Source organism: Candidatus Zixiibacteriota bacterium, from assembly GCA_026397505.1.
Taxonomy (GTDB): Bacteria; Zixibacteria; MSB-5A5; order GN15; family PGXB01; genus JAPLUR01.
In genome coordinates this window covers 1-92,080 of sequence record JAPLUR010000060.1, presented here as the reverse complement: position 1 = coordinate 92,080, position 92,080 = coordinate 1, and the positions used below count along the sequence as shown (strand labels likewise).

Here is a 92,080-nt window from a genome sequence, read left to right as displayed (position 1 = left end):
TATCATTGGTCATCCGACTGAAACATATTCTCAGGCTTTAGAAACACTTTCAATTCTGATTTATAGTGTCAACGTTCATCTGGGTATAGGTCAATTCTGTCAGGATGCTGTCATAAAATGCTTTTTGCGTTTTTTCGCTGGGAGTGATGCCGCCGTCGTTCGTTTCATCCACAAACAGGAGCGGCCAGTCGAAAGTGGCCGGGGTCGCCTGGTTGATACCCGAGCTGTCGGATTGATTCAGGGCGCTGTCGACCGCAATTACCTTGTACCAGGTTATTGTATGGGGAATGACATCAACATCATGATAAGTTGTATCGGTGCAGATGGCCCCCACCTCCCAATCGATCATATTGCGGGTTCTGACGACATGATATTCTTTGATGTCCAGCTCGCCGTGTTTGCGCCAGGTAATATTGGCGCTGAGCGAATCCGGGATGGCCGAAATGAGATACGGCTCCAGAGGGACGATTCTCGGAATCATCGTCTTTTCTACGATTCGGATAGAGCTGTACCCCTCGCCGTTGACGGCAACCAGACCGATATGGTAAATCTGGCCCGTAGTCAGCTCCCCCAAATCATAGGTGCATGTCTGCGGAGGGATATCGATTGTGTCGGTATATACCCCGCTTGCAGTACCATATAGTACCGAATAGCTATAATCCGGATTGCAGTCGCCAATATGAATTCTAATTCTTTGCCCGTCGCCGAAGTCCTGAAGAGTAAACGCGGGGGATTCGGGGGCTTTGGCGATAACGGCCAGTCCGGCGGCAATGAATTTGACCATACTGGTCATGTAAGGGAAATCGAGTCTTGTAGTCGAATCGTGAATGGTGTGAATGATATTGTTGTGATTAATGTCGTCCTCGGCAATGCCCGTTGTCTGGAACCCCAAATCATGCAGAGCATAGTCATCAGACCCGAGATGATCACTACTACTATATGAAGGAAGCTGGGAAATGCGCTCGGACGCTTGCTTATAGATCAGCCCGAAATTACTCGAAGAGGCAGGATAATTGATCATGGCCGAATCGACCGCATCGTATGTATAGGCGATCATGTCCATGTTGGTGACAAATTCAACTTTAGTCCCTTCGGCCAGAAGCTTCTGGCCAAGATATTTGGAACCGAGGAGGCCTATTTCCTCACCCCAGAAGGGGACAAACATGATGGAGTAATCGAGCTCCACATCTTTCAGGATGCGCGCCATCTCCAGCACGGCCGCTGTCCCGGTGGCGTTGTCATCGGCGCCCGGTGCATTTTCCCGATTTTCGACCGGATACCAGGTATAGGAGTCATAATGGGCGCCGACCATTATATATTTGGGCGGCTGGATGCGGCCCGGCTTGATGCAAACTACATTGTAGCCGCTCGTGAATTGGCCGTTCCACTGATTGATACCGCTGCAATAATCGGGATAAACATTATTGTATCCGAATTCCTGGAATTTATCTATCAGCCATTCCATAACCGGCCCGATCGAGTCCGACAGGACACATCGGGTCCGGAATGCCTGCAAGCGACCGGTATAAGAATAAAGCGAATCCTGACTGACTAAGTTTGCGATAGTATCGGTGGGGTAGCTATCCATCAAAGGACTCGGGATGGAAACCGGATGATAGAACAGCGGCGTCTCCATATCGCCAACCGCATAGACATTGAATCTGTCCCGACGCAGGCGTTCCAGACCGGCATAGTCGGGTCGGGTGAGAAATTCTTCTTTGGAGGAAAAGATCGCTTCGATTCCTTCGGGAAGCGGCTTCCTCTCCGGGTCGGTTGACCTGACCAGAAAGAGGCGCTCCCCGGAATAATCCGACAATATTCGCTCAGCCAAAATGCCGTTGTCAGCCAGTTGCGATGCCTGATCTGCTGAAAGCTCAACCAGAAAACGCTCGCCGATCATTCCGTGAGCATGCCCCGCTAATTTCTTCAATGATTCCAGTTGATCGGGATTTTCAATCCCCGCCAGATAAAGGTCCCCGGCCAGAACAATTTGGCCAATCAGAAGCAGCCCCAGTGCAATCAACAGACTCCTGCTACGCATAATTCGGTCCTCCCAACGATTTGATTAACTAATTCTCATTGCAATTATAGATTCAGTAACAACCGATGCGACCGCTATTCTTCTTCGCTTAATAGATACCATGGTCAATAATGGCACCATGTGCGAAAACCCGGGCGATATAAACAGCATTTCTCAATCAACGATCGCTCGTGAAAACAACATGAGGTTGTATGGCGGCAACATGCGAAGTGAGAACGAAGCTGATTATAATATATTGACATTCCACTTGACTGTCAAGCTATTTATGCACAATAAGTTAAAATTGTGGACAATTATGACTCCAAATGATAATTAAATGGCAGTCTTATGCTTGGGATACGAACAGTCCCGTAAACCTGAAAATGTGAATCGTCAGATTGATTCCCCATTTAGCAGGACATTATTTCTCGTGATTAGAAATGGCCAAAGCGAAAAAAAAGAGCCGGGGTTGATTCCCCGGCCAATTTATCTCTGAATGAGTTACCTAATGAAGAGTCATTCCGACCTATTCAAAAACCCCATCCAAAGCACGGAAACTCTCATGCATCGCCGTCATTTTGATCTTTATATCGGCATCACCGCCGGTTTGGCATGCAGTCCCGAGCGCGTCAACCGCATTCTTTAGAGCGGCTCTTTTTTCGGAAATGGCGGTTTCCTTATCTTTTAGCCATTCCGGCACCGGCGCACTCATCAGCGTATCCATCTTTGCCTTCAAAACAGGCATGGCCGTCTTGATAGCGGCATAGTCCGAATCAGGCAGGGCCTGATGCCAGAGTGGATAAAGCACGAGGTGGAAACTTTCGATTTCCATCATTCTGGGAGCTATTACGCGCACCAGCTGCTCATAGGCGGTATGCAGTTCCTCGACAGTGACGGCCAGCAGTGAGTCATCGGTTCCTTTGGCGACCGTATCCATTTTTGCCGTGGCCAGAGCCAGGGCCTGCCGTTTCTGTTCGAAAGCCTCTTTCACATGCTGAAAATAGGAAGGCAGTTCGCCTTTCATGATTTTTTCAACACTCTTGCTGAAAAGGGGCGCCGCCTCACGAACTGATTTGTAATCGCCTTCAGGCAAGAATGTATGCCAGACCGGGCGCAGGACCTCATGGAATTCCCTCAAGCCTTCAATCCGCGGCCGTTCCATCGCCATTGAGTGGCTGCTGTCGGCAGGGGTCGCCGCCTTTTCCTGAGTCTCGGCCATGCTCAGGCTGACCAGCAGGGTCAGTGACAGAATCAATGCGAAAATGACCTCACACTTTTTCATTAAGAACCTCCAAATTAGTTGAGATTATATATAATAATTGGGTCATCATTTGTAAAGGTGATTCGATAGCGTTTAATTGGGCAGGCAAAGAACCTGAAATATTTTACGATTTCTTTTCATATCTCTGATACCAGAGGATAAATAAAAAGTTCCTTCCGGGCAAGCGGTTTATTGTCGAGCGTGTTACCGCTTGCATAATCCGGGCTCTCGAGAGATTTTACTCTGACTCGGGCGGGCGGAATGTCATTTTCTACACATGGAAGGGACTGAGAATCAACGCCTGTCAAGCAAATAGTCAATTTCAGGATAAATTGATCTGCGCAAAACCGCCGTTACTCTCTATTGGATTAGCGGCCGGCGCGGTCAACAACTGCAGCCGCCGGAGCCGCACTTCTTTTCACCAATAACCACGCGGTAACCGCTCGGGCCATCATCACTGGAGATATAATCGATACTTATATCCCCGACGTCGGCCAGGAATTGATTGAGGCGGCGGTCGATATAGGCCGTAATGCCATTTGATTCCAGCTTGTCCATATCATCAGTTGACTCATCCAGAGCCATTCCCACAGAGGGACCGCTTCACCCGGCTCCCTGATAATAGATGATCAACTGCTTATTTTCGGCCTCCTGGGATTCAATGACCTTTTTAAGCTCGATTCCTGCCTTATCGGTAATAACCAGCATTTAATATCTGCCTTTCTCCTATGCGGCCGACAGGGATATTTCGGCCCGTATAAAAGGATAATCTATTTTTTTCAATATAAAATTATTGGCAAATTAGTCAACCATTATTCCGAATTCGGATGTCACCCAAGCTTTGGAGCCCGCTTAATTTCTTTAAGCATCGCCCTGAATTGCCCGATCATCGTCCGGGCCGTATAATCGGGGCCGGTCAGTTTGAAAAAGAGATTCCCCTCGGGTGTTTCCAGAACTACGGCGGCCATACGATAATTCTCTTTGGATTCTGTCGCTCCTCCCATCATCCCCCGGGCCGAAGCCTGATAAGTACCGGCCAATTCCACCAAATGCACCGGCATGCCATCGACATTGAAATCGTTTTGCACCACCGCCTTATGCGAGTCGCCGCCGTCCGGCAGGGATATTTGGCTGATCCAGCGCTCGATGTTTTCGTTCACGCTCCCACCCTGGGTGGCCCCAAAATAGAAAACCGCCATGGTGGCCGAATCTTTCTCCCCTTCCAGAGGCCCCAGAGTATAATTGGCCTGCCTCATGCCCCCAGGCCCCAGATCCTTCCAGGCGGAAGGAGGGCGAAAAGTGACCCCGGCCACGGTCACCGGCCGGCCATCGAGCTTCACCGCCGAGACATCCCCCAAATTCCCTATATTCCTATCGGTTTGTTTATCGGAATTCGAACATTCCAGAAAGCAGAGCATCACTGGAATAAACAGGGCTATTTTTAGAAAAGTCACTACAATCCCCTTCTATATAATGAACAGTAATTGTTCGCAATATTTCACCGACCTATCATAGATGGCAATATAATCGTTCAGATCAAACCGGAATAATGTATTTTGCCTGTTGTTAGAATATTGATAGCTGACAGAAATAGACGACAAATGCGTTCAGGTCATACTCATGATAGAGTATGACCTGATGATCTTGCGGGAGCTTTGATTCTGAATCTTCCTCGCTAACAAACAAATCCGCTGCCTTGACTTCCGAATCAACCCTCTGTGCGGAAAAATGTATAGCCGGCCTCTTTTAGATAGGCTCCACTCTGGCTCCTAGCCGTTGTGGCGATATTAACCTTGTACGTTTGCAGCGGAGTCAGGTAACTTGTTGGATAGAATATCATTCGCCTGTCATCATCATAATAGTACCAGTTGAATGTTCCACTGACCGGAGTGCCATCCCAGGTCGTCATACTGAAGGCCGCCTCGGTGGTGGCATGATCCATAGGAGCGTTGAACTCCACGGCAATATTATTGGAGATGCCAAAATTCTGCGTCCCCGGAGAGGGGTAGAGGCTCGTAATTATAACCGGGTTGATATGAAGACGCATTTGCAAATCTTCGCCGAAACCGGCGCCCATAACCAGGCCGACCGAACCATCAATGGTAATAGTATAAGTCTGTTCCGCGGCAAGATTGATTGGGCCGGTCGGGAAGAAAGCGAGATATGGATTGCGCTGACTATAATCATATTCATACCTCTGATACCAGAAGCCGGGGAGTTCCGGCGAAATGGAGGCAGCAAGATTAAAGGAGTCGATATCGACATCGGCATTCAAATAAATACGATAGTTAAAACTCTCTCCCGGGTCGATAATGCTGTCAAGATCGCTGGAGTAATACCCGTTTGAGGCACCATTTCGGATCACCATTAATGGCTGTACTTCAAAGAGCACCGTTTCAATAGTGCCGATTTTTGTCCCATCAATGGCGCTGAGAGTGGAGTCGATGGTCAGGCTATAAGTAGTTCCCGGGCGAAGTCCCTGCGCGGCGCCGACAAAAAGCCAATCGGGGCCGTAGTAATCGCGCTCTATGGAAACATGAAGGTCAACCGGTGGGTCAATCGAAATCGAGGCTCTCGCCGAACTGGGGTCGGGCGGGATGCTGAAGCGATACCGAAGGAGTCCATTGGTAGCCCGGGGGGAAACATTGTCCAGTGTACTTGGATAATCCCTCTGTTCAACCTCGAATTTCTCCGTATAAAATGAAATTGTGTCCCCCTTGACTGGAGCGGCGCCAAAAATGTCTTTAAGCGATTTATCGATGATTATCAGGTATCTGGTGCCGCTGACCAACCCACCATTAATCTGAAGGATGACGCTCGTGGGCGTGTCATCGGGAACGGCGGCAAAATCGATCGGCGGCTCGATGTGAATTGCGCCACCGACGGTTGCCGGATCGAGCAGACTGTTGTAACGAAATTCTATCAATGAACCTCTGAAATCGACAGCTATTGTATCTGTCTCACCATAAAGATGCCACATTGCGCTGCATAGCCTCAGCGAATCGGTATCAAAGGAAAAAGTGAGACTGTCACTCCATTCCTCGCCCGAAAATAGTCTCAGATTCGGCCTAATATTAACATGGTAATGTGTCGCGGCTCGAAGTTGAGGCGTCGGTCGAAATGAGTAATTATATATATCACCATAATAGTGATACATATCCCATTGGCCGGCGATCGGGGGATCGAAAATAATCGCGGTGCTGAGGGAGCCGAAATCGAGAAGTTCTTCACTGGAAAGCATAATACTGCTCGATAACGGCGGATATTTGATAAGACCGTCACCCGGCGTGCTTTCCACAAAAGGCCAGGGCATATGGATCATCATAATTTCGCCCAGCAGAGTGGTCTCGGAGCTTTTCACCTCGACATCTCTTATAGTTTTCCGGGCGCCGGTGGGACAGAAGAACCGCACCTCATAGAGTCCCGGATTCAAATCAGCAATCGAAAAATACCCGGCATTGTCAACCGTAACCTTTTTAATTTCGATTGCCTGCCAGGCCGAGACCGTCATACCGGGCTCGTAATTGACCACCTTTCCGACAATGGCTGATTTTGTTTGCAGGACATTAGTGATGTTGTTCTCATCGGTGCATCCGCTCAGAAAGAGCATGAGCAGGATCAGAACCACACTGAAAATCAACAGCCGTTTCATATTACCCTCCTATAAAATAATTTGGGCTGAAGAGATTAATAATTTTCTTGTCAGGCTTATAGAAATGAAAAAACTGCCCATTGTACGCAAGTGAACTAGTTCGATGATCGAATTGATTCATAATGGATCGACAGACATTAATTGATTTTCTTCCATATGCCAAGAGATTAGTTGAATTCGCTTGCTAATAGGTAATTCATACTGAATGATAATAGTCAATAATCCGACCAGAGCAAATATATGGAAATCGGGCGGGCTGTCAAGGAAAAAATTCGCCTATTTCCGCTTATGGGCCGATTTGTCCAACTCTTCAGGGTCTCTTCCAGACAATTATATTATGTTTTGGATCAAGAACTTGGCAGTTGACTTGGAAATTTGTTACGGTTATTATCTTAGGAATTAAGACTGAATTTTTCGGGAGAAATGATGTCGGAATTTCGTCAGAATCTGGCTACCAAAGAATGGGTCATTCTGGCGCCGGAACGAGGCAAGCGTCCGCATGATATCGCCCGCGAGCAATTAAGGCGCGAACTCCCGCCTCCTTTCCGAGCCGAATGTCCCTTCTGCCCCGGCAATGAGGGGCAAACCGAGGAATCGGTTTATATCTACCCGCAAAGCGGGCCCTGGCAGGTCCGGGTAGTACCAAACAAATATGCGGCGTTGCAGCCGAGGTTGACAGCCACCAGGATGCAGGTCGGTTCATTCCTTTCGGCCAAGGGATTCGGCCTGGCCGAGGTGGTGATCGAACACCCGCGGCATGATCAGACACTTGCCCTCATGAGTGTCGAAGAGGTCGCCGGGGTGCTGCGCGCCTACCGCGAACGGCAACGCGAGATGAGCAAAAATGAGAATATCAACCTAGTCACCATATTTCGAAATCACGGTGCGCGGGCAGGAACCTCACTGGAGCACCCCCACTCGCAGATAATCGCCACCCCTATCGTTCCACCCCATGTGCGCTACCCGATGGAGCAGGCCGTTCTTCATTATGACAAGCATGGTCGCTGTGTCTTTTGCGATTTGATCGAGGAAGAGATTCGTCAGGGAGAACGAATCATTCTCGAATCCGAGAATTTTGTTTCTTTCTGCCCTTTTGCCGCCCGCTCTCCTTTTGAATCAAGGATTTATCCTAAAAGGCATCAGGCCGGATTTACGCTTGCTTCGGATGAGGAACTGTCGGAATTCGCGGGAGTCCTGCAGGACATTCTGGGAAGAATATATCACGGCCTCAACAACCCGGACTACAACTATATTCTTCGTTCCGCACCCAGCGGCGATGAAGACACCCGTCACCAGCACTGGTATATGGTGATCGTGCCGAAGATTTCCATTCCGGCCGGATTTGAAATCGGCTCTGGTATTTATATCAACACGGTACCTCCGGAGGACTCGGCCCGCTTCCTTAGAGAAGTGACAATTAGCGGATAACAGTCAATTCGTGCCGGCGGTCTGATTGATACCATCGGGTGAGAAATTCTTTGACAAACATGGCCGGAAACTTGATACTCCCAATATGAATATCCCGAGTACCTTGCCGAGGTCAAAGAGAGTTCTGGCCGATTTTGGCCTTTTCTACGCTGCCGCCATCTGGGGCGCTACTTTTTTTATGGTGAAAGGGGCTCTGGCCGGAATTGACCCGGTGATAATGGTGGCCTACAGATTTCTATTGGCCGGGCTGGTTCTTCTGATATTTTTGCTCCTCAGTCATCGGCCGGTTTTTAGAGAGCTGGGAAAAGCATCTATCCTGGCAGTGATTCTGACACTCCTTTATATACCGCAGACGATAGGTCTGGGGATCACAACCGCCTCCAACTCCGGATTCATAACCGGCCTGTTTGTCGCCTTTGTACCGCTATTTTTGAGGACAATTTTCAAAAGAAAACCCACTCGAATGGAAATAATCGCCTCGATTACATCGCTGATCGGTCTCTGGATACTTACCGGCGGGTTGAAAGAAATCAATACCGGCGATATACTGACACTGGTGGCGGCGATGGCATATGCGCTTCACCTGCTCTATTCCGACCGTTATATGAAAGCCGGACTGGATCCCTATGTGGTAAATTGCCAGCAATTTATTCTGGTAGGGCTTATCAGTCTTGGGGCCGGCTTACTGTCCGGCTCGCCGCTGGGAGTTCGCGGCAGCTCGGTGGCTATGACGGTGATCTTCCTGGCCTTATTCCCTACCATGACGGCTTTTGTGATTCAGATGCTTGCACAGAAAATAACCTCACCGCTGAAAGTCTCGCTGATCTTTTCCATGGAGCCGGTTTTTGCAGCAATTTTTGCCTGGACAGTCGGCGGAGAGAAATTTGTTATGCATAGTGCAATCGGCGGCTTATTCATCTTTGCCGCTCTGGTCGTCTCCGGCATCCCCGGCCGACGGATCACATAACAATCGCCAATATGATAATCAGGTCAAGGCATCATTGGCATATCTTACAATTTCGGAAGCAAGCGAATCGCGGTTGGCGGCGGTGACCTGAAATATCCTGGCATCCTGGCGCCGTTTCACATCAGAAATAATGCCGCCGCCCACCACAGCTACGGTGGCGATGAGAGTTTTTTCGGAATCGAGAAGCTCATTAATAAGAGCCAAAAACTTGCCCGAAAGACATTCCATTTTGCCGATCTCGTCAATAATGACCAGCCGGCAATCGGTCTTTTTGAATTCGATTGTATCGAGATATCGTTCGAATCCCTCGATATCGACACCATATTTGCCTACTCGATGGACGCTCTTTACCTGAATATGGGAAAGCAAGTCCTTGTGCCCGTGGAAATCATCCAGCTCGAAGCCGCGGCGTATGCCACTCTCTCTTATTTCGGCGGTATAGAAGCCGACCGGATTGAATTGCACCAGTTCATCAAAAAGGGATTTGATGAGAGTGGTCTTGCCTACTCCGGGAGTACCGGTGATAAGGAAATTATTCATACGTCAAACATGAATTGTCTGAAGAATGAAATTTTCTCCGCGTCAATCTTCAGCAGATGGATTCTATCGACCATGCATTCATAATATAAATTCTGCTCCCGCGCCTTTTTCAGGGCCTCCCAATAATTCTGCGAATCAAAAGGACATTTCTTTCCTCTTTCACAGGCGGCCGTTGCATCGGATTGAGCGAAGCGGCCGAGCGATAGATGCGGAATATATTCGATTCCCGCGACAAGATAAGGAGCCAGAATTCCCGTGTAGAGCCGGTTATGTAATTCTAACAAATCCTGTTTCCCGTCATCTATTAAAAGGAAGAGCCAATGATCGTCTGATTTCCTCAGACCGGAAAGAGTGATCTTGAAAGGACGTTTTTCTCGCAGAACATTATTTATATGATCCATCAGTCCCTGTTCGTTAACTTCCTCGGAGAAGGGGAATACCAGAGTGATATGGGGAGCAATCAAATTGTAATTGGGATCATATTGTCGCCTCAGAGCATTTATCTTTTCACAGTCAATATCGGGGTAGATGACAATTGAATATTGCATATTAGAGGTAAATGCGATCATTCCGGAATACTGAAATTTACTAACGGTTCCCTTTCTCAAGCTCGTCGTACCGACTGTCAAGCCGCCAATCGGGGAAATAGGTTTCAGCAGCCAGGCGAAATGCTTTGGGCGTCAGACAATCCTTGAGCTGCTGCTGACGCTCGCCGAACATTTTCTTCCACAAGGTTATCCCCTCCCCCTCCAAATCGCGCGAGGGAATAATATTTCGACTGGCAACCAGAGGATCATCCTCACCTTTCCACCAGTCCGGGCTCAGAAAACGAGTTCCATATTTCTGCTCATAGAAGCTCTGGTTGCGGTCAATTTCATTGCCGGGGAAGTGCAAATAACCGTGGCTGGCCCAGATGAGCGATGAATCCTTTCGTGCCGATTCGGCATCAACAAAAGCAAAAGTCTCTTCCAGAGTGCGCCGGGTTTCGCCGGGATGGTTGAAAATCAGGTTGGCACCGTGGACCACACCATAATCAGAGAGAATGTGACTGACCTCGCGGAATCGGGCAAGGAACTTTTCCGGCTGTCTGGTTTTGTTCATGATACGAAGCATCTCCGGCGAACAGCTTTCGACCCCAAATTGGATCTCGGCTTTGAGTTTCGAAAGCATTTTGATATCCTCTTCATCGAGGAAATCGGGTCGGGTTTCCAGAAAAATCCATGACTGCGGGTTAAGCTCGACCAGGCGACGGAAGAATTCCTTTCGCCAGGCCGGCTGCACACCGAGAACGGCATCACCAAAGGCAAGGGCAATTACCTTATATCGTTCCATGGGAATCCGTACCTGCTCGATAGCCTGTTCGACCGAATAAGGGCGCCAGGTATGATCTTTCAACGCCTCCATGCAGAAGGCACACTCAAAGGGACATCCCCGTGAAAGATAAATACAGAGGGTGCCGATTCCTCCCGAGAAACGAGAGCGGAGCATGTCGTCGACCAAGTCCCATTTTACTCCGACAAACTGCTCCGGCTGCAGCGGCGGGCCGGCAATAACTTTAGTTTGCGGCGGTCTCCCTGAAACGGGAAAAGCGGCGGCGATTTCCCTGAAAGCGATCTCCCCTTCCCCCTGGATGACATAATCAACCAAATTGTCGGGAGTTTGGAAATCCTCGGGCCGCGCCGTGGGATGGTATCCTCCTATGACGATGAGTCGCTTCGGGTGTACCTCGCGGGCTATGCGAGCTATAGTCATAGTTGCTTTATATGAAAGGCTGGTCCAGCAGGAGATGCCCAGAATGTCGTAATCACGCTTTTCGAGGAACTCACGTACCTTCCGTTCAAAACGACGAAACTGCACCGGACTTACCGGCCGGCCGATTTCGATTTCAAAATCAACATACTCAACCGGAAAGTGCTCGGCCAGATATGATGCGAGAATCAATTGCGATGCTTTTACTTCATCGCGGCCGGACCATTCGGCGCCGCTCAGGAAAGAAGGATAGGCAAGAAGAATAGCTGGTTTGCTGGCTGCGTTCATATCCTTTTTAGGATTATCGTGAAACGGTCTGTGGTTTAAGGATTAATGAAGGCCATTTCGAATGTTTCCATTGTAAAGAGGCAGAAACCAATTTTAAATGGATGTCTAGAAGCCGTAGCTCACACTAAACCTGACATTGTCTCTTCCGGTCGGTTGGATTCCGAAAGAGATCCTGTTGGCCGCATTTATGGCGGCCACCTCGACTATCTGCCGATTTTCTCTCATATATTCATAGCCGAGAATGTATCCGGAGATTAGATTCAGGAGGTACAATCCGCCTCCGGCCCCCAGCTCAATATCCTTGAGCCTGTCAAAGCGATCGGTTCGCTCTTTAGTGAACCAGCCTTTAGATTCATCACTGTCGAAAATATATACGATGGCTGTAGCATAAAGCAGTCCCGCCGACATCATATTCACGTATGCCCAGCCCTTATTCCTCGAAATCTTGTGATCATATTTGAAACCGGCACTACCAGGTACAAAGACACTCCACAAGAAGGCCTTGGCCGTAGCGGAATACGGGGCTGTGCATTTCACCGTGACCGTTTTGATTTCATTTTCAGGCACATAGAACATTCCGGAAAATGTGCCGTAGTCTTTATGCTCAACACGGACAGTATGTTCACCGCCGCCGACATCTTTCTTAATTCCTTTCTTTGTGATCTTTCCCATTTGATAAGAATCGATGTATGCCGTTGTACCATGGTCCCTTGATTTAATCATAAGCATCGCTGGAATTTTCTCGTTTAATATCTTCTTTATGACAAAATCCTTCAATACGGTCTGGGAGCCCGAAAATACTCGGGAGCCCGATTGGGCAATGTCATACATCTCGAGATCAATGCGAATAGAATCAGCGGGAATTGAGCGCCAATACCCAATAAGAATCAGGTCGACACCGATGGTGTTCCATTTGGCATAATTCTGCTTGATATCGGCTTCGTTCGATTTCAACTGATGGGCCTTCATATTGTCGATCAGCAGCGTATCATCGAAAAGATAGGCTCGCTGATCTCCGGTCGCCCTTCTCTCCTCAAATTCCTTTCGCACCAGACCGGAAATGTAATTATCCATTTGTGGGGATTCGCCGGCACTATTACCGATCTTAATAATTGCGACATTATATGTCCGATCCCGCACCAGAATATTATCATATATAGTGCTTATGGTTTGTTTAACGGCCCCGCCAGCAAGATTTTCCTTTCTGATTTCGGAATTTGTCAGAATTCCACCCCGTTCAGTACACCATGATGTCGCTTGAAAGAGCGATAAAATTAGAATAGCTTGAGTCAAATGCATGCTTATCTTTTTCATAATTGCGACAGTTGTTGACAACGCCTCCGCTTTAGTAATATTTTGAACGCCCCGCCGTTATCGTTAAATTGTCCTTGAAAATCATTAGTCGTCAGGAAAAGAGTATCTGAGAATGCGGCGACTTTGAGAGTTGACCGGCCAATTACAAACCAATTGCCGTTCCGGCCAATTTTCCCGATCAAGGCACCGAGAAGTGCGGCATCATAAATCTTCTTCCCTTGATATGGGAGGGAATCGGAAATAACGGTTTTCCCTTCCGGTCCAAAGAGTACAGAATAATTGCGAAACAGTTGAACCGTGCTTGAAGCGGTAAATAAGAGACTGTCACCCTCTTGGACCAATATGTTTATAGATGGTTCCTCCAAAAGAGCCGATACCGACATATCGGTCGCAACCCAGAAACAGGTATCTTGGGGAGGAGGTGGAGAACTATCGATGAAAGGCTGCTGCAATGTATATACTATGAAATTGTCGAAATACACTCGGCCGTTTCCTTCATTACAGCCGAGAGTGACACGAACCGAATTAGGACGAATACCAGATAAAGTGTCACAATATTGCATCAGTGAATTATTATCGACCTTCACAGTGACGGTATCGTTCCTCCATGAATAATAAACACGATGCCAAATACACGGCGAAAGAACGAATCTTTCATCAGTCACAACCGTGCTGTCATTCTTTTGCAATTTACTGGCTTCTAATCTGCGGAAACCCAGGGATAACCCGTATCCATCACTGTTTGAACTGTCGCCCCTCAGTCGGCAAAAAATGCTATTGCTGGAGTCATCACTGAAGACATAAAAATCCAAGGCCGCACCCAATGAGAAAACAGGCTTTGTACTAATGCTATCGCGCCTCCCAAATTGACCAACTGCTTTCGCCAGGTGGTTACCAATGGATTCCCAGCCAGCCTCACCAAGATTCCATTTCTTTCTGGTAGAATCACGTGCCGAAAAATCATCGTGAAAAGCCTCGTCCCATCCATCCGGCATGACATATTCGGCAGTTGGCGCCTCAAGTGGATTGCATCTGACCACACTACTATTGATTGGAAATTTAGCTATGAATGGCGAGTCTATAGGTGGCCGCTCAATGCCCAGATATTGCCGAACCGATTTAAGCTCTGGTATCGTATAGAGAAGCGTTGTTAATGACACCAAAGATGCAAGGACGCCTGAGATCACTTTGAATGCAAGGCTGATTCTCATCAATATAACCCGTTCGTGAATTCCGCCTGACCGAAACCCCGGCGCAGCCGAGACATATATATAGATTCCCGAGCAAGTTCTGCCATCTCTCCCATCAGAGTCAACAGGGTATAACCATAATCAATTTATCCAAAATCCCCGTAAGCGCAAGCGGTTTTTGGGGATTGATTGAATTTACGGCTCCTTCGTCGTAAAAAGCTGTATTGGCCATACTATTGATTGTGGCATAACCCGATGTGAATACATATATATGGTGTCTTTGCTTTGGCTTAGGTGGCCGGCTATAATCGCTTTTCCCGGCTTGCACGAAGCGCAACTCTCGATTCCAACTCGGGCGCAAAAGGGTCAATTCCCTGCGACCTTGAACGCCCGCTGCAATTTTAGAAAATGGCCCGAGTGATAACCTTGCATGATTCACGATGAGACCATGGCATTTTCCATAAGTCCGCATGTCCCGCCAATTCCGATCCATGATTTCTCAGAATAAGAATGTCGGGAGCGCAATCGGGTCTTGACCAATCCCGCTTATTATTATATGATTGAAAAGAATGGAAACGATTGCTAATATAGATTTTAAGAAGATTGAACTCCAGACCATCATTTTGGCGGTCTTATATTTATTCGTTGGAGCGGCCATACTGCTGGCCAATCGTATGACCTATGCCGTAGCATATTTCGCCGCCTTACCCATTTTTCTCTTAATCTGTTTCCCCAGGTATGCTCTGAATCTTTTTATTATTTCATTATTTTTCCAATTCCCGCTGTCCAGTAGATTCCCCCTCTTCCCTGCTGATCTGGCGGCCGGGGCATTGATTCTGTCGGCCCTGGCCAACGTCCTGCTCAAACGAGACGCATCACTTGCTGCGCCCTCCATAATTAAGAATTATATATTAATCACTCTGATGCTGGCGCTTACCGGGATATTTGCCATTCAGCCCGATCTATCACTCACGCCAATTTTCAAATCGATAATCTTACTCCTGCTGTTTCTTTCAATTTATAGGGTTTCGAGGTATGCCTTGTTTTCTGCCGCCGGATTTTTCTTCTGGATCAGTGTCATTAATGGTTTCTTGAATCTATTCCTCTTCTTTCGTTCCGGCGGGGCGATGAGATCGTTTGGATTCACCATCAACACGCTTGATGACCTTCTGATGATCGCTCTTCCCCTGGGTATTTCATTATTTCTGTGGGCAAAGCGGTATTCAGTCATGTACCTGTTGGGGTCAGGATTTGTTCTCGGGGGTCTTCTGGTTACCCAATCGCGAACTTCAATCGCCTTTGGTTTACTGGCAACATTAGTCGTCATGGTGTTATCAATCAGGAAGGCCAGGGGGGAACAGCTTTCATATGCCGGCAGGCGTGCAAAAAGGATTATAATATATGGTCTGCTGGGTGCGGTATTCATGATGATTCTTTATCCATCGATGCTGCAGCCCATTACCGGCAGATTCGGCGAGATTTCCTCAAATCAGCCGGTCGTGTCCTTTGAACTGAGGAAATCCCTGTACCATGCCGCACTGGTAGCCTTCCAACAGCATCCCGTCTTGGGAATCGGCCCCGGGAATTTCAGATATATCGAAACTGCCTTTCCGCTGCTGAAATTTGATCCTTTCTTTATGTATGTGAGTGGACTTAGCGCTCACAGCCCAATATTGCATTATTTGGCGGAAACGGGTTTGGTCGGTGCATTGATGCTTATTGCGCTCTACTGGCGCAATTTGAGACAGGCACGTCGATCCTTCACTTTCAGCCGAATACCGGAAAATCATCCTTTCGCCATATATCTATTATCGATGGCCCTGCTTCTTTTTACCTCAATTTTTCTTGAGGGGGGGTGGACATGGGGAATAACCAGTTATGCCGCCACTTTCCTGATAGCCGTGTCAACCAGGCTTTATGACGACACCAGGCGGATTCATCTTTGATATGAAGCAGTTACTCCCTTTAACAAACTGGCATTGAAGCCGGTGTGAAAAATCTCCGCCGTTGGGCGGATTACCAGTCTTCGTAGGTCGGGTTTCAAAGGAATCCGGCGCCAGCCGGATGATTGAGAAACCCGACATCTTCAATTCATTCCCGATAGCCGGGCTGTGGGAACGCCACATTGTCCACCAGCCAAGTAGGGCAGTTTTTGCAGGTGAACGACCCCTTGGAGTCTTGACAATGCGCCGCAGGCGCAAATCTCTCTGAAAGCCTAGTACGGCACTTGCCCGCCCGTGGTGGGCTTTCGACACTTTTATATTTCATAAGCGCCGGCATGAATCTTCTTTGCTTCCGCTTTCGCAGATGTCGAATCCGCAGAAAATTCATCCTATATTACTAATATTCTCTCTTCTTTTTACTAATGTTTTCTCTTTTTAAAAGGGTCATTACCTGAGCCTGTAATTACCTCTTGCGATAAAATCCAAGTAACCCTTATCCCTCAAAAATTGTAACTGTTGACGAATTTTGTCTCTAATATGTCTATTGTTTGGATATTTTTGTTTTAGGAGCATTTCAAAAGCATAAACTTCATTAAGAGAAAACTCTCCTTTGCCGATTTTATCTATGCAATTCATAATATCCAAAATCCAGCCTTTTGCAGCAAGCTCTTTGGTTTCTCTTAGAAAGAGTGTTTTACTCCAATATTTTAAAATATTCTCTCTCAATTCAACCTTCCCGTCCCTTACATAGAATATTTTCCCTGTTAAGGGAATGTTTTTCAGCAAAATATTGCATCCGACCCAACCTGCACGTCGCGCGGTTTCCGATAATGGCTTTCTCTTCTCTATAATTTCTGGTACAAAAAAATGTTTCGGAACAACAAAGAAATTTTGTATTTTATAATTTTGTAAATCATAATTTAGCAGGAAAAGACTTGGGTTATTATAACTGGTTAATCTTTCAAGCATGGTCCGGTATGCACCATCAACAATTTTCATTCCCATAGAATCTTTCTTACTTTTTAGTTCATATTCTTCACGACATATCGAACAATAAAAATCCGCAACAGGCTTCCCATTATTGAATTGAAGCAAGTTTGATCCGCAATTTGGACAAAACACTTCATTACCAACCCAAGCCTCGCTTAAGACGCGACTTTTTTGCGAAGCGCTATGATATCCTTTTGAAATTTTTACATCAAAGTGTATTTGCATACTCTATTATATGAACCGGGTAACCAACAGCTCTGCTGTGGGAATGCCACATTATTCTCTCGCTTTCGTCGGGTTCCGAAATTTCGATCCTGGTCGGAATGAGTAACCCGATATTTAATTTCTTTTTCCAACTTCACTCCCGCCTTCCCTCGCGCACCGGCGGCTTCAATCTGCCCGTGGGCCATATTATCAAAATCTGTTGCGCATCGATGGTGATTTGGAACCTTTCCCATTATGTAGAAGGAAACTATTATGCTTTTTGACAAGAATCAACATATTTTTAAGCGCCCAAATACGGCCATTGCCCAGAACGGCCCCAAAATGGCCGGCCATCCTAAACAAAAAACGCGCCACGCCGCTCAAAACCGTGTCACATTTTCGCAACCCTTTTGGGCATACTATCTTACACCGTTGGCCTTATACTTTATAATAGCCCTAACGAAACTGTACATTTTAAAAAACGAAGAAACAAACCCATTTTGCCGGCCCTCTCCCGACCACCCAACCTATTCTCCGGCAACAAATAATAGTGGAAAATGCCCTGATGCGTACTAATTATACGGAGAGGCTGGGATTCGAACCCAGGGACGGCGTTAACCGTCAACTGCTTAGCAGGCAGCTGCCTTCGGCCGCTCGGCCACCTCTCCTTAACAGAACTAAGGGATGAAATATAAACGATTGGCAGGGAATATCAAGAGAATTATGAAGGCAAAGAAAAGAGAGAGCAAATCCTTATTCTTACTCCCCTCGCGGAGGCACCAACTGAAAATCCTTGCTGCGCGAAAGAAAACGCCAGTAGGCCCGCTCGATTATCAGCGAGACTTCCTGGCCCTTAAACGGCTTGGTAATATATTCATCGGCCCCCAACGAAAGCGCCTCCTTGACCGAGCATGCATCCCCGTATCCGGTCATCATGATAACGCCCACCTCGGGGAAACTCTTCTTGATGACCTGAAGAAGCTCAAAACCGGACATTTCCGGCATAACAATGTCGGTTAATACCAGATCGACCGGATTATTCCTGATAAATTCCAGCGCCTCCCGGCCGCTCGAGACCCCCTTTATAGAGTATCCTTTGCGGGCCAGAAGCTGTTCCAGCACCCCCCGCACCATCAAGTCGTCATCGACGACCAGAATTGTTATGGCTGTCTTCATACCGTGGTTTTGACAGGAATACCCTTCTCCAAAGCTCTGATCACTTCGTCGACAAAATCTTCCAGCATGACCGGCTTATACATCAATGAGGTAGCCCCTTTGACTCCAGCCTGATTGATAAGACGCTCGGTGGCGTTTCCGGTGATAATAATGACCGGCAGATATGGTCTGATTTCCTTTATTTTCGCCACCGCCTCAACGCCGGCCATCTCGGGCATAATCAGATCCATGGTAACCAGGTCATAATTGGCTTTCCCAACCTTGCTGACCGCGTCAAGACCATCAACCGCCAGGTCGACCTCAACCGAATGGGTAATTTCGCAGAACTCTTTGAAAACATCACGTACCCTGGGTTCGTCATCAACGATAAGAATCCGGAACGGTTTCCCGCGTCGGCGCGCCATTTCTTCGATTTTGTGTATTTCCATTTTTGTCATTCACCTCGGGACTGGCGATAATTGTCAACCTGTCCCTTTCTTCTTTTTATATCGGCAACTGTTTTCAAAACATTCTGGCTCAGATTAAGTATTTCGTTGAGCGAGGTCTCGATCCGGTCGAGCTTGTCGGCGCCCGAGGGAACCGTATAGACCAACTTATCCTGATTGCGGAAAGCATTCAGCATAGTCGTTATTTCCCTTATGACATCGACCGAGCCGTTAATCAGGCGGGTGAATTCCGGTTCAAGGTAGGCCAGTTCGCGTATTTCATTCTTGGCTTTGGCCAGATTAATAGCCAGATTCAGGGCGAGCATTTTGACCTGATTGGCCAGTTCATCGACCTGACCAAACCAGTCGCACTGTTCGGCGGCATTTTCTTTTTTTTCTTCGCTCATGCCGACACCAGTTCTTTGACCTTCTGGCGCAGAGGCTGAATATCCGAGGACTTAAGAATATACCCATCAGCCACCCAGGTGTGGAAATCGGCCTTATAGGTCGAATAGGCCGAATTTAGCACCACCGGCAGATGTGGGTGTTCCTCTTTGAACCGCTTCAGAATTTCCAGACCGCTGGCCTCTTCCAGCTCGATATCCAGAATCACCAAGTCAAATTCCTTCTCTCCGGCCAGCCGGAAAGCCTCCTCACCCGAGGCCGCCGTCTCCACCTGAAAACCGTCCCGGGTAAAGAAGTCTTTATATAGTTTCCGTATATGGTCTTCATCGTCAACTACCAGAAGTCTGCTCATCGACACCTCCTTTATATTGAGGCAACTCTATAAATAGTTTCGGAAGAATCTCCGAGGAACTTTCGACGCCGTAATTTCCCCCATGATAGCGAAGAGTCTCCCCGGCTACAATTATGGATAATTTCTGTGTCCCCGTGGAATTTCCAAATATCTGTTTTAAGGTCTTGACGACTTTCGCCCGCGCCTCTTCCCCACCGTCGAATCCGATCACGAGCCGGACGTTGCCATCATTGACCACCGTAACCAGTTCGATAGTGCATTCATCGGTCATCTCTTCCACCGCTATAATCATGAACTGAAGCAGCGCATGCTGCAACTGGTCGGGATTTCCCCAGACCGACGGTTTCGGATCGGCCAATTTCAGGAGGGGCGGTTTGTGGCGATGTTTGATTTTGGAGTGAAGCAATTGGCTCGTGGTCGATACCAGATGATTGAAATCAATCTCTCTGGTTTTGGTGCGGCTGGCACGGGAGAAATCGAGCACATGATGCAGGACGGTTTCGGCCCGCTTGGTTTCGGAGAGGATGATGCCGAGATACTCGGTATTTCCCTCGTTGTTGCCGGCGGAAAGCAGAAGATTGGCAAAGCCGCCGATAACGGTGAGCGGGTTGCGAAGCTCGTGCGCAATCGAAGAGGTTAACTCGCCGATGACCGACATTTTCTCTACCCGAATAATTTGCTCTTGCGATTCGGCCAATTGTATGTTGATCTGTTCCAGTTCGGCGGCATGTTCAATGGCCTTGTCATACAGGCGCGACCTTTCGATCGCCACCGCGGTATGATTGGCGAAAGTCTGGAGCAGAGAGACCTCGGAGGAGGTGATTCTTCGTCCGGTAATCCGGTTGTCGGCGGCGATCAACCCCAGATTTTTCCCTTTGCTGATAATGGGCGCCACCGCCAGATTGCCCGTGTTGAGACGATGGAGAATATCCGCCGAGGCCGGCGAGAGGTTTTCGCTTCCATTGACATTAATACCGCAGGCATCATTAATCGCCCGGCTAAAGAATGTATCTTCGGCGAGTGGAATTTTCCATCCCGCAATTAATGACGATAATGAATAGTTCGAGGCATTCTCCCGCTCGCTGTAGTCATCGAGCAGCTCTTTCAGCGAATGATGCTGCCGCGCCAGGCGCGACCAGATTTGCCCCGCCTCTTCCGGATTCGAGGGTCCGACGGCAATTTTCCCCTCCAGATAGACAGCTTCGGCGTCGGTCAGAAAAAGAAAAGCCCGGTTGAATCCCAGTCCCTGATTGGCCGTGACACCGGTGAGGATGATTTTCAACACTTCATCGAGGTCGGCCGTGGATGAAAGCGCCTCGGAAACCTGAGACATGATGGAAAGTTCAAAGATCGCTTCTTCCAGTTCCGCATTCTTCCTGAAAGTATCGGTGACATCCTGCACCACCCCCAATAAGCCGAGAATCTCCCCGGAATCGCCCCGGAAAGGGTGGCAGAAAATGTTCAATATGGCAAAATGTCCATTGCGGTTGGTACAGCGATGCCCTTTTCGCTGAAAGGTGCGGCCACTCCAGATGGTATTAAAAGCTTCGGTGAAACCGCAGCTGAAGACCGATTCGATGTCGTGAAGAGAATAGCCGTGCGCTTCCCCGATCGAATCAAAACCGATGACCGCGGCGGCGGTACTGTTAATGTATTCAATCAGGCCGCGTTCATCAGCCACAAAAAATCCCAAGGGAGAATCGTCAAAATGGGCCTTTAAGAAAGCAATTTTGCTTTCGGCCGGCATGGTGTGGGTGAGGTCAATCATTCTAAACTCCCGCCGGTGATTTCTGATAGTTTATGATGTTAGAATTCTTGTCTTTACTGTCGCTTGACTCTGCGGCCAATTCCTCAATTTGCAGCAGACGGCGATTGATCTCGGCGATTTTGAGCGATTCGCTCTCAATCCGCCGCAGCCGCTCCACCGTTCCCGGCTCGAGATCCTTATCAAGGTAGAGCAAACACTGGATATTCCCGATTATGACCGACAGAGGATTATTAATTTCGTGATTTATTGAGACCGCCAAGCGCCCCGCTCGTTCCAGTTTATTTTCGACCGGATCATTCGCCGGGACACCCTTCAGTTCATTCTGAATTTTACGCAACTCCTGTTCCTTACGCTCCAATTGCTTTTGATATATCATGCGCTCAATCGAGACCGCTATCTGATCGCCCACTATGGAAAGCAACTGTAGATCCTTCTCCATGAAAAAGTCGGTCTGACTGTGGGCGAAATCGATGACGCCGATTAGTTTCTCTTCCACCATAAGGGGAATAAAGAGAAAGGAGCTTCTGGCCAGTTCGGGCGGGCGATCCTTATTTTTTATATGGGATAAAAGTATCGGTTTCTTCTGCTGAGCGGCCCAGGCGGACATACCGGTTCCGAAATCGAAACGAACGAAGTCGATCGGTTCGACCTTGTCTCCCAACGAAACCACCTCATCCAATCCCTTTTTTCTTTTATCATAGAGATAGAGCGTGGCGGAATCAAAGGGAATCACTTCCTGTATCAATTCCAGTAGCTTGCGGAAAGTGGCTTTGCCGGGAGGTTCTTTGCGCATCAGCAAGGCCACCCGGGCCACCAGATTAATCTTATTCCAGAAGCTGTGGGTTGAATCTTCGATTTTACCCTTTTTATTTGCCAAGGTGATTATCCTTTATGATCTTTGCAATTTCTTCCAGCAGCCGCCCGGCGGCGCTCTCCTCAAGGCGGTTGAAAAGGTTGACCTTCTCATCCGCCGGAAGGATCAGCGCGGGATCATTGACATCATCTTCAAGAAATTGCCACTGGTTGGAGGCTTTCAACTCATACTCAATTCGATCCATCTTAATTGTTTTCCCTCGGGCAAGATCAATCACTCTCAAAGTCGCCGTCAGGACGCCGTAAATCCGATACCGACAGACAGCCAGTGGTATGATGGTCCGTTTTTTCCGGATAATATCCATTTTCTCAACAGACACATCGACCAGATACCTGCCTCCCAAATTTCGGCCCAGGTTGATGAGCTGATTGAGATCGGCCGGAACAGTCTGATCGGAATACAGTTTCACGATCGGGACACTGCTGATGGCCGAAAGGTAGAGATTAAGTTTTTCGCTCAGGTGCGGATCGGCATAAGGGCAGGCGGGCTGATTGATATTCAGAATAATGCCGTCGCCGGCCACGGCCGGTGTTATCGCCGCCAACAGAAGAAAAACAAATTCCGCCAGTTTCAGATGCCTGGGAAACATTTACTCACCGCCTTTCGATACTTTCCGGCGGTAAACATACTTATTGACGACATGTTGGACTCTTTCATCAAATGCGGCCATCTCTTTGGGAAGAATCTCAAGTTCGCTTTCGGAAAGAAAATCCCTGAGATACTCCCGCGAAACAAATTCCACTCCCACAAGCCATCCGTCGCCTTCTGCCTCCGCTCTTTTGATTACCCCGATTATGTTGTCCAGGACTTCTATATCCTGAAGCGTCATTTTCATGGAGACAATCGTTCCTTCCTCAAACGGCGCGTCGGTTTCCAGCAGGAGCCCACCGGCCGACAGGTTCAGGAGATGACCACTATATAACGCGCCGTCTCCTCCGGGATAGAATTTTCCCGCATGATCTTTCAGAATGGCAAGACCCACCGGCCCTGAAATTTGCAATCGGATATAGCGCCTTTCGTGGTCTTTGTGCAATTTAAAAGGCAGTTTCACCGCGGTGATAGTATCATCGGCGGCGATTTCGCCCGGGTACTTTGATTGAGTTGCATCCATGAACTTGCTCCTTTTCATTCCATTAAACTCTTTAAATTTTCGGTCAAATAGTTTGCCAGTTCGGTTCGTTTCTTTTCGTCGAAGTCAAAAAACTTGAGCGGCAGATTCCGCAGCAGATTTCGGGGAAGTTTCTCAAAGCAGCTTTCGCGAACCACAAACTCGATTCCGAGACAGTTTTTGTTGCCATCGCTGCGACGGCGATGGCGGATTCTTCCCACCATCAGTTTCGGCAGGACAAAATCATCGAGAATCAGGTGCAGAACCGTGAATTCCTCAGTGGTCGGTAACAAGGGCACATTGATCAGCATACCGCCGCCGGAGATATTGACGGTGCTGGTTTCCAGCCACTTCATCCGGCTGAGCCGGACATAGCCGATACTACTGTCATCAAACAGGGTCAGCCGGACATCCCTCGCGAGATTGACACGTACAAATTGCCGGCGGACCTGAGGGTTGACATTGAGTGCAATCGGTATCTGGAGACGTCCGGCGCGAGGAACCGATATGCGGGAAACAAACTCCACCGGTTCACCCTTATAGTCGAAAAAGACTTCGATTTTCTGATTGTTGATTAATTGGTCGATGCGTCCGCAGGAGCCGGAGCGGTCGATCACGAGATTATTATCCGTCACCGCCAGAATTTTCGTGCTCAACATTTGGCCGGGAAATTGTTCAGTGCGAATCTTTATTTCCCGGCCGACCAATTTGGAGTAGTCAATTTCGCGGCTGTTGATAACAATAATCTCGGTATCCATCAGATTAATCCTTTTTGACGTTCTTTTACCTGCTGCTCGAAAATGAACTTCACCATTTTATTCTGAACCTGGGTCGTGAATCCTTTGATCTGTCCGGGTAACTGATCAATCTCTCGCTGCGAAAAGCACTTGGGCAGTTTACGATCGGTGATAAACTCCAATCCGGCAAAGCGCCCGTCCTCGATTCTTATAATGCGGCAGCAGAGAGCACCGAGCAGCCGAGGAATCCCCAACATTTCGTATCTGCCCATTTTTACCAGCAGAAGGTCGCCTTTCTGAACAGGTGTATCAACCTTCATCAAGAGGCCGCCGGCCGAAACATTGGATGAATACGAATTGAACCATTTGATTTCCCCCATATGGAGGCTGCCGTTGGAATTTTTCAACAGGGCATATTTCAGGTCCAGACGCATATCGACTCGGACAAACTGCCGTCTCTGAACGCGCTCCACCTGTCCGATGGTATGCAGCAGAATTTGACTGTCGATGCGACCGGGCAGAGTTTTGAGAAGTGCCGAAAAGCGGTACAGTGCATCGGGCCGCATGAAATGAACATACACTTTCGAATTGGCGGTCAGCAACGTATGGCCGCCGACAAAATCCGGTTTGGTGATAATCAACCCTTGCGGGCCGAAATCCTCCACCCGCGAGACATAGGTTCCTTCCTCGCCCTCGCGGCCGACTACCAGTTCAATCCGATCCCAGAGGTTCAGAGGCAGTCTGCTTGTATGTCGTTCCGTTTTCAGCATGGCCAATATCAGACCGCTTTCGCCTCGGCCAGATTGCTTCGGCCCTGTTCGATCGCCAACTCCAGTATCTTTCTGGCCAGAGCGGTTCGGCTCTGGTCGCCCTTATTCCGGTAAATGAATTCCTGCCCGTTACGAATGGTGGTATTGAAATATTCGCGGGCCAGGTCATAGTCGCCGATTCTTCGCGAGAGCTCGGCGATGAGGTAAGACGCTTGAATCTGCTGATTGCCTTCGCCGATATCGCGCCCATCCTCGTACGCCTGCTTATAATAACGGGCCGCGAATGTAATCGCTTCCCGCTCGTTGGTCGGGACACGATCCCATTGGGCGGCCAGGCCGGTCAGGAAATCATAAAATGACCGATGATTATGAAATCCGGGATTAGCATCATCATCGCCCGAACCGAGAGCCTGTTTCTTCTGCTCTTGTAAGATTGCCTCCAGAGTGTCAATCTTGCCGTCGATCAGAGCCATTAACTCCCGGAGTGACGAAAATTCGTGGTCATATTTATCTTTCATGGGGTACAGCATCGATTTCATTTCGGCGGAGATCTGAACATCCTCGAACTGTTGCGCCACCGCCTGCTCGAAGTGGTGCGCTTTCTCGACAACCGCCGCCACCGAATCTTTCAGCAGGGAGTACTTGCTGCCGATATCGGTCATATACCCTTTAATGGCCTGGCGGTTAGTATTTTCTCCCCCCTCCATCTCGCGGAAAACCCAGCCGATTCTCAAATAGAAGCGTCCCAGATCAAGATCAACCGGCTTATCATTCAGCAATTCATCCTGGATAGCCAAAAGAAATTTAAGGATAGCGGTTTCGTTGGGATGACGATTGCCGTCAAGTTCCTGGCCGATGGCCTTGATAACAGAGTCGGCCTGGGCCAGAAGGTCGAGATGTTTTTCCTTGATGGTTTTGACCCGATAAGTTTTGAAATATGAATCTTCTTTCCATTCCTTGAAGCTGTTGTTGAATTCCCGGCTGTAGAAACAGTTGCTGCAGGTGGCGATAAAATAGAGGAGGGGATTGTAGGCCTGGTAGCGCGGGTTGCGCCACTTTCTTCCCGTGGGACAGAAATCGGTATCGCGTCCTGTTTCGGCATACGCCCCCACCCGAATGGTTTCAAATTCATTCAATGTCTTGCAGATCGGGCACTCTACCTTTGTGAGAAAAAAAGGTGATTCCGTCGCCATTACTAACTCCTTGCCAATCCTTGAAGATTCAAGTTCTGTTTCATCTCCATGGCCTGTCGCAGAATCTCCTGGCGATTGCGGGTTCGACTGTCCCCTTTTGGGGCAGGAACTTTGTTATCGGCCGGCGGCCGGTGCCGTTCGCTCTTGAAATCGACAAATTCGAAATCTCTTGAGCGGACCGACGAGCGCGTTTCCGCCGGCAACGACACACCCGTATCGGACAATGAGAGGCCGGGGGAGGCGAGGGAGATATTCTTCTTCTGTTTTCCGGTGAATAATGAATAGACGAGAGCCGTCAGGATTCCGGCGGCCATAAAGCCGGCGAAATTCAATCCGATATCAATCAATTGCTCGGTCGAAAATCCTATTTCCATATTTTCCTTTCTTCAGGCTTTCAAGTCCAAATGCGGCGTCGGCGGGGTTTTCTCGTCCTCTTCTGCCTCTTCCTCCGGACCATCATCCTTCTTCCTATCCTTTTTCTTTTCTTGCTTGTTCTGTTTATCTTTGTTTATGATCACCAGATCGCTTTTTTCGGTCTCGTGGGTTCTTTCGGTATCGACATTGGTTTTTTCCTTAAGGGCTGCGGCCACCTGCCGCTGTTCCATTTCGGAGTGAGCCTTCTGCATCTGGCTGAGCTTTCCGGCCACCTCCGCTTTGGATAAAGCATCTGAAAGTTCCACCGGCCGTATCATACAACCTGCTTTCTCAACCGCTCAAGGCGAATCTCTCCCGAATCATTCCGCGCAGTTTAAGGACCGCCTTGGTATGTATCTGCGACACTCTTGATTCCGAAATCGTCATAACCTCGCCGATTTCCTTGAGTGTCAGTTCTTCAAAATAATAGAGCGCAATGACCAATTTTTCCTGTTCGGTGAGACGATCGATGGCGGTCACGAGGAATGCCCGCAATTCGCTCTTTTCCAGATCTCCCAGCGCCGTGGCCCGCGAATCATCGCGCACCGTTTCGATTCGGGGCACCTGATGATTGTCTTCTTCCCGATAAATGGTCTCGTCCAGCGAGAGAAGGGACGAACCACTGACATCTCCTTTGGCCAGCATAAGTTCCTCTATCGTGCAACCGAGTTTTTGAGCCAGTTCGGCATCATTGGGCGGGCGACCGTAATCATTCTCCAGACTCAAAATCGCCCGCTCGATTTCGCGGGCGCGAGCGCGGGTGGAACGCGGCACCCAGTCGAGAGCGCGCAACTCATCCAGGATGGCGCCTCTTATCCGCGGAACGGCATAAGTTTCGAATTTTACTCCACGCTGCGGATCAAAGTTGCCGAAAGCCTCCACCAGGCCGATTACTCCCGTATTGATCAGGTCCGATAACTCCACCGACCGGGGAAAACCAATGGCCATCCTTCCGGCAACATTGCGCACCAGAGGAAGGTACTGCCGCAGCAACCGGGCACGTACTTCCGGACTGGCGTCACGCTGATAGCGCAACCAGTCTATTGATGGTTCCGACGCTTTCTTGATCGGTTTTTCCGGTTCGGACGGTGCTTGGTACACGGAAATGCGCCTGGTTTTTCCCTGGCTCTTCACTTCACGTTTCGCTCGAATTTTTCTCGTGCTAATCATTTGAATGCTATTCCTTTATATCGGCTAGAATCCTTTGAGAATTTATATTTCCGGTTAAATTGACACGATTATACTCGGCCCCGTTTGCCCTTTCACCCCGAAGCAGATTTCTTAGAGACAGAAGCCCGTCCATGGCCGGTGAGGCCGGCGCCAATCCGATTAGCGGTTTCTGTTGCGCCACCGATGTGACAATTGCATCATCCTCAAGGAGATAGCCGCCGTCGTACGGCAGAATCCCAAGAAACCGCTCGGCCGTGACCGCCAATTTCTGATATATATACTCATGATCATTGCTGTTCGTGACACGATTGATCAATAAATGCACAGCGATATTTTTATTGCATTTTGCAAGATACTTGAAAAGGCCATACGAATCGGCAATCGAGGTTAGCTCGGGATTGACAACGATGATATTGGTATCGGACGTGCATGCCGCAAGACGAATCAGATCGATCAGGCCCGAGGGGGTATCGAGGATAACAAAATCGTAGACGTGGAAAAGAGAACGAATATCCGCCGCAAAATGCGCAAACGATCCGGCTTCAAAATCCTGGGGGTCGACGGCGCATGAGGGTGAGGCAATCAAATGCAGATTGTTATTGACTTCCGTTAGCGCCTTTTCTGCATCATTACGATTTCCGGTGACATCCAGCAGGGTGCCCCGAGGCGTTACGTTGGCAAGAATATGCTGATTTCCGAAATACCAGTCGGTGTCGATAAGCAGGCATTTTTCATCGGCCTCGGCCATGGTCGCGGCCAGGTTGAAAGCGATGGTCGATTTCCCAACGCCCCCTTTTCCGGAAAGCAATGAAACCAGATGGGGTCCCCTCTTCTCCGGGATGCCTTCATGATAATATTCGGCCAGACGATTAATCTTCATAGCCGGCCTCCTCTACTTTCAATATCCTGCGGGCGATAACAGCCGGATCAACCGTCTTCAACAGCCCCATCCCACCGGGTGAATCAGCCAGATAGGCCAGCGGAATATCCAGATACCGCATCATGGTAAGAATGCCGCCCCAGCGCGGAGTCTCATCAAGATGCCCCGCGATGAGATAGTTGGGCGCCAGAGACTCAAAGAGGTTGATGGAATCGATCAGATCGCGCGATCGGGTGCAAACCGAGAAGCATAAGAAAAGGAGATCGGGACTGATTTCGCTTATTTTCTTCATCAGTTCCATATGTTGCTCCTCGCGGCCGTTGAGCGAGGGGGTATCAATCAGAAGGATTGAGTCCTTTTTATGTTTCTTTTCCGACCGCCCCGAAATATCAAGCGGAACGCCCAGTATGTCGGCATACCCGCTGATCTCCTCGTAAGCGGAAACTTTGATATTATCGAGCGAGGAGAGCGTGACTTTCTTATTGAGACCGGAGGAAAGCAGGGCGGCCATTTTGGCCAGAGCGGAGGTTTTTCCGGCGCCGCTCGGCCCGACAAAAACCACCCGCATACCCGGCTCAATCGGAACTTCGTCGGCCGTGTACTTTTTTAATTCCTGAAGGAGGATTTTGTAAGCGGCCAGTTCCGCCGCTTCCGAGGTCAGTCTGGTTTCGACCTCGTCAGCCAATTCACGGGCGATCTCGACCGGAATATCGGCATCGATGAGATTGAGATAGATCGGCCGGACTCTCCGGTCGATCTCGCCCATTGAATCCGCGGTACGCTGAGAATTGAGAATGCAATCGAGTTTCTTTTCCAGCATTACGGCGAAATCAATGGGGTCGGATGTCGCCGATAAGTGCGACAATGATCCAGCTTTTTCAACCGGTTCATTCCGGTTAGACTTTATTTCCGGCCGTGGTTTTGTTTCCTTTTTGGCCGGTCTGGGTGCCAGAGCGCTTTCATCGATGCAGGCGGTCACCTCGACGCGGTCTCCTCCCTGCACTGTTTCGGTGACCGGACAGAGACGGGTCTTGAGAATCACGGCACTATTGCCCAATTCCTCTTTGATTATCTTGAGCGCGCCTGCTACGGTGGGAGCTGTGAATGATTTAATTATCATCGCCAATTCTCACTGTTCCGATGGAGATGACCTCCACATTGTTGGTAATTTCATTGTAAGAGAGCACTATCAGGCCGGAATAGGCGGCCTCGGTCAAACGTTTTAGAGCGAGCCTGATATTGGGGGAGCAGAGGCAGATCGGATTATGTCCTTCCGTGGTTATACGCTCAATCTGCCGTCCGAAAGCCTTCAATAGTTTTTCCGAATCGGCCGGTGCAATTACCAGCATCAGTCCCTGCTTGGTGTTCTGCACGGCGTCGGTAAGCATCTGTTCAATAGTCGGATCGATGGTAAAGACATGAATGCGGTTGTCTTTATCACGATGCATATTAGTTATCTGCCGTTTCAGCGCCATTCTCACATATTCTGCGAGAACATCAGTTTCTTTGGTGACGGGGTAATAATCGGTAATGGTTTCCACAATGGCGGCCAGGTCGCGAATAGGAATCCGTTCGGTGAGAAGCACCTGAAGCACGCGCTGGATGGCCGAAAGAGGCACCACGGACGGGATAACATCATTCACCAGCGAGGGATGGTCCTCCTTGAGAGTATCTATCAGATGAGCCACATCCTGGCGGCTGAGTAATTCGGCCGCATAGATCTTGATTGTCTCAGTGAGATGTGTCGCCAGTACGGCCGAGGGTATGACGGTGGTGTACCCGCGCGACTCGGCCAGTTCTTTCAAGTTGGGAATAATCCAGGTCGCCCCCAAGCCAAAAGCCGGCTCATTGGTGGCGAATCCTTCCAATTCATCCTGAACATATCCGGGATTGATGGCCAGGACATGGTCTAGCATCAATTCGTAGCCCGCGATATTTATGCCTTTGACTTTAATACGGTACTGATTGGGCTGAAGCTGGACATTGTCGCGGATACGAATGGGTGGGACAATAACACCCATTTCCGACGCCAGCTGGCGACGAATGGTCGAGACGCGATCGAGCAGGTCACCGCCCTGACTGGCATCGACCAGAGGAATAAGGCCGTAACCGATTTCAACTTCGAGGGAATCGACTTTGAGAAGATCCTCGGTGCGCTCCGGCGGGGCATTTGCGCCCTTCTGCGCCAACTGTCTATCATCATCCACTTTCTTTTTCTTCAGGTTTTCGTTGGTGATATATCCGATCGCGCCGACCACAGCTCCCAAGAGGACAAAGGGCAGGGTCGGCATACCGGGCACAATGCCGAACAGCACCAACATCGAGGCCGCAATCATTATGGCGCGCGGTTGTTTCACCAGTTGATTGGTGAGATCGCTGCCCATATTCGATGTCGACGCGGCCCGGGTGACAATGATGCCGGCGGCGGTGGAAACGATCAGCGCCGGTATCTGAGTGACCAGACCGTCGCCCACCGACAGAAGCGTATAGGTGCGCAGAGCATCGGAGACCGTTTTCCCCTGCATCAGAATGCCGATGATGAATCCGCCGACCACGTTAACCATGGTGATAAGGATGCCGGCGATAGCATCGCCGCGGACGAACTTGGAGGCGCCATCCATGGCGCCGTAAAAGTCGGCTTCGCGGGCAATCTCTTCGCGACGGCGGCGGGCCTCCTGGTCATCGATTAATCCGGCGTTGAGGTCGGCATCGATGGCCATCTGCTTTCCGGGCATGGCATCGAGAGTGAACCGTGCGGCCACTTCCGAGATGCGTCCGGCCCCCTTGGTGATAACGACAAACTGAATGATGACCAGAATTATGAAGATGATAAAGCCCACGACATAATTGCCGCGGACAACGAAATTTCCGAAAGAGTTGATGACTTCGCCGGCGTATCCGTTGCCCAGAATCAGACGGGTCGAGGCGACATTCAACGCCAGCCGCATCAGCGTAACTATTAAAAGCATGCCGGGGAAAACCGAGAGTTCGAGCGGCCGGGTGATATAAAGGGTGGTCAAAAGGATAACCAGCGAGAAAGTTATATTGAAAGCCAGAGCGAAATCGAGGAATCCGGGCGGCACCGGTATCACCAGAACCCCGATGGTCCCGATGACAAAAACCGCCAGGATTATATCCGAGCGCTTCATGAGATTGCTAAGCAGGGAATTGCCTTCAAACGCCATTTCTTAAACTCCCACTCCCTTAAGCCGGTACACATAGGCCAGCACCTCGGCTACGGCGCGGTACAACTTAGCCGGAACATACGAGCCGACCTCGCACATGCTGAAAAGGGCCCGCGCCAGCGGCGGATTCTCGACGACCGGCACTTCCGCCTCACGCGCGATCTCTTTAATTTTCTCCGCAATCAGCCTTTCGCCTTTGGCAACGACCATGGGCGCATCCATCTCCGTCGAATTGTACTTGAGCGCGACTGCTATATGGGTCGGGTTGGTCACGACAACATCGGCATTGGGGATTTCCTGCATCATTCGCCGGCGGGACATCTCCCGCTGTATCTGTCGCACCCGCGCCTTGATCTGCGGTGAACCCTCGGTGTCTTTATATTCATCCCGGATATCCTGCTTGCTCATCCGGATTGATTTTTCGAAATCAAATTTCTGGTAGGCATAATCGAATATGGCCAGCACCAGCATAACCGCTCCAATTTGAAGCGTGGTTTTGAGTGCCATCTGCCCCATGGCGCCGGCAAAGACACCCACCGAGTTATCCGAGAGGAGGAAGAAGGAATCCATCTGGGCGGTGATAGCCTTGTAACCCACAAAGCCTATCAGTATGACCTTGGCGGTGTCGCGGATAAGCTCAACCAGCGAACGCGCCGAGAAAAGCTTCTTGATGCCGGTGGCGATATTCAGTTTGTCCAGTTTCGGTTCGAGCGGCTTGCCGGTGAAAAGGAATCCCACCTGCATGACATTGATTCCATACGCCACCACCATCAGGACCAGAAGAATCGGCCCCAGCAGAAAGAAGAAGGTCATTACTTTCGAAGTGAGAAGCGCCACCATGGTATCATAATCGGGATGCATACGCGGTGCTTCCTGAAATATGAAGATCATAAACTGCTTCAACTGCGAAACCAGAATGGGCCCCATGAAATAGAGGGCGACTGCACCAAGACAAAGAATCACGGCCGAGTTAAGCTCGGCGGAGCGGGCGACTTTCCCTTCCTCGCGCGCCTTTTCGCGGCGGCGCGGGGTCGCTTGTTCGGTGCGTTCCTGGAATTGCTCTTCAGCCATATTAACCTATCATGCGGTGCCAATGTTGTGAAGCAGCCGGATCACTTCCATATCGAGATAACCAATCGATTTTTCGATTATGAATCTGAAAACCGGCAGAGATATCGCCAGAATCAAAAAGCCGATGCCGATTTTTAGGGGGATACCGACAATAAATATATTCATCTGCGGCACAGTGCGAGCCACCACGCCAAGCGCCACTTCCGTTAAGAAGAGAGTGATTACCACCGGCGCCGAAATCTTGATGGCCATGACAAAGGCATATGAGGACAGGCGGATGATATTTTCACCGGCCGGTCCGGAGAAATTGAAAACGCCCACGGGAATCATTCGATAACTGTCGGCAAAGGCGGAGATGATGGCATGATGTCCGTCAATGGACAGAAATATCAACGACGCTATCAAAACCCAGAACTCGCCGACAATCGAGACTTCACTCCCGAACTCGGGATCGAGCACATTGCCGATAGCCAGACCAATCTGATAACCGACAATGCCCCCGCCCATCTGGATCGCCAGAAAAAGGAGTGAGAAGAAAAAGCCGATGATGAAGCCGATCAACATCTCTTTGGCGGCCAGAACGGCCAGCAGCCAGATTGAATTGACCGGCTCGAGCGACACCTGTGAGGCGACCGGAATAAGAATGATGGCCAGGATTATGGCCAGCCCCGCCTTGACCAACGGCGGCAGCACGCGATGCCCCAGTATTGGAGCGGAGATAAAGAGCCCGGCGGCCCGAAAGGATACCAGAAGGAGTATCTGAAGTTTGGCGGCGCTGTATGTTACGAATTCAAACAAATCTTTTTACCTACAGTACGGGTTATTCGTCAAGACTTTAATCAAGTCTTATGCCGGTCTGCAGGCGCGCCCGGAGGCGCTTTAAGTCGTTGATTTAATGAAGTTTAGAAAGAGAGTTAAAAAGGCCGGCGGCCCGGCGAAGCTGAGATGCGGAAAATAATACCGGACGAGACAGAAATATTTTCAGAAAGGCTTTTTTCATAAGGTTGAAATCATTCCATACATTCGCTGGGTGAATTCCACCAGCGTGCTGATAATCCAGGGGAGAAAAAGGAGCAAAGAAACCGCCACCACGATAATCTTGGGAATGAAGGTCAGCGTCATTTCGTGAATCTGGGTGATCGCCTGAAGGATGGAAATTATGAGCCCGATAAGCAGCCCTGAAATCAGCATCGGGGCCGAAACCAGAAGCATGGTGATAATCGCATCGCGGGCGATTGTGACAATCAATTCCGGAGTCATCTATCTGTCCTTCCTAATGAAATGATTCCACCAGAGATTTTACCAGCAGATACCAGCCGTCCACGAGAACAAAAAGCAGAATCTTGAACGGCAGGGCCACGATGGTCGGTGGCAGCATCATCATACCCATCGCCATAAGAACCGAAGCGACAATCATGTCAATAATCAGGAATGGAACAAATACCAGAAAGGCTATTTGGAAACCGGTGCGAAGCTCTGAAAGGACAAAACCGGGAATCAGAATATGCAGCGGCACATCCGCCGGTGTATTGGGTCGCGGCAAATTGGCCAGGTTGATAAAGAGAGCCAGGTCTTTCTCCCGCGTCTGGGCCAACATGAATTTGCGGAAAGGTTCAATTCCCTTGTTGAAGGCCTCTTCCTTGCCGATTTTTTCCTCCAGATACGGCTTCAATCCCTCGTTGTACGCCTTATTGGCCATCGGACTCATAATGAAAAATGTCAAAATCAGGGCCAATGAGATTAATAACTGGTTCGGGGGCAACTGCTGGGTGCCGATCGCCTGCCGCAGAAATCCCAGGACGACTACGATCCGAACGAACGAGGTGATCATCAATATAATCGAGGGTGCCAATGTCAGAACGGTCAGGACAAGGACAATTTGCAGCGTGGCCGATAGGTCACCCGGTTTGGATGACTGCCCCACTTCAACCGATACCTTGGGGATCGCCTGCGCCTGGGCGCTTGAAAATGCCAGGGCAAGCAGGATGATAAACGTTAAGATGCCAATTCTCTTTTTCATATCCTATGAAACCGTGCAATCCTATTTGTCCGGCTTAAGCCGGGTTAATTGACAGCGGCCGTCCTGGCCGCAGAGTGAAAACAGAAAAATCTAAGAGTTCTGTGACCTCCCGAAACTGAATACTTTGAAACGCTCTTTTGCCTCACTCAAGACATTTCTGAAACCGGCCGATGATTTTTCCGCATTGGCCGCCGAAAGCACTCTGGCGGTCTCATCACCATCCAATTCCGCCAGCGGGGTAATGCCGCTTTCGGTGATACCGATCAGGACGGCCCGGTCGGAGAAACGGACCAGAGAAACCGATTTTTTCTGCGCCACATAGGTGGTCTCGAGAACCTCCAGTACCCGATGGCCGCGATTGGCCGAAAGCTTGGATCCCATCATCTTCCGCAGCATAAACAGAAAGGCATAAATGGCCCCCACGACCACAATCAGGGCGCCGACCAGCTTGGCCATTGAAAGAAACACCGTCTCATTATCGGCACGCTTATCAACCGGGTTGATCGTACCGGCCGCTGTACCAGTACTGTCCGTTTGCACCAGATAGCTTTTCGTTGTGTCCGACGGGTCCGCAGTCACATGACCGAACCTCGTTAGCATCAGCAGGCCCAGAATCACCACCGCCAGAATGATCGCCAGCGTTACGGCTCTGGTTTTGGGATTGGCTTTCATTGCAGATTCTTGATTCTTTCTTCGGGCGAAATCAATTGCGTAATCCGCAACCCGAAATTCTCTTCCACAACTACCACCTCGCCGCGGGCGACACACTTTTGATTGACCAGAAGGTCGACCGGCTCGCCGACCAGCTTGTCCAGTTCCACGACCGAACCGGGTCCCAGAGCGAGCAGATCGGAGATGCTCATCTTGGCCCGCCCCAGTTCGATTGAGACAGGAAGATCGACATCAAGTCAAGAGGCTTATCTTCTTCCGCAGGCGGTCCCGCCTGAATCTCCTCTTCGGGCATCTTCAAATCGTTTTTTTCGTCCATGTTTTTGTCTTCACTCCTTTCCTATTCCGGAATGTAATTGAATAATCTGACAGGCTCTCCTCTTCCCGAAAAGGCCGGGGCGACATACGAATTTTCTCCGTTGGGCCACAAGCAGTTCAATCGGATTGTTGATCTTATGGTCGGTGGTCATCACATCGCCGACCTGCAGGCTGACAAAATCACGCAGCTTCAATTTGGTTCGGGCCAGTATGACTGCCAACGGCACCGGCACCGGCATCAGATTGTCGCGATTTATATCCCGGTTCTCGCGGAGATTTTTCCGCTTGGTAGCGTCAATCCAGTTCTGGGCGGAGAGTTTTCCCAAAACCGACTCCAGGGAAACATAGGGATAGCAAATGGTCAAAAGACCGGTCGTACTGAAAAGCTTGATTTGAATCGAAATCACAATGACCGTCTCATTGGCCGGGACAATCTGGATGAACTGGGGATTGCTCTCGAATGACTTCTGTTCGATGGTTATCGGCACGATCTTCGACCAGGAGTTTTCCAGATCGCGGTAAATTCTCTGCGCGATTTTCGACATCACCAGCCGTTCGATTCCGGTCAACTCCCGTTCGATTTCCAGGTTTTTTTCTCCACCGCCGAACATCCGGTCGATAAAGGCGAAAGCCAGGGCGGGATTGAAATCCATAATGCACAGCCCTTCCAGCGGCGGCGCCGTGAAAGTATAGGTGCATGAGGGAGAAACCAGAGACATGACATACTCCGAATAGTTGATCTGGTCGACCGACACAAGGTCGACATCAACCATGCTTCGCAGCATCGCCGACATGGTCGAACTGATATGCCCGGCGAAAGTATCATGCATGTTCTCCAGAGTCCGGACCTGGTCTTTGGAAACCCGATTGGGATGCTTGAAGTCATAGTTGACCACCGAACGCATCTGCTCCGATTTCCCGATGACCGGTTCCGGGTCGGGCGTATTCGACGACACGGTCGTCAAGAGGGCATCAATCTCATCCTGTGTCAGTATTTTGGCCAAGGAAACTGTCTCCTGTTACCTGTCATTGAAGGATAAAATCGGTGAAATAGACCGCCGCCAGATCATCAATCTTCAAGAGCTGCTCGACGCGCTTTTTGATCTGATAACGGGTGATCTCTTTCTGCTTGGAATCGGACAACTGTTCGATCGTTTTCGACCCGAGAATGGTTATCAGGGCATCGCGGATAAGCGGCTGGCGTTCCTCAAACAGCCGGGCCGTTTCGGGCGAGCCGATTTCGAAACCGATCGAGACCGATAGAAATCTCGTTCCCGAGGTGCCGGCCGGGTTGACAATGATATCATCCAGATTGACCACCGAGCCAGCTCCTTCTGACTCTTCCTTCTTATCAGTTTTCTTTTCAGTCTTTTTCTCTTCGCTCTTTTTTTCAGCACTGGCCGTCTCCTGCCTGGTGACTTTTCCCGAAGAACGGAAAAAGCTCGTCCCAACAAAGTAGCCGGCCACGATCATGACCAGACTGATGGCCGCATAGATTGCCAGAGGAGGGATTTTCCTTCGGGCCTTTTCTTTTCCGCCATCCTCGGCGGCCATTGCGTCATTAAGTTCTACATTTTCCTTTTTCGGGGGCATCTCAATGCTCCTCCATTTTATCATTCATCGACAATCGATCGGACCCGGTGGCCAGCCTGCGAAAGGCGGCCACCCTCCTGATAATCTCATCGGGAGCTTCCTTGACCATTATCTTCTTGCCGTCGGTCAGACTGATAATAGTATCGGGGCTCGATTCGACAAATTCGATCAGATCGTCGTTAATCACGATTTCCGCGTTATTTAATCGGGTCACTTTAATCATCTAACCGTTTCCCATTACCTCTTGAGGTTGACCAGTTCATCCAACATATTGTCGGAGGTGGTGATGATTCTGGCGTTGGCCTGAAATCCTCTCTGAGCCGTGATCATATTGGTAAATTCCTGGGCTATATCGACCGAGGAAGCCTCCAGCGCACCCGAGGAAATCGTTCCCGAGATGGTCTCGCCGGCCACGCCCTCGATAGCCTGGCCAGAGTTGGCCGAGGCCTGATAGAGCGAGCGACCCGCCTTGAGCAGACCGGCATGGTTGTTGAAATCGGCAATGATTATCTGCGCCAGGACACGGCTGACACCATTCGTGAAAATCCCGGAGATATTACCGGACTTATCAATGGATATCTTGTCGAGAATCCCCAGTCCATAACCATCCTGGGTCATAACCGAGGCGGTATGGGGCGAGGCGAATCCGGTTAGACCGTCATATCGGCCGGTTGTACCGGAATCGATGGCGATATTGACCGGGGCCGCGCCGTTATTGGGATTGAATGTCAGCGAGGTGGCGCCGCCGATATAATTGAAGGAAAGCATTGAGCCATCCTCATTAAATCGAACCGTCCCGCTGCCGCCGTCCACTACGGTCTCATTGCCGTTAAAAGATGCCGACCAGGTCCACTCGTTGGGATTGACCGATTTAAGAAATTCCAGAGTAAGCGCATGCTTGCCGCCCTGCGAGTCATAGACCGTAATCGACATAGCATGAGTGGTGTTAGCCGTATTGATTACGGCGGTTCCGGCGTTCAACCCATTAAGGCTGCTCACCTCAACGCCGCCGGCACCCAAACCCGACACGCCCACCGCTAATCCGGTCACGTCATCGACCACGATTCCCAGCGTCTGGCCCGGAAGGGCCGAGCCGCCGGTCGGCGTGAAACTATCAGTGCAACTGAAAGTGTTATTCGTCCCGCTATTGGCCAGGAATGTTGCGCCAATGGGATTAAAGATTACTCCCACAATATTGCCGCCGATCGCAACACCGCTGCCATTCAGGGTTACCGCTGAAGTCGAAGACTCAATATTAAAATCCGCACCTGAGCCGGCTTTGGTTCTGGTAATTTCGATTTCTCCTCCCACCAGTTGAGCATGTACGCCGCTTATCTGATTGATGGCGGAAATGAGATCATTAATGGTGGAATCCACGGTCAGGCCGGAGACGGTGTCGATACGACTGCCGTTGTCACGGGAGAGAGTAAACCCGGTGGCATCGGTCACTCCCAAACTGGTCAGGGTTGTACCCCCCGACAGTACCGCACCGGGATTGCCGAAGCCGTCATCGGCCACATTGTTGCCGGTAAAAGACGAATTGGTAGCCTGGTTCCCGGTGATATCCAGACGATGCACGCCGCCGGCGCCGTTAATGGCGGTACCGGTGACGGTGTCAATATTTGTCGTGCTGACCGATACCATGGTAGCCGCCGAATCGGTCGCCACCGAATTCAGGTTATTCCCGAGAGCAATCTGGGTGGTCATGCGAGCCGGGTCCTGCTGGCCGAAAGGCATGGTAACATTGCCGACCGTTGCGGTCGAAGGAATATTGCCGTTGGCATCGGCCATCTTCCCCTGCACAAAAAGACCGGTTGAAGGGTCAACCAGATTCGAGTTGGCGTCGAATCCGAAAGAACCGGCGCGCGTATAATACCGGCCGGTGTTATCGGCGAGGACAAAGAAACCCGAACCCTGAAGAGCCATGTCGGTTATCTGTCCCGTGGTTTCCAATCCTCCCTGCTGAAAGAGATTGTCGATTGTCGCCACCGTCATACCCAATCCCAGCTGGATCGGGTTGGTGCCGCCGGAAATCGATGAAGGTCTTCCGGCTCCCTTGTACGTCTGCACCAGGGCTTCCTGAAAATTAACCCGACCCGCTTTGTAACCGATCGTGTTGACATTGGCAATGTTGTCGCCGATTACATTCATTCTGACTTGGTGGTTTCGGAGTCCCGAAACGCCGGCAAATAGTGATGCCATCATAGGAGTACATCCTCCTTACCGTTTGGTAAGGCCTCCCCGTTTCGATACGGGGGCCAGCCTCGGTTAGTGTGTATTGTTACATTGTTCATTTTCTTCTCCTACAGGACAATGGCCGAATCAATGGCGGTGATAACCCCTTCCCGCAGATTCTCCCGCCCGAAAGCTGTGATAATAGTGCGATTGGGAATGGAAACCACATAGGCCGCCGATTCATCCAGTATCAAAGTCTCGCGTGAGCCTTTTCCGGCGGCTTTATCGATCGCCGCGGAAAGCTCGGCCATCTTGGTATCCGATAGTTCAATGCCGCGCGAATGAAGGCGCTCGCGGGCATGCTTGGAAATGTTTATTTGCGTGGCCTTGACCAGCTCCTGCGAGAAACTGTTCTTGGCCGCTTTTCCGGTGGCAACCGTTTTCGGCATTATCCGGCCGCGGTTGACTATGTCCAGAAGATTCACTTCCCGATTATAATTGTCGACTTGCATAATCAGTCTGCTCCTCAACCATTCGCTTCGTTTATGGCGCTGATATCGCTCAGAGGAATCTCCAGCCCGTTGACCTGCAGGAAGGCCGAGCCTTCGCGATAAACCACACCGTTGACTCGTCCTGTAACAAAGGTTGATGGTGTTATTTTGGTTCCTCCAACCGATTCACCGGAAATCTCTATGGTATAGTATCCCGAGGAAACTCGTTTTCCGGTTTCATCCTTGCCGTCCCAGACGACCGATGACTGGCCCGGGGGAACATCATTCTGGGTGAGCGTCCGTATTACCGTTCCATCGGCGTTCTTTATTTCCACTTTGATATGAGCGGCTTGCTCGGTTGTAGTGTAGTTGATCATGGGGCGATTGTCATCGCTTAGGTAAACACCGCTGTAGGTCGCTTTCACTTCCTTGCCGATCAGCCCGGTGGCCATGGTGTTGTTTATTGTCTGCATCTGCATAAGGTCCCACTGCTGGGAATTTACCAGAGCGTTATTGAGATTCTGCAACTGCTCCAGAGAGGAAAACTGCGCCAGTTCGGCGATAAAAGCCTCATCCTCCATCGGCTTCATGGGGTCCTGATAAGTCAGCTTGGTGACCAGCAGCTTGAGAAAATCGTCTTTATCCAGCGACTTCATGCTGCCGGTTGACAACGCCTTGCCGTTACTGTCAACGCCAACCGGTGATATGATACCCATTGCTTCCTCCTATATTACCCAGTTCACACCCGCGGCCGTGATATACATCAGGTTGCGGGAGATATTTTCCGAACGATTCAAAGATTCCCCGGCGGAATCGTACTCTTTTCTGTTACGGCCCCTGGCTTTAAGATCTCCGGCGGAGCGGCTGTGCGCAAAGCGGTTTCCCGCATGCTCCCCGCTGAGGGATACCTGAAAAGCATCAAGTCTGATTCCCTGACGAGCCAGCTGGTCATAGAGCTTGTCCAGGTTGGTCTCGACCACGGCGCGGGCGGCGGAGTTCTCGACCACCAGTCTTCCCGTAATCGAGTCATGCTGAGAAGTCAGAGTCAATCGTACATTTCCCAGATGCTCCGGCTCCATCTTGATGATAATTGTCCGGCCCTGCTTCAGGTCGGTTTCGCGCACTTCCGGAGGCAGGACAAAACGAACAGCGGTCATCTCCGAAGTCGGCGTATTATCCGCGATCGGCACTCCTTTAACCGCCGGCATGATGACAGCTTTATCCGTACCGGTGACCGCGGGACTGCCCTTAATGACAGGTTCCGTCAGTTCAAGAAATTCCCGATTTTGATTTAAAGTATTGGCAGCACTCTCTGGTGCGGTTACCTCAGAAATTACACCCTCAGGGAGAGCTGTTTTCCCCTCAGAAACAGCCACACCCTGTGGGGAGAGATTGCCGCCTTTCCTTATATTTAAGGAAATGGGAACCGTATCATTCGAAGGCGTTTGCATCAATCCGGTTATGACGGACTTGTCATTTAGAAAAAGAACCCCCTTTGGAATCACGCCCTTATTCATAGAGCTATCATCAGGATTGGCTTCAATTATATTTGATTGGTTAATATTGATTTCACTGTTATTCGCTTTAGCAAAATTGGCGGCACCTGAATCTATTGTGGTAATATTCACTTCCTTAATCTTCAGTCCCTCCTCGACAATTGATAGCATAGGTGCATGGGGATTTTCATGGAGCGGCAAAGTGTCCGTGCGAAATATGAATCCCCGCGATACTTGATCGGTCGGAACGCTTTTCAAATCTGGTGTTATCATGCCACTTTCCGAAAGGCCTAAAAGCCTCCCCACATTATATTGCTGTGGGGAAGTTTTCCCCAAATTTTGATGAGATGTCAGGAAAAGATTCTTCATGATCGGCTTTGTACCGTTCTGCTTGGAAACCAGAGGACCGTCGGCGGTTTCAAAGCAATTGCCTGCAAACATAGGGACCAGCGGAGCGGAAACGGCATTATCCAGGCCCTGAAGCAACTGTGCCTCACCAGCCTCGGGATTGGGGCTTATCATTGCGAGACCGTCAAAGAGAAGTTCTTCGGGAACTGATCCATTCCCACCAGAAGAGGCCGGCATCAAAGCCGGTGCAATAAATAAGGGTGTCTTTGTTTCAGGTATGATTGACACCGGAATAGGATTTTGGAATAGTGCCGGTGAGTTCCCTTGCGGCTTTCTCGTATCCATTAGGGAAACGCTCTGGCCGGCTTTATTCGATGACAATCCCTCAAATAGCAATTGGGTGAAATCCGGAGCCGAAGCGACCTTCTCTGTTGCCGGTACCGGGCCTATATTAATGCCGGTGACGGACGCGCTCAGGAGAGCCAGGGGATCGATTATTTGAGGGACAGTATTCATCTTACTTTTCTACCACCGAAATAAGTTGTGTCGAAATAAGAGCCGCCCGTTTGGGAGGGAGAAGCGCCAGCAACTTGGCGGCATTGGCTGCTTTCATGCGAGGGAGAATCGCCACTACCATCGAATCATCAAGATTCTCAAACAATTTGGCTACTTCTTCGGGACGCATCCCATCATAAAGACGGGCCAAGCTGACCATCCGCGCTGATTCCACCTGTTGCAGTTTCTGAAGACCCTGGTTGACTTTGGCATCCAGCATCTCCAGTTCTTTCTTCTTATTTTCAATTGTGGTTTTTTCTTCTTCCAGCCTGGCAACTTGTTTCTGTATCCAATTCAGTGTGTCCGATGAGTCGCGGGCGGCCGACGGTGAGCTGCCTGCTTTCTTCTCGGGATCATAATTAAGAAAAGCCAATTCCTTCATGATTGCGACGGTGTCGATTTTGAGGGACCCTGAATCATCTGACGAAAGTTGCTCGGAAATGGAATCGGCCTTGAGGTTGGCCGTATCGGAAGGTGTCCCCTCCAGACCTGTTATAGCAGATGGCTTCTGAAAAAACAGCGAGGAAACGGCGGTCGAAATAACGAACAGGGCGAGGGCTATTAATGTCGGCAGAAGGTACTTTTTCAGGCTGCCCAGTTGCAGCTTCCTTCCCGCGCGCTCATCGGGGGCTATTTCATTTATATCTTTTTTTTCTTCCATATATTCCAAGGCATATTTACATTTTGCCGAAGGATATTTTAGCACGGGGCGTGCCGCAAACGGTGCCGGCGAGCCAATTACATGAGAATCAATGGATTACGACAGAAAGAAAATCTCGGCATAAGGGCCGAAATTCAGGCCTGTAATGAAAATTTTTCCCGAATAAGGGCAAAATCTTCTTTGAAGAGTTAAGAGGATTAAATGAAAAATGACAGCATTTATGACTTGATTTCACCAATCAGATGCCTGTCATTGGCACCGGTAATTTTCATTTTGATTATCTCTTTGGTTCCACCGCGTCCGGCCGGAAGAGCAACCTTCAGATAATTATCGGTTATCCCCCAGAAATGGTCCCCCCTTTCGGCGCGATGCTCCGATATGGCATAAGCGGTTTCCCCTATTTCTCTTTTAAGCGCCTTCGCATATTGCTCACCGGATATACCGTGGAGTATTTCATTTCTCTCTTTGATGACACGTGAATGGATTTTGTCCGGCAATGAAGCAGCAGCGGTGCCGGGACGATCGGAGTAAGAAAAGACATGAAGATAATCTATCAGACCGGATTGAACGGCCTTGATCGTCTGCTGATAATCATCTTCCGTTTCTCCCGGAAAGCCTACTATAATGTCGGCGCCGATAACGATGCGGCCGATTTCTCCTCCGGCCAGACGCAGTTTCTCCAGATATGATTGTATATCATAGGGGCGGCGCATAATCTTAAGAATTCTATCGGAGCCTGATTGAAGCGGGATATGCAGATGGCGGCAGACCCTTTGCCCTCCCTCGATCATAACAGCTATCAATACGGGGCTGACTTCCTGCGGCTCTATTGATGACAGCCGCAGGCGGGCGACCTGAGTTTCCGCTAGAATATGTCGGATGAGTTCAGCGGGCGAGCCAATCCGGTCGTAACGATATTGCCCCAGATGCACGCCGGTCAAGACAATTTCCTTAAATCCGTGCGAAACGAGATGATCAATTTCCGCTATTATCTCCCCAGGCGGGCGATTGACCAGCCTGCCTCGTACCATGGGAACAATGCAGAAAGAGCAATTCTGATTGCACCCGTCGCCGACTTTTACCCAGGCGCGGTTGTGCCTGTGAAAATCGGAAAGCAATGGAGCCTGGGCGGATTCAGAAATATTTTCAAAAAGCTCCGGGAATTTTCTTCTAAGAATGCCCGCGATTTCCTCCTTTTCTTCATTATCAATGACCAGATCGACCCCATTGAGATTTGTCACCATTTCTCTTTCAGCGGTGACATAACATCCGACCACCACGATGCGGGCCTGATTATGATGCTTGATGGTTTTCGAAATGGCCCGTCGGCAACTGGCATCAGCCCGCCCGGTGACCGTGCAGGTATTGATAATATAAAGATCGGCCGCATCTTCAAAAGGAACCCGCACCAAGCCGCAGGCGGCCAGTGTGGCGGCTATCCGCTCGGTTTCGTACTGATTCAGGCGGCAGCCGATTGTCTCCAGAGCCACTTTCTTCATATCAGAATCGATTATACAAAAAGTGAGCGGCAAATCACTTGCCGCTCACTTTTAACCGCATTAATGAATCAATTCATTAAGCTCTATAATTAGAACCCTTTTCCTAAGAACCGGGAGCTTCATCAACTGAAGGCGGAGCCATCCGGGGCTCTTCAGGAGTCGCCTCTTCTCCGGATTCACTCGGCTGAGCGCTGCCGGTCGGCTCGGAGCTTTTGGTCCCCGTGGCCGCTTCCCCGACAACATCACCCATGGTCACGGTTCGTGTTGGGTGCGCCGCCAGATACTGCTCAAATTCCGTCTTTTCCCGATTCCGGTAATAAGAGGAAACCGAAAGCACTATCTTGTGGGCCGCCCGGTCGAATTCGATGACTTGAAGCGGAATCTTTTCCCCTTCCGAGAAAACATCGCCCGGGTTAGCCAGATCCTGCTTTCCCAGCTGCGATGTGGGGACAAATCCTTCCACATCATCATCCAGAGCCACTGTCACACCGCGATCCAAAACCCGGGTGATAGTCCCCAGAGATTCCGACCCAATGGAATACTTCTTGGCAATTTCGGGCCAGGGGTCATCCCTGAGTTGCTTATACCCCAGAGAAATGCGGCGATTTTCGTGGTCGATGCGAAGAATCTTCACTTCGATCTTATCGCCCTTTTTCATTAACTCGGAAGGATGCTGGATTCGCTTCGTCCAGGACATGTCGGAGATATGAATCAACCCGTCAATCCCTTCTTCCAGTTCGATAAATGCCCCGAACGCGGTCAAATTCCGAACCTTGCCGGAGACAACCTTCCCCACCGGATATTTCTTTTCAATGGTATCCCATGGATCCGGTTCCATCTGCTTGATGCCCAGAGAGATTTTTTCATTCTCCCGGTCAACCGATAGCACCACCGCGTCGATCTTGTCGCCGACATTCATCACCTTGGAGGGATGCTTGATATGCTGGGTCCAGGACATCTCGGAGATATGAATCAAACCTTCCACGCCCTTTTCCAGCTCAACAAATGCACCGTAATCGGTTATTGATACCACCCGGCCGGTGACTTTCTTACCGATCGGATATTTCTCTTCAATATTCTCCCACGGGTAAGGCGTCAGCTGTTTCAAACCGAGCGATATGCGCGAAGTTTTCTCATCGAAATCAAGAATTTTGACCGAAATCCGGTCGCTGAGAGAGACCATTTCGCTGGGATGTTTTATTCGTCCCCAGGACATATCGGTAATATGCAGCAGGCCGTCGACACCATTGAGGTTGATGAAAACGCCGAAATCGGTAATATTCTTGACAATACCCTCGCGCACCTGGCTGACGGCAATCTCCTTGAGAAGTGTGGCTTTCTTCGACTCGCGCTCCTCTTCAAGCACTACCCGCCGGGACACGACAATGTTTCTCCGATTCTTGTTGAGCTTGATAATTTTCAACTGCATCGAGGTATTGATGAGGGCGTCGAAATCAGGAACCTGCCGAAGCGCAATCTGCGACCCCGGAAGGAAAGCGTCGACTCCCATAATGTCAACCACGACGCCGCCTTTGATACGGCGGACCACTCTGCCGGCAACCAGTTCGCCCGAATCATGCGCCTCCTGGATTCTATCCCAGACCCTCATGAAATCGGCTTTTTGCTTGGATAGAACCAACTGGCCGTTCTGATCTTCAATTTCCTCGAGGTAAACATCGATCTTTTGGCCCACGGAAATATTGATCGGTTCGGGGAATTCGGAAATGGGTATAATTCCTTCAGATTTAAATCCGACATCGACAATAACATCATCCCGGGTGACACCCAGAACGGTGCCGGCGACAATCTCACCTTCTTTTATATCTTTGATAGTACCTTCGTACATTTCAAGAAGGCGTTTGTGTTCCTCCGGCGTGTATTCCTTGCTGTCGATCTCGGTCAGCTTCATGGAGGCGACCGTCTCCAGTGCCACGACCGGTCGAGGCTGAATCTCAGCGCGGGCGGCACGTTCGGATACCCGCTGCCTGCGGGCGGTGACAATCTGCTCCTTTGGCTTTTCTTCCAGTTCCACCGCTGCAGCGGAACCTTCGATTTCTTCTTTCTTGACCAGTTTGACTTTCTTTACCTTGGTTTTCTTTGCCAAGCCTGCTTTTCTCTTAGTCATTCTTGGCGTTTGATCACCTCCTGTCGTCTGGACTTTGCTTCTCTGTTCGTTTTTGGCTTCAGCCATTGTTAGAAATTCCTCCTTACGATATATTTATCCCTAGGCGCAGAACGCCTGGGCGGGATATTCGCATAGAATCAAGCGACGATTTCAATATCGGCGCAAACTTTAAATATTATACATTTCCCCCGAAATGTCAATCTTTCTTCACTTTATTATAAAATTCGGTCTTTAAATCCTTTATGCGGTTCATAATATCCTCGGCCAGTCTCCGATACCCGTCCTTCTCTTTCGCATAAGAGGCGATCTTCTCACCTGCCATAGCCCGGCCATAGATTATCCCCAATGTTTCTTTCCCCATCAGGCAGGCCGAAAGACGGTTGGAACCATGAATATAGGCCGGAATCACCGGCGCCCCGGACATTGCCGCAATCATGCCGATACCGGGCCGGGGCGGAAGAAACACCCCTTCTTTGGCTCTGGTGCCCTCCGGGAATATTATGATTCCCCCTTCCGATTTAAGAACATCAATGGCCATATCAATGGCGGCTTTATCAAAGCCGCGCCGATTGATCGGATGGGCATGAAAGTAGCTTATCAAAGCGCCAAAGAGCCGATTGCGAAACAGTTCCTTCTTGGCCATAAAATGAATTTCCTGATAAAGAAAGCTCCCTACCAGCGGGGGATCATAATAGGAAATATGGTTACAGGCCAGAATGAAAGGTCCTTTGGGCGGGATATTATCTCGCTGGAAGATTCTTATTCGGAAGATTATGCGGGCCAGCGCTCTGACCAAAAAGGTCGACAGACGGTAGAAAAATCTCATACCTTCGTAAAACGCGATTTCGCCAGCTTGATAATTCTATCTACCTGCTCTTCGACTGTCAGATTCGTCGTATCAATAACTACTGCATCGCCGGTGCGGGTCAGAGGCGAATGAGCCCGACCGCTGTCATAAGCATCACGCCGCTGCAGATCCTTCATCTGTTCTTCAAGCGAGGAACTTATGTTCAGACGGGTAAAGTCTATCAGGCGGCGGCGCGCCCGCTCAGCCGGGGAGGCTTCCAGATAGACCTTGAGATCGGCTTCGGGAAAAACCACCGAAGTGGTATCGCGCCCTTCGGCAACAACGCTCCCCTTTATGGAGATTTCCCGCTGCTGCCTGACCATCGCCTCCCGTACTCCGGGATGAGCCGAGACCTGCGAGACCGCTGCGGTTACTTCAGGATTCCTGATAGCGGCGGAAACATCCTCGCCGTTAAGGAAAACCCGATTGCCGTCACCTTCCGGCTTAAATTCGATGACCACCTTCCCCGCAATTGCCTCAAGCGCCCGGGCATCATCAGGCGAAACATCATTCCTTAAAGCAAAAAGGGTCACCGCCCGATACATGGCCCCGGTATCGAGGTAAATATATCCGAGGCGGGCGGCCAGCAGCCGGGCGGTGGTCGATTTTCCGGAACCGGCCGGGCCGTCAATGGCTATGACCTTACCTTCCAGCGATGAAAGTTTGTATGGTTTTGACATAAGGTTACTATTATAAATAAAACATGGCGCAAATCAACCCTTTTTTCTGGACCCGGGCAGGCGCCGCGCAGGAGAAGTTCATAAAAAAAGGCCGCCCGCGGGCGGCCTTTGGTCAAAACCGATAGTCGTCAGTAAGGCTCGATTGAAAATTCTTCCAGTTCATCATTGATCTTCAAAGAGATCTGAACATTCGAGGTGTCATAGCCGCCGGAAAAATAATCCCCGCCCCTTTCAATGAATCCCTTCCTCTGCAGGTAATCGCTCTTTCCGGAGCCGGTTACTTTAACTCCGACTCCGTCGGGGATGCGAAACTGAAGCTGGGCATCGCGGCCGCTCAACTCCACATTTACCCGAGGTTTCAGCGTTCCGACTCTCAAGTAGACTTCCCCGCCCGGGTCATCGATGAGCAAATTTTCCATCGGGATCGAAGTCATATTGAGATCCATATCTGCATTGCGGCCACGACAGGTGAGTTTGAGAGGCACTGCCTCGGAAAAAGTAAGATTCCAGGTGCGCCCGTCGCGGTGATTGTTGATCACGATGAAATCCCGTCCGCTCCAGTTCGATCCCCCGCCTCCGCGCCGCATCTCGAGCCGGGCAATACCGCTGTTCTTGGAAAAATCAATTTTGGGCTTTCGGGAAAACCGGTCAAATCGCGCCGAAACCAGGTCGGAACCACCGCGGCCAACATAGAGATTCGTGCTGCCGTTCTCTATGGTCGCCTCGGTCAGACGAACCGAGGAATCCGATGCTTCGCTCCAACGATAGCGGGAGAAGTAATCATGGGAATTAGCTGTCTCCGCCCCGGTATCAAAGGCAATATAAACCATGGTTCCCACCAGAATCAACGGCGACAGGTACGACAAAATCTGCAATCTGGTCCTGAGGAATATTTTCTCCACACCTATGGCGATGAGGATAATCGGCCACCAATAAAGCAACTGGAGCCAGTATTCCCAACTGAGAGCGCCGGTATTGTTAAGCAATAGCATCGCGCCGATTGCGACCAGAAGAAGTCCCCATCTCAGACGGCTCGGTGTCATCTTACCACCTCCCCCGGCTGTGCATTATTATGATTGACATGCTCTCCTTTCCCCGGCCGAACAAGTAAAAATATGCCCAATAAAACCAGTGCAATCGCAATGACAAGGCCAAAATCAAACCACCAGTAAAATTTCTCAATTAGAAAAAGCAGTCCGATTAGAATCAGGATAAAACCCAGAATGAAAGCGCCTTTCGAAGCTCCATTCTTACCCGCTGGCCGCTCGTTGACAATTGCTCCGTCGACAACTACCAGGGGACGTCTGGGCATGGTGATCCAGGCGATAATGTAGGCCAGAAGACCGAGGCCGTGAAAAAATATCAGCACTATGGCCGCAATCCTTACCAGCGTCGGATCGATATCGAAGTATTCCGCCAGACCGCCGCATACGCCGCCAATCTTGTGGTCTACCCGCGACCAGTAAAGTCGTTTATTCATAAGACCTCCATCCGTTTCAAATTCCGTTCTTCTATTGTTTATTTACGGAAGGGGGAACAAAAAGTTCTTATTTTGTCAGGGAATCAAGAGCAGTTATATAATCCTGTATCGTTTTCAGGCAGCTTGAATCCGCCCGGGCGGCTAGACTCTGGAGTTTGCCCAGCATGACATATCTCTCATCCTTATCGGGCGTGAGACGGCCGACATTGTAATAAGCCTCGGCCATGTCCAGCAGTACCTGTTTCAGGGAATCGGTCTTTTGAGATGAGCTGATGGAAGAAATCCCTTTGCCTTCAGAAGTCAGGAGTTGACCGTGCAGTGCCTCCAGATACTCCGTCTGACGGCGCCAATCCACATAGGCAATCATATCGCTGCTGTCGGACGCGGCCGATATGATTGCGTTGCTCTGGCTTTTTGGATTCATCTGCCGGTCAGCACTCGCGAGATCAGTCTTCGGAACTGGAATTTCGGGCAGGGCCTCTGGCTTGTGACCCTTTTGTTCCTCAGGCTTTGCCGACGGTGCGCTCTTTCTCTCTTTTTTAAGTAGAGACTCTCCGGCAGGCTCCGGCACTTTCTGGATTAGCGTCTGCTCCATTTTCGTAATTTTCGAGATTCTGCTCGTTGTGTCTGGAGCAGGCGGTACTGCTTCAAGAACTATTGGCTTCTCGCCGGCCACCATCGACTCCGCACTTTGAGTGACAGTAATTGGAGACACTACCGGAACCTCCCTCTTTTCCGGTTCCATGCTTATGATTGTGCTTTTCGGAGAGGTCCGAGCGCCGGTATCAGATGCCCTCTTCTCGATCATCAGATGCTCGGCCGCTTTGGTTGTTTCAGGCATTGAAGGTTTGACGGTTGATACACTCGGCAAAGCTTGCGGCGTAAATAGTGCCCTAGTCGGCTCGGTGACTTTCGATTCATGTATGGATATATAGGCCACCAGCGAAACCGAGGCGGCGATTGCCGCCAGCTTAAAAGGAAGTCCGGTTCTCTTTTTCTTTGGCAGTTTAACAACTGTGGATGCCTCAATTTCGCCTATGGTGCCGAGGATGGCGTCTTTCTGCCGCAACCAATACTCCTCATCGCCGCCAAGTTGCAGCTTCTCGACCGAAGCCTCTAATTTCAGCAGATCCTGATAATGTGCGCGGCATTCGGTACAGCCGGTCAGATGCTCCTCGACCTCGGCTCTTTCCAATGCGGTCAGCCGGTCATCAACATACCGACCCAAAATCAATTTTATCCTGTCACACTTCATAATTCCTTCTAAAGCGAATCCTTTAGGGCCTCAATCAGCCTTTCCCGCGCCCGGTGCAGCCTGGAATCAACGGTTCCGACCGAGATATTCAAATATCGGGCAATTTCCTCATAGCTCATCTTCTCGAACATTCGCAGAATGAAAACCGACCGAAACTGAATCGGCAAAGCCATAATGGCTCGCAAGAGCCTCTTATCATTCTCCTTCTCAATCATTCGTTCCAGCGGGTTTGCGCTGGAATCAGGCACCTGATAGAGGAAATCATCGATTTCCGAAATCGGTTTCTCCCGCTCCTCTCTCTTGATATGATTGAGGGCCAGATTTCTGGCAATAGTTGAAATCCAGGGATAAAACGGCCTTCCCCACTCAAAATCATTCAAGGCCAGGTATCCTTTCACAAAAGCTTCCTGCACCATATCCTCGGCGGTATCCGTTCGGCCCAGAAGCGCCGCCACGAATCTATATACCCGCTTCTGATATTTCAGCACCAGCCGCCCATACGCATTCTTATCACCGTCCCGGGCTGCCTTGATAAGAGCCTGGTCCAAGGCGGCATCATTCGCATTATTTACAGATAGAGCCGCTTTTTCTTCCCGGATTTTTTCATCCATGGGCAGTTTTTTGATTGCGAAGGTTACAGATATTAATAACCAATTTCTCGATAATCAGGATTTCCGGTTTGATATTGCTGCGAAGCTCATAATCGGCCTCGGAAATCAACTCGATTATCTTCTCAAGCTGTTTATTATCAAACAGATCCGCCTGCTGGCTGTATTTCCAAAGAAACTTCTTTTTCCAGACCGGCAAAGGCTTCTTATTCTTGACCAGATAAAGGTCGATAAAATGCTCTCCCAGCCAGAATGTAATCGTGGAAGCTCTCTCCCCCTGACCGGACAGATAACTTATGATGGCCAGTGATCGATCAAAATCCCCCTGTGCCGCCCGATCCGCCAACTCGTAAATCTGGTAAGCCTGATAGTCGGAACAGACCAGCGCTACATCCTCTTTTCTGATCGTTCCTCCCTGACCGACATAGTTGACCAGCTTGTTCACTTCTTCGGTCAGTCCTCCCATATCACCACCGCCCAACATTATCAGTATTTTTTCGGCTTCGGGCTGAATCGTGATCTGGTGCTCTTTGAAGACGGCGGTGATTCTTCTTCGCGCCTGGTCCCCCGGGATCCGATTAAATTCAATTGCCGCGGTTTTTTGAAGCAGGAATTCCAGCAGCTTCGTTTTCTTGCTCAACGCCCTGGTTGCCGGTGTCACGAAAATGACAACTCGGCTCGGATCCGGCGGGCTCAAGATAGAAAGTATCTTCTCTATCTCGCTCTGTGCAAGGGATTGAATTTCATCAATGGTGAAAACCTGCCGCTCTCCCAGCATCGGGATGACAGAAAGCTCGGTCAGAATATCGGGCAGCTTTCCTTTCTGCGCGGTTATGACTGTATGATTTATAGCCGTCTGGGATTTGGGAAGAAATCTCCGGACAATCGCCTTTTCGGCTTCTTTCATCCGATAATCTTCGGTCCCACAAAAATAGTAGACCGACCGGAATCTACCGGATTCCAGTTCCTGATTAAGTTCGCTTGGAGTCACAGCCCCAAATTAAGAGAGAGGGGAAAGAACTGTCAATCAAAAAGGGAGTTCAAGGCCGGATTATTCTTTTTTGGCACCCAGCCAAGGCAAAATTTGTATTTTTCGCGGTATTCCAACGCCTTTTTCAACAATTCGGTGAATTCATAACGACAGACCGACTGCAAATTGATCTGGTTGACCAATTCCAGGTTATCACCATAAATCCTCAACTCTCGCCCCTCAAAAAGCTGGCGGTTCAGTTCAATGAATTCAAGCAGGGTCAAGAGTGAGGCATACTCGGTGTGCAGTTCTTCCCCGACGAAAGGAGCCTTGAATGAAATGCCCGCCGCCGGTATGGAAAAACAGACCAGCATCTTCTGGGTTGTAGAAGCATCCAGTCTCTTCTGATATGCGCCAAAGAAACAGTCCATGAACTATCAACCGGCAAAAGTCATGCCCCCGGGATAGATAGTCAAACTTAATCGCATTTCATTGTTTTTCAACGAGATACGCAAGAGGAAAACTTACGGAATTGTTGTCCTTGTGAAAAAATATTCATATCTTAGATGAAATCCCGGTATTTTCACTATGCAATTTCGGTCTTATTATTTATATTATTTGCGAAGGGTAGTTCTTCCAGTTGAGATTTGGGAGTGGAGCGCTGAACTTCAGGTAGTTTCCTAGCCCCCTCTACCTAACAGCTTCCACTCCCTTTTTATTGCCCATTACAATTTTACATGGAATTCGATAAAGAGGGTTTCGGCTGAGACCCGGATGACAAATGGTGAGAATTTTTCACCGCGCTTTCATCTGCCCGAACATACGTACCGCATATCGGTCGGTCATTCCGGCAATGAAATCGGCAATGATGGTTTCGACCGGCTCCTTATCAAGACGGAGCTTGAACTTACCGTGGAGTTTTATTGGGTCACGGCGATATTCCTCAAACAATGTTTCCAAAATCATCCGGGCCTCATCGGCCATTTTCATGATCTTTGGGTGGCGGTACATTTTCAACGTGAGAAATTTTTTGAGGACGCTCATCTTTTCCTGCATCGGAATTGCAAATTCGACCAGCCTTCCCGGATAACGGCGAACATCAGCCAGTGAATTGATCCTGTTTTCTTGAATGTTCTGGGAGGTTTGCTGTATCAGGCTGCCTACCTGACGGTCGACCAGAAGTCTTACTATGGAATGGCGACGAAGCTTTTTATCAAGATACGGGAATATCCGCTCCGATTCGGTCCTGGCTTCGACCCATATCGGCACGTCCGCCAATTCATCCCAACTGAGTATTCCCGATGATAATCCGTCATCGATGTCATGGCTGTTGTAAGCGATGGCATCGGCCATATCAACCAGCGAGGCTTCCAGAGTCGGCTTTTCCTCCGGCGGAAATATTTCCGGGCAAATCTGCGGGCCGCCGGTTTCATGCTTGATAATCCCCTCACGAACCTCATAGGTAAGATTGAGGCCGGGATAATCAGGATACCTTCGTTCCAGAATATCAACCACCCGCAGTGACTGCCGATTATGATTAAAACCGCCGAAATCGGCCATGAGATTATCAAGAACATCCTCACCCGAATGGCCGAACGGGGTGTGTCCCAGATCATGCACCAGTGCGATCGCTTCGGCCAGATCCTCATTTAATCCCAGAGTCCGGGCAATCGTCCGGCTGATCTGAGCTACTTCTATCGTATGTGTCAGGCGCGTTCGATAATGATCCCCCTCATGGTTGACAAAAACCTGTGTCTTATATTCCATGCGGCGGAAAGCCGCCGAATGGATGACCCGATCGCGGTCACGCTGATAGACTGAACGAAGGGGATGTTCGCTCTGGCGGTACTGCCGCCCGCGGCTGCCCGAGGAAAATGCGGCATAAGGAGCTAATATCCGCCGCTCATATTGTATGATTCTGTCCTGAGGTGATAGAAATTCCATAAAGCTCTCTTATGCGATCAGCTCTTCCACACGAATTCCAGCGACAAATTATGACTCATCCCCAGAACCGGGTGATATGAGGCTGCATAACCGAGCCGGAAACCGCGATAATGCAGGTCAATACCACCGCCATAAGTGAGAGGATTGTTGCTTACCCCCCAGAAGATGGCATTCTTCCCCTGCAAACGGATATATTGGCCGACGGCCAGAATCGGTTTTTCGTACTTTTCCAGCGCCACCCGCCCGGTGAGAGAATAGGTCGAGGGTCCCTCTACTTCAGCATAAATCTTAAAGACGGTCTGATACCTTTCAGCGTCGTCGATCGGCGCCGGCTGATTGATATTGTCTGCGGCTAATCCCAGGTGAAACCTCTCATAATTCAGGCCGCCGGTTACTCCCAGGGAGGCCATATTGAACGAACCATGGTTGTCCCCTATCTCTATGGTCCATCCCGAAATATCAATTGCCAGCGTCATCAAGCGGAACTGCACCCCCAGTGCCCCCCTAATAAGTTTCTCCGTGTAATAATTCTCCCGGCCAAATTGCGAGAAACCGACGGCCCCGGAGAAACTTCTATACCGATAAGCCGCTGCCGCAAAAACCTTATCCAGATCGGCCAAATCATATTTTCTCTGGAAACCCGACTCAAAAACCAACTGCCGCTCGGAAAGTAATACCGCCGGGCAGGCCAGATAATCAGATGCGGACGGTGATGAGAAAAGCACTGTTCCGCCCATACCGGTCAGCCTTCCCGCCCCGATATCGAACGAGAATGCCGGCAGCGAAAGGCCAAGTAGGCAGAGAAAGATTAGTTTCGACCTCATGGCGCGATCACCACCGTCTGCTTGTACTGTTCCCGGCCATAAACTTCAACAAAAAGGATATAAATCCCGACCGGCAGACGCCGCCCGGCCTCGCTGCTGCCGTTCCAGCGAACCGTTCCGTCCAATGCCGGCATTTTATCCAGCAGAGTCTTAACCACTCGCCCCTCGGTATCATATAATCTCATGCTCAAATTATCGCCGGGCGGGACGGCAAAGGTTATCACCATCTCACCATCTTCTCTGGGCGAGAATGGATTCGGTTCAACTTTAATCTCTATCTTCGACGCCGATGCCTGATAATAAACTTCATTCCCCTGTCCGGGCGTACCGCCGGGCGAAACAGAACGTCCCCAGCGGCCGGTGATATCGACCTCTCCGCCTCGTCCCCAGGTGTAATTATCTCCATAGGCAAGACTATAGAGGAAACTATCGGCGACAAAGCCAAAGGAATCGGTCAGTCTGATTTTATCCCCATTATTATTGAGTGACGCCCAGCCGCTCATCTGGAGCAACGGGATTTCGCTTGCCGTATAGAAGGATTTGAAAGCGCTGCTGTCATCACAGAGCACCAGATACTCGCCGACCGACAGAAAATAATCCAGCGCCGTAATTTGATATTGCCGGGCCGAATCACCCAGCAGCCACCCTTTAATATTAATGGTGCTGTCACTGCGGTTTTTTATTTCGACCCATTCCGCTCTCAGGGGCGATTGCGGATCGGCCAGAAATTCGGAGAGGATTATCGGCGGGAAATATTCACCCGGCGCCGTCAGCAATACCAGATTATTAGCGGGACGGTCATCCTGGGGAAGCCGCGCCAGAAGAGTGGCGTATGTACCCCGAAGGTGCAAATTCTCTATCCGCGCTATGGTATCACCCGGCGCCATATCCGGCAGATTGAATATAACCACGAAATCGGAATCGGCAACAATGCTGTCTTCGTTATTATCATAATAGATACTCAGTGCTGCCCCTGACACAGGTTGAAGCCCGATATTGGCGATCAAGTAATTTAATCCGGTCATGTTGTCCGATTCCGGATAAGCCGATATTTTCAGCAACGCCAGATCATCCTGTCGGGGCGTACTGGAATTTATTCTTCCCGGTGTTCCGCCGCGGGGGTCGAAAGAGTTGCTTATTACCAGCGAAGTGGGTGCGAATCTTTCCCATGAAACTCCATCCTGTCCAGCGCTCGTCCAATGGAAAATGGATTTGGCAATTGAGGCATATTTCAGGATAATGGTCCCGGAATCATTTCTCAAAGCCAGTTCCGCGAGGCGGTGTACCTGATAATTTTCCTGAGGTGTGTCACCCCATAAGCCGCTGCCGTCGCCCCAAACCGATTCAAAACCGATAACGGTTGCCGAATCGTACAACCTGCGACATGCGATATAATATTGATATGGCCCCAACGAGATACCGGGCAGAGTAAGACTGACACCATCAATGTCAAGCGAGTAGAACAGAAGCGATTTGGCACTATCGGAGTTATTATATAATTCAATCCACTCCAGCGACACGTTGGCGCCAAGTTCGTTGGACATGACCTCGTTGATAATTATATCGGCCTGCGCCAAACCAAAAGCCGCCAACAGAAATAACAATGTGCAAAAAATCCGGCTCATTACCATTCTACTTTCACCTCAAAAAAGAGAGTCGCTTCTACCCGCTCGGTATAACTGCGACTGTAACGATATGAATATTTCGCAGCCAACTCAACATATTTCATCAGGCGGAAGGCCTCGCGCAGATAGCCGTAGAAATAATCAATTCGGCCGGTTCGGGTATTCAGTTTATCCAGATTCAGCCAGATTTCTGTTGTCCCCGGTGATGACAAGAACACTCTGACCCGTGTGAAGCAGGAAAGGTATTCATTATTCCATTTATCCAACTTATACCCCAGATAGCTTCTTAGAGAAATTCGGTCTGAATAGAACCGATACTCGGCTCGGGCTTGATTTTCAAAAACCAACTCACCCGGGTGGTTTTCTTCATAATGGCGAAATTCCATTCTTACACGGGATTGAAGGGATAGCGGCACCTCCAGCCCGGCGACCAGACGGGCGGCTCTCTCATAGCGGTCTTTACCATAAATGGAACAGGAGAAATCGGTGGTGATATCATGACCCATCTCGGTATTTGCTTTGAACAGCATTCCCTGCTGGTCATGGCGGCGGTCGCGGAAACTGAATTGAATGGTGTCGATTGTAACGTCGCTATAAAGCAGCCCGGAGCGCCCCCCGCCAATCAGATTCAGGAACTCTCCATCATAATGCCAGGCCGAAAGCCGCAGCCGGATCGGGCCCTCCGTATATTCCGATTCCATAAGCGCCGCCGGGAAAAGAGTGCGGGCATTTTTGGGAAAGGCCAGTTCCAGCGCCGCCTGTCCTGCCTTCACGCGATACTGTGCCGATATCCCCAATTGATAATGACGATATTCCACCCCGGTAATACGATTGTTGACCATGGCCCCCAGAAGGATTCCCTCCAGCTGGAATTTGTGGAATCGTCTGGATAGATCGAGGGCGGTGGCGCGAATGCGATAATCGGAGTTCTGATCATAATGAATCAGCCACTTGACCGCGTCGCTTTTGCGCCCCCCCCTCGGCATAGATACCGTTGAATCCGCCATAAACCGGGAAGAGCCAGGAGGCATCTTCGGATTGCTCGCCCTTGTCAAAGAGCCTGCCGCGATATCCTACAGTGAGTCCCAAACCATACCGGGCGTTATAGTTCCCAATCACTATTTTCTTCAGCGTTCCCGGTTTCCCCCGATAGGTAAGCGCCCTTTGAGTGCATTTCCCGATATGCTGATAATTCCTTTCGAATCGTCCGGTCAAGTTCCAATCGGCGGCAATAGATGAATTGATATAATACTGGTTTTTTCGCTCACCGTTTTCTCCAAGTTTCTGCCACCCTCGATATTTCAGATACCCATTGGCCTTAACTTCATTTTCGACTTCGCTTACACTTAAAAATGCCGCCGCCTGCTCCGATTCCGATTCCGTGAAGCTTTTCAGGTACGAATTAGTAAAGTAGTCGAAGCCGGGAATTTCATCCAGAAGATACAGCTCAGTGCTGTCAATTCCGCCGTCAAATATCTCGACCAGATTAAGATATGCTTGATAGTCAATATCACCGCGCAAGTACGCCTCAAAAATCTCTTCATCGGAGGGATAAACCTCACCGGATATAATCTGAGTCAGAGCAGTGGGTACAGATATAACGATAAAAAGCAGGCTGAAAGTGAAAACATGGAGAATTCTGGTCAAGTCAGATGGTACTTCTTCAATTTTCGGTAGAGCGTTCTTTCGCCGATACCGAGCTTTCGAGCCACCATCTTGCGATTGCCGTTGGCTTCATTCAGCGCCGCTTCAATCATCTCTTTTTCCACCTCCTGCATTGTCCCACCCGATCCGGCGACTGTTGTCTGCTGCCCGGCGGCGCCATTTTCGAATTCTGTTCTGGTCGGAAGATTGACCGTTATCAAGTCACGCAGCATCTTGATTTCGCTTCCCAGCGAGAGCAGTGCGCGGTAAATTAATTCATGCCCGGCTTCATCCGGCGTCCTCCCGGTTACGACCGGCAGTTGTCGCTGCGTTATCCCCTGTTCGGCGATAAACTGTTCAACATTATGTACGGAAATTTCACCTTCCGGGTGAAGCGCCGCCACATGCGCCACAAAGTTGCGCAACTGTCTCACATTCCCCGGCCAGTCATACCGTAAGAGCAAATCAACAGCGCCATCCGAGAATCCTTTTACTTTTTCACACGATGCGAAGTGGCAGAGCAGGGGAAGAATATCTTCTTTCCTCTCGTAGAGCGAGGAAAGAATTATCTTGACCACGCCGAGGCGAAAATAGAGGTCCTCACGGAAAGCACCTTCCCGTATCGCCTCCGACAGGTCGCGATTTGTGGCCGCAATTACCCGGACATCGGAATGGGCAGGTTTGTCGCCTCCCACCGGGTAGAAAATGCCGTCTTCCAGCACCCGCAATAGCTTTACCTGCATATCCGGTCTCGTCTCGCCGATTTCATCAAGGAAAATTGTGCCGCCGTCTGCCTGCACAAAGAGTCCTTCACGCTTGCCGACCGATCCGGTGAATGCACCCTTTTCATGCCCGAAGAGCTCCGATTCCAGAATCCCCTCGGCCAGCGCCCCACAGTTCACCGCCACAAAACGGCGCTCGTTTCGATTGGAATTAGTATGTATGGCGCGGGCCACGAGTTCCTTGCCGCTACCCGAGGGCCCGATTATCAGGACACTGATATCAGTCGCGGCGATTCTATCTATCGTTTCGGCGACCATTTTCATTTTTTCCGAGCGCCCCACCAGATCGTATTTTCGCAGCAGAGCCTTTTGATACAAAATGCGGCGGACCTTCTTGGCGATGGAATCGGCACCATCGGCCAGGCTGATGAACCCATCAAGCGATAACCCTTCGTCGCCGATTTGATGCTGCATGGTCGGGACAATTTTCCAGATATCGACAACCGGCGCCCGCATTCTGATTCGTCTTATGATCCCGGGATTAATCCCCTGAAATTCCCCACCGATAAGAATCAACTCGACCGAACGCTCCTTGAGGATAGTATATAATTGTGACAGCTCTGAAACGAATTCCCCCATCGCCCTGAAAGTACTGCCAAAAAGCGGATCCCCCTCCGCAAATTCCGGTTTGGCAAGTACCAATATGTTCTGTATCATCTTTGACGATGTTTCCTTTTAGACTTTCGTTGCCGGGGTTCGGCGGCTTCAACCAGATAAAGATTTATTTCGTTTTTGACCTTATCGACTGTCTGAATTCCCACCGTCACTTGATCCCCCAATCGAAAAATACGCCCGGTTCTTCTTCCCACGAGACGAAAATGGTCCGCATCATACTTATAGTAATCATCATCAAGACTGGATAGACGAACCATCCCCTCCGCCCCGGTCCCGCCGAGACGAACAAAGAAACCGAAATTCAGAAGCCCCGATATTACTCCGACATATTCCTGGCCTATCCGCTCGGCCATGAAAGCCACCTGCTTGATTTTGATTGCTTCCCGTTCCGCCGCTTCGGCGGTGCGCTCGGTCTCGGAGCAATGCTGCCCGACATTGGTCAAAATATTATCAATACGCTTGCTCAATGTTTCGGGGTAACGCCCGCTTTTCAGTTTCCGCAGCAGACGGTGCACCATCAAATCGGGATAACGCCTGATAGGCGAAGTAAAATGAGTGTAATGGGTGAATGCCAATCCAAAATGACCGATATTTTGCGGCTGATAGACCGCCTTCTTCATGGAGCGGAGCGCCAGTTCGTTGAGAAGCTCCTCCTCCGGTTTCCCTTTTATTTTTTCCAGAAAACGGGAGAATTGAATCGGCTTGACCGTGTCGGAAACCGGGAAATGGTATCCCAGAGTCGAAACCAGATAGGAAAACGCCTCAAGTTTCTCCATATCGGGCTTGTCATGTACCCGATAGAGAAATTTTTGTCCCATCCGGAAGACATGCAACGCCACCGCCTTATTGGCCGCCAGCATGAATTCCTCAATAAGACGGTGCGACTCCAACCGCACACGGTTTCCTATTTCAATAATCTCCCCTCTACTGTTAAGAACTATTTTGGCCTCGGGAAGATCAAAGTCCAGAGAACCCTCCGCTATCCTCTTCTTTTGAAGCAGGGAGGCAAGCTGCCGCGCCAGAAGAAGATTCTCGGCCACCTTGCCGACACTATCACCAGATTTGCCGGTGTTGAAAAATTCCTGCACTTCTTCATAGCTTAACTTGGCCTTGGAGTTGATCACCCCTTCGCAGAGTTCCCAATCCCGCATGTTGCCGTCAACATCAAAATTGATGAGTGCCGAATAAACCAGCCGCTTGCGGTTCGGCCGCAGAGAACAGAGGTCGTTGGAAAGCTTCTCGGGAAGCATCGGTATCACCATCCCCGGAAGGTAGACCGAATTGCCCCGTTCGAATGCCTCCTTGTCGAGCATCGTTCCTTCGCGCACAAAGAAAGAAACATCGGCAATATGCACTCCCAGGCGGTATCCCTGGGGCGTTTTCGTCACAGAAATGGCATCATCATGGTCTTTGGCATCCTCAGGATCGATGGTATAAATAATATCTTTGGTGAAATCATGCCGCCGACCCAATTCCTCCGGTGCAAAAAATGCGGCGGCCTCTTCGGTTTCCTCGATTACTTTTCTGGGGAATTCCTCGGGAAGTTCATAATTCTTTATAACCGTCAGAAGATCCACGCCCGGCTCGCCCGGCATACCGATTCTCTCCAGTACCTCTCCCTCCGGATTGCTCAAAGCATCCTCCCAGGAGTTGATTCGGGCCACCACCCGCTCGCCATCACGCGCTTTCTGGGATAATTTGACAGGAATATAAATATCGCGCTGGACTTTCTTATTGTCCGGGACGACAAAGCTGAAATTCCGGCCGATTCTGAAAGTCCCGATAATATTGCGTGAGGCCCGCTCCAGAACCTTAATTACTTTACCATGCAATTCGTTTTCATCGCCGGTCTCGACCCGCACCATGACTTTATCACCGTCGAGGGCCGTAAGAGTATCGGAGGGAGGAATCACAACCGGCTCGCCTGATTCGGTGAAGGTCGTTCCATATCCTCCTTTGGAAATAGAGATATTGCCGACCACCAGATTCAATTCCGAGGGGACTCCCAATCGGTTTCGCCGCAGCTTCACCAATTTTCCGGAATCTATCAACTTCTTGACAGCGCCTCGGAAAGATGGGTATTCCTTTTCAGAAATTCTTAATTCGTGAGCCAGCTCTCTCAATTTCAAAGGTCTTCCGGCCTTATAGGCCAGATAATCAATTATATACTGATCTTTAATACTCATGGCGCTATTGTTAATAAGGCGAGCCACAAAAGTCAAGTCAAATATGCCATTTTTCTGCCAAATTGGCAGATATTCGCAATAAAAAAAGAAGGCAAGTCAAAAACCTGCCTTCTATGTCAGATTTATTAATCTGCCTGTTACACTAGTTTCGTCATCTAGACTTCTTGCCACATGGCTTATTGCATCCCATCATTCTGCCAGGGGCATCGCCCGGATCATCATCTGAAAGCATGATAACTTTCTCGATCCTGCAATCCGGTCCTTCACCCATTTCCGGTCCCCCCTGGCCGCACATCTTGGGCATCAGCTCTTTGAGTTTCTTCTGCTGATCGGCATTCAAGAGAGCCTTGATTTGCCGCTGATGCTGGAATCTCATTTTCTGCATTTCAGTTTTCAACTGGCCGACTTTATCCATCGCCGCCAGAATCTCTTTTTCCGCCCCATCATTCTTCATCAAATAGCGTAATTTCAGTTCCGCTTTCTCCAATTCAGCATCTTTGTCGATACGGGCAACACCGAATTCCTCAGTCATTTTGGATATCTGGGTCTTCTGCCCGGCATCCAATCCGATTTCATCGGCCATTTTGAGTATCATGCCGGGATGAACGCATTCCCCACCCATCATGCAATCCTGCCGGCACATCCCCATCCCCATCCCTTTTCCCATGTCCATACCTTTGCCCATGCCCATCCCTTTTCCACAGCCACCGGGCTGGGCCATGGCCAACGGGGCCAGAAGCAGAATCACGGTTGCGAACAATGCCAGGTTTCTTTTCATTTCTTCTCCTTGGAATAATAAGTTCTATGCAGTACTCAGGGGCCGAGCGGCGGCATTTGACCGGTGCGGAGACCTCTGACATTCATTATCAGTTCCCGCTCAAACCGCATCTCAAAAACCACCATCTTCCCCATCTGTACCACGGTTAATAGTTTTGAAACTTCAGTATGAAATTTCCTTTGATTATCCTCCATCCCTGACTTTAGTGCCTCTATTCTGGCTATTTCCGTCTTTATGGAATCTTCGGAGGGCTTCTCGGCGCTCAATAATTCAGATAGATGGTCTATTTCAGTCTGGATATCGTCATTAATCCCGCGCATCTCCTTTCTGAAGTCCACAAATAAGGAGATAAATTTGGTGCTCTGTTCATCATTCAATTCCAATGCTTCCATCAGCTTCAAGAGTCGAAGGCTTTCCAGATTTCTGGCCCGTTCTTCTCCCCGGCCACAGCCGGGCCAACCAGGCTCCTGAGCGCGAATTGCATTGCCAAAGAGAAGAACAAGCAGCAAAACAAAGATCAGGGCAAAATATTTCTCTTTCCTCATAAGATATCCTTTGTTTTCATTCTACTTTTTAAAATTCGAAGCTCATCACTATTCAGCTCTCCCAGAAGCATTTCACCGGCGTTAAACCCATAAGCCTCAACATAATTGCCAATTATGACGTCAAGATATTGGTCATCCAGAGTCTCATCATTTGTATCGGTCCCTTCCGCACTTTCGGTGGTCAGATTGCTCGCCTCGGTAGAATCAGTGATTATGCCGGCAGAAGTGCCGGAAATGAGCGCCGCCACCGAATCTCCTTCCGAAAGCGGCCGTAATTTCTGACTGTTATGACCCAGCATCGAGACAAAGACAAGCAAGAGGACAGCCGCCAGCGAGGCCCCATAACGCACCGCCACTCGATAAAACAGAAAAGCCCGATTCTGAAAACGGCTGATTTTATTCTCCAAGCTTTCCTGCAGATGGGCGAATTCCTCTTTCGTAAGCGGATTGGGCTGGAATCTCAGACCCTCTTCCAGCGAGGACAACTCTTCATAGTATTGCATACATCCGGCACAACTGTCAAGATGCTCCTTCTCCGCAGGGGTCACGGAGAGCAATCCCAATTTATGGGACAATTCCTTTTTGAGCTGTTCGCAATTCATAATATTACTTGTAATCCTGAAGCATTTCTCTAAGCTTATTCACTGCTTTTTGATAATGAGTTTTCACCGTTGATTCATTCTTATTCATTATGGCTGCAATTTCTGCAAAGGGAAGCTGCTCGTAAAAACGAAGATTGAAAACCAGTTTCTGCTTTGGGGGAAGCGAGTTCATTCCGGACCGGATCGCCCGGCTCAGCTCACCGGAACCAGCCAGATCCGGCATATCATAAGACGGCTCATTAGCGCCAGCCAGAGGAATATGGGATACTAACTTCTTACGCCGCAGGTAGTTCAAGGTTTTATTGGCCGCAATGCGATAAAGCCAACTGGAGAAATTGGCCTCGCGACGAAAGCCTCCCATCTCTTTGAAAGCGGCAAAAAAAGTATCCTGCATCAAATCGAGGGCAGCCTCGCGATCTCCGGTCATTCTGTAAGTTAGAGCGAACATTTTGTCTTTATTGAGCCTCACTAACTGGTCAAAGGCGCTACGGTCACCCGCCTTTGCTCTACCCGTGAATTCTTGTTCATCTTCTGCTTCCATTTATCAGTTGTTTTCAATATTTAGACAATTCGCTCTCCGAAAAGACTAACAAAAAAGACAGACCATTTCAAGTCTGCCCTAAATTCTTGTCATATAAAGAATTCTGTATGTTAGTCGCGGCGGCTCTTTATCAGCACTTTTGAGTATTGCTGCATATTTTCGAGCACTTTGCCGGTTCCCCGGACCACGCAGGTTAATGGGTCATCGGCTATATGGACTGGAAGATTAGTTTCCTGACGAAGCCGACGGTCGAGGCCGCGCAGAAGCGCGCCGCCACCGGTCAGAATTATGCCGCGGTCAAGGATATCCGAGGCGAGCTCGGGAGGGGTTCTTTCGAGTGATTGCCGCACCGCCTCGACGATTCTTTCAATCGGCTCGACCAGCGCCTCACGTACCTGTACCGAAGAAAGCTTCAGAGTCTTCGGCACCCCGGCCACCAGATCGCGCCCCTTAACCTCCTGCGAAAGTTCCTTCTCCAGAGGAAAAGCTGAACCAATTTTGATCTTTATTTCCTCCGCCGTCAATTCCCCAATCAGAAGGTTATAATTTTTCTTGAGATACATGATAATGGCGTCGTTCATCTCATCACCGGCAATACGCACCGAGATATTGTTGACTATTCCATTCAAGGCGATAACCGCTATTTCAGATGTCCCGCCGCCGACATCAATAACCATTATTCCCGAGGGTTGGTCGACCGGCAGACCGACTCCAATGGCCGCCGCCATCGGCTCCTGAAGCAGAAAAACCTCGCGGGCGCCGGCATTCTCGGCCGAGTCGCGCACCGCCCGCTTTTCGACTTCCGTGATACCCGAAGGAACCGAAATCACAATCCGCGGCTTCATCAAATATTTGTGTTTGACGACCCGCCGGATAAAATCGGACAGAAGTTTTTCGGAAATTTCAAAATCGGCTATGACACCGTCTTTAAGCGGTCTTATGGCGGCGATTTCACCGGGGGTGCGCCCCAGCATCTCTTTGGCCGCCGAACCGACTGCCAGCACTTTGCCGGTGGATTTCTCCACCGCCACCACCGATGGTTCATTAAGGACTATCCCCTGCCCGCGGACAAATACGAGAGTATTGGCAGTTCCTAAGTCGATTCCGACATCATTTGAGATAAAATCAAAGAAGGCCAATCTGTTTCCTTAAGTCTCTTTCCTATTCAAAGTCAATGTCTGATATCCATATCTTTCAGGCTGACCGGTAGTTTAATCGACTCTCCCCCAAAAAGCAATAAAAAAAAGAGTAGGATTAGAGGAGCGCCTTAAACCATTTTTATTATGAAGACACTCCTCGAGTTATACGGCAACAGAATGCGATAGCATGACAAAACGGGTTGACTGGCGGGCAAAGCGGAACAAAATGAGCTTGACAGATGGCTGGCTCCGCAATATATTAACAACATAATTGGGTGACTTGCATCGATAGTTATTTCATCGCGATTTTTTATCTCTGACTACCTGACAAACCCTGTTGGCTTTTGCGGACTAGCTATCTGGATTTCCATCATCGGCCTTTAAGGACGTGACAGAACTGGAAATCAAGTCCGAATTGGTGCCGGAATTTCTGAAGCGGGTCTGAGGGATGGGAGAAAAATTGGAGCGATACTCTAAGCATATTCAATTCTTGGAGCACTTTGTCTGGGCGGGGAGTTCGGCGTTTCTTCTCTTGTTGGCTCATTTCTACCCCGGCATTGGTTTCTTGTCCCTGTTTGCGCTGGTCCCGTTTCTATGGAAAGCCGGCACAACAGACATCCGCGGCTCAATTGAGAGCGGGATAATTCTGTCAATAGCATATGCTACCGTCGCATATCCCGCGGAATTGATAAATGCCCCACCTCACTTCCTTTTCAATTTGGTGGCGATGGGATTCATTCTTGCCGTTTTCGCATTAGCTGTCAACCGAATCAGGAAGCATTGGGGTTTCAATCCCCTCATCATCGCCATTTTATGGTTGCCTCTGGAATATGCTCTGCGCCATCTGACAAATCTGGGCGGCATCTTCCTTCCGGCCTCTGAAAACTCTGGTCTTCTGATCAGAATAGGCTCTCTATTCGGTTCCCTTCTAGTATCCTTCTTGATTGTATTCCTTAATTCCATATTAATCCTTACTTTTGAAAAAGCTTTTTCAAAAATCAGATTGGGTCGGACAGGCGTTAATTGCGCGGATCGAACCCTGATATCAACTCAAGTCAATCCTTTTGTCGGCACGGACTTTTATAGCATCTCGGAAAGCCGCGCCCCCCCGCGACCGGAATGTCTTTGCATTTAAAATTGATTTCGAAATTCTAATATGAATAAACCATGGAGGAAATGATGATGCGTAGGGTTTTTATGGCTGGACTTTCGCTGGCGCTTTTTCTTCTATTGACGCCCGGAGTCTCGGCGGAGATAGATCTCCATCCGGAGAATATTATTACGGTCGATAGCGGTCCTGTTCTCGGCGATTACTATCAGGATCTGGTTTCGGCACCCGGCGGATGCTATACTCAGACTTATGTGGATAATATCAAGGACCTCATCCCTGGAGACAGCACGTGGGATTCATTAGTGATCACTAACATCGTTTACCCCGGCGGCTCTCCCAAGGCTCCGCTGACTTTCAATGCCCTTGGGCAGCAGAAAACTCTTCAGTTCTGCGACCCTGCCGACGTAGGAGTGTGGCATTTCAAGGTCAAACAGATGATTGTCGCACATGCCGGACCGGTTGCTCCTGATACCATTAAATGGCAGAACGAGGCGGACATGTATGTTACTTTCAACCAGAAAGCAGGGGTGCCGTCCTTGACTACTTATGGGCTGGCTGTACTCATCGCTCTTTTAATTTTTGCGACAGCCTTTGTTATCAGGGCCAAAAAGGCGACCAGACACGCTGGCTGATCTGAATAGCGGATAAAGGAATGGAAATGGTCCGGTCTTAATCCTGGCCATTCCCCAATTCGGATATGGGGAGACGCCGGAACCACAAATGCTCCGACGCTTCCCCTAATCATTTAGGGCGATAAATTCGATTCTGTTTCGCTTGCTTTATCTTTCCTGCCCAGTTTAATAAACCGGAATAATTCCGGAAGCACCCTGGGATAGAATAAAAGCCAAAGCGGCAGCGGCAGGCCGTCGCTCAACAGGAAAAAAGGAAAAGTCCTGCGGAAAAATGATTTGGTGAATTGATATTCGGCGGAGTAATGATAAACCATCCACGAAAGAAATAGATGCGAAATCATCAGCGCCACCAGCCCGCCGACCAGCGCCAACAGCGTCCATTTCCATCTCTTGAGTATCCCCGGGGTAGCCAGCACCAGCGCTATGTACGGCACAATATTGGTAAAATGATCCAGCACCCATGACAGATACCACTTCTTTACGCCGACCCACTGGAAAAAGGGAATGGCTGCCGGTTTGAGCAGAAAGGGATAAAAATCCTGCAGTTTCCAGAACCAGAGGAAACCCAATATCAGCGAAAAAATCGCCAGCTTAAGAAGAAACTTCCAAAGTTCTTTTTTCACGATAAACCACTAAATAGAGCCAGCCTATCCAGACCGAAGATATCATGATAATCAGAGTTGCCTGCCAGAAATAGAGGTGCATGAAATCAAAGAGCGATTTGGAATAGGCGCCCGCCAGGAGAAGGAATATTATCCTCGCCAGATTAAACAGGAATATGGCCGGGATTCCGATTGCCATGCCGAGGAGTTTCTTGCGGATAGATGTGGAAAAAGCTGCCACCGCGGCAATGTAAATGAGCATCTCGAACAGCCCGGTGCATTCATCGATTATTTCCACGCTGAATCCCCGAAAACTGACAATTACGCCCGAATAGAAGACATTACTGCTGAAAATCGACACGATAGCCCCGGTTAAGGTCGCAGTCAGGCGCATCAGCCAGATTATATTATCGTGGTAGCGGGTAATCAACTGCGAGAACACTACACCGACAATCAGCAGAAAGACCAGAAACAGAAGAACAAACTTCACCATTGGCGAAATTTTTCGCCCGGCGCGATCGGTCTTCTGCATATTGTCGTCTGATGGTCCTTCGGGGACTCTCGACGGTGTACCCATGCGGTCAATTTAGTCAATGCTGTCCATTTATGCAACCATGAAATGCAATCTCCCCCCCATTCTTGCTACTGCAAGTCCCTCACGCCCCAAAAAAGTAGGGCGGTCAGAGACCGCCCTTAATACAAGAATAATCTATCGCCGCTCTACTTTACGGCGGCAACCGCCAGCTCAACCGCCTTCTCAATGCAGTCCATAGGGGGCTTCTTGATAAAGTCTTCCTGCATCAGATGGTTGATAAGCGAGCGAGCCTCTTTAATCGATTTGTTGGCCCGGGCGAAAATTTCGTCATATCCCATCTCTTTTCGCGCCACGCCGTCTTTGATCGCCTGCATGGCCACATCGGCGGCCAGAGTGGGGTAAATATCCTCTTCCATGGTCGGAACGATATAGTCAGGTCGCAAACCATTTTTCTCGGCGGCCCGGGCAATGGAATAAGCCGCTTCAATCGCCATTTCATCGGTAACCTTCCGCGCTCTGACAAGCAGCGCCCCTTTCAGAATACCGGGGAACCCGAGCGAGTTATTGACCTGGTTGGGGAAATCACCCCGGCCGGTGGCGACAATGGCGGCGCCGGCAGCTTTGGCGGCATGTGGGTAAATTTCCGGTTCCGGATTCGCACAGGCAAAGACAATTGATTTGGGGGCCATCGCCTTGATCCAGGCTGGCTTCACTGTGGTCGGATCGGATTTGGATAGAGCTATGAATACATCGGCGCCCTTTACGGCCGTTTCCATATTGTCGATACAGTCGGGATTGGTTTGCTCGCAGAGTTCCCATTTGCGGTAGAATCGGGTATCGGCTCTGATATCCTCGCGCTTTCTATGGAGCGTTCCCTTGGTGTCAAAAATGACCATCCTGTTGGGATCGGCGCCGGCCTTAAGGATAAGGCGGGCGATAGTCGTGTTTGAAGCTCCCGCACCAAGCATGACAATCTTTACCTTGGAAATATCCTTATCGACTACTTTCAGAGCATTGACCAGTCCAGCCAATGTCACGCAGCCGGTTCCCTGAGCATCATCGTGCCAGACCGGAATATCGCAAACCTCGCGGAGCGTATCGAGTACTTTATAGCAATTGGGTTGAGAAATATCCTCAAGGTTGATTGCTCCGAAACTCGGCTGAAGCATTTTGACAAATTCGATCATCTTGTCGGCATCGTTTTCCCCTTTGGCATTCTTGCTGTCGATGCATATCGCCGTGGCGTCAATCCCGCCCAGATACTTCATCAGGAATGCCTTTCCCTCCATAACACCCAGCCCCCCCGGAGGTGTAACATCGCCGTCGCCCAGCACGCGGGTCGAATCGGAAACCACAGCCACCAGATTTCCACGATTTGTGAGCTCAAAGGAGGCATCATAATTGTCGCGGATAGAGGTCGAAACAACCGATACTCCGGGTGTGTACCAGACATTGAACCAGTTAAATCCATAAAGCCCGGCCTTGGGCACCGTCATCATTTTACCGCCATAGAATTGATGCGCCTGGCGGGACAGTTCTTTCAAGAACACGGTCTGCGCTTTGGCAATCTGATCCTTCGTAAAATCCTTTGGAAATAATTCCGGCAGATTCTCTAAAGTGATGTCATATTTTTTCATGAGGCAATCCTTATAAAACCTTCAGTTAAATGAATTAGCTGGTTACTTTTTTCACAAGATTCATAATATCAGAAATTGGGCCCTGAAGTCAATAGAATAAGCAAACATTCTACAACTCATTTTTGGAAAGAAAAAGAAAAATCGATATTTTCTTGCTTTCACACCTGAAACTGGCCCCAGCCCGGTCGCTCTGATGGCTGGTCTAAGCTGCTGAAAAACAACTGATTGAATATCTATTCCCTTTCTACTCGGTAAATCCTCTGCCTCCCGCTCTTTCCCTTTGAGGCAAAGATTCTGAACCATAGCCAGCCAAAGGCAAATCCTCCAACGTGCGCCAGCCAGGCTACACCGCCGCCGGCCCCGGTCGAGAGGGCCGACATCAGAATCTGGTAGAATATCCAAAATCCCAGAACGACGACCGCCGGCAGGCGGACGATCCGGATAAAATAAAAAAGGAAAATCAGGGTTAAAATTCGCGCCCGCGGAAAAAGAAACATATAAGCACCCAGTACACCGGCTATGGCGCCCGAAGCTCCCACCAGAGGAACGGTGGAACTGGGATTAAAAACCACAAAGAGAAAATCGGCGGCCAGGCCGGCCACCAGATAGAACAGCAGGAATCGGAACGGGCCGAGATGATCCTCAATATTATTTCCAAAGATCCAGAGGAAAAGCATATTGCCGGCCAGATGCATCAGCCCGCCATGGAGAAACATGCTCGTAAATGGAGTTAAAAAGATCGGCGACGGAAGGCTGGGGGTCGCTTCAGCCAGACGCGTCAATTCCACCGGTATCAGGCCATACTGAAAGATAATAGCCTCAAAGGCGCGAGAGGTTTTGGTCATCGTAAAAAGATAGACCAGAACGTTGAGCGCTATCAGAATAATCGTGACGACCGGCTTCCTGACTATCGGATTCTCATCTTTTAGTGGAATGAACATCCCTTATTCTTCTTCCCGAACGACATTATTTTGACCCGACAAGGAATTCGGATTTTACTGTCTTTTTATTCCCGGCCCGATCCTGAGCGGTGATTTCCAGAGTGTGCTTCCCTTTGGCGAGTTTCTTATCCGGAAATGTTTTCAAAACGGTAGTCTCCGGGTCGTATTCCGGAATTAGCCATCGGCCGTCAAGAAGGATGGTAATACCGTTGTCATCTTCTATGCCTGAAAGATCATCCGTGATAAGACAGCTGATTTCCGGAAATCCATTTTGGATTGTTTTCTGATTCTGAGGACTGACTCTCTTTAGCGATGGCGCCTCGTCATCCTTTAAAAGCGCAAAGGTGCCGAGAAAACCGCTTTTCACTGATACCCGGCCACTCTCATTCTTTGATTTCATCCAGTTCCAGCCGTTTTTTCCCGCCATATGGCACAGGCCGATATCTTTCTTCAATGCCGAGTCTTTTGATATAAACGAGACAGTTACCGGCTCGGCCAGAGGGATTATTTCCGGCGTTACGGAATAAACATCACCCACGATATTGGCCTCCATAAGAAACCATCCGCCCCCCTTGCTCACCTTAATATAGGTCGGAGCGTAAAAATTCTCTTCCTGAAAAGTTACCTGGAATTCACCTTCATCCGGGAAAATCATCGTCTCTTTTGATTTGCCGGCCAGGGCAATGTACACTTCTTTCATATTCGCGGGATTTCTAAATTGGTCAATCAGCCCGAAACCAATAATTGCCGTGCCTATTTCCGGATTTCTATAAAAAGCCGCAAATTTGCTCGGTGTGACAGCCCTGCATTCGATTACTTTGCTGTATCCATCGGCATACTGGACGGTGATTTTCGGAGCCGGCATGAAGGGCATAGCCGCCGAGACATTGAATAGAATTCCGTTATCCGAAAGCTCATAGCTGAGTTGATATTTTTCCGCCGCGATGGGAGATTGGGATATATAAAGTTCCTCCTTTCTCCACCGTGAAAAACCGTCAGCGACGACCCGAAACGCCCTGAGCGGCTTTTTGCCGGCCGGCAAAGTGATTCTGAATCCTCCGCCTTTCCTCACTTCAGTCAGATTGGCGGGGAGCCGCCGCCAGCCGGAGTTCCCCGAGGCGGTATATACGGCCACTTCCTTGATTCCCAATTCCCGGGCATCAGAAACCGGTATCAGGTAGAAAACTGTATCACTTATTTTTTCGTATTCGAAAAGATTTCCTGGCGGGCCGCAGAAAAAAGAAAATTCCGCATCCGATTTGTTGCCGGCGGCATCGTAAACCTCAATTCGGGCCGAATGCAGGCCGATAAAGTTCCCTCTGTCCTCTGAAAATATCCCTTCGGCGGGAATTTGTGATTTGCTGCCGCTGAAATATTTCCCCGCAGGATTGAACAGGAGGTGATGATAATTTTTATCGGCTACTGCCGGGTAATAGTCGTAACAGAGATCAACCATTTTGGTTTCGGCATAATCATAATGATCGTACTCTGTTTCGTAATAGAGGGAGTCATCGATGAAAAGCCTGGCTTTGTAGATATTCAGAAGCGGTCCCTGATGGCTGATACGGTCGAACGCCTTTGTCTCAATCCCAAAGGGAGCCTCAAGATAGAGAACAGAATCGGTATAATATCTTCTTTCTCCCCGGTCAAGCTGCAGGCGGAAATTAGCTTTCCTGCGACCGTTGGCAAACAGGGAGTTGCTGTCAAGATAAATGAAACCGACCGATTCCATTTCGGGGGACACCCGGTCGGCCAGGGGAAAGCCGTTGGTCAAGGGATTCAAAGGAACATTGGCGGCGGTTCTCTTTTCGAAATGAAGATGTGGCGGTCCCGACCCGCTCTGCCCGGAATAGGCTATCAACTCGCCCTGCTTAACCGGCAGAGAATCCGGCGGGAATTCATGATCCAGATAATAGCGACGGGTTCGATATTGCTTATTCTTGACCCATTTTTCCAGTCGGTCGGCCAGCCGCGACAGATGGCCAAAAACATAGATATTCCCTTCGCTGTCCTTGAGATATAGGGCCTTGCCATAACCGGTATAGGAGTATCGGAGACGCCAGACATAACCATCAACCGGAGAAAATGCCTCCCGCCCTTCAGCCCCGCCGGTCCGGATATCAACGCCGCCGTGAAAATGAGCCGTTCGGAAATCACAGAAACCGGAGGATATGTCTATTTCCCCTTTAACCGGCCATGATTCGCCCCCCTCAGCGCCCTCCCCAGACAGAAAAAGGAGCAAAACTAATATTGCTCTGCATATGGTCGATAAGTCTATCATATTTGGTATTTTGATAAATTAAAGGCCGGGCGTCTCAAAGTCAAAGTAATTTGAAAGGCAGGACCGGGCCGGGCTGATTTTACGGGCTTGCGGATTTTGGAAATTGGCGTATATTAGACGATTGTTTTGGACATATTGCGTAAAGGAGATTGATAAATGTTCGCGTTCTTGAGGAAATTGATTGTCCCGATAATGGCTACGGTTCTGGTATTTTTCCTGATGACCATCGTTTTTGAATGGGGGATGAATATCACTTCCAAATCACGGGTGATTGCCAACGACATTGGCATAATCAACGATCAGAAAATCCAGCCGGAGGTATTTGGGAGATATTACACCAGCATCCTGCGCCAGGAGGAGGAAAAGTCCGAGGCCGAACTCCCGCCGGATAAGTTGGAACAAATCAGGCGGCAGGCTTGGAACCAGATGTTGGGTGACGTCCTTATCAACCAGGAAATAAATAAACGCCGGATTGTTATCACTGATGAGGAGATTTTTGCCTTCCTGCGGATGTATCCGCCGGCGGAAGTTCAGAGCACACCCCAATTCCAGACTGATGGGAAATTTGATTATCAGAAATATGTCGGCGCCATGACCAATCCGCAATATGCACCCTATTGGGCATCGATCGAGAGTTTCATCACTCCGGAATTGAAAAAATACAAACTTCAGGAGGAGATTATTAATACCATAAGGGTCTCCCCGGCCGAAGTGATGGACGCATTCATGGCTGAGAAGGAAATGATCAAATTCGGATATATCAATCTGCCCAGTTCGAAAATGATACAGACAGCGCCCAAACCGACTCCGGAGCAGACGAAAAAGTACTATGACGAACATCGCGATGAATTCAAACTGGAGGATCGAGCCACGCTGCAAATAGTCCTCTTCCAGAAAGCCCCTTCGGAAAATGACTGGGAAAGGGCTTCCTCCCAGATCAGGGAAATATATGATTCCGCCATGGTCGGCGCCGATTTTGCCGAACTGGCCCGCAACTATTCGCAGGATGAGGGTTCGGCTGAAAAGGGGGGTGATCTGGGATGGTTCCAGCATGAACAGATGGTTCCGCAATTCGATAGTGCCGTATGGGCTCTCAAGCCCAACGAGATCAGCCGCCCGGTGAAATCCCAGTTTGGATGGCATATCATTAAGCTTCTGGGAAAGCGGATCGAGAAAAAAGTTCCTCTGGGAGGCGGTGCCCCCACCGATGTGGAGGAAGCCAATGCCGCGCATATCCTCTTGAAGGTAACCCCAACGCAAGAGACTCTGGATCAATTGTCACTTAATTCCAAGGATCTTATTACCCTGGCGGAGAAGGAAGGCTTTGAGAAGGCGGCGCAAGATATGAAATATGAAATTCGCACCACCGCACCATTTAAAAAGAAAGATTATATCCAGTACCTTGGCTCTGATCCGGTCGCCCTCGATTTTGCTTTCAATAACGAGCCGGGAAAGATCTCCGACCCCCTGGAGAATAGTTCCGCTTATTACGTAATGAAAGTTGCATCTCATATCCCGGCCGGCTACGCCGCTTTTGAAGAAGTGGAAAAGAATATTTCCCAGAAACTGGCCATGGAAAAGGCCAAAGAGCTCACCGCTAATATGGCCAAGGTGATATATGCCGCCATCAAGAACGGCATCCCGATGGAAAAGGCTGGTCAAACTTACGGCTATCCCTATGCCGAGACTGAGATGATCAATATGAAAGTGAAGCTGCCCGGCATGGGGAATTCACCCGAAGTTCTGGGTGCCGCTTTTGCCCTCAAGAATATCGACAATCTCTCTGAGCCGGTGAATTACGCCGCCGGTTCGGCCATTGTCAAACTCCTCCAGAAAACCTCCCCCAATATTGAGGAGTTCAACCAACTGCAGGATTCTATCAGGGGGGCTGTCCTGCAAACCAAACAGCAGGATATTTATGGCCGCTGGTTTGACAATCTGGTAAAGAACGCTGAAATTGTTGAAAATGTCGATAAATTCTACGGCGGCGCCTACTGACGATAATCAGTAACCATAAGAGTAAAAAGGACACCTGATGGTGTCCTTTTTTTTATTGTTCCGCTTTATACCTGTCGCGAATTCCCGAGGCGATTACAGCTAATATCACTCACCTGAATTGGCCAATCTGAATCTCTGGTATTTCTTTTTCCGCCGGAATTCGCGCAGTTCCTCAATATCGAGGATTGCGGTAAGCAGGCATTCATTGGCTTCGGAATAGTAGTTTACCCGCTCCAGAATTCCCCAGGGAGCCGCTATCAGCGACCGCCCCTGCAGCGGTTTGCCGAATAGCGTCCCGACCGCACAGGTCTTGACCAGATAAGCATCGGCTCTCTGCGCCCCGGCCAGATAAATATCTTCATCACGTTTCCGTTTCTCCGATTTAGACTCTCCGGGGCGGTAAGGAGAAGTGGTGGGGATGAAGATTATGTCGACATCTTTAGTTCCGAGTATTTCAAACAACCCGATATTGAGCGCATCGGCGCAGATAAGGACCGCGATCCGCACATCGTCAACATCAATTACAAACAGCTTGTCTCCCGGGAGAATCCCCTTATTCACTTCGCCACTCACCGGGTTTAACTTCCGATACCTGCCAATCTCCATGCCGCAGTCAAAAAGGTAACAGCTGTTATACAATGAATCCCCCTCCGCTTCAACCACGGAACCGCCGATCAGGCAGGCGGCAAAATCGTTGGAGAGATTTTTCAGGTATTGCAGATTCTCCCTGACGGTGAGGGCCGCGCGCAGAAAATCAGGCACACTGCTATCGATAAGGGAATATTCGGGGAGACAGATAAAATCGGGACGCCGCTTGAAGATATGGAGTTTTTCCTCCAGAGTCAGCCTTTTCCCCACCCGGCATTGCACCGCCGCCACTTTAATCAGCATATCACATCCGTAAACTATTCCGTATCATCACCGCCAATTACTTCATACATAATATTACGGATAAAAATTAACCATGTTACCAGGCAAGTAATTATACTCTTTGAGCCGTCGGATAATGAAAAAAAGTTCAGGCGACAGAGTCAATCAGGGGGAGAATATTTTCAGGATCGAATTTTCTCTTTATTTTTATGGAATATTGGACGGAGACGTTGTCGCCCGGGTTTTGATACCGCTTCCAAAAATCCCCAAATTGAATGGCCGACATTTTCAGTATCTCATATTCCCCCCTGGCTGCAACAGGCAAAACCCGGAAAGTAACCGAGGCAAGCAGGCCAAGAAGGCCCCATGATGGGGAAAATATTTTCACAATATCGAAACCGGAAACCGATTTGAAACAGACCGACCCGGGCTTAATCACCTCTCCCTGTGGGGTGGCAATTTCGGCCTTAATCAGGTGTCGGCTGATGGGGAAGGCATGTTTGTCCAGCTTAGCCGACAGTCCAACTGCCACCGCCCCACCCACTGAACCGACATAGGGAAGCGCCGAGTGCGGTAAATAGAGGCCATGCTCATCCAGGACAGAATTTATTTCCCGGAGGGGGAATCCGGACCCGACCACAATATAGAAATCCTCCGGTACGACTCTCGTGAAACTGTTTAGTCGGTCGGTGCGCATAACGATCACCTTTTCGAACCACTTCCCGACCGGATCGATATTATTGCCGAAACCACTGATGAACAGCGGCTGCCTTTCCTGCCCGGCATATTTAAACAACCGCGCCGCCTCATCGGCCGATTCGGGATGAAAAGTGGCGATTCCCCTCTGATAAGTGAGTCTGTCCTCGGGAAACTCACTCTTTATGATATTGATGAACGTTTCCAAATTGACCATTGGATAATCTTATTGAAAAAAGATGGCCAAGTCAATAGATTGGTGGAAAGTCAACTCAGTAATGGCGTAAGTAAAACATTGCGGAAAAAATCTGGCTTTCTAACCGGCTATCTGATTCTGGTCGGCTCATTTCTTCTTCACCTGATTCCTTTGCTATTCCCCTCAAGCCGCACCTGGGGCTTTAACCATTTGCTGTTTTTATCGACCGGTGTGACTGCTGCTTATGTCATCTTAGCCGCCGCTGCCCTCATAATCCCATTCCTACTTGGGTCGTCAAAATGGCGCGAGGTTTTTATCGACAGCCTTTCCACAGCTTTATTCGAGAACCGTTGGAAGTATTATTATCGCCTTCTTTTCATCATCATCATGACCGGCCTCTTTATAATCTTCCGGACGCCGACCCATTTCTTTGGCGATGGATATGCCCTTATCACCAATCTGGCTTCCCCTGCCGGCACCTTTGTGAAATGGAGTGAGAAGGGCATGACCCTTATCCTGATTGCAATCCAATCTCTTTTGGGACCTCAAAATCAAAAAACCGCCCTGGCCGCCTTTCAAATGGTATCGGTTTGCTCCGGAGCCACAGCTCTTTATTTTTTCTTTCTCATTGCCGAAGCAATTTCGGAAGACAGAATGAAACGGTTACTGACTTTCTTTGTCTCCATTTTCTCCGGCGCCATACTTCTCTTCTTCGGATATGTGGAAAATTACCCTCTGCTGTGGCCGATCCTGTCCGGATTCATCTATTTCAGTATCAGCTATCTCAAAGGCCAAAAGGGATTGACCGCCGCCGGCTTCTTTCTGGGCTTCGGATTGTTCCTCCATCTTCAAATGGGGGCTCTCATTCCGGCTTATCTCTTTCTTCTCTTGTGTCGTGGGCGCGGTCTCTTACTGTATAATAAACTGAGAATATTATTCTGGTCAGTCGTGGCTATTATTTTATTGGCCGGGATATTTCTCTTTATCAGAAAATATCATACCGACCTTTATTTTGAGAATATCTTTGTCCCCCTGTGGAAAGGCAAACCGGTTGCTCCCGGATATACACTTTTCAGCCTTTCTCATCTGGCCGATATACTTAACCAGCTTCTACTTCTTTCACCCCTGCTGCCTCTTTTGTTATTCTATTCGGGCCGCGCGTTACCCGGGGTTTTCAAAGATAGAATCCCATCTTTTCTGATTCTAACGGCAATAGGCGGCCTGTCATTTCTTTTCCTGATTGATCCCACTCTGGGGATGGCCCGCGACTGGGATCTGTTTTCTCTCTCGGGATACAGCCTGACTCTGCTCCTGGTGGCGCTTTATCATCCCGGAAAAACGGATTTCTTGCGGAAGGTATTTCCGGGAATGATGATTCTTCTGGCGTTCTCCATCATGCCGTTTCTTCTGGTTAATCTGAATGAGAAAAATTCCCTTCGTTACGCCCAGTATATGTATGACCTTGACGGCGAAAAATCAGTCGGCACTCTTATCGCACTCCGGCAATACTACATCGACAGGGGAGATAACGCCACCGCCATTGAACGCGATAAAACGCTCCGCTCCAGTGGCTTCAACTCGGTCAAGATTGATCGCGCCCTAACTGCGCTCGATCAGGGGCAGGTCGAGCAGGCCAGGGAGATCGCCCGGACAATCAATCCGGACCGATTCTCTTCACGCTATCATGGTATGATGAGTATCCTCTATTATTGGGACCGCGATTATGAAAAAGCTCTCGAAGAATCGGATCAGGCTATAACCTTGCAGGCATATAATTACAAGCTTTACAGTGCCAGGGCGCGAATCCTTTCCAGCATAGGCAAGGGCGATTCTGCGTTGATCTGCCTGAGAAAGGCTTACCAACTGAATTCCACCGACGGCGATATTCTCGAAGGGTTTTCCGGGCTGCATCTTGCACAGGGTCGTCCGGATTCGTCTATCTACTACGGAGAAAAATTAGCAGGACTCGATCCGGGAAATCCGATGGCTTATTATTTTCTTACTCTGGCCTATGCGAAACTTGGCGACAATGCCAAAGCCGCGTCAAATTTCGAACAGTACATCCGATCCGGCAACAATGACCCTCAATTCGAATCGCATCGACGGCATCTGACGCAGATACTGGGAGCAATCAAGAAACAATAAAACCAATCCCGACCGCGTCGGCCTCTCAAAAGGCAAATTTGGGAATAGAAAAACCCCCCGAAATTCACGGGGGGTTTCTGCATAAAACGGGTATAGTATCCGCAAATTAGTACATATCGCCGTAGCCACCGCCGCCACCCGGCATGGAAGGCATCGCCTTCTTTTCTTCCGGTTTATCGGCAACAAGAGCCTCGGTGGTCAGAAGGAGCCCGCCGATTGAAGCAGCATTCTCCAGAGCGGTACGGGCCACCTTGGTCGGGTCGATGACACCGGCCAAGATCATATCCTCGTAGATATCGGTTTCGGCGTTGTAACCAAAAGCGCCTTTCTCTCTCATCACCTTATCCACTACGATCGAGCCTTCAACGCCGGCGTTGTTGGAAATCTGGCGAATCGGCTCCTCAAGCGCCTTACGAATAATGTTGACCCCGACCATCTCATCCTGCGACATCTTGAGACCATCCAGGCCGACCATGGCACGAAGGAAAACCACGCCGCCGCCGGGAACAATACCTTCCTCGACCGCGGCCCGGGTAGCATGAAGAGCATCCTCGACACGCGCCTTCTTTTCCTTCATCTCTGTCTCGGTCGCCGCGCCGACATTGATGACCGCCACGCCGCCGGCCAGCTTGGCCAGACGTTCCTGAAGTTTCTCGCGGTCATAGTCCGATGTCGTATCTTCGATCTGTTTCCGAATCTGACCGATGCGGGCTTTGATATCGGCCGTGCTTCCGCCACCTTCAACGATAGTCGTGTTATCCTTGTCGATCACGACCTTCTTGGCCTTACCAAAGTCCGAAACCACAGCATTCTCGAGCTTGAATCCAAGTTCCTCCGAGATCACCTTGCCGCCGGTAAGAACCGCGACATCTTCCAGCATCGCTTTTCTGCGATCGCCGAAACCGGGAGCTTTCACCGCGGCCACCTTCAGGGTGCCGCGAAGCTTGTTGACCACCAGCGTCGCCAGCGCCTCGCCCTCGATATCCTCAGCGACAATCAGAAGCGGGCGGCCCATCTGCGCGATCTTCTCCAGAACCGGCAGGATATCTTTCATGGTCGATATCTTCTTGTCGTGGATGAGAATGAGCGTATCCTCCAGAACCGCCTCCATGTTGTCGGCGTCGGTCACAAAATAGGGGGAAACATACCCGCGGTCGAACTGCATCCCCTCAACAATTTCCAGTGTTGTATCGATAGTCTTGGACTCTTCGACCGTGATAACGCCATCCTTGCCGACCTTATCCATCGCTTCGGCAACCTTGTCGCCGATGCTTTTATCGTTGTTGGCCGAAATACTGCCGACCTGACGAATCTTATTCAAATCACCGGCCACCGGCTGGGAAATCTTGCGGATTTCGGCGACCACTTTCTCGACCGCGGAGTCGATACCACGCTTGATCGCCATCGGGTTGACCCCGGCGGTGACCGCCTTGATACCCTCGCGGTAAATCGCCTGCGCCAGAACCGTCGCCGTCGTGGTACCGTCACCGGCCACATCCGAGGTCTTCGAGGCGACCTCTTTCAGCATCTGGGCGCGCATATTCTCAAAATGGTCTTCGAGCTCTATTTCCTTGGCCACCGAGACACCATCTTTGGTCACGGTCGGGCTGCCGAATTTCTTGTCAAGAATAACATTGCGCCCCTTGGGGCCGAGCGTCACTTTGACCGCATCAGCCAGCTTATCTACACCCCTTTTAAGTTTCTCGCGCGCCTGCGCATCATATTCTATAATCTTGGCCATATTTCCACTCCTTTTCCGTTACTTGGACACGATTGCGAAAACGTCTGATTCCCGCATGATAAGATACTCGTTGCCTTCAATAGTGACCTCGGTACCGGAATACTTGCCATACAGCACGCGGTCACCCTTCTTGATCTCCATTGGGATTTTCTTCCCATCTTCAGTCAGTCTCCCGGGACCAACTTCCATGATTTCGCCCTCAACGGGCTTTTCCTTGGCGGTGTCGGGGATAATAATTCCACCCTTTTTGACTTCCGTCATCTCAATCGGCCGGATTAAAACTCGGTCGGCCAACGGCTTCACCATCATATCAAATCCTCCTTATGGAATGTTTCGTATAGTTGTCAGCCTGTCTTCCCTTGTTAGCACTCACTCAATAAGAGTGCTAACAGGTCACCAAATATATCCTTCTACGCGGGATTGTCAAGAGGTTTCAGAGATTTTTTTGATTTTTTATAAGTGATTGGATAATCAGAAGTTAGGTATTTCGCCTTCCTGGTAGTCGGCGATAATTCTCAGCCCTTCAAGGGTCAGGGCAGGGAAGGTGGTCTCGATATGCCGCGAGTATTCGGCAAATTCGGATGCCAGCCCGCCGGTGGCGATTACCCGCGCCGGCACCATAAGCTCCTTAAGGATAAGCTCGATAATCAAATCAACCTGCCCGATCGTACCATAGAACAGCCCCGCCTTGAGTGATTCGGCGGTAGTACGTCCGATTACCCGCTCCGGTCTCTCGATACGCACCTCAAACAGCCTCGCCGCTTTGCGCGCCAGCTCAACGGCCGAGGTTTCGGGCCCGGGGGCGATCACCCCGCCGACAAAAACGCCATTATCAGTCACCACATCGAAATTTATGGTCGTACCATAATCGACAATAATTATCGGCCCGCCGATACGGATAAACCCGCCCACCGCGTTGGCAATTCGGTCGGCGCCGACCGCGGTCGGGTCATGATAGGCGATTTTTATCGGGAGCTTTGTCTTGGATGAAACCATCAGCGGCGTGAGCTTGAGATATTTTTCGGACATCTGCTCGAATATTGGCGTGAGACGCGGCACCACCGAGGCGATTACCACCCGGTTCAACTGCTCCGGCTTGATCGTGAGTTTTTCCAGCAGTCCGGTAACAAAGAAGCCGCATTCATCGACTGTCATGGCGTGGTTTGATCCCACCCGGAAATGGTTGATCAGCCGGGATTCATCGAACACCCCGACAACCGTATTGGTATTCCCGATATCGATTGCTAAAAGCATGAGGCGAATATATTGCTAAGGAAACTGAAAGTCAAATCGAAACGCACCCATTTTGTGGACCGGGGCAAGGCACTAACCTGATACGTTGTGGCACAAGGGATTGAGGGAGCGCAAAAAAAGCGAAGCCAAATAATAATGATTGAAATCCATACGCGGCAAAGAGATGGCAATGTTTGGCTTCGCTTTACTAATTTTTTGGGGCCATTTGGTCATAGGCTTTTTCCGGCGTAACATATAGATACAACAATGGATTGGGCGGAAATAATCGGTGGTGGAAAATTGGGTTCGTTTCTTCGATTTTTAAAATATTCCGACCTCCGGTTCTGCCCTGATTTGGAGATGTAATGGCATTTTCGGTCAACCGAAATTCTCTTCTTATTTACGGACATGGAAATAATCATACTCTTCATATATAGAGCGAGGGGGGCAATTCACCATCGATCTTGTAGCGATTTTGTATGGGGTATGGTGATTGGCAAGAAGTTACGGGCGAAATCAGCTGGTTGGACAACGATATGCGGGCAGGTCACAATTCCGCTTGACGGAATCAGGACCTGCCCGAACCGATGAAAGGCTGCGTGCATCATAATTTGAGATGAAATATATATGGAAAATCATGCTTGTGAAGTAGGTGAGCCTGAGTTATAATATTAGCGACGATTAATCGCCAATAATAATATTCGAGGGATCAGCAATTGCGCAATCAAAATGAAGAAATACTAAAGAAGATACAGGTGTGGGCAGGCAGAAGCTTACTTGGTTTATACGCTCTAGATAGGGACGGAAATATCGCTTATCTTAAGTGCGAAAATTGCTTTTTAAGAACCTTTCCGGAACAACTATTCCTTCTAAAAGACCTTCAATATCTCTTTCTGTCGCATAATAAATTCACCAGTTTACCCAAAGAGATAGCCCACTTGATAAACCTGAGGAGGCTCGATCTATCCTCCAATCAGTTGACGGAACTCCCCAGGGAAATTGCCCAACTGACAAACCTGACGACGCTCAATCTATCCTCCAATCAGTTGGCGGAAATCCCCAAAGAAATCAGCCAGCTTATAGACCTGACGGAGCTCGACCTGTCTTTCAATCAGTCGAAGGAAATCCCCAAAGAAATCGCCCAACTGAGAAATCTTACCCTGCTCGAACTGTCCCGCAATCAGTTGAAAGAGATCCCCAAAGAGATGAGCCAATTGAAAGACTTGACGACGCTCAATCTTAACAACAATCAATTGACACAAATCCCCAAAGAGATGGGCCAATTGACAAACTTGACGACGCTCTATCTTAACAACAATCGATTGACGCAAATCCCCAAAGAAATAGGCCAACTGACAAACCTGAAGGGGCTCTATCTATCCTCCAATGAGTTGACGGAAATCCCCAAAGAAATCGCCCAACTGAAAAACCTGACGATTCTCAATCTATTCTTCAATCAGTTGACGGAAATCCCCAAGGAAATTGGAAATCTGCCGAAACTTGAAGTGCTAAGAATTCGAGAAGGGAATTACAGATTAAACATTCCCCCGGCCACTATTGAAAAAGGGACAAAGGCGATTCTCCGATATCTTCGCGAGCTTAAAGCAGCCGGTGAAGAAAAGCAGTACCGGGCGAAAGTTATCTTTGCGGGTGAGGGAGCGGTCGGTAAGAGTTGCACTCTCGATAGACTTAAAGGAAAGAGATTTGATAAAGGCAAATATACAACTCATGGAATAGATATTGGCGTGCTTGAGTATGCCCATCCGCGAGAGAAGAATGCAACCATGAAGTTGAACACCTGGGATTTTGGGGGGCAATACATATACCAGGCGACGCATCAGTTTTTTCTCACAAACCGTTCTCTATATATTTTGTGCTGGAACGCCCGCAAAGAGCCGGAACAATGCCGCCTTGACTATTGGCTTCGCACTATCAATTCCCTTGCCCCCGATTCCCCCGTAATCTTGGTCGCCACCCATGCCGATGAAAGAGCGCCCGATATAAACTATCAAAAATATAAAGAGAAATTTCCGCAATTAATCGGTAGTTTCGCGGTCAGTAATAAAACGGATACGGGAATTAAGGAATTGGCCGCCGCGATTCAAAATGCGGCCGCGGCCTTGCCTCAAATGGGGATGCCCGCACCGGTAAGTTGGGTCAAGGCGCTGGAAGAAATAAGAAAAATCAAGGAGCATCACATTTCGCGAGCCGAATTCGAAAAGTTGTGCCGTGATAATGGCGTCGGCGAGCAAACGATTCGTGATTTTGCCTGCCTTCTGCATGATTTGGGCGATGTTATCTGTTATTATGACGATATTGGGCTTAACGATCGCGTAATATTACAGCCGGAATGGATAACCAAGGCGATCAGTAGAGTATTTGAAGATAAGGGAGTTAAGAATTCCAAAGGAGTGCTGGACCACAAGATACTGCTCTCCATTTGGGATGAGTACAACGAAAATCTGCATCCGGTCTTCCTGCGACTAATGGAGAAATTCTTTCTCACTTATCGTATTCAGGGAAAAGAGTCTTCGGTTGTTCCGCAGCTTCTGCCTTTCGAGCCGCCCGCCTACCCCTGGCCTGACATAAATGCTGTTCCACTACCACAAACGCATCTGACCATGAATTTCACGATGGATTTTGTTCCCGCCGGTTTAATGCCGTCGTACATAGTACGCACGCACCGCTTTTCGGACCATTACAATCATTGGCGTGAAGGTGTTTTTCTCACCTATGAGGAACATAAAGGCCGTGCCCAATTGGATGCTGAACAAAAGCAATTGTCACTTGAAGTTCAGGGAATAACGCCCGCCTTTTTCTTTGGAATTCTGAGAGATGCCGCAGAAGAGATATTCCGGGAATTTCCGGGACTTAAAGTCAATCGTTTTATTCCCTGTATCTGCCACGAAATCAGAAATGTTAGAGAACATTGCGGCCACTTCTTCAGTCTTGAAAGTATTATTAGACGACTTGAATCCAATAAAGATGACGCGGAGTGCGACATCACATATACGAAGGTCCCCATAAGCAGACTTCTCTATGGCATTCATCCTTCGACAAACGAGCAGATATTAACCGATCTCAAAGGGATCAAGGGACAGCTTGGCAAGCAACATGAGCAATTGACTGATTTATTAATCCGCAATTTTGTGCGACTGTTCAATCTTGAACTATCAAAAATGGAAGCCGATTGCCCTTCCCTTATAACCATATCGCCGAAACAAAAGGGCGTCCTCACAAAGGCCAATATTTTCTCCACAACTTATGAAGTCCAATGCTGGTGCCAAATGCCCGGCGATTCGCACCCGATGGAAAAGGGTATCTATGAACTGACTCAACCCAAAGTATGGCTGCAAAAAGCAATGCCCATACTAAAGCATGTAATAGAAATCCTGAAATTCTATGTACCGTTAATTTCAGCGACTGCCAAGGGTGTCTTACCGCAGTCTTCATGGGATATGGCGAGAATTAGATTGGAGGGCATGGCCGAGATAGCTGATCTCATGCCCCGTACCGAAGAATCATCTGACTTGATCTATAAACCTGATACTATTGGAAGGCATCTATATCATAGAGAAAGAACCTTGCAGCAATTTGGTGGTGCGGAATTAAGAGTCATTTTTGAACTCCTCGATCACCTCGACCCAAGCCACTATTGGGGTGGCCTCAGAAAGACGCCGAGCCCGGAGGGGGATATTCTCTGGCTCTGCCCTAAGCATTATAAAATATTCGACCCGGGCCTCCCCAAACTGCCTAAATAACGCGGGTGGGAACCGCAGGAACGGTAGGTCGAAATTCCCCCCAAGTTCTGCCGCAGGCGGAACGAGCGGGGGTTTCGACAATTACTATCATCCAAGTTCAATCCCCGACCCCTCTACAAAATCTATATCGAATCGATGGTGAATTGGCTCCTCCCCCTTCTAATAGAAAGCACAGCCATCTATATGTCTAACGTCAAAAAGCCATTTATCGACTGTCCCAATGTCAAAACTTGTCACCTGTGTGGCATCCTTCACAAATTCACTACAAGACCACTACAAAATAATACAAAAATGAAGAAACGAACTCCCCTGCCGCCAGCCCAGCCCCGCATACATTTTAAAAAACAAAAAAACAAACCCAATTTGGCCGTCCCAATTCTCATCGCTTATCCTCTGTACAGCATAATCTTAGGCGGCATTTTTCTTTTCGGAGAAACGGGAAAATTTCTAAAAACCAAACCCAAAATTATGCAACTCGATAAGAGACAAGAGGATCGTCCAATTCTCGGTGGGTTCGCTTTTCCGACCCTACCGCAAGTCATTGTCTATCAGTCTCTTGGTTCGGCGTTCCGCAGCTATGTAGCGCAAAATCCCGAACGGTTTTGCGAAGCGAATTACCAACAGGCAACGACAATGTTATGCCGGGTCTTGTTTCCCTCGACGAAGTCGGGGGGAATGTGACCCGGCATCCGGCCATGTCTGGTGCGCGGCAGGCTTATCTTGAGGATACCGCCCCCTGTTCAATCCCTGCACATCAATTTCAAGTCTCCCCCCTCACCTGCCGATAATAGAAGAAATCAGATTCTTCCTTTCAGCAATGGAGGTTGTCGTGAGAAAATTGTTCCTTATTCTGATACCAGTTGTACTTCTTATCGCGCTCGGTTGCAGCAAAGAGGTGGTTATCGTCCAGACCGGCACCGAGGCAACCCCCTCTACAACGGTAATGCGCAACCCGGAGACCAATTTCAACGCCTCCATCGAGCATTTGCGCCAGGCCAAGATATTCTACGCCCGGGACAAATACAAACAGGCGTTGCAGCACTGCGAGAAAGCGGTCTCATTCGACAGCCGCAACTGGGAGGCTTACTACTACATGGGGCTTTGCATGCAGAAGAGAAAGGATTTCGCCCGCGCTGTCGAGACTATCAAAACCGGATTGCGATTCGTCCCCGATAATAAGCTGGTTAAAGCGGAGATGCATTTTTCTCTCGGCTACTGTTTCGAAAATATGGGGCGGCTCGATGAAGCCCGCAAAGAGTACGAAACTTCTCTGACATACAACCCCGGCAACGATTCCGCCCGCAAGGGAAGCAACCGGGTGAAAGTCGAAAAGACTCTCAAGAACTGGGGCAAGGATAAAGAAATCGAATACGAGGGATAAACCATTCTCTCATCTCCGGGCCGTCCCCGCACCGGCCGGGGCGGCCTTTTTATTGCCCGCCGTTGGAAAACCGCAACCTTTCTCTTATATTGGCCCCATGCAGGAAAAACCGACCAATACTTTCCGTCTCGGTGAGGATTTCTACGACAAGCTGGAGCAGTTCACTCAGAAGGTTCTCGTGGAGGGCCTTGCCCTTTTCGGCGAGGAATTCAAGAATGTTGATTCGTTTTATGAAAAAGCCATAAGCGACCACTCCAAACGTGATGATCATGCTTTCCGGCGCACGGCCAAACCGTTCTATCTTATCGAGGCATTGTACTCCAATATATTCGATGATTTCAACCGCGAGGCATTTAATAAAGCCCGGGATACAGTTATTATTCTCCCCGATTGTCTTTCTCTCATGGGTGATAAGTGCAAGAGAACGCGGGGCCGGTTCGGGAAGAGATGTGCCCGATGTGTTCCCAACTGCCAGGTGAATAAAATCATGGAGATCGCCGATCGGCATGGAGTCGAGGGGTATTTTTCCAAACGGGCGCTGGAAAAACAGCTGAAAAAAATAATAAAAGTGAAACCGTCACTGTCGGCCATCGGTATTTCCTGTATTCTGACCCTTGCCCCGGGGATGCGCACGGCTAAAGAGGTCGGCGTTCCCGCGCGGGGAGTGTTTTTGAATTTCACCGGTTGCGAGCATTGGACCGAGAAACCGTTTTCGACCGAGACCGCCGTGGCGCGGGTCAGGGCGATACTGGAGGAGAAATATGGAATACATGATTCGTCCGATTGATTATTGCGAATATGATGATTTGATAAATCTCTGGGGGCGCTCCGGCCTGACATATCGCCCGCACGGGCGCGATTCGCGCGAAACAATGCAGGTCGAATTCCAGCGGGCCGAGACCGCTATCCTGGGGATGTACGACAGGGAGAAAATGATCGGTGCGGTGATCGCCGCCCATGACGGCCGCCGAGGATGGATCAACCGTCTGGCCATCGACCCCGACTGCCGCGGGCAGGGGCTGGCCGGGCAATTGATTGCCGAGTGTGAGTCTTTCCTTTTTGGTTGCGGCATAAAGATTATCGCCTGCCTTATCGAGGAAGAGAATCTTCCCTCGATATCAGCCTTCCGTAAAGCGGGGTACATATATGGCGAAAATATTCTTTATTTCTCCAAGCGCACCTCAAAAGATGTATGAGGAGCCGTGGGGACAGAACATTGTTTTGTCCCCTCCCGGTTAAATATACCTTCTCACATGAGCACAATATTCTCTATACTCTTCGCCAAACGCTCTTAATAGATACTGCTCTTCGGCCAGAACAATTTGGTGGTGGACGGCTATCACAAAAATGCAGACAGCCAATAGAATCGGATTAAGAGTATAAACTACCGAGGCCAAAATAGTTGTATATACCCCGAGATACATTGGGTTTCGACTGAATCTAAAGAGACCATTTACTTTCAGCTTAGTGTCTTCTTTCGGCGACCCGATTCTGAAAGAGCTACCCATTTCAAAGCGTCCTGCAAATAGAAGCAGGAATCCCAAAATAAATAATAAGAGCGCGATCGATCGCGCCGGCTCCGGTATTTCAAAGATAGAAAGACGAACTCCCCAACTCTGAAATATCATACACACCCAAAGAAGAACGATGGCGTACTTGCTTGATATGAACACCGCCGTGCCGATCGGAGCAACACCATCCATATCGATATTCCGACGCCGAAACACCGCCCCTCCACCAAACAGGACAATCAGGAAAATTACCGGCAAGAGAGTGATAATCAGTGATTCTATCATATCCGGATTCTCCAGAGACAATTTGTTTTGTTCGTTATCAGAGTCTTCAAAGTCATCTCACCTGTATTATCAGTATATGAACGGAAAAAGCCTTTTTACTTTTTTCCGATAGGCGGCATATTGTTCACCGTACATTTGTCGCAGGCCCTCTTCTTCGGCCGGTATGAGAAAAATGATCAACACCAGATAGATGACAAATACGGAATAGAAGGCAAGCGACTGGGTCAGGCAGGCAAGCCCCAGAGCAATGCCCAACACTGCGGTATACATCGGATGTCTGACAATTCTATAAGGGCCGGATGAGATAAAAGTATCGCCGGCGCGAGGAGTAGTTCCGCCCAACTGATAATTGGTATTTAATGCGCTCAAAGCCCATGCCATCAAAATGAAACCGGAAAGATAAAATATAAAACCGCCGATCTCTAAGAGCATCAAAAGCCACCCCTCATTAATCGCCAGAAATGTGATATCGACAGATTCAATCCGGCCGGTTACCAGCAGGATTGCCGCCAGGGGATTTACGATTAACAAGAAGAAGAGGTTGAACGCATTGACCACGCAGAGAAGAAGATTACCTTTCGGTTTCTCCAGGATTGAACCAGTCGCTTTCCATTTGATCGCGACCAGAAGACCAAGCAGAATCAAGATTATGACTCCGAGTATTTTTTGACCGATGAGATGCATTTCTTTTTCCTTATGTTTGGAATGGCACGAGCGCGGGGCTCGTGGCCTACAATAATATACCAGACATGATAAGAATATTATGCCGGGTGGGCAAGCAAGAACGGCACAAGCGCCCGGCACAATAAATGTGCGGCGGTGGGGCGCCCGGCAGCCTGTAAAATGGGTTTGCTTTTAAAATCTTTGTCCCTCCAAGAAACATACTCACTTTCATTTTATTTATTGCCGGAGAAGGGATTGGGTAAGCGGGAGAGGGTCGGCATAATGGGTTTGTTTCTTCGATTTTTAAAATGTCTCTTCTAGCCTGGCGGGGAATCGACAATGAGACCCAGTTGTAGGAAGCGGACGTGTCCCGGCCGGTTTTGGGGCCGATTGATTTTAAAGCACTGGCACGATTGGCAATAAGTTGTTTTTCGCGGGCAGACATATAAATAAACACTCCTTCTATATAAGGGGGGTGAAGCAGTAATTACCATCGATTCGATACAGATTTTGCAGATGGGGACAAAAGCTCATCCCCAAGCTCCGACAGAAGTCGGAGCCTGGGAATGCCACCCAAGCAGCCGATTAAGATTGATGTCGGGTTTCTCCTTATTCGCCAAAGGCGAATCATCCGAAACTCCGACCTACAAAAGCTATTTTCTTTTGGGGAAAAGATTGAGTATAATGATTTTAACGATGCCCCATGTCTCTAATAATGTAGCCGATACATATAAACGCAATGTCCATTGATCAATCGGATATTTTACAAGAATAATAATAAAGACTATATTCATTACTAATAGTTGCACGGCCACAACCGCAAACCATCTATGTGCGAGTTTTTTCCGTAGGTCTCTATCGGCCTTGCGATCCGCGACATCCTCATCAGTGAGCGGGTCTTGGGGCACTCCTGATCCACTTATAATTTGATTTATATAAGTAAATGGAGCTTTTTGCATTTCAGAAAATGTTTTTTCTTGCCCCTCTGTCATTCAAATTCTGGATGTTTAATCTTGAGATTCATCAGTCGATATTTCAAGGCTTCGGCTGAAACGCCAAAGTATGCTGTCAGTTCTACCTTGCTATCTCTGCAACGTCTTTTTATTTCTGTTTCCGGCATAAGCAAATGGGCTGCGAATTGATTTGCGAATATTTCCTCGGGTTGGGAGGCCGCAGCCGAAAGTGTATCATGCCGAAGATCAACATAACCAATCTTGTCATCACCCAAATGTTGATAGAAATGGCCTAATTCGTGAGCGCAGGTGAATCGCTTACGTTGATCTGAATCATCTGCTGACAAATATATTATCGCATCTTGACCTTGTTGTTTGATAATCGCTCCCGATACTTCTGGAGGTAATTCTGATTTGAGGACTTTCACTCCCATTGATGCGGCTATCTTAACCGGATCGATAGGGAAGAGGCCATTCCAATATAATTTTCTAACCCGTTCGGCTGCCAGTTCGGCACTATCTAATATCATGATTTTCCTTTCGCTGCCATTACAACCTAACCATTTGTACAACGACCTGTCAATCACCAATTGCGACTTTTTTAAGAAAAATATAGCTATTCTCCGCATAAAAGGGGTTCCTTTCTACCATTTCCTGGGACATTCCGGTCATCATTAGCTAGTGTTGTGTCCCATAAATAACTTGACAGTATGATTTAAACTTTTTATTATGGGGTATGAGCAATGTTAGTCGACCTCTCAGATTGAATCGTATTCAGCGGCGGGAATTGGAAGCTTTGGTGAGGCTGGGTAAGACGCC

General features: G+C 49.4%; 90 protein-coding genes, 1 tRNA gene and 1 pseudogene. 12 read left to right on the top strand and 80 right to left on the bottom strand.

The features are described 5' to 3' along the window. Window positions 1-49: 49 nt before the first annotated feature. The 5 genes from NT002_06150 to NT002_06130 all read right to left on the bottom strand — a co-directional run bounded on the left by NT002_06150 (window position 50) and on the right by NT002_06130 (window position 6,933). Complete coding sequence (locus NT002_06150) at window positions 50-2,041, bottom strand: M20/M25/M40 family metallo-hydrolase (protein ID MCX6828849.1); 1,992 nt, start codon at window positions 2,039-2,041, stop codon at window positions 50-52. Between the two features lie 505 nt (window positions 2,042-2,546). Next, complete coding sequence (locus NT002_06145) at window positions 2,547-3,302, bottom strand: hypothetical protein (GenBank protein MCX6828848.1); 756 nt, start codon at window positions 3,300-3,302, stop codon at window positions 2,547-2,549. Between the two features lie 363 nt (window positions 3,303-3,665). Further along, window positions 3,666-3,866, bottom strand: coding sequence for a hypothetical protein (locus NT002_06140; GenBank protein MCX6828847.1), 201 nt, complete (start codon window positions 3,864-3,866; stop codon window positions 3,666-3,668). A 245-nt stretch (window positions 3,867-4,111) separates the two neighbouring features. After that, complete coding sequence (locus NT002_06135) at window positions 4,112-4,735, bottom strand: hypothetical protein (protein MCX6828846.1); 624 nt, start codon at window positions 4,733-4,735, stop codon at window positions 4,112-4,114. 254 nt (window positions 4,736-4,989) lie between these two features. After that, window positions 4,990-6,933 carry an Ig-like domain-containing protein gene (locus NT002_06130; GenBank protein ID MCX6828845.1) on the bottom strand — a complete coding sequence of 648 codons (1,944 nt, stop codon included), beginning with the start codon at window positions 6,931-6,933 and terminating at the stop codon, window positions 4,990-4,992. Between the two features lie 423 nt (window positions 6,934-7,356). Here NT002_06130 and galT point away from each other — a divergent pair, with 423 nt between their 5' ends. Both galT and NT002_06120 read left to right on the top strand, forming a co-directional pair. Then, window positions 7,357-8,361, top strand: a complete 1,005-nt coding sequence (gene galT, locus NT002_06125) for a galactose-1-phosphate uridylyltransferase (protein ID MCX6828844.1) — start codon at window positions 7,357-7,359, stop codon at window positions 8,359-8,361. Window positions 8,362-8,386: 25 nt separating this feature from the next. Further along, window positions 8,387-9,328 (top strand): DMT family transporter, encoded by a 942-nt coding sequence (locus NT002_06120; GenBank protein ID MCX6828843.1) that lies wholly within the window; start codon window positions 8,387-8,389, stop codon window positions 9,326-9,328. Window positions 9,329-9,346: 18 nt separating this feature from the next. On the opposite strand, the gene NT002_06115 is transcribed toward NT002_06120, so the two are convergent. The 5 genes from NT002_06115 to NT002_06095 form a co-directional block, all read right to left on the bottom strand. Further along, complete coding sequence (locus NT002_06115; GenBank protein ID MCX6828842.1) at window positions 9,347-9,868, bottom strand: AAA family ATPase; 522 nt, start codon at window positions 9,866-9,868, stop codon at window positions 9,347-9,349. Further along, on the bottom strand, window positions 9,865-10,416 hold the full coding sequence (locus NT002_06110) for a 2'-5' RNA ligase family protein (GenBank protein ID MCX6828841.1): 552 nt from the start codon (window positions 10,414-10,416) through the stop codon (window positions 9,865-9,867). Before NT002_06110 ends, NT002_06115 begins: the two co-directional genes overlap by 4 nt. Before the next feature lie 40 nt (window positions 10,417-10,456). Continuing rightward, window positions 10,457-11,905 (bottom strand): radical SAM protein, encoded by a 1,449-nt coding sequence (locus tag NT002_06105; GenBank protein MCX6828840.1) that lies wholly within the window; start codon window positions 11,903-11,905, stop codon window positions 10,457-10,459. 105 nt (window positions 11,906-12,010) lie between these two features. Continuing rightward, window positions 12,011-13,219: a PEGA domain-containing protein gene (locus tag NT002_06100; protein ID MCX6828839.1), complete on the bottom strand. Its 1,209-nt coding sequence runs from the start codon at window positions 13,217-13,219 to the stop codon at window positions 12,011-12,013. Beyond that, window positions 13,216-14,430 carry a hypothetical protein gene (locus NT002_06095; protein MCX6828838.1) on the bottom strand — a complete coding sequence of 405 codons (1,215 nt, stop codon included), beginning with the start codon at window positions 14,428-14,430 and terminating at the stop codon, window positions 13,216-13,218. The genes NT002_06100 and NT002_06095 overlap by 4 nt, the downstream gene beginning before the upstream one ends. Window positions 14,431-14,978: 548 nt before the next feature. Between NT002_06095 and NT002_06090 the strand changes: the two genes are divergently transcribed. Further along, a complete protein-coding gene (locus tag NT002_06090) occupies window positions 14,979-16,355 on the top strand; it encodes an O-antigen ligase family protein (GenBank protein ID MCX6828837.1) in 1,377 nt (458 codons plus the stop codon). 444 nt (window positions 16,356-16,799) lie between these two features. On the opposite strand, the gene NT002_06085 is transcribed toward NT002_06090, so the two are convergent. The 56 genes and pseudogenes from NT002_06085 to NT002_05810 form a co-directional block, all read right to left on the bottom strand. Continuing rightward, window positions 16,800-17,567, bottom strand: coding sequence for a restriction endonuclease (locus NT002_06085; GenBank protein ID MCX6828836.1), 768 nt, complete (start codon window positions 17,565-17,567; stop codon window positions 16,800-16,802). A gap of 560 nt (window positions 17,568-18,127) precedes the next feature. Further along, window positions 18,128-18,214, bottom strand: a tRNA-Ser gene (locus tag NT002_06080). Window positions 18,215-18,305: 91 nt separating this feature from the next. Then, window positions 18,306-18,722: a response regulator gene (locus tag NT002_06075; protein ID MCX6828835.1), complete on the bottom strand. Its 417-nt coding sequence runs from the start codon at window positions 18,720-18,722 to the stop codon at window positions 18,306-18,308. Continuing rightward, window positions 18,719-19,150: a response regulator gene (locus NT002_06070; protein ID MCX6828834.1), complete on the bottom strand. Its 432-nt coding sequence runs from the start codon at window positions 19,148-19,150 to the stop codon at window positions 18,719-18,721. The genes NT002_06075 and NT002_06070 overlap by 4 nt, the downstream gene beginning before the upstream one ends. A gap of 5 nt (window positions 19,151-19,155) precedes the next feature. Then, on the bottom strand, window positions 19,156-19,554 hold the full coding sequence (locus tag NT002_06065; GenBank protein MCX6828833.1) for a hypothetical protein: 399 nt from the start codon (window positions 19,552-19,554) through the stop codon (window positions 19,156-19,158). Continuing rightward, a complete protein-coding gene (locus tag NT002_06060; protein MCX6828832.1) occupies window positions 19,551-19,904 on the bottom strand; it encodes a response regulator in 354 nt (117 codons plus the stop codon). The genes NT002_06065 and NT002_06060 overlap by 4 nt, the downstream gene beginning before the upstream one ends. Next, the gene (locus tag NT002_06055; GenBank protein MCX6828831.1) at window positions 19,882-21,672 is read right to left on the bottom strand and encodes a GAF domain-containing protein; all 1,791 of its coding nucleotides are present in this window, start codon (window positions 21,670-21,672) and stop codon (window positions 19,882-19,884) included. Before NT002_06055 ends, NT002_06060 begins: the two co-directional genes overlap by 23 nt. A gap of 1 nt (window position 21,673) precedes the next feature. Beyond that, the gene (locus NT002_06050; protein ID MCX6828830.1) at window positions 21,674-22,549 is read right to left on the bottom strand and encodes a GAF domain-containing protein; all 876 of its coding nucleotides are present in this window, start codon (window positions 22,547-22,549) and stop codon (window positions 21,674-21,676) included. After that, entirely contained in the window at window positions 22,539-23,135 is a 597-nt protein-coding gene (locus tag NT002_06045; protein MCX6828829.1) for a hypothetical protein, read from the bottom strand. The genes NT002_06050 and NT002_06045 overlap by 11 nt, the downstream gene beginning before the upstream one ends. Next, the gene (locus NT002_06040; GenBank protein MCX6828828.1) at window positions 23,136-23,675 is read right to left on the bottom strand and encodes a PilZ domain-containing protein; all 540 of its coding nucleotides are present in this window, start codon (window positions 23,673-23,675) and stop codon (window positions 23,136-23,138) included. Then, window positions 23,672-24,412: a PilZ domain-containing protein gene (locus NT002_06035; protein ID MCX6828827.1), complete on the bottom strand. Its 741-nt coding sequence runs from the start codon at window positions 24,410-24,412 to the stop codon at window positions 23,672-23,674. The genes NT002_06040 and NT002_06035 overlap by 4 nt, the downstream gene beginning before the upstream one ends. Continuing rightward, a complete protein-coding gene (locus tag NT002_06030; GenBank protein ID MCX6828826.1) occupies window positions 24,412-25,161 on the bottom strand; it encodes a flagellar brake domain-containing protein in 750 nt (249 codons plus the stop codon). Before NT002_06030 ends, NT002_06035 begins: the two co-directional genes overlap by 1 nt. Window positions 25,162-25,169: 8 nt before the next feature. Then, complete coding sequence (locus NT002_06025; protein MCX6828825.1) at window positions 25,170-26,354, bottom strand: DUF2225 domain-containing protein; 1,185 nt, start codon at window positions 26,352-26,354, stop codon at window positions 25,170-25,172. Window positions 26,355-26,356: 2 nt separating this feature from the next. Then, entirely contained in the window at window positions 26,357-26,728 is a 372-nt protein-coding gene (locus NT002_06020) for a hypothetical protein (protein MCX6828824.1), read from the bottom strand. A gap of 12 nt (window positions 26,729-26,740) precedes the next feature. Next, the gene (locus tag NT002_06015; GenBank protein ID MCX6828823.1) at window positions 26,741-27,046 is read right to left on the bottom strand and encodes a hypothetical protein; all 306 of its coding nucleotides are present in this window, start codon (window positions 27,044-27,046) and stop codon (window positions 26,741-26,743) included. Window positions 27,047-27,059: 13 nt separating this feature from the next. Next, on the bottom strand, window positions 27,060-27,938 hold the full coding sequence (locus NT002_06010) for a FliA/WhiG family RNA polymerase sigma factor (GenBank protein ID MCX6828822.1): 879 nt from the start codon (window positions 27,936-27,938) through the stop codon (window positions 27,060-27,062). 7 nt (window positions 27,939-27,945) lie between these two features. Then, on the bottom strand, window positions 27,946-28,818 hold the full coding sequence (locus NT002_06005; protein MCX6828821.1) for an AAA family ATPase: 873 nt from the start codon (window positions 28,816-28,818) through the stop codon (window positions 27,946-27,948). Next, window positions 28,808-29,938 carry a hypothetical protein gene (locus NT002_06000; protein ID MCX6828820.1) on the bottom strand — a complete coding sequence of 377 codons (1,131 nt, stop codon included), beginning with the start codon at window positions 29,936-29,938 and terminating at the stop codon, window positions 28,808-28,810. Before NT002_06000 ends, NT002_06005 begins: the two co-directional genes overlap by 11 nt. Then, the gene (gene flhA, locus NT002_05995; GenBank protein ID MCX6828819.1) at window positions 29,928-32,003 is read right to left on the bottom strand and encodes a flagellar biosynthesis protein FlhA; all 2,076 of its coding nucleotides are present in this window, start codon (window positions 32,001-32,003) and stop codon (window positions 29,928-29,930) included. The genes NT002_06000 and flhA overlap by 11 nt, the downstream gene beginning before the upstream one ends. A gap of 3 nt (window positions 32,004-32,006) precedes the next feature. Further along, window positions 32,007-33,074 (bottom strand): flagellar biosynthesis protein FlhB, encoded by a 1,068-nt coding sequence (gene flhB, locus NT002_05990; protein MCX6828818.1) that lies wholly within the window; start codon window positions 33,072-33,074, stop codon window positions 32,007-32,009. Window positions 33,075-33,083: 9 nt separating this feature from the next. Continuing rightward, entirely contained in the window at window positions 33,084-33,872 is a 789-nt protein-coding gene (fliR, locus tag NT002_05985) for a flagellar biosynthetic protein FliR (protein MCX6828817.1), read from the bottom strand. Between the two features lie 198 nt (window positions 33,873-34,070). Then, entirely contained in the window at window positions 34,071-34,334 is a 264-nt protein-coding gene (fliQ, locus tag NT002_05980; GenBank protein MCX6828816.1) for a flagellar biosynthesis protein FliQ, read from the bottom strand. A 13-nt stretch (window positions 34,335-34,347) separates the two neighbouring features. After that, the gene (gene fliP / locus NT002_05975) at window positions 34,348-35,094 is read right to left on the bottom strand and encodes a flagellar type III secretion system pore protein FliP (GenBank protein ID MCX6828815.1); all 747 of its coding nucleotides are present in this window, start codon (window positions 35,092-35,094) and stop codon (window positions 34,348-34,350) included. 90 nt (window positions 35,095-35,184) lie between these two features. After that, entirely contained in the window at window positions 35,185-35,766 is a 582-nt protein-coding gene (gene fliO / locus NT002_05970) for a flagellar biosynthetic protein FliO (GenBank protein MCX6828814.1), read from the bottom strand. Next, a pseudogene (fliN, locus tag NT002_05965) lies at window positions 35,763-35,999 on the bottom strand (flagellar motor switch protein FliN). Before fliN ends, fliO begins: the two are co-directional and overlap by 4 nt. Further along, entirely contained in the window at window positions 35,954-36,082 is a 129-nt protein-coding gene (locus NT002_05960; protein MCX6828813.1) for a hypothetical protein, read from the bottom strand. Before NT002_05960 ends, fliN begins: the two are co-directional and overlap by 46 nt. A 10-nt stretch (window positions 36,083-36,092) precedes the next feature. Continuing rightward, on the bottom strand, window positions 36,093-37,085 hold the full coding sequence (gene fliM, locus NT002_05955) for a flagellar motor switch protein FliM (GenBank protein MCX6828812.1): 993 nt from the start codon (window positions 37,083-37,085) through the stop codon (window positions 36,093-36,095). Window positions 37,086-37,107: 22 nt separating this feature from the next. Beyond that, a complete protein-coding gene (locus tag NT002_05950; protein ID MCX6828811.1) occupies window positions 37,108-37,674 on the bottom strand; it encodes a flagellar basal body-associated FliL family protein in 567 nt (188 codons plus the stop codon). Between the two features lies 1 nt (window position 37,675). Beyond that, on the bottom strand, window positions 37,676-37,897 hold the full coding sequence (locus tag NT002_05945) for a flagellar FlbD family protein (GenBank protein ID MCX6828810.1): 222 nt from the start codon (window positions 37,895-37,897) through the stop codon (window positions 37,676-37,678). Window positions 37,898-37,911: 14 nt separating this feature from the next. Then, the gene (locus tag NT002_05940) at window positions 37,912-39,879 is read right to left on the bottom strand and encodes a flagellar hook-basal body complex protein (protein MCX6828809.1); all 1,968 of its coding nucleotides are present in this window, start codon (window positions 39,877-39,879) and stop codon (window positions 37,912-37,914) included. A 98-nt stretch (window positions 39,880-39,977) separates the two neighbouring features. Continuing rightward, window positions 39,978-40,361, bottom strand: coding sequence for a flagellar biosynthesis protein (locus NT002_05935; protein MCX6828808.1), 384 nt, complete (start codon window positions 40,359-40,361; stop codon window positions 39,978-39,980). Window positions 40,362-40,375: 14 nt separating this feature from the next. After that, window positions 40,376-41,056 carry a hypothetical protein gene (locus NT002_05930; protein ID MCX6828807.1) on the bottom strand — a complete coding sequence of 227 codons (681 nt, stop codon included), beginning with the start codon at window positions 41,054-41,056 and terminating at the stop codon, window positions 40,376-40,378. A gap of 9 nt (window positions 41,057-41,065) precedes the next feature. Next, a complete protein-coding gene (locus NT002_05925) occupies window positions 41,066-42,421 on the bottom strand; it encodes a flagellar hook-length control protein FliK (protein ID MCX6828806.1) in 1,356 nt (451 codons plus the stop codon). A gap of 280 nt (window positions 42,422-42,701) precedes the next feature. Further along, window positions 42,702-43,400: a hypothetical protein gene (locus NT002_05920; GenBank protein ID MCX6828805.1), complete on the bottom strand. Its 699-nt coding sequence runs from the start codon at window positions 43,398-43,400 to the stop codon at window positions 42,702-42,704. Window positions 43,401-43,618: 218 nt separating this feature from the next. After that, window positions 43,619-44,899 carry a tRNA (N(6)-L-threonylcarbamoyladenosine(37)-C(2))-methylthiotransferase MtaB gene (gene mtaB, locus NT002_05915; GenBank protein MCX6828804.1) on the bottom strand — a complete coding sequence of 427 codons (1,281 nt, stop codon included), beginning with the start codon at window positions 44,897-44,899 and terminating at the stop codon, window positions 43,619-43,621. 103 nt (window positions 44,900-45,002) lie between these two features. Next, window positions 45,003-47,090, bottom strand: coding sequence for a 30S ribosomal protein S1 (gene rpsA, locus NT002_05910; protein MCX6828803.1), 2,088 nt, complete (start codon window positions 47,088-47,090; stop codon window positions 45,003-45,005). Window positions 47,091-47,220: 130 nt separating this feature from the next. Beyond that, window positions 47,221-47,850, bottom strand: a complete 630-nt coding sequence (locus NT002_05905) for a lysophospholipid acyltransferase family protein (protein ID MCX6828802.1) — start codon at window positions 47,848-47,850, stop codon at window positions 47,221-47,223. Beyond that, complete coding sequence (cmk, locus tag NT002_05900; protein MCX6828801.1) at window positions 47,847-48,551, bottom strand: (d)CMP kinase; 705 nt, start codon at window positions 48,549-48,551, stop codon at window positions 47,847-47,849. Before cmk ends, NT002_05905 begins: the two co-directional genes overlap by 4 nt. Window positions 48,552-48,679: 128 nt before the next feature. Then, window positions 48,680-49,594: a DUF5668 domain-containing protein gene (locus NT002_05895; protein ID MCX6828800.1), complete on the bottom strand. Its 915-nt coding sequence runs from the start codon at window positions 49,592-49,594 to the stop codon at window positions 48,680-48,682. Then, window positions 49,591-50,031, bottom strand: coding sequence for a PspC domain-containing protein (locus NT002_05890; GenBank protein MCX6828799.1), 441 nt, complete (start codon window positions 50,029-50,031; stop codon window positions 49,591-49,593). The genes NT002_05895 and NT002_05890 overlap by 4 nt, the downstream gene beginning before the upstream one ends. A gap of 67 nt (window positions 50,032-50,098) precedes the next feature. Further along, complete coding sequence (locus NT002_05885) at window positions 50,099-51,286, bottom strand: zf-HC2 domain-containing protein (GenBank protein ID MCX6828798.1); 1,188 nt, start codon at window positions 51,284-51,286, stop codon at window positions 50,099-50,101. Between the two features lie 8 nt (window positions 51,287-51,294). Continuing rightward, window positions 51,295-51,897, bottom strand: coding sequence for a sigma-70 family RNA polymerase sigma factor (locus NT002_05880; GenBank protein MCX6828797.1), 603 nt, complete (start codon window positions 51,895-51,897; stop codon window positions 51,295-51,297). Then, window positions 51,890-52,885: a DNA polymerase III subunit delta gene (gene holA / locus NT002_05875; GenBank protein ID MCX6828796.1), complete on the bottom strand. Its 996-nt coding sequence runs from the start codon at window positions 52,883-52,885 to the stop codon at window positions 51,890-51,892. Before holA ends, NT002_05880 begins: the two co-directional genes overlap by 8 nt. A 32-nt stretch (window positions 52,886-52,917) precedes the next feature. Continuing rightward, window positions 52,918-53,295 (bottom strand): hypothetical protein, encoded by a 378-nt coding sequence (locus NT002_05870; protein MCX6828795.1) that lies wholly within the window; start codon window positions 53,293-53,295, stop codon window positions 52,918-52,920. 364 nt (window positions 53,296-53,659) lie between these two features. Next, the gene (locus NT002_05865; protein MCX6828794.1) at window positions 53,660-54,808 is read right to left on the bottom strand and encodes a deoxyguanosinetriphosphate triphosphohydrolase; all 1,149 of its coding nucleotides are present in this window, start codon (window positions 54,806-54,808) and stop codon (window positions 53,660-53,662) included. 17 nt (window positions 54,809-54,825) lie between these two features. Further along, on the bottom strand, window positions 54,826-55,632 hold the full coding sequence (locus NT002_05860; GenBank protein MCX6828793.1) for a hypothetical protein: 807 nt from the start codon (window positions 55,630-55,632) through the stop codon (window positions 54,826-54,828). Continuing rightward, window positions 55,629-57,257 carry a lamin tail domain-containing protein gene (locus NT002_05855; GenBank protein MCX6828792.1) on the bottom strand — a complete coding sequence of 543 codons (1,629 nt, stop codon included), beginning with the start codon at window positions 57,255-57,257 and terminating at the stop codon, window positions 55,629-55,631. Before NT002_05855 ends, NT002_05860 begins: the two co-directional genes overlap by 4 nt. Further along, window positions 57,257-58,243, bottom strand: a complete 987-nt coding sequence (locus tag NT002_05850) for a hypothetical protein (protein ID MCX6828791.1) — start codon at window positions 58,241-58,243, stop codon at window positions 57,257-57,259. The genes NT002_05855 and NT002_05850 overlap by 1 nt, the downstream gene beginning before the upstream one ends. Continuing rightward, a complete protein-coding gene (locus NT002_05845) occupies window positions 58,191-58,904 on the bottom strand; it encodes a hypothetical protein (GenBank protein ID MCX6828790.1) in 714 nt (237 codons plus the stop codon). The genes NT002_05850 and NT002_05845 overlap by 53 nt, the downstream gene beginning before the upstream one ends. Further along, window positions 58,901-60,340, bottom strand: a complete 1,440-nt coding sequence (locus tag NT002_05840) for a sigma-54 dependent transcriptional regulator (GenBank protein MCX6828789.1) — start codon at window positions 60,338-60,340, stop codon at window positions 58,901-58,903. The genes NT002_05845 and NT002_05840 overlap by 4 nt, the downstream gene beginning before the upstream one ends. After that, window positions 60,337-62,484, bottom strand: coding sequence for a ribonuclease R (gene rnr / locus NT002_05835; protein MCX6828788.1), 2,148 nt, complete (start codon window positions 62,482-62,484; stop codon window positions 60,337-60,339). Before rnr ends, NT002_05840 begins: the two co-directional genes overlap by 4 nt. 151 nt (window positions 62,485-62,635) lie before the next feature. Beyond that, window positions 62,636-63,262: a hypothetical protein gene (locus NT002_05830; GenBank protein MCX6828787.1), complete on the bottom strand. Its 627-nt coding sequence runs from the start codon at window positions 63,260-63,262 to the stop codon at window positions 62,636-62,638. A gap of 35 nt (window positions 63,263-63,297) precedes the next feature. Continuing rightward, window positions 63,298-63,807: a periplasmic heavy metal sensor gene (locus NT002_05825; GenBank protein MCX6828786.1), complete on the bottom strand. Its 510-nt coding sequence runs from the start codon at window positions 63,805-63,807 to the stop codon at window positions 63,298-63,300. Next, window positions 63,804-64,409 carry a hypothetical protein gene (locus NT002_05820; GenBank protein ID MCX6828785.1) on the bottom strand — a complete coding sequence of 202 codons (606 nt, stop codon included), beginning with the start codon at window positions 64,407-64,409 and terminating at the stop codon, window positions 63,804-63,806. Before NT002_05820 ends, NT002_05825 begins: the two co-directional genes overlap by 4 nt. A 4-nt stretch (window positions 64,410-64,413) precedes the next feature. Next, complete coding sequence (locus tag NT002_05815) at window positions 64,414-64,950, bottom strand: RNA polymerase sigma factor (protein ID MCX6828784.1); 537 nt, start codon at window positions 64,948-64,950, stop codon at window positions 64,414-64,416. A 110-nt stretch (window positions 64,951-65,060) separates the two neighbouring features. Continuing rightward, the gene (locus NT002_05810) at window positions 65,061-66,089 is read right to left on the bottom strand and encodes a rod shape-determining protein (protein MCX6828783.1); all 1,029 of its coding nucleotides are present in this window, start codon (window positions 66,087-66,089) and stop codon (window positions 65,061-65,063) included. 460 nt (window positions 66,090-66,549) lie between these two features. Here NT002_05810 and NT002_05805 point away from each other — a divergent pair, with 460 nt between their 5' ends. After that, the gene (locus NT002_05805; GenBank protein MCX6828782.1) at window positions 66,550-67,224 is read left to right on the top strand and encodes a hypothetical protein; all 675 of its coding nucleotides are present in this window, start codon (window positions 66,550-66,552) and stop codon (window positions 67,222-67,224) included. A gap of 41 nt (window positions 67,225-67,265) precedes the next feature. After that, window positions 67,266-67,832, top strand: coding sequence for a hypothetical protein (locus NT002_05800; GenBank protein MCX6828781.1), 567 nt, complete (start codon window positions 67,266-67,268; stop codon window positions 67,830-67,832). Window positions 67,833-67,945: 113 nt separating this feature from the next. Here the strand turns inward: NT002_05800 and NT002_05795 are convergent, their stop codons facing one another. The 5 genes from NT002_05795 to NT002_05775 form a co-directional block, all read right to left on the bottom strand. Beyond that, a complete protein-coding gene (locus tag NT002_05795) occupies window positions 67,946-68,455 on the bottom strand; it encodes a hypothetical protein (GenBank protein MCX6828780.1) in 510 nt (169 codons plus the stop codon). Further along, window positions 68,424-68,966, bottom strand: a complete 543-nt coding sequence (gene xrtH / locus NT002_05790; GenBank protein MCX6828779.1) for an exosortase H — start codon at window positions 68,964-68,966, stop codon at window positions 68,424-68,426. Before xrtH ends, NT002_05795 begins: the two co-directional genes overlap by 32 nt. Window positions 68,967-69,154: 188 nt before the next feature. Beyond that, a complete protein-coding gene (locus NT002_05785; GenBank protein ID MCX6828778.1) occupies window positions 69,155-70,606 on the bottom strand; it encodes an NADP-dependent malic enzyme in 1,452 nt (483 codons plus the stop codon). 233 nt (window positions 70,607-70,839) lie between these two features. Next, window positions 70,840-71,547 carry a rhomboid family intramembrane serine protease gene (locus tag NT002_05780; protein MCX6828777.1) on the bottom strand — a complete coding sequence of 236 codons (708 nt, stop codon included), beginning with the start codon at window positions 71,545-71,547 and terminating at the stop codon, window positions 70,840-70,842. 25 nt (window positions 71,548-71,572) lie between these two features. Continuing rightward, complete coding sequence (locus NT002_05775) at window positions 71,573-73,789, bottom strand: M23 family metallopeptidase (protein ID MCX6828776.1); 2,217 nt, start codon at window positions 73,787-73,789, stop codon at window positions 71,573-71,575. Between the two features lie 195 nt (window positions 73,790-73,984). Between NT002_05775 and NT002_05770 the strand changes: the two genes are divergently transcribed. Next, window positions 73,985-75,826: a peptidylprolyl isomerase gene (locus NT002_05770; GenBank protein MCX6828775.1), complete on the top strand. Its 1,842-nt coding sequence runs from the start codon at window positions 73,985-73,987 to the stop codon at window positions 75,824-75,826. A gap of 105 nt (window positions 75,827-75,931) precedes the next feature. Here the strand turns inward: NT002_05770 and NT002_05765 are convergent, their stop codons facing one another. Together NT002_05765 and NT002_05760 are read right to left on the bottom strand one after the other, a co-directional pair. Continuing rightward, window positions 75,932-76,717: a carbon-nitrogen hydrolase family protein gene (locus tag NT002_05765; GenBank protein ID MCX6828774.1), complete on the bottom strand. Its 786-nt coding sequence runs from the start codon at window positions 76,715-76,717 to the stop codon at window positions 75,932-75,934. A 127-nt stretch (window positions 76,718-76,844) separates the two neighbouring features. Then, on the bottom strand, window positions 76,845-77,609 hold the full coding sequence (locus NT002_05760) for an FAD-binding oxidoreductase (protein MCX6828773.1): 765 nt from the start codon (window positions 77,607-77,609) through the stop codon (window positions 76,845-76,847). A 78-nt stretch (window positions 77,610-77,687) separates the two neighbouring features. Here NT002_05760 and NT002_05755 point away from each other — a divergent pair, with 78 nt between their 5' ends. After that, a complete protein-coding gene (locus NT002_05755) occupies window positions 77,688-79,733 on the top strand; it encodes a hypothetical protein (GenBank protein MCX6828772.1) in 2,046 nt (681 codons plus the stop codon). A gap of 106 nt (window positions 79,734-79,839) precedes the next feature. Here the strand turns inward: NT002_05755 and groL are convergent, their stop codons facing one another. From groL to NT002_05740, 3 genes are all read right to left on the bottom strand, one after another. Then, window positions 79,840-81,474, bottom strand: coding sequence for a chaperonin GroEL (groL, locus tag NT002_05750; GenBank protein MCX6828771.1), 1,635 nt, complete (start codon window positions 81,472-81,474; stop codon window positions 79,840-79,842). 18 nt (window positions 81,475-81,492) lie between these two features. Next, complete coding sequence (gene groES / locus NT002_05745; protein ID MCX6828770.1) at window positions 81,493-81,783, bottom strand: co-chaperone GroES; 291 nt, start codon at window positions 81,781-81,783, stop codon at window positions 81,493-81,495. Between the two features lie 162 nt (window positions 81,784-81,945). Next, complete coding sequence (locus tag NT002_05740; protein MCX6828769.1) at window positions 81,946-82,728, bottom strand: type III pantothenate kinase; 783 nt, start codon at window positions 82,726-82,728, stop codon at window positions 81,946-81,948. A gap of 734 nt (window positions 82,729-83,462) precedes the next feature. On the opposite strand from NT002_05740, the gene NT002_05735 reads away from it, so the two are divergent. From NT002_05735 to NT002_05715, 5 genes are all read left to right on the top strand, one after another. Next, window positions 83,463-86,468, top strand: a complete 3,006-nt coding sequence (locus NT002_05735; protein ID MCX6828768.1) for a leucine-rich repeat domain-containing protein — start codon at window positions 83,463-83,465, stop codon at window positions 86,466-86,468. Window positions 86,469-86,759: 291 nt separating this feature from the next. Next, on the top strand, window positions 86,760-87,149 hold the full coding sequence (locus NT002_05730; GenBank protein MCX6828767.1) for a hypothetical protein: 390 nt from the start codon (window positions 86,760-86,762) through the stop codon (window positions 87,147-87,149). A gap of 148 nt (window positions 87,150-87,297) precedes the next feature. Then, on the top strand, window positions 87,298-87,849 hold the full coding sequence (locus NT002_05725; protein MCX6828766.1) for a tetratricopeptide repeat protein: 552 nt from the start codon (window positions 87,298-87,300) through the stop codon (window positions 87,847-87,849). Window positions 87,850-87,901: 52 nt separating this feature from the next. Beyond that, a complete protein-coding gene (locus NT002_05720; GenBank protein ID MCX6828765.1) occupies window positions 87,902-88,636 on the top strand; it encodes a DUF116 domain-containing protein in 735 nt (244 codons plus the stop codon). Further along, window positions 88,611-89,045 (top strand): GNAT family N-acetyltransferase, encoded by a 435-nt coding sequence (locus NT002_05715; protein MCX6828764.1) that lies wholly within the window; start codon window positions 88,611-88,613, stop codon window positions 89,043-89,045. Before NT002_05720 ends, NT002_05715 begins: the two co-directional genes overlap by 26 nt. Before the next feature lie 39 nt (window positions 89,046-89,084). Here NT002_05715 and NT002_05710 read toward each other — a convergent pair whose 3' ends face one another. The 4 genes from NT002_05710 to NT002_05695 form a co-directional block, all read right to left on the bottom strand. Further along, window positions 89,085-89,645, bottom strand: a complete 561-nt coding sequence (locus NT002_05710) for an isoprenylcysteine carboxylmethyltransferase family protein (GenBank protein MCX6828763.1) — start codon at window positions 89,643-89,645, stop codon at window positions 89,085-89,087. 69 nt (window positions 89,646-89,714) lie between these two features. Then, the gene (locus NT002_05705; GenBank protein ID MCX6828762.1) at window positions 89,715-90,329 is read right to left on the bottom strand and encodes an isoprenylcysteine carboxylmethyltransferase family protein; all 615 of its coding nucleotides are present in this window, start codon (window positions 90,327-90,329) and stop codon (window positions 89,715-89,717) included. A 632-nt stretch (window positions 90,330-90,961) separates the two neighbouring features. Further along, the gene (locus NT002_05700) at window positions 90,962-91,300 is read right to left on the bottom strand and encodes a hypothetical protein (GenBank protein MCX6828761.1); all 339 of its coding nucleotides are present in this window, start codon (window positions 91,298-91,300) and stop codon (window positions 90,962-90,964) included. Next, window positions 91,297-91,890 (bottom strand): ImmA/IrrE family metallo-endopeptidase, encoded by a 594-nt coding sequence (locus NT002_05695; protein MCX6828760.1) that lies wholly within the window; start codon window positions 91,888-91,890, stop codon window positions 91,297-91,299. Before NT002_05695 ends, NT002_05700 begins: the two co-directional genes overlap by 4 nt. Window positions 91,891-92,080: the final 190 nt, after the last annotated feature.

Bases quoted from the DNA above. Each gene is read 5' to 3' on its own strand.
- NT002_06045 (MCX6828829.1), bottom strand. From the start codon at position 23,135: ATGTTTCCCAGGCATCTGAAACTGGCGGAATTTGTTTTTCTTCTGTTG.
- NT002_05920 (MCX6828805.1), bottom strand. From the start codon at position 43,400: ATGGAAGAAAAAAAAGATATAAATGAAATAGCCCCCGATGAGCGCGCG.
- NT002_05850 (MCX6828791.1), bottom strand. From the start codon at position 58,243: ATGCCGAGGGGGGGGCGCAAAAGCGACGCGGTCAAGTGGCTGATTCAT.
- fliO (MCX6828814.1), bottom strand. From the start codon at position 35,766: ATGAAAGCCAATCCCAAAACCAGAGCCGTAACGCTGGCGATCATTCTG.
- NT002_06115 (MCX6828842.1), bottom strand. From the start codon at position 9,868: ATGAATAATTTCCTTATCACCGGTACTCCCGGAGTAGGCAAGACCACT.
- NT002_05715 (MCX6828764.1), top strand. From the start codon at position 88,611: ATGGAATACATGATTCGTCCGATTGATTATTGCGAATATGATGATTTG.
- NT002_05950 (MCX6828811.1), bottom strand. From the start codon at position 37,674: ATGCCCCCGAAAAAGGAAAATGTAGAACTTAATGACGCAATGGCCGCC.
- rnr (MCX6828788.1), bottom strand. From the start codon at position 62,484: ATGAGTATTAAAGATCAGTATATAATTGATTATCTGGCCTATAAGGCC.
- NT002_06060 (MCX6828832.1), bottom strand. From the start codon at position 19,904: ATGAGCAGACTTCTGGTAGTTGACGATGAAGACCATATACGGAAACTA.
- NT002_05710 (MCX6828763.1), bottom strand. From the start codon at position 89,645: ATGATAGAATCACTGATTATCACTCTCTTGCCGGTAATTTTCCTGATT.
- NT002_05945 (MCX6828810.1), bottom strand. From the start codon at position 37,897: ATGATTAAAGTGACCCGATTAAATAACGCGGAAATCGTGATTAACGAC.
- NT002_05800 (MCX6828781.1), top strand. From the start codon at position 67,266: ATGATGATGCGTAGGGTTTTTATGGCTGGACTTTCGCTGGCGCTTTTT.
- NT002_05740 (MCX6828769.1), bottom strand. From the start codon at position 82,728: ATGCTTTTAGCAATCGATATCGGGAATACCAATACGGTTGTCGGGGTG.
- NT002_05830 (MCX6828787.1), bottom strand. From the start codon at position 63,262: ATGAAAAGAAACCTGGCATTGTTCGCAACCGTGATTCTGCTTCTGGCC.
- groL (MCX6828771.1), bottom strand. From the start codon at position 81,474: ATGGCCAAGATTATAGAATATGATGCGCAGGCGCGCGAGAAACTTAAA.
- NT002_06110 (MCX6828841.1), bottom strand. From the start codon at position 10,416: ATGCAATATTCAATTGTCATCTACCCCGATATTGACTGTGAAAAGATA.
- NT002_05815 (MCX6828784.1), bottom strand. From the start codon at position 64,950: ATGGAAGCAGAAGATGAACAAGAATTCACGGGTAGAGCAAAGGCGGGT.
- NT002_06130 (MCX6828845.1), bottom strand. From the start codon at position 6,933: ATGAAACGGCTGTTGATTTTCAGTGTGGTTCTGATCCTGCTCATGCTC.
- mtaB (MCX6828804.1), bottom strand. From the start codon at position 44,899: ATGAAGAAAGTGGCTCTGGAGACAATCGGCTGCCGCCTGAATCAGTAC.
- NT002_05705 (MCX6828762.1), bottom strand. From the start codon at position 90,329: ATGCATCTCATCGGTCAAAAAATACTCGGAGTCATAATCTTGATTCTG.
- NT002_06075 (MCX6828835.1), bottom strand. From the start codon at position 18,722: ATGAAGACAGCCATAACAATTCTGGTCGTCGATGACGACTTGATGGTG.
- NT002_06100 (MCX6828839.1), bottom strand. From the start codon at position 13,219: ATGAAAAAGATAAGCATGCATTTGACTCAAGCTATTCTAATTTTATCG.
- NT002_05925 (MCX6828806.1), bottom strand. From the start codon at position 42,421: ATGCCGGCCTCTTCTGGTGGGAATGGATCAGTTCCCGAAGAACTTCTC.
- NT002_05840 (MCX6828789.1), bottom strand. From the start codon at position 60,340: ATGATACAGAACATATTGGTACTTGCCAAACCGGAATTTGCGGAGGGG.
- NT002_05855 (MCX6828792.1), bottom strand. From the start codon at position 57,257: ATGAGCCGGATTTTTTGCACATTGTTATTTCTGTTGGCGGCTTTTGGT.
- NT002_05940 (MCX6828809.1), bottom strand. From the start codon at position 39,879: ATGATGGCATCACTATTTGCCGGCGTTTCGGGACTCCGAAACCACCAA.
- NT002_05700 (MCX6828761.1), bottom strand. From the start codon at position 91,300: ATGACAGAGGGGCAAGAAAAAACATTTTCTGAAATGCAAAAAGCTCCA.
- NT002_05935 (MCX6828808.1), bottom strand. From the start codon at position 40,361: ATGCAAGTCGACAATTATAATCGGGAAGTGAATCTTCTGGACATAGTC.
- NT002_05820 (MCX6828785.1), bottom strand. From the start codon at position 64,409: ATGAATTGCGAACAGCTCAAAAAGGAATTGTCCCATAAATTGGGATTG.
- NT002_05785 (MCX6828778.1), bottom strand. From the start codon at position 70,606: ATGAAAAAATATGACATCACTTTAGAGAATCTGCCGGAATTATTTCCA.
- NT002_05765 (MCX6828774.1), bottom strand. From the start codon at position 76,717: ATGCTGATTAAAGTGGCGGCGGTGCAATGCCGGGTGGGGAAAAGGCTG.
- NT002_06150 (MCX6828849.1), bottom strand. From the start codon at position 2,041: ATGCGTAGCAGGAGTCTGTTGATTGCACTGGGGCTGCTTCTGATTGGC.
- NT002_06145 (MCX6828848.1), bottom strand. From the start codon at position 3,302: ATGAAAAAGTGTGAGGTCATTTTCGCATTGATTCTGTCACTGACCCTG.
- NT002_05865 (MCX6828794.1), bottom strand. From the start codon at position 54,808: ATGGAATTTCTATCACCTCAGGACAGAATCATACAATATGAGCGGCGG.
- rpsA (MCX6828803.1), bottom strand. From the start codon at position 47,090: ATGGCTGAAGCCAAAAACGAACAGAGAAGCAAAGTCCAGACGACAGGA.
- NT002_06095 (MCX6828838.1), bottom strand. From the start codon at position 14,430: ATGAGAATCAGCCTTGCATTCAAAGTGATCTCAGGCGTCCTTGCATCT.
- NT002_05905 (MCX6828802.1), bottom strand. From the start codon at position 47,850: ATGAGATTTTTCTACCGTCTGTCGACCTTTTTGGTCAGAGCGCTGGCC.
- NT002_05870 (MCX6828795.1), bottom strand. From the start codon at position 53,295: ATGGACTGTTTCTTTGGCGCATATCAGAAGAGACTGGATGCTTCTACA.
- NT002_05890 (MCX6828799.1), bottom strand. From the start codon at position 50,031: ATGAATAAACGACTTTACTGGTCGCGGGTAGACCACAAGATTGGCGGC.
- NT002_05860 (MCX6828793.1), bottom strand. From the start codon at position 55,632: ATGAGGTCGAAACTAATCTTTCTCTGCCTACTTGGCCTTTCGCTGCCG.
- NT002_05695 (MCX6828760.1), bottom strand. From the start codon at position 91,890: ATGCGGAGAATAGCTATATTTTTCTTAAAAAAGTCGCAATTGGTGATT.
- NT002_06070 (MCX6828834.1), bottom strand. From the start codon at position 19,150: ATGGAAATACACAAAATCGAAGAAATGGCGCGCCGACGCGGGAAACCG.
- fliQ (MCX6828816.1), bottom strand. From the start codon at position 34,334: ATGACTCCGGAATTGATTGTCACAATCGCCCGCGATGCGATTATCACC.
- NT002_06035 (MCX6828827.1), bottom strand. From the start codon at position 24,412: ATGGATACCGAGATTATTGTTATCAACAGCCGCGAAATTGACTACTCC.
- NT002_06030 (MCX6828826.1), bottom strand. From the start codon at position 25,161: ATGCTGAAAACGGAACGACATACAAGCAGACTGCCTCTGAACCTCTGG.
- NT002_06090 (MCX6828837.1), top strand. From the start codon at position 14,979: ATGGAAACGATTGCTAATATAGATTTTAAGAAGATTGAACTCCAGACC.
- NT002_05930 (MCX6828807.1), bottom strand. From the start codon at position 41,056: ATGGGTATCATATCACCGGTTGGCGTTGACAGTAACGGCAAGGCGTTG.
- NT002_05730 (MCX6828767.1), top strand. From the start codon at position 86,760: ATGAAGAAACGAACTCCCCTGCCGCCAGCCCAGCCCCGCATACATTTT.
- NT002_06065 (MCX6828833.1), bottom strand. From the start codon at position 19,554: ATGAGCGAAGAAAAAAAAGAAAATGCCGCCGAACAGTGCGACTGGTTT.
- NT002_05760 (MCX6828773.1), bottom strand. From the start codon at position 77,609: ATGGTCAATTTGGAAACGTTCATCAATATCATAAAGAGTGAGTTTCCC.
- NT002_05825 (MCX6828786.1), bottom strand. From the start codon at position 63,807: ATGAGGAAAGAGAAATATTTTGCCCTGATCTTTGTTTTGCTGCTTGTT.
- NT002_06085 (MCX6828836.1), bottom strand. From the start codon at position 17,567: ATGCAAATACACTTTGATGTAAAAATTTCAAAAGGATATCATAGCGCT.
- NT002_05880 (MCX6828797.1), bottom strand. From the start codon at position 51,897: ATGGATGAAAAAATCCGGGAAGAAAAAGCGGCTCTATCTGTAAATAAT.
- fliP (MCX6828815.1), bottom strand. From the start codon at position 35,094: ATGAAAAAGAGAATTGGCATCTTAACGTTTATCATCCTGCTTGCCCTG.
- NT002_05895 (MCX6828800.1), bottom strand. From the start codon at position 49,594: ATGACACCGAGCCGTCTGAGATGGGGACTTCTTCTGGTCGCAATCGGC.
- flhB (MCX6828818.1), bottom strand. From the start codon at position 33,074: ATGGCTGAAGAGCAATTCCAGGAACGCACCGAACAAGCGACCCCGCGC.
- NT002_06000 (MCX6828820.1), bottom strand. From the start codon at position 29,938: ATGATAATTAAATCATTCACAGCTCCCACCGTAGCAGGCGCGCTCAAG.
- NT002_06015 (MCX6828823.1), bottom strand. From the start codon at position 27,046: ATGATACGGCCGGTGGAACTTTCAGATGCTTTATCCAAAGCGGAGGTG.
- groES (MCX6828770.1), bottom strand. From the start codon at position 81,783: ATGATGGTGAAGCCGTTGGCCGACCGAGTTTTAATCCGGCCGATTGAG.
- cmk (MCX6828801.1), bottom strand. From the start codon at position 48,551: ATGTCAAAACCATACAAACTTTCATCGCTGGAAGGTAAGGTCATAGCC.
- NT002_06105 (MCX6828840.1), bottom strand. From the start codon at position 11,905: ATGAACGCAGCCAGCAAACCAGCTATTCTTCTTGCCTATCCTTCTTTC.
- galT (MCX6828844.1), top strand. From the start codon at position 7,357: ATGATGTCGGAATTTCGTCAGAATCTGGCTACCAAAGAATGGGTCATT.
- NT002_06010 (MCX6828822.1), bottom strand. From the start codon at position 27,938: ATGATTAGCACGAGAAAAATTCGAGCGAAACGTGAAGTGAAGAGCCAG.
- xrtH (MCX6828779.1), bottom strand. From the start codon at position 68,966: ATGCAGAAGACCGATCGCGCCGGGCGAAAAATTTCGCCAATGGTGAAG.
- NT002_06140 (MCX6828847.1), bottom strand. From the start codon at position 3,866: ATGGCTCTGGATGAGTCAACTGATGATATGGACAAGCTGGAATCAAAT.
- NT002_06055 (MCX6828831.1), bottom strand. From the start codon at position 21,672: ATGATTGACCTCACCCACACCATGCCGGCCGAAAGCAAAATTGCTTTC.
- NT002_05780 (MCX6828777.1), bottom strand. From the start codon at position 71,547: ATGTTCATTCCACTAAAAGATGAGAATCCGATAGTCAGGAAGCCGGTC.
- NT002_06025 (MCX6828825.1), bottom strand. From the start codon at position 26,354: ATGGCGACGGAATCACCTTTTTTTCTCACAAAGGTAGAGTGCCCGATC.
- NT002_05960 (MCX6828813.1), bottom strand. From the start codon at position 36,082: ATGGACGAAAAAAACGATTTGAAGATGCCCGAAGAGGAGATTCAGGCG.
- NT002_05885 (MCX6828798.1), bottom strand. From the start codon at position 51,286: ATGAAGTGTGACAGGATAAAATTGATTTTGGGTCGGTATGTTGATGAC.
- NT002_05770 (MCX6828775.1), top strand. From the start codon at position 73,985: ATGTTCGCGTTCTTGAGGAAATTGATTGTCCCGATAATGGCTACGGTT.
- NT002_06040 (MCX6828828.1), bottom strand. From the start codon at position 23,675: ATGAAAAGGAGCAAGTTCATGGATGCAACTCAATCAAAGTACCCGGGC.
- NT002_06005 (MCX6828821.1), bottom strand. From the start codon at position 28,818: ATGAAGATTAATCGTCTGGCCGAATATTATCATGAAGGCATCCCGGAG.
- flhA (MCX6828819.1), bottom strand. From the start codon at position 32,003: ATGGCGTTTGAAGGCAATTCCCTGCTTAGCAATCTCATGAAGCGCTCG.
- NT002_06020 (MCX6828824.1), bottom strand. From the start codon at position 26,728: ATGGAAATAGGATTTTCGACCGAGCAATTGATTGATATCGGATTGAAT.